The organism is Gibbsiella dentisursi (assembly GCF_039539505.1).
Classification (GTDB): domain Bacteria; phylum Pseudomonadota; class Gammaproteobacteria; order Enterobacterales; family Enterobacteriaceae; genus Gibbsiella; species Gibbsiella quercinecans.
Window position 1 is genome coordinate 57,672 of sequence record NZ_BAABDG010000008.1, and the last position, 115,343, is coordinate 173,014.

Genomic DNA, 115,343 nt, shown 5'->3' on the forward strand with positions numbered 1-115,343 from the left:
CCGTCGGCGTTATTCGCAACGGTGACTGGATTTAACCCCCTGCGTTTCCCCCTGATGTAAATCGCCCCTGTCCAGGGGCGATGCCTTTCTTGCTTTTTCAATACGCACTGCCACAGGAATAGGTTGCTATGCGCTTGATTACCGCCTTCTTTAGTGACAACGACAAAGCGCTGTGGCGTTTGGCGTTGCCGATGATCTTTTCCAACATTACCGTGCCGTTGCTCGGTTTGGTCGATACGGCGGTGATCGGCCACCTCGACAGCCCCAGCTATCTTGGCGGCGTCGCCGTGGGGGCGATGGTCACCAGCTTCCTGTTCATGCTGTTCTTATTCCTGCGCATGAGCACCACCGGGCTGGCGGCGCAGGCGCAGGGCGCCGGTGATGCGCAGCGGCTGGCCCAGGCCTTTGTGCAGCCGTTGCTGCTGGCCGGGATTGTCGGCCTGGCGATACTGTTGCTGCGCCGGCCGCTGATCGGGCTGGCGTTGCAGGTTGTCGGCGGCGATGGCGAAGTCTTGCAGCAGGCACGGCTTTTTTTGGATATCCGCTGGTTAAGTGCGCCGGCGGCGCTGGCCAACATGGTGCTGCTGGGGTGGCTGCTCGGCGTGCAATACGTGCGTGCGCCGGTATTGTTGCTGATCGCCGGCAACCTGCTGAATATCGTGCTGGATGTGTGGCTGGTGATGGGGCTTGGCTGGAATGTGCAAGGGGCCGCGCTGGCGACGGTGGTGTCCGAGTATGCCATGCTGCTGTTTGGGCTATGGCTCGCTTGGCGGGTGATGAGGCGGCGGGGCATTTCTCTGCCGATCTTGCGCCAGGCCTGGCGGGGAAACCTGGGCCGTTTGCTGGCGCTGAACCGGGATATCATGCTGCGTTCCCTGCTGCTGCAGTTGTGCTTCGCCTCGTTGACCATTCTCGGCGCCCGGCTGGGCAGCGAAGTGGTGGCGGTTAACGCGGTGCTGATGAACCTGCTGACCTTTACCGCCTATGCGCTCGATGGTTTTGCCTATGCGGTGGAAGTGCACTCCGGCCATGCCTATGGCGCGCGCGACGATCGCAAGCTGCATCAGGTATGGCACGCCGCCTGCCGGCAGGCGGGCCTGGTCGCGCTGGGGTTTGCGGCCGTTTACGCTGTGGCCGGCCAACAGATTGTCGGCGCGCTGACCTCCTTACCGGCGCTGCGTGAGCTGGCCAACCACTACCTGGGCTGGCAGGTGGTGCTGCCGCTGGTCAGCGTGTGGTGCTACCTGATGGATGGCATGTTTATCGGCGCGACCCGCGGGGCGGAAATGCGTAACAGCATGGCGGTTGCCGCCGCCGGCTACGCGCTGGCGTTGCTTACCCTGCCGCTGCTCGGCAACCATGCGTTGTGGCTAGCGCTGTGCGTGTTCCAGATGCTGCGTGGCATTACGCTGGGGTGGCTTTGGCTGCGCCATAACCGGCAGGGCACCTGGTTTGCGCACGAGCGGGCCAGGGAGTAGCCTCCCATTTATTGTGGCTTTTGTTAATATCATGTTACATCTTGCCGGGTAAAGAAAACCCCGGTTACCGGGTTGTTTTGCGGTTGTTTTTAACTAAAAAAATGCTTCTTGATGGTGTTTATTGCTGGTTTTTATTTTTAATCCGGAATCAATAGCTAATATTAGTAATATGGCTGGCTGATTAGGCAACGGCTTAATCCTGTGCAGATGAGGAAAATCTGTTACTCACTTTGGTCAGTTAGGCCAGCCGGGTTATCTGAAACTGACTCACTTTAGTTACGGAGAGAAATGATGAACAAAGATCAAGCTGGCGGTAACTGGAAGCAGTTTAGAGGTAAGATCAAAGAACAGTGGGGCAAGCTGACTGATGACGATATGACGATCATCGAAGGGAAGCGCGAACAGCTGGTCGGCAAAATTCAGGAACGCTACGGCTACCAGAAAGAGCAGGCCGAAAAGGAAGTCAAATCCTGGGAAGACAGCAACAAATTCCACTGGTAACAAGCACCTGGCTTTGCCCCTGCGGCAATCCAAAACGGTACAGGGACGTACCCGGTTATTTCCTCGCTGTACGCCCCGCCGGTTATTTCTTCTTCACGACAATGCTGTGATCGTGATCGCAATCATCTGGATGCTTACAGGCCTCTACCTCTACGCAGTCAACGCACAGGCCGTGCGCCTCAACCACGCTGTGGCGCAGGGCAAAGCCGGACTCTTTCGCCAGCTTTTGCAGCGTTTCTTCGATGCCATCGGTCGTGCGCTCAGTCACTTGCCCGCAGCGATCGCAGATAAACAGCGCTGAAGTATGCATCGGCTGTTCAAAGTGGTGACACAGCACATAGCTATTGGTGGACTCCACCCGGTGGATAAAGCCCTGTTCCAACAGGAAATCCAGTGCGCGGTACACCGTCGGCGGCTTGGCCTGCGGCTCAGCCACCCGTAACAGATCCAACAGATCATAGGCGCTGATGGCACCGGGCTGTTGTGCCATCAGGCGTAACACTTCCAGCCGTTGCGGCGTCAGGCGCACATTGCGTTGCTGGCAAAGGTGCTCAGCCTGCGCGAGCAGCTTTTCCTGGTTGGTTGGGGTCATGGCAAATATCCCGGTACGTAAAAAGGCGACTTTACCATGTTTAGGGGCAATAGCCGAGAGGTGCGCGCGTTTGTGCTGGTCGGGATTTCGCCCGCTGCCGTGCTTTTTCCCAACGCTGGCGATTGCCGTTATAATAGCCCGTTTACGGCCGCGCGCCGTTCGTTGAACCCATGACTCAGGTAGCCAGTAACCCAGCATGACGACAGATACCCGCACCCCACAGTATGCCGCCAACCGTTTTTCCATCGCGCCGATGCTCGACTGGACCGATCGCCATTGCCGTTACTTCCACCGTCTGCTGTCCAGGCAGGCGCTGCTGTACACTGAAATGGTCACCACCGGCGCCATTATCCATGGCAAAGGTGACTATCTGGCGTACAACCAGGAAGAACACCCACTGGCGCTACAGCTGGGCGGCAGCGATCCGGCGGCGTTGGCGCACTGCGCCAGGCTTGCCGAACAGCGGGGCTATGATGAAATCAACCTCAACGTGGGTTGCCCGTCCGATCGGGTGCAGAACGGTATGTTCGGCGCCTGCCTGATGGGCCAGGCGGCGTTGGTGGCGGACTGCGTGAAAGCGATGCGTGATGCGGTATCCATCCCGGTGACGGTAAAGACGCGCATCGGCATTGACGATCAGGACAGTTACGCTTTCCTGTGCGATTTTATTTCGACGGTGGCCGGGCGCGGCGAATGCGAGATGTTTATTATTCATGCCCGGAAGGCCTGGCTTTCCGGGCTAAGCCCGAAAGAGAACCGTGAAGTGCCGCCGCTGGATTACCCGCGGGTCTATCAGCTCAAGCGCGACTTCCCGGCGTTGACTATCGCCATTAACGGCGGCGTGAAAACGCTGGCCGAAGCGCAGCAGCATCTGCAACATGTTGATGGCGTGATGATGGGGCGTGAAGCCTATCAAAACCCAGGCGTGCTGGCGCAGGTGGACCGCGAGTTGTTTGGCGCCGAAACGCCGGCAATCGACAGCGTGGCGGTGGTCGAGGCGCTTTATCCCTATATTGAGCGTGAGCTGGCCAACGGTACCTATCTCGGCCATATCACCCGTCACATTCTGGGCCTGTTCCAGGGCGTGCCGGGCGCGCGGCAGTGGCGCCGCCACCTGAGTGAAAATGCCCATAAGCCGGGGGCGGATGCGCGGGTGGTCGAGCAGGCGCTGAGCCTGGTGCGGCAACCGCGGGCTGATGTGGCGTAATTCACCATTGTTCTGACTAATAGTTGGCGATTTTCACCCGGCTGGTGGCCGCAGTGAATATCACTTACGCGAAAAATCAAGCTGTTAGCGTTGCGTGCGGCTTGGCACGCTTCTTGTAACTGACCGGTGAGATACCGTGTTTTGCCAAGGAGCAATCATGTTGGAACTTTTCTTTATCATTGGCTTCGTCGTCATGCTGTTGGTGACCGGCGTTTCTTTGCTGGGGGTGATCGCCGCCCTGTTTGCGGCCGCGGCGTTTATGCTGCTCGGCGGCCTGTTCGCCATGATGTTCAAACTGCTGCCGTGGCTGGTGCTGGCGGTGGTTTGCGTGTGGATCTACCGTGCGGTGCAAAAGCCGCAGATACGCCGTTATTGAGCGGGCATTGTGTTGAATTATCAGGCACTCCCTCAACAGAGGGGGATTCATGCCGGCCGAATGCGGCAGAGATCACACCTTGGAAGTTTAGCGGCACGTAGGCATGTTTTTTATGTTGAAGGGCTGCTAGGATAGCCGCCGAATCGCTGATGCGAACGATTTCATCCCCGTTGGGAACAAACCGATAATTCGTGTTGCACAAGCAACCCCGTTCCCGGCGGACTCTGCTCCACCCCTACGACAACCCTGCAGTAATAAAAACAGAAAGCCCCTTGTGGGAAAATGCCAGCCAGCTAACCCCTGGCTGGCATTTTTATTGCCGCGCTTAATCAGCCGGCCGTTCAGGGGATCAGCAAACTGGAACCAACCGTTGCGCGGCTTTCTAACACTCGGTGCGCCCGCTGCGCATCCCCCAGCGCAAACTTCTGCTCATCGCGCACATCCACATTGATCGCCCCACTGCTAATCTGCGCGAACAGCGCATCGCTGGCCGCCTGCAGCTCTTCACGGTTCGTCACATAGCCGTTCAGCGAAGGGCGCGTCACGTAGAGCGAGCCTTTTTGGTTCAGGATCGCCAAATCCACCCCGGTCACCGGGCCGGAGGCATTGCCAAAGCTGACCATCAGCCCGCGGCGTTTCAGGCTGTTGAGCGAAGCCAGCCAGGTGTTTTTGCCCACCGAGTCATACACCACGCCGACTTTGGCGCCATCGGTCAGTTCCGACACGCGCTGGGCGATATCCTGGGTGTTGTAGTTAATGGTGGCCCAGGCGCCGGCCTGCAGCGCCAGCTCGGCCTTGGCATCGGAGCCGACGCTGCCGATCAGCCGGGCGCCCAGCGCTTTGGCCCACTGGCAGGCGATCAGCCCAACGCCGCCGGCGGCGGCATGGAACAGAAAGATTTCGCCCGGCTGCACCACATGGGTCTGGCGCAGCAGATAATGGACCGTCAGGCCTTTAAGGAACGATGCCGCGCCCTGTTCGAAGCTGAGCGCATCAGGCAGCAGCGCCACTTTGGCGGCCGGCACGTTGTGAATTTCGCTGTAGGCGCCCAGCGGCGCCTGGGCATACACCACGCGATCGCCGGGCTTGATGCCGCTGACGCCGGCGCCCACCTTGTTAACCACGCCGGCCGCTTCGGTGCCCAGCCCGGAAGGCAGTTGCGGCGGCGCATACAGGCCGCTGCGCACATAGGTGTCGATATAGTTGATGCCGATCGCCTTGTTGGCAATCTGTACTTCGCCCGCCGCAGGATCGCGCGGGGTAAAATCAACGTATTGCAGCACGTCTGGCCCGCCGGTTGCGGCGAATTGAATGCGTTTTGCCATGATCGCTCCTCAGGTAACCTATTCAGCCCGTGGCCCAATTGTTGGGGCATGGGGATTTATCATTATGTATACTGACGCGTCGTCACTTGATAACAGGTAATTTATTCCCACTATGGCAGGAAAGAAACCCACCAACAAATCTTACGAGGCCCAGGCACCCCGCGATCGCCAGATGGAAGGGCTGAAGATGCCGCCGCATTCGCTGGAGGCGGAGCAATCCGTGTTGGGCGGTTTGATGCTGGACAACGAGCGCTGGGACAATGTGGCCGAGCGCGTGGTGGCCGGCGATTTCTTTAGCCGCCCGCACCGGTTGATCTTCACCGAGATGCAGCGCCTGCTGGAGATGAGCAAGCCGATCGATCTGATCACCCTGTCTGAATCACTGGAGCAAAAAGGGGAGCTGGATTCCGTCGGCGGCTTTGCCTACCTGGCAGAACTGTCCAAAAACACCCCCAGTGCGGCCAACATCGCGGCCTATGCAGACATCGTGCGCGAGCGCGCAGTGGTGCGGGAAATGATCTCGGTCGCCAATGAGATCGCCGATGCCGGTTATGATCCCCAGGGGCGCAGCAGTGAGGATCTGCTCGATCTGGCGGAATCGCGCGTGTTCCAGATTGCTGAAAACCGCGCCAATAAAGACGAAGGGCCGAAAAGCATCGATCAGATCCTGGAAGCCACGGTGTCGCGCATCGAATCACTGTACCAGACACCGCATGACGGCGTGACTGGGGTGGACACCGGCTATAACGATCTGAACAAGAAAACCGCCGGCCTGCAGAAATCAGATTTGATCATCGTGGCGGCCCGTCCGTCGATGGGTAAAACCACCTTCGCCATGAACCTGTGTGAAAACGCCGCCATGCTGCAGGAAAAACCGGTGCTGATTTTCAGCCTGGAGATGCCCGGCGAGCAGATTATGATGCGTATGCTGGCTTCGCTGTCGCGTGTGGACCAGACGCGGATCCGTACCGGCCAGCTTGACGATGAGGACTGGGCGCGCATTTCCAGCACCATGGGGCTGTTGCTGGAAAAACGCAACATGTATATCGATGACTCTTCCGGCCTGACGCCAACCGAAGTGCGTTCCCGCGCGCGGCGTATTTTCCGCGAGCACGATGGCCTGAGCCTGATCATGATCGACTACCTGCAATTGATGCGTGTGCCGGCCCTGTCGGACAACCGTACGCTGGAGATCGCCGAGATTTCCCGCTCGCTGAAAGCGCTGGCCAAAGAGCTGCAGGTGCCGGTGGTGGCGCTGTCGCAGCTTAACCGCTCGCTGGAGCAGCGCGCCGATAAACGCCCGGTTAACTCGGATCTGCGTGAATCCGGCTCGATCGAGCAGGACGCCGACCTGATCATGTTTATTTACCGTGATGAGGTCTATCACGAAAATAGCGATCTGAAAGGCATCGCTGAAATTATTATCGGTAAGCAGCGTAACGGCCCGATCGGTACCGTGCGGCTTACCTTTAACGGCCAGTGGTCGCGTTTTGATAATTACGCCGGGCCACAGTATGACGAAGAATAATTAACCAAGCCGATCTCAATAGCCCTTGTGCCTTCCGGCACCTATTGCACCCAGGCTTTAAGGAACTGAAATGAAAGCGGCAACCGCTGTAATCGACCGCCGCGCTCTGCGACACAACCTGCAACAGGTGCGCCGTTTGGCGCCACAAAGCCGCCTGATCGCCGTTGTGAAAGCAAACGCTTATGGCCATGGCCTGCTGGATACGGCACATACCCTGCAAGACGCCGACTGCTATGGCGTGGCGCGTCTGAGCGAAGCGCTCACGCTGCGCGCCGGCGGCATCGTTAAACCCATTCTGCTGTTGGAGGGTTTTTTCGCCGCCGAGGACTTGCCGCTGCTGGCGGCCAACAATATTGAAACCGCCGTGCACAGCAACGAGCAGCTGGCCGCGCTGGAGCAGGCCGACTTGCCGCGCCCGCTGCGGGTGTGGATGAAGCTGGATACCGGCATGCACCGGCTGGGCGTGCATCCTGAGCAGGCTGAAGCCTTCTACCAGCGCCTGTGCGCCTGCCGCAGCGTGGCGCAACCGGTGAACGTGATGAGCCATTTTTGCCGCGCCGACGAGCCGCAATTGGACGTGACGCCGCGGCAAATCGCCTGTTTTGAACAGTTCACGCAAGATAAACCGGGGTTGAGGTCTATCTCTGCCTCCGGCGGCATTCTGCTCTGGCCGCAGGCGCACTACGACTGGGTGCGCCCGGGGATTATTATGTACGGCGTCTCGCCGCTGGCGGAGCCTTATGGCGAGAGCTTCGGCCTGCAGCCGGCGATGGCACTGACCTCCAGCCTGATTGCGGTGCGCAGCCATAAGGCCGGCGAGCCGGTGGGCTATGGCGGCACTTGGGTGAGCGAGCGCGACACGCGGCTTGGCGTGGTGGCGATTGGCTACGGCGACGGTTACCCGCGTAGCGCTCCCTCTGGCACGCCGGTGTGGATCAACGGCCGCGAAGTGCCGATCGTCGGGCGGGTTTCGATGGATATGATGTCGGTCGATCTGGGGCCAGACAGCACCGACAGCGTCGGGGATGAAGCGCTGCTGTGGGGCAAACCGCTGCCGGTTGAGCGTATCGCCGCCTTTACCGGCATCAGCGCCTATGAGCTGATCACCAAACTGACGGCGCGTGTAGTAACGCAATACCTCGGCGAATAAGCCCTTCTTGCCGCCGGTATGGCCGGCGGCGCAGCGCGGGTATTGTTGCCCGCGTTATTCCAGATAAAACACTGCTTTGAGTTCCTGGCTGATCGGGCTGTTGTCCGGGTTGCTCGGCATCAATTCACACATGGACGCCCACCAGCGCTGGCACACCTCGGTGCCGGCCACTGCGGCCCAGCGCGCCTCGGACTCAATCTCTACCGTAGCAAACAGCAGGTGGCGATCGGCGTCGAGATAAATAGCATAGTGATGAGCACCGTGCTGTTTAAGAACCGCCGCCAGTTCCGGCCAAATCGGCGTATGGCGGCGCTGATATTCTTCATGCGCATCGGGGTTTACCTGCATCACAAAGGCTTTGCGGATCATAGCGCCTCCAGGTACATCTCACGCACCTCTTCACGGGAAGCGCTGCGTGGGTTGCAGGGCGCGCACGGATCGGCCAGCGCCTTATCCAGCCAATTTTCAATATCGGCCTGCGATATCCCCAGTTGTTGAAACCCGTCGGGAATGCCGACGCGGCGCGACAGTTGGCGGATTGCGGCAATCGCCTGCTGGCTGGCCTGCTCGTCGCTCATGCCCTGACGATCCACGCCCATTGCTTCGGCGATACGCGCAAAGCGCGCCACCGCCTGCGGCCGGTTAAACGCTTCGACGATCGGCAGCAAAATGGCGTTGCAGACGCCGTGCGGCAGATTGTGCGTGGCGCCCGGCTGGTGCGCCAGGGCGTGCACCAGCCCCAGGCCGGCGCTGTTAAACGCCATGCCCGCCAGATATTGGCCGTAGGCCATGTATTCACGCGCCTGCAGATTGTGCCCGTCGTCCACCGCTTTCGGCAGCCACTGGCAAATCAAGCGGATGGCTTCCAACGCGGAGGCGTCGGTCAACGGGTGCGCGCCGACGGAAACATAGGCTTCAATCGCGTGGGTGAGCGCATCCATGCCGGTGGCGGCGGTGACGCTGGCCGGGATCTCCAACATGACGCTGGGATCGTCAACCGCGATATCAGGAATAATGTTCGGATCGATGATCACCTCTTTGACCTGGCGCCCGCTGTCGATAATCACCGCGTTGCTGGTCATCTCGGCGGCGGTGCCCGCCGTGGTATTGATCGCCACCAGCGGCACGCCGGCATGGGCCACTTTGCCCACCCCGGCGTAAGCGGTGGAAGGGCCGGGGTTGGCGGTAAGGATTTTGATGGCTTTGGCGGTGTCGATCGGGCTGCCGCCACCAAAGGCGATGATGTAGCTGCAATTGGCGGCGCGGTAGGCCGCCAGCCCTTGCTGCACCAGTTCTTCGGTTGGGTTGGGGAACACACGGTCGAACAGGGTATAGGGGAGCTGCGCGCTATCCAGGTTGGCGAACAGCGTATCCAGCAGCCCTAACTGCACCAGTTGGCCGTCGGTGACGATCAGCGCCTTGCCCCATTGTTTGCCCGGCAGCAGTTTCACCATATCGGCGATGGCGCCTGTACCATGCAGGCTGATTTTCGGTAGTGCCAACATAAAGCTCATGATCTGTTCCTTATATCTTGAGTGCGGCGGCCATCGGCGTGACGCCAAAACGCTCGCCCAGGGCGATCAGTTGTTCGGTGGTGATGGTTTGCCGCATGCCGCCCATGGCGATCACTTTCACCAGCACTTCCGAGGATTTTTCCGCCGTGTCGATCAGGCCGAACGCTTCATCCAGCGTTGGGCCGGTGGCGAAGATACCGTGGTGCGGCCACAGCACCAGGCTGTGCGCGCGCATCTGTTCTGCGGTGGCGGCGCCAATGCCGTCGGTGCCCGGCACCATCCACGGCACGATGCCGATGCCGTCGGGGAACACCACCAGGCATTCGGTGCTGCCTTCCCACAGCTTGCGGGTGAAGCTGACGCTATCCAGTTCCAGCACGTAGCTTAGGGCGATCAGGTTGGTGGCGTGGCAGTGCATGATGACGCGGTCCGCCCCGCCGGCGCGCTGTTTGCGCACCGCGTGGGATTGCAGATGAGCCGCCAGTTCCGAGGTTGGCAGGCCGCCGTTCACCAGCCCCCAGTGAATGTGGTAGGCCATGCCGTCGTCGCTGATTTGCAGCAGCGCCAGGCTATCCGCCGGATCGAGCTGTACGTTGCGGAAAAACTTGCCGGAGCCGGTAACGATAAACCAGCATCCGGCCAGCGCCGGCGCCGGCTGGCTCAGTTCGACGCAGCGTGGTTCGGCGGCAAATTCATCGCGGTAGGGCGCGATATCTTCGGCATCCAGCCGCAGGCTGACATTGCCGCCGTTGCGCTCATCCCAGCCTTTCAGCCACATATCGCTGGTGGCTTTCACCATGCCCTGAACGAACCATGAAGAGAGAATACGTTGCATAGGGGCTCCTTAGCGTTGGGCTAAAATTTGTTGTTCATAACGGCGGACGGTGGCGAGCCAGGAGGCATCCGCCGGGGTATCGTTGCGCAGGCAGTACATTTCCCACACGGCCTGCCACGGCAGGGATTTTTGCTCTTCCAACAGCGCCAGTCGGGCGGTGTAATCCCCGTCGCGCTCCAGTTGGCGCAGCTGTGCGGTCGGTTCCAGCAGCGCGCGCAGCAGGGCTTTTCGCATGTTGCGGGTGCCGATCACCCAGGCGGCGATGCGGTTGATGGAGGCATCGAAGAAATCCAGGCCGATATGCACCCGGTCGAACAGATCGTGGCGCACGATTTCGTTGGCGATGGCCTGGGTTTCGTCATCCAGCAGCACCACGTGATCGCTGTCCCAGCGCACCGGGCGGCTGACGTGCAGCAGCAGGCGGGGGATATACAGCATGGCGCTGGAGATCTTGTCGGAAATCACTTCGGTCGGGTGGAAGTGGCCGGCATCCAGACATAGCGCGGTCTGGCGGCTGGTGGCGTAGCCGAAGTAGAACTCATTGGAGCCGACGGTGTAGCTTTCCGCGCCGATGCCGAACAGCTTGCTTTCCACTGCGTCGATGTGGTGCGCCGGGTTGAGCTTTTCGGCGATCACTTCATCCAGCGCGGCCAGCAGGCGCTGGCGCGGCGCCAGACGATCGACGGTAATGTCTTTCATGCCGTCCGGGATCCAGATATTCATCACCGACGGCGTGCCCAACTGTTCGCCAAAATAGGCTGACACGCGGCGGCTGGCCTGGCAGTGTTCGATCCAGAACTGGCGGATTTCATCGTTGGCGTGCGACAGGGTAAAGCCGTCGGCGCTCAACGGATGCGAGAAGCACGATGGGTTGAAGTCCAGCCCCAGTTGGTTTGCCTTGGCCCACGCCACCCAGTTTGTGAAGTGCTCCGGTTTGATTTCGTTGCGCGGCACCTGGGTGTCGGCTTCAAGATAAATGGCGTGCAGGTTCAGGCGTTTGGGGCCGGGGATCAGGCTGAGCGCCTGTTCCAGATCGGCGCGCAGTTCGCCGGCGGTGCGCGCTTTGCCGGGGTAGTTGCCGGTGGCCTGAATGCCGCCGCTCAACTCGCCATCCGGGTTCTCGAAACCCGCCACGTCATCGCCCTGCCAGCAGTGAATGGAGATCGGTAAACGATCGAGCTGGCGCAGGGCCTGTTCGACATCGACGCCAACGGCGGCAAAGCGTTGTTTTGCCAGCTCCCAGGCCTGATTGATTTGTGTAGTCATGCGCAAAGCTCCTTACGTGATTGACGATTTTGCAGAATCTGCGCGACGAAGCGGGCAGTTTCGCTATTTGAATCGGGGGTGAACTGTTGCAGCTCGCTGTTGCGGCCGATCAGCGCCCGGAAGGCATCGACGTCGGCGATTTCATCCAGCGCCATCAGTTGGCAGCCGACGTTGCCCAGTGTTGAGGCTTCGATCGGTCCGGCGATCACCGTGACGCCGCAGGCGTCGGCGCACAGTTGGTTAAGAAAGTGGTTCTGGCTGCCGCCGCCGACGATATGCAGGCGGGTGAACGGCCGGCCGCGCAGTTCGCTAAGCTCCAGCAGCACCTGCGCATACAGCAGCGCCAGGCTGTCGAAGATGCAGCGCGCCAGTTCGCCGGCGTCGGCAGGTATCGGCTGGCGGCTTTCGCGGCAGGCGGCCTGGATCTCTTGGCTCATGTTCGCCGGGTTGATAAAGCGATCGTCGTTGGGGTTGATGATCGCGCGGCAGGCGGGGGCGGCCTGTGCCTGGCGGATCAAATCCGGCAGATCGTCGATCGCTTGCTCCTGAACGATGCGTTGCAGCAGCCACAGGCCCATGATGTTTTTTAAAACTCGGTAGCGCCCTTCCGCGCCGCCTTCGTTGGTGATATTGGCCGCCAGCGCGCGTTCATCGACGTAGGGCGTTTTGCTTTCAAACCCCATCAGTGACCAGGTGCCGGACGAGAGATAAGCGGCATCGTCGCTGGCCAGCGGAGCGGCGATCACGGCGCTGGCGGTATCGTGTGTGGCGACGGAAACCACCGGAATGCGTTTTCCCTGCGCGCACACCCAGTGGCCGATGATGTTGCCCGGGTGGGTGGGCGTGCCCAGCCATTCGCGCGGCACTCCCGCCCAGTTCAGCAGGCGCTCATCCCAGTTATCGGTGTTGATGTTCACCATTTGCGTGGTGGTGGCGTTGGTGTATTCCCAGTTCAGCTTGCCGGTCAGGCGGTAATACAGGTAGTCCGGCATCAGCAGCGCGTGCGCCACCTGGCCCAGCAGTTCTGGCTGTTGTTCGGCCAGCGCGCGCAGTTGGTAGAGCGTATTGAACGGCAGAAACTGGATGCCGCTGCGCCGGTAGATCTCCTCGCGGCCCAACGCCTGCTGGGCGCGCGCCATGACGCCCTCGGTGCGGCCATCGCGGTAAGCGATAGGCAGGCCAACGCGCTGGCCTTGTTTATCAATCAGTACATAGTCGACGCCCCAGGTATCAATGCCGATGGAATCGATGGCGGGTGCCTGGTCGCAGGCCTGTTGCAGCCCGAAGCGAATTTCGTTTTCCAGCGCATCCACGTCCCAAACGTCGTGGCCATCAATGTGCTTTAACCCGTTCATAAAGCGGTGAACTTCGCACAACGTCAGGCTGTGGTCGCGGTTGTCGTAACGCGCCAGCATCACGCGGCCACTGGAGGCGCCCAGATCAACGGCAACACTATGGCGGAGAGTCATGGTAGGTGTCCTTATTTGTCTCATTGCCCATCAGTCTAAGAAGTTCGCCGCGCGCCGACCTTCATGCCACTGACATCCGCAAGGGGCGGTTGGCAAAGAGAAAAAGGTGAGTGTGAGTAAGCTCACAGAATGTAATTCGGCGCCCAAACGGCGCCGCTTGTGATGCCAGTCGCATTTCTGAATGATTCCGTCGTGTTTCTTAAAAAACGCACGGGATTTGCGCGTTTTTCTGTCAAAAAATGAAGGTGGCGTTGAGAATCGTTCTCTACTATCAAACGACGTTACAACCGAGTGGGGATGACAATGACCGTTTTACGCAGCGTTGATTTTTTCCCTTCCGAACATGCGTCGGTGGCGATCGAACCTCGTTTGCCGCAGCCGGAGTTTCCGGAGCATTACCATGATTTTTATGAGATTGTGGTGGTTGAGCACGGTACCGGCACCCATGTTTTCAACGGCCAGCCGTATACGCTCAGCGGCGGCTCCGTCTGCTTTGTGCGCGACCGCGATCGGCACCTGTTCGAGCATACGGAAAACCTGTGCCTGACCAATGTGCTGTATCGGGCGCCGAACGGGTTCAACTTCCTGACCGGCCTGGAAAAGCTGTTGCCGCAGGAGCAAGACGGCAATTATCTTTCCCATTGGCGGGTGAATCCGTGCATGTTGCAGCAGGTCAAACAGGTGATTGATCGCTTTGAAACCCTGGCGGATGATGCGGGGGCGCATGCCATCGCCGCGCGTGAGATTTTGTTTATGCAACTGCTGGTGTTGCTGCGCAAGAGCACGTTGGCCGAGTGCGGCGAAGGGGATGATGGGCGGCTGAATCACCTGATCGTCTGGCTGGAGGCGCATTTTGCCGAGGAAGTGTGCTGGGAGCAGCTCGCCGATCGTTTTCGCCTGTCATTGCGCACTCTGCACCGGCAGTTGAAGCAGCAAACCGGGCTCACGCCCCAGCGTTACCTGAACCGGCTGCGGCTGATGAAAGCGCACCATTTATTGCGCCACAGCGATGACAGCGTGACCGATATCGCCTTCCAATGCGGCTTTAGCGACAGCAACCATTTTTCCACCCTGTTCAAGCGGGAGTTCTCCTGCTCGCCACGGACGATACGCCAGGGGATCAACGCCTGAAGGCCGCCGTCGGCATGGTCAATCAGCTTCCCGGTGAATCCGCCGATAAAAAAAGCCGCTCCGTTATCCGTTGCGGCCGTCATCAAAACATTCACTGATGAGCATCGGCGCGGTTTAGCCGCGTTGATAGGTGCTGTATTTTTGCTGCGTCGCTATATGGTCGGCGATATATTTGGCGTCATGCCATACGCCCCAAATAAACGCCGAGCCACGGCGCGATAACCAGGGCAGCCCCAGGAAATACACGCCGGGTTCACTTGATACGCCGCGTTGATGTTTAGGGTTGTTGTTTTCATCGAAAGCATTCACGTCGAGCCAGCTGTAATCCGTCTTGTAGCCGGTCGCCCAAATAATGGTGGTAACCCCGGCGGCGGCTAAATCCAGCTGTAACGTGGGGTGGGTCATACAGGGCGGATCGTGTAAAAATTTACGCGCCTGCGGCTCTTCAGGAAGATCCAAACCATTGCGGGCAATATATTCGTCGGCGGCATCCAGCAGCGACAAATAATTCTGGTCCCCGTTTTTGATGTTCTCGCACAGATCCGGCTGAAACGTCACCACGCCGTGGTGGAAACTTTTGGTCAGGCCGACCAGGTGCACGCCCTGATTTGCCAGCGCGCGGAAATCCACGGTATGGCCACCGCGTGCGCCGCTGACCGCAATCGTCACGTGCTCTTTACCCGGTTGGTTTACCGTTGCATCCCACAGGCCAAGAACGCCTAACCACCAGCAAAAGTCACGGTTACGGTAGGCGCGCGGCGGGCGATCGTGAGCGCCGATCGAAAGATAGACCTTTTTACCGGCGCGCTGCAGTTCATCAGCAATTTGCACGCCGGATGAACCCGCCCCGACAACCAGCACGGCCCCCTCCGGCAACTGCCCGGGGTTCTTGTAATGGGCGGAATGCATTTGCAGCAGGCGCGCATCCTCGGGGGCGACCACGGGGATCACCGGGCGCTGGAACGGCCCGGTGGCCGCGACGATGCGGGTTGCTTCAATGATCCCCGCCGTGGTTTCAACGCGGAAGCCGGGGCGGCCCGGGTTGCGTGCGGCGTGTTTGACTTCAACGCCGGTGCGAATGGGCGCCTGGTACTTTTCAGCATAATCGGCCAAATAGTCGGCGACCCGATCTTTCGGCACAAAATCGTCTTGGCCCATGCCTTTAAATTGCATGCCGGGAAAGCGGTCATGCCAGGCCGGGCCATTGGCGACCAGCGAGTCCCAACGCCCGCTGCGCCAGGCTTCGGCAACCCGGTTTTTTTCTAATACCAGATGCGGGATGTTCAGCGTTGTCAGGTGCTCGCTCATCGCAATGCCGGCCTGGCCGCCACCCACGATAAGCGTATCGGTTTTGATGATTTCGTCTGTCATGTCTGTGTCCTTTGAAGCGCGTAGGAGAGAGATAATTCACCGACTGCGTAGACACTCAGACTATTGAACAGCGTTACCCCGGTAAAATATTATAAATCTGGTTACTAAACATATAATTTAAATGCTCTGCCGCCGTAATTCCCTTGACCGGCGCTAATTGTTCGTTACCCGTGGAGCCACTCAATAAGCGATAGCGCAAGGATCGCCCTCGGCAAGCAATAATGCGGGAACCGTCACCGTTTTTTTCGCCAGAAAAGCGGATATTTGCTGATGGTTTTTTTTCATGAGGCAGCGCTGTGGCCGATCAGTTAATCCTCAAAAAAGACGATTTCTTCGCTACTGCCACCCAGCCGGTGGCGGTGGCCGACCGTTATCCGCAGAATGTATTTGCCGAACACACCCATGAGTTTTGCGAAGTCGTGCTGATCTGGCGCGGCAACGGCCTGCACACCCTGAACGACCGGCCGTACCGGATAACCTGCGGCGATTTGTTCTATATCCGGGCGGAGGACCGCCATAGCTATGAGTCCGTTGATAAGTTGATGCTGCATAATATTATCTACTGCCCGGAACGGCTGAAGTTGAACGTCGATTGGGGGGAACTGTTGCAGCAGCGCCAGCCGCCGGGCTGCAGCCCGCACTGGCGGCTCAGCAGCCACGGCATGGCGCAGGCGCGCCAGGTGATTGGCCAGCTTGAACATGAGAGCCAAAAGCGCGATCAACTGTCCTACTGTTTGGCGGAAAGCCTGTTTTTGCAACTTGCCATTATTCTGCGCCGCCATCGCTACCAGCCGGCGAGCGCCAGCGCCCTGGAAAAGGGCGAAGGTATCGACCTGCTGTTGGCTACGCTTGGCAACAGCCTGGCCCGGCCGTTCAATCTGCAGCAATTTTGCCAGCGCCAACAGCTCGCCGAGCGCCCGCTGCGGGAACTGTTCCGCCAGCAAACCGGGATGACGGTCAGCCAGTATCTGCGCCAGTTGCGCATCTGCCAGGCGCAGCATCTGCTGCGCCATAGCGACATGCTGATCAGCGATATTGCCGCCCGCTGCGGTTTTGAAGACAGCAACTACTTTTCGGTGGTATTCACCCGGGAAACCGGGATGACGCCGCGGCTATGGCGGCAACGGTTCGGTGCCGCCGCGGAACGGGAGAAAGCGCGCGCGCGTTCCGGTTCGCTGTGCTAGCGCTTAGTTCGCCATACCCAGGCCAACGATGTTGGCGGCCAGAATAATCACGATGCAGCCAAGGCTCAGCACGCCCACCGGGCGGCGGCCAACGTTTTTCCACTCCTTCAGCACCAGCCCCACCAGGCCACCGCACAGCACGTAGAAGCTCATGTGCAGCATCCAACTGACGTAATCATACTGGGCCGGGATTTTGGCGTGGCCCCAGGCGTAAAAGAAGAATTGCAGGTACCACATCAGGCCGCCGAGCGCGGAAAACAGCAGGTTGCTGATGATAAGCGGCCTGGCGAGGGAAAAATCGGCCTTGAGCGACAGCGTTTTTACCCTGGCCAGGCGGATAAAGCAGAAGCCAAGGTTAATCAGCGCGCCGCCGCCCATGATCACCACATAGCTTGGCAGCGCCACGTATAACGGATCAACGCCCAGCGCTGCTGCCGCTTCATGCATCGGCTTGGCGGCATCCATGGCGAACGACATCCCGGCAGAGAAGATGCCGCACATGACGGCCAGCAGCAGGCCCTTTTTCAGGTTGAACTCTTCCGCCTGAATGCCCATTTTGCGCTCTTTTAACTGCCCAGCCCGGGTAACGATGCCCACGCCGATCAAGGCGACAAAGACGCCAAGCAGCGTCATCCTGCCGCCCGGCGTTCCGATCAGGACGTCGATTTTGCCGTTCAGGATCGGCGTCATCAGGGTGCCGACGATCAGCGTGATGCCGATGGCGATACCGATGCCCATCGACATGCCGAGATAGCGCATGGTCAGGCCATAGTTGATATTGCCGATCCCCCACATGGCGCCGAACAGGAATACTGGCAGCAGAGTCGACAGGCTGAACGAACCGTAATAAGCCCAGAAATTGGGCAGCAGTGCGATGCTGACCGCCCAGGGCAGGATCAACCATGAAACCATCCCGCCCAGCGACCACATGGTTTCCCACGACCAATTACGCACTTTTTTGAACGGAGCATAAAAGCAAGCGGCGCTGGCTGCCCCGATCAAGTGCCAGACTATCCCCATGGTTATTGCGTCACTCATTTTCCACTCCTCATTTTTTGAGTTGGTGGGGGGATTAGCACTTCCCCCAATAGCCATGAGTCTATGGGGGTGGCAACAGGCCGACCTTCGGTGCAATGCCGCCGGTGGCATAAAGCTGGCAAAATTCAGTGGGTGGGAAGGATGGCGATCACAGTTTGCTGTTTTTGGCATGCGGGGCGGTGCTAAGCCGTGGGGGCGTGAGACGAGCGGCGTTACGGCAGCGGCGGAGGCTACCCGCCGCTGCTTATTGGGCACGGTTAACGGCGGTTTATTTCTTCGCGGCCAGCCATTGATCGAGCACGTGCTGGTATTCCCCAGTGGCTTTCGCCAGGTGCAGCCACTGATCGACATACAGCTTCCAGCTCATGTCGTCACGCGGCAGCATATAGGCCTTTTCGCCATACTGCATCGGCTGATCCGGATTCACGGCGCACAGCTTGGGGTAGTGTTTTTGCTGATACAGGGCCTCGGAGGCATCAGTGATCATCACGTCCGCCTTGCGATCCACCAACTGCTGGAAAATCCCCATGTTGTCGTGGGAAAGCGTTAAATCCGCTTTCGGCAGATAGGCATGCACGAAGGCTTCATTGGTGCCGCCCGCCGGCTCGATCAGGCGCACGCCGGGTTTATTGATTTGCTCGACGGTGCGGTATTTCTTCACGTCCGTGCAGCGTACCAGTGGGATTTTGCCGTCCACATCCAATTTTTCGGCGAAAAACACCCGTTTTTGCCGTTCCAGCGTGACGGAAATCCCGCCCATGGCGATATCGCATTTGCCGGCGACAAAGTCCGTCATCAGGTTTTTCCAGGTGGTTTTCACCCACTTCACCTTGGCGCCCAGGCTGTTGGCCAGCGATTCGGCCATCGCGATGTCAATCCCTTCGTAGCTGCCATCCTCCTTCAGGAAGGTATAGGGCTTGTAGTCACCGGTGGTGCACACATCCAGCGTTTTTTGTTGCAGAACTTTGTCCAGGCGCGATTGGGCGCTGGCGCTCCCGGCGGCGAGCAGCAGGGCAAGAGGCAGTATTCTTTTCATTGAGTTCCCTTGTTACAAATGCATGGCTATACCCGTCATACTTCAAGTTGCAGATGTGTTGGCTTTCCTTGCTCACCCCAGTCACTTACTTGAGTAAGCTCCTGGGGGGTCGCTGCGTTGCCGCCTGCCTGCAACTCGAATTATTTTGGGTATAAAAGTACTACATAGCCGTTAATTGTTGTTGATTTATCGGCGTTAGCCGTTATTTATGCCATCAATGGGCCGTTTGCTGTTGTATCCCGCCTTTTCGGCGCCAGGGGGACTATAACGGCAAAAAAACTGATAGTCTGATATCTCCATCATACGTCAAGTTGCCGCTGGGTTGGGCCCATCTTTGGGCTTGCCCCGACGGGGCCGCTGCCGGGCGCCGTTACCGGATCCCGCGCTGTTGAAAACGCCGGTAGCGTTTTGCCCTGCAACTCGAATGATTTTGGGGATAGCGTCGATATTTCTTAACACAGTTTATGGGTGGCTATGTACAACATTGATGATTTTGATATGAAAATCCTGACGCTGTTACAGGCCAACGGCCGTTTGACCAATCAGGAACTAAGCGATCTGGTGGGGTTGTCCGCCTCCCAGTGTTCACGGCGGCGTATCAGCCTGGAGCAGGCGCAGCTGATTCGCGGTTACCATGCCCGCCTGGCGCCAGAAGCGGTGGGGCTTGGCATGGTGGGGCTGATCGAAGTCAGCCTGACCCACCACGGGCATGAGCGGGTGGACAGCTTTCATGAGCTGCTGGAGCAGGCGGACGCGGTGCTGGATGCTTACAAGACCACCGGCGACGCTGACTATCTGCTGAAGGTGGCCGTGGCCGATCTGGCCGCGTTGAGCGATTTTATCAGCAAAACCCTGTTGACCCACAGCAGCGTTGGGCATGTGAAAACCGCAGTGGTGCTTAACCGCATTAAAGAAAATGGCCTGCTGCCGGTGGCGCGTTAATCCGCCGCGCAGGACGACCTATTTTGGGGCGCAATGCACCAAAATAGGGAATTGCATGCTTGTTTCGCGCCTGTTATTACCCATTATTGGTTTTGTTGTGCGTGATACACATTTTTTATGCGTATATCGTGCATTTTCTTCTTGAGGGAAAACAGCGCATTAGCTAAGTTAACTACCGCCTTGCCGGTCGGCCTTCTCTCCCATGGTGCATTTCTTGCATTATTCAACGCCATAAGCCCGCAGTGCCGGGCGATGATGACTTCCTGACGTAGAGTAATTACCCCATGGATAACTGCATTACCCCTGAAGAAAACCTTTCGCATAGTTGGTTGGAAGATGTGCTGGCGATCATTATCGGCACTCTGATGGTGTCGTTCGGCGTTATTTTATTGCGGCAAGTCGGCGCGTTGACCGGCGGTACCGCGGGCATGGCTTTCCTGATTAGCTACCTGACGCCGCTGTCTTTCGGCGTGGTCTTTTTTCTGCTAAACCTGCCGTTTTACTGGCTGGCGATCCGCCGCATGGGCTGGGCCTTTACCGTGAAAACCTTTTGTTCGGTGGCGCTGGTGTCGATCTTTTCCGATTTGCACCCCTACTTTATCCATTTTGACCGCCTGCAGCCGTTTTACGCGACGGTATTCGGTAGCGTGATTATGGGATTAGGGTTTATTGTATTGTTTCGCCACAAGGCCAGCCTGGGCGGCGTTAATATCCTGGCGCTCTACCTGCAGGACAAATACGGCCTGCGCGCCGGCAAGCTGCAGATGGGGGTTGATGTGACCATCGTGCTGGCCTCATTATTCGTGGTGAGTATTCCCATGCTGATTGCGTCTATATTGGGCGCACTGGTGCTGAATTTGATTATCGCCATGAACCACCGGCCTGGCCGCTATGTCCACTAGATAGCGATTGTGCGCGGCCGGCGAGTGGCAACAAGCGCCGCTGAATCACTGAACCAAGGAGAGCCATTACGTGTTCCAAAATGTTGATGCCTATGCCGGAGATCCGATCCTGTCGCTGATGGAAACTTTCAAGCAGGATCCCCGTGAGCGCAAGGTGAACCTGAGTATCGGCCTGTACTATGACGCGCAGGGTATCATCCCGCAGTTGCAGGCGGTCGCCAACGCGGAGGCGCAACTGAACGCGGCACCACAGGGCGCTTCGGTATATCTGCCGATGGAAGGGTTGCCGGCCTACCGCAGTGCTATCCAGCCGCTGCTGTTTGGCGCCGATCACCCAATGCTGCAGCAGAACCGCATCGCCACCGTGCAGACCGTCGGCGGTTCCGGCGCGCTGAAGGTCGGGGCGGATTTTCTGCACCACTATTTCCCGGATTCCCAGGTGTGGGTGAGCGATCCGACCTGGGAAAACCACGTTGCTATTTTCAGCGGCGCCGGTTTCACGGTGAATACCTATCCTTATTTCGATAACGCCAGCCTGGGCGTGAAGTTCGACGCCATGCTGGCGGCGCTGAAACAGCTGCCGGCGAAGAGCATCGTGCTGCTTCACCCGTGCTGCCACAACCCGACCGGTTCGGATCTGACCAACGCCCAGTGGGATGCGGTGGTGCAGGTGGTGGCCGAACGTGAGCTGATCCCCTTCATGGACATCGCATACCAGGGCTTTGGCGCCGGTATGGAGCAAGACGCCTATGCGATCCGCGCAATGGCCGCCGCCGGCCTGCCGTGCCTGGTGAGCAACTCGTTTTCCAAAATCTTCTCGCTGTATGGCGAACGCGTCGGCGGCCTTTCCGTGGTGTGCGAAAGCAGCGAAGCGGCCGGGCGCGTGCTGGGCCAACTGAAGGCCACCGTGCGCCGCAACTACTCCAGCCCGCCGAAGTTTGGCGCGCAGGTAGTGGCGACGGTGTTGCAAGACGCTGCCCTGAAGCAGCAGTGGCTGGATGAAGTGGAAGCCATGCGGGCGCGTATTCTGGCGATGCGTCATACCTTGGTCGACGCGTTGAAAAGCGCGCTGCCGCAGCGCAACTTCGACTACCTGCTGCAACAGCGCGGCATGTTCAGCTACACCGGCTTTAGCGCGGCGCAGGTCGATCGCCTGCGCGATGAATTCGGCGTTTACCTGATCCAGAGCGGCCGTATGTGCATGGCTGGCCTGAACCATAACAATGTGCACCTGGTGGCGGAGGCATTTGCCGCCGTGCAGTAAATGCTGTTAGGGTGAACTGCGGTTCGCTGTTATTTGAGAAAGGACGATAGCGATATCGTCCTTTTTTTTCGCTGATATTCCACCGCAGTGGGTGAAACCGGGCCAGACAAGCAACCGGCCATGCGTTTTCACACACAATAATGGGATATCGCTTGCAGGGGGCGGCGGCCAGAGTTGTCGCCGATTGGATAAATAATATACTGATTGAGGGGGCTCAGTTATGTGGCATCAGCAAACGCTTATCCTCAGCGCAAAAGCGCGTGGTTTTCATCTGGTCACTGAAGAAATCACCGATCAGCTAACCCATTTGCATCGCGTGAAAATCGGCCTGCTGCACCTGTTGTTGCAGCATACCTCAGCCTCGCTGACGCTTAACGAGAACTGCGATCCCACCGTGCGGTTCGATATGGAACAGCACTTTCTGCGCCACGTGCCGGAAGATGCGCCCTATCAACACGACTATGAAGGGCTGGACGATATGCCTGCCCACATCAAATCTTCGCTGCTGGGCGTGTCGCTGTCTTTGCCCGTCAGCCACGGGCGGTTGATGCTGGGAACATGGCAGGGGATCTGGCTGGGGGAACACCGTAACCACGGCGGCGCACGCCGCGTCGTGGCCACGTTACAAGGGGAATAACCAATGAATCACTCAGCACTGCTGGAATACTGTATGGCCAAGCCGGGCGCGCAGCAAAGCGAACAGCCCCAATGGCAGGCCAGCCAGATCAAGGTTGGGGATGTGATGTTCGCCATGGTATGGGAAGTGGACGGGCGCCCGGCGTTGGCGGTAAAAAGCAGCCCGGAACTGGCGGAAAACCTGCGTGAGCTGCACCCGGAGATCGTGCCGTGCGAGCACCTGAATAAAGCGCACTGGAACGCGGTGTTTCTTGATGGCGATCTGCCCAATTCGCAGTTTTATACCTTGATCGACAGTTCATATCAGTTAGTGCTGGCGGGGTTGCCGGAACAGGTGCGCCAGACGTTGCGTGCCTAAGCGGTGTCTTGCCGTCGTGCGGCGACGGCATCATGATCGAGCCTGGTCATTCGGCTAAACAACATTAACAAGGGATGCTTCTCGCATGGCGATCGGTGACGAAAAACGCAACATGCTGGCCGGTGAATTTTACAATGCCGAGGACGAACAGCTGCGCCGCGAGCGCATGCGGGCGCGCCAACTGCTACATCACTTCAATCACTCGGCGCCGGATGAGGGCGCACTGCGTGCGCAATGGTTGGCGGAGCTGCTGGGGCGGTTCCAGGGCGGCACCATCGAACCGAACTTTCGCTGCGACTATGGCTACAACATCTATCTGGGCAACAACATTTACGTCAATTTCGATTGCGTCATGCTGGACGTGTGCGAAGTGCACATCGGCGACAACTGCCTGCTGGCGCCGGGCGTGCATATTTACACTGCCACGCATCCGTTAGAGCCGGCGCTGCGCGCACGCGGGGTGGAGTATGGCAAGCCGGTGACCATTGGCAATAACGTGTGGATTGGCGGCCGGGCGGTGATCAACCCTGGCGTCACGATTGGCGATAACGCGGTGGTGGCTTCCGGCGCAGTGGTGACCAAAGACGTGCCGGCCAACTGCGTGGTGGGCGGCAACCCGGCCCGGCTGCTGAAAATGCTGCCGCAACAGTAAACAGGCGCCCGGAGGGGCGCCTGATAACGGGTTATTTCTTCTCAAGCATTGGTTTCAGGAAGCGCGCGGTGTGCGAGGCTTCGCACTGCGCCACGGTTTCCGGCGTGCCGGAAACCAGGATCTCACCGCCGCCGCTGCCGCCTTCCGGCCCCAGATCGACAATCCAGTCCGCGGTTTTAATCACGTCCAGGTTATGCTCAATCACCACGATAGTGTTGCCCTGATCGCGCAACTGATGCAGCACCGCAAGCAACTGCTGAATATCGGCGAAGTGCAGGCCGGTGGTCGGTTCGTCAAGGATATACAGGGTTTGGCCGGTGCCGCGTTTTGACAGCTCACGCGCCAGTTTCACCCGCTGGGCTTCACCGCCGGACAACGTGGTGGCCGACTGGCCGAGGCGGATATACGATAGGCCAACGTCGATCAGCGTTTGCAGCTTGCGCGCCAGCGCGGGAACGGCATCAAAGAAATCGCATGCTTCTTCGATGGTCATATCCAGCACTTCGTGGATACTTTTGCCTTTGTATTTAATCTCCAGCGTTTCGCGGTTATAGCGTTTGCCTTTGCACTGATCGCAGGGCACGTAAATATCCGGCAGGAAGTGCATTTCCACCTTGATCACGCCATCGCCCTGGCAGGCTTCGCAGCGCCCGCCGCGCACGTTGAAGCTAAATCGCCCCGGATTATAGCCGCGGCTGCGAGCTTCCGGCACGCCGGCGAACAGCTCACGCACCGGCGTGAAGATGCCGGTATAAGTGGCCGGGTTGGAACGCGGTGTACGGCCGATCGGGCTTTGATCGATATCGATCACCTTGTCGAAATGCTCAAGCCCGGTAATTTCACGGAACGGCGCCGGTTCGGCGAGGGTGGCGCCGTTAAGCTGGCGCTGGGCGATCGGGAACAGCGTATCGTTAATCAGCGTTGATTTGCCCGAGCCGGACACCCCGGTGATGCAGGTGAACAGCCCGACCGGCAGCGTCAGCGTGACGTCCTTCAGGTTGTTGCCGCGTGCGCCGCTCAGCTTCAAGACTTTGCTCGGATCGGCCGAGACGCGCTGCTGCGGAATGGCGATCTCGCGCTTGCCGCTCAGGAACTGCCCGGTGAGGGAATCCGGTTGCGCCATGATGTCGGCAACGGTACCTTCCGCCACCACCTGGCCGCCGTGTACGCCGGCGCCGGGGCCAATATCGATCACGTGGTCGGCGATGCGGATGGCGTCTTCATCGTGTTCCACCACAATCACCGTGTTGCCCAGGTTGCGCAGGTGGATCAGCGTTTCCAACAGGCGCTCGTTATCGCGCTGGTGCAGGCCAATGGAAGGCTCATCCAGCACGTACATTACCCCCACCAATCCGGCGCCGATCTGGCTTGCCAGGCGGATACGCTGCGCTTCGCCACCGGACAGGGTTTCTGCCGAACGGGACAGTGACAGGTAGTTCAGGCCGACGTTCACCAGGAACTTCAGGCGATCGCCGATTTCTTTCAATACTTTCTCGGCGATCTTGGCGCGCTGGCCGCTTAGCTTCATGTTTTGGAAGAAGGTCAGCGCATGGCCGATGCTAAGATCGGAAATTTGCGGCAGCGTGGTGTCTTCCACAAATACGTTACGCGCTTCTTCACGCAGGCGTGTGCCGTTACAGGAAGCGCAGGGGCGGTTGCTGATGAATTTCGCCAGCTCTTCGCGCACCGCGGTGGATTCGGTTTCCTTGTAGCGGCGCTCCATATTGTGCAGCACGCCTTCGAACGGGTGGCGGCGCACTGTGGTATCGCCGCGATCGTTGATGTATTTAAATTCGATCGATTCCTTGCCGGAGCCATACAACACGGCTTTTTGCACGTTGTCGCCCAGGCTGTTGAACGGGGCTTCGATATCAAAATCGTAGTGGTCCGCCAGCGAGCGCAGCATTTGGAAGTAGTAGAAATTGCGGCGATCCCAGCCGCGGATCGCGCCACCGGCCAGAGACAGCTCGGGGTTTTGCACCACGCGGTCCGGATCGAAAAACTGCTGCACGCCCAGGCCGTCGCAGGTGGGGCAGGCGCCGGCCGGGTTGTTGAACGAGAACAGGCGCGGTTCCAGTTCGCGCATGCTGTAACCGCATTGCGGGCAGGCGAAGTTGGCGGAGAACAGCAACTCTGGCGCCTTGGCGTCGTCCATATCGGCGACTACCGCCGTGCCGCCGGAAAGCTCCAGCGCGGTTTCAAACGATTCCGCCAGACGTTGGGCCAGATCCTCACGCACTTTGAAGCGATCGACCACCACTTCAATAGAGTGTTTTTTCTGCAGTTCCAGTTTCGGCGGATCGGAAAGATCGCACACTTCGCCATCGATACGCGCACGGATGTAGCCCTGGGTGGCCAGGTTTTCCAGCGTTTTGGTGTGCTCACCTTTGCGATCTTTAATCACCGGCGCCAACAGCATCAGCCGTTTGCCTTCCGGCTGGCTGAGCACGTTGTCCACCATTTGGCTGACGGTTTGCGCCGCCAAGGGCACATGGTGCTCCGGGCAGCGCGGCTCGCCGACGCGGGCAAACAGCAGGCGCAGGTAATCGTGAATTTCCGTGATGGTGCCCACGGTGGAACGCGGGTTGTGCGACGTTGATTTTTGCTCGATCGAAATGGCCGGCGACAGCCCTTCGATATGATCGACATCCGGCTTTTCCATCAGAGAGAGGAACTGGCGCGCATAGGCGGAAAGCGATTCAACGTAGCGGCGCTGCCCTTCGGCGTATAGCGTATCAAAAGCCAGTGAGGACTTGCCTGATCCAGACAGACCGGTGACCACCACCAGCTTGTCGCGTGGGATAATCAGGTTGATATTTTTGAGATTATGGGTACGAGCACCACGAACTTCGATATTGTCCATTTACACTTCCCGTCTTGATGATACGCTGCGCCCGTTTGCACTTTTTGCGTGCATTCTTGTGACTTAACGCGCAAAAAAACAGTACAGCCAGTACGAAACGCATAATTATGGCACAAAAAAAACTGAATGGATATCCAGTATATGAATGCAACGTAGCCGGGTGTGGGAACACTTCTGGAACCCAATTCGCAGTTATTAACGTAGGTGTGGTTTCGCGTCTGGCATGTTAAACTCACTCGTTTATACTGTGTAAAAATCATTCATCAGGAGAGTGCTCATGGCCAGCCGAGGCGTAAACAAAGTAATTCTGGTCGGGAACCTGGGCCAAGACCCGGAAGTTCGTTACATGCCGAATGGGGGCGCAGTTGCCAACATTACTCTGGCAACCTCCGAAAGCTGGCGTGATAAGGCGACTGGCGAGCAGAAAGAAAAAACGGAATGGCACCGCGTAGTGCTGTTCGGCAAACTGGCGGAAGTGGCGGGTGAATACCTGCGTAAAGGCTCACAGGTTTATATCGAAGGCCAGCTTCAGACCCGTAAATGGCAGGATCAGAGCGGCCAGGATCGTTACACCACGGAAGTGGTGGTGAACATTGGCGGCTCCATGCAGATGCTGGGCGGCCGTCAGCAAGGGCAGGGCGGCGGCGCAGGCGCTGGCCAATCAGCCGGTGGCCAGGGCAACTGGGGCCAGCCACAGCAACCCCAGGGCGGCAATCAATTCAGCGGCGGCCAGCAGGCGCGCCCGGCGCAGAACAGCGCCCCGGCGGCCAGCAGCAATGAACCGCCAATGGATTTTGACGACGATATCCCGTTCTAACGCATGCATTTTTAGCATGTGTTCACGAAGAACGATGAAACCCTGCTTCGGCAGGGTTTTTTATTGTTGCGTACACACCATCTGGGATCCACATTCTGGACGTTGCTCGCATACCATTCAGTCAGTGCGTTACATCGCTTTTTGATACCAGATAACTGTTAACTTCGCTTATTGAACACTCGGTACTGGATGCATCGCTTTGCGTGATTACCTCATAGCGCCCACCCGATTTATCAAGATTCACCGTATCGACAATCCCAGCGTTCTTCATCCAGGCTTCAAGCCGGCCGTTAATGCTCATCTGGCAGCGGAATATCCGCACTAATTCGTACCCCATGCTTATCGAAGATCATGCAGTGCCTGGCCGCAAAGGCCACGTTAATTTTTTGCCAAGGGCGGAAACGAACGTCACCGGGCAATAATACTTTCACGTTGTCATGGCCATAGCATTGGCCGAACAGATAGGTGTTATTTCCCAGCCGTTCCACCACTTCACACTGGAACTCCATGCCCGGCCCGGTTGTGGCTTCCGTCGACAGGTGCTCTGGGCGGATCCCCAGCGTGATGCTCTCGCCGGCTTTTAACGGTGTGGTATCTATCGCCAGGGTGACGGTATGATCTGGCGCCAGGCTGATGCTAAGCTCACCCGGCTGCCAGGCGGTTACCGTCGCCGGCAGCAAGTTCATTTTGGGGGAGCCGATAAAGCCGGCGACAAATTTGTTTATCGGGTTGTAGTATAGGCTCATCGGTGAGCCCATTTGCTCAACCTGGCCGTAGTTCATAACCACGATTTTATCGGCAAGCGTCATCGCTTCAACCTGATCGTGGGTGACATACACCATGGTGGTTTTCATTTCCTGATGCAGTTTTGCGATATGCAGGCGCATTTCAACGCGCAATTCGGCATCCAGATTGGATAGCGGTTCATCAAACATAAATACGCGGGGATTGCGCACAATCGCGCGCCCAATAGCGACGCGTTGCCGCTGGCCGCCGGAAAGCTGCTTCGGTTTTCTGTCCAGCAACTGCGACAGTTGCAAGGTTTTAGCCACCATTTCAACCTGGTGGCGTATTTCTTCTTTGGGGACTTTATTCACCTTCAACCCATAGCCCATGTTTTCTGCCACCGTCATATGCGGGTACAGCGCATAGGATTGAAACACCATAGCCACCCCACGGTGCGCCGGAGCGACATCGTTCATCACTTCATCGCCAATCAATACTTCACCATCACTGACCTCTTCCAATCCGGCAATCATCCGCAGCAGTGTAGATTTACCGCAGCCTGATGGGCCGACAAATACCGCAAATTCGCCATTTTCAATATAAAGATCAACATTATGTAGCGTTACCGTATTGCCGAACCGCTTGGTGACATTTCTCAGTCGTATGCTGGACATCAACGCTCCTCGAACTAGTTAGCCGCTGTTTGCCGTTGGGTTTCTTAGCGTGCTGAAATGATTTTTGTATTACGTATAACATTCCAGAAAAGCGATGCTCAACAGCATTGAATTCATGTATTGACTATAACTTCCCGTGTTTTGGCGCCCTATCGTGATGTTTCATTTCTGTAGCCATGATCACACAATGAGCAGTTTTTTGTAGTTTTATTCCTGCCTGCAGCGTAGCGTATAACAAAATGACGCGGCCAGAGGGAATGGCATGAAATCAAGGTATAGCAACAATTCCTGGGCGTCTAAAAACGGTGATGCACAATAATAATCATTAAATTGTTATACCTTCACATGAGGTTGATAATGAAAAAGAACATACTTGCTGCACTTATCCTCTCTGGCCTGGCCGTTGGGCAGATAATGAGTCTGCCGGCGCATGCCGCGCAACAGCTCAATGTCTGGGAAGACATCAAAAAATCCGTCGGCATCAAAGATGCGATTAGCGACTTTGAAAAACAGTACAACGTAAAAGTTAACGTACAGGAGATGCCTTACGCGCAACAGCTGGAAAAGCTGCGCCTGGACGGCCCGGCAGGGATTGGCCCGGACGTGTTGGTTATCCCTAATGATCAGTTGGGCGGGGCCGTTGTTCAGGGGTTGTTGGCGCCGTTGGATGTTGAAAAAACCAAGATGGATGAATTCACGCCGGCAGCGGTGAAGGCGTTCCGTATGGACAATACGTTGTACGGCGTGCCGAAAGCGGTGGAAACGCTGGTGCTGATTTACAACAAAGATCTGATTGAACAACCGTTAAGCAACCTGCAGGAATGGTACGACTTCTCTAAAAAGCAGCGTGAACAGGATAAATACGGTTTGCTGGCCAAGTTTGACCAGATTTATTACAGCTGGGGCGTGATTGCCCCCATGGGCGGCTATATCTTTGGCGACAACGGCAAGGGCGGGCTTAATCCGCAGGATGTGGGGTTAAATAAACCCGGCGTGGTTGAAGCCGTTACTTTCCTGAAGAAATTCTATGCCGATGGCGTCTTCCCTGCCGGGATCATTGGCGATAACGGCCTGAATGCCATTGACTCATTATTTACCGAGAAAAAAGCCGCCGCGGTGATTAACGGCCCCTGGGCATTCCAGCCTTATGAAGCCGCCGGTATTAATTACGGCGTGGCGCCTCTGCCCAATTTGCCTGATGGCAAACCGATGGGCTCTTTCCTTGGCGTGAAAGGTTATGTCGTTTCTACCTGGAGCAAAGACAAACAGCTGGCGCAACGGTTTATCGAGTTTATTAACCAGCCGCAGTATGTGAAAGCCCGCTATATCGCGACGCGCGAAATCCCGCCGCTGACGGCAATGATGAATGATCCGCTGATCAAGAATGATGAAAAGGCCAACGCAGTGGCGGTGCAATCAACGCGCGCGGCTGCGATGCCTGGCATTCCGGAAATGGGGGAAGTTTGGGGGCCGGCCAATGCGGCGCTGGAACTTAGCCTGACCGGTAAGCAGGCGCCGAAAGACGCGCTCGATAACGCAGAAAAACAGATCAATATGCAAATTGAAGCCATGCAGGCCAGCAATCAGTAGTAATGACTTTGCCGTAGCGGAACGGGGAGCTTTCCCCGTTTTCAGAAGGAGCCGTATGTGATTATCAGTCCCAGCGAGAATTTTGCTAAGGCGCATGGCGCGGGGCGCCATGCCTGGTGTGGCCTGTTGTTGGCTATTGTGCCGGGCTTCGGTCAGTTTTATCACCGCCAGTGGTTAAAGGGGGGGATCTTTCTGCTCCTGTTGGGCAGTTTTATCGGCATTTTTTATGATTTTTTGCGCGAAGGGTTATGGGGGCTGTATAGCTTAGGTGAGCAAGTACCTCGTGATAACTCCATCTTTTTGCTGGCGGAAGGGATCATCAGCGTGCTGATTATTGCCTTTGGCGTCACCATTTATTATCTCTCCCTGCGGGATGCCTGGCTGAACGGGAAAAAACGCGATGAAGGGCTGCAGCTAAACAGCGTGCGTAAGCAATATCAGATGTTGTTAAGCGAAGGTTTCCCGTATCTGATGATTACGCCCGGCTTTATTCTGCTGGTCTTCGTGGTGATATTTCCGATTCTGTTCGGCTTTGCCATTGCCTTCACCAACTATAACCTCTACCACACGCCGCCGGCGAAGCTGGTGGATTGGGTGGGAATTAAAAACTTCATCAATATTTTTACCCTGTCGATTTGGCGCTCCACGTTTCTGGATGTTTTGCAGTGGACGGTCGTCTGGACGTTGCTGGCGACCACCTTTCAGTGCAGCGTTGGGGTGCTGTTGGCGATCCTCGTCAATCAGAAGGATTTACGTTTCAAGCCGTTAATTCGAACCATTTTTATCCTGCCGTGGGCGGTGCCGGGGTTCGTGACGATTCTGGTGTTTGCCGGCATGTTTAATGATTCCTTCGGCATCATTAACAATGCCATCCTGGCGTTTATCGGCATTAGCCCCAAGGCCTGGATGACCGATCCATTCTGGACCAAAACGGCGCTGATCATGATGCAGACCTGGCTTGGCTTCCCGTTTGTTTTCGCCATGACGACCGGTGTGTTGCAGGCGATCCCAGAAGATCTTTATGAAGCGGCGACGATGGACGGCGCCAGCAGCTGGACCAAATTGCGCACCATCACCTTGCCGCTGGTGCTGTACTCGATCGCGCCCATCATCATTACCCAGTACACCTTCAATTTTAACAATTTCAACATCATCTATTTGTTTAACAACGGGGGGCCGGCGGTGGCGGGGTCTAACGCAGGGGGGACCGATATTCTGGTGTCGTGGATCTACAAACTGACCATGTCCTCATCGCAGTACGCCATTGCGGCAACCATTACCATACTGCTGTCTGTTTTTGTCGTCGGCCTGGCTCTGTGGCAATTCCGCGCCACGAAATCATTTAAAAATGATGACATGGCCTAAAGGAAGCAAAATGGCTAAATCACAAAGTATTAAACGTGAAAAATGGGTGCGCCTGTCGTTATCGTGGCTGATTATCGTGCTGGTATCGCTCATCATTATTTACCCGTTGATTTGGACGGTGGGCGCATCGCTGAATGCCGGCAATAGCCTGCTGAGTACCTCCATTATTCCGGAGAATCTTTCTTTCCAGCATTACGCCGATCTTTTTAATGGCCAGGTCAATTACGTGACATGGTACTGGAACTCGATGAAAATCAGTTTTCTGACCATGGTGCTGACCTTAATCAGCGTCAGCTTTACCGCCTACGCCTTTTCCCGTTTCCGTTTTAAAGGGCGGCAAAACGGCCTGATGCTGTTCCTGTTGCTGCAGATGATCCCGCAGTTTTCGGCATTGATTGCGATTTTCGTGCTGTCCCAGTTGCTGGGCCTGATCAATAGCCATTTGGCGCTGGTGCTGATTTATGTCGCCGGGATGATCCCGATGAACACTTATCTGATGAAGGGCTACCTGGACGCGATCCCCAAAGATCTGGATGAGTCGGCGCGTATGGACGGCGCCAGCAACTTCCGCATCTTTATTGAGATCATCATGCCGTTGTCGAAGCCTATCGTGGCGGTCGTCGCGCTGTTTTCCTTCACCGGCCCGCTGGGGGATTTCATTCTCTCCAGCACCATCTTGCGCACCCCAGACAAATACACCTTGCCGATCGGGCTTTATAACCTGGTGGCGCAAAAAATGGGCGCCAGTTACACCACCTACGCCGCAGGCGCCGTGTTGATCGCGATTCCGGTGGCGATCCTCTATCTGGCGCTACAGAAATACTTTGTTTCCGGCCTCACCTCCGGCAGTACAAAAGGATAACCGCATGAAAAGATTCACACCTGTTCTGCTTGCCGTGTGTCTAAGCTGTAGTTTTTCCGCCAGTGCGTATGCGGCGGAAGCGATCGCTACGCGGCCATTTGCCAATATGCCCGCCGATTTTATTAAGGGGGCGGATATTTCCACCTTGCTGGATGCGGAAAAGCACGGCGCGAAATTTTATGACGAAAATCATCAGCAACGGGATGCGATCGCTATTTTGCGCCAAAACGGCGTGAACTATGTCCGTTTGCGCCTGTGGGTGGACCCGCAAGATGCGGCGGGGCAAGGTTATGGCGGCGGCGATAACGATCTGGCGACCACGCTGGCCCTGGCAAAACGGGCCAAGGCACAGGGCATGAAGCTGTTGCTGGATTTTCATTACAGCGATTTCTGGACCGATCCCGGCAAGCAATTTAAACCGAAAGCCTGGGCCAACATGGATTATGCGCAGTTGAAAACGGCAATCCATGATTATACCCGCGCGACCATTGCCCAATTTAAACAACAGGGCGTGCTGCCGGATATGGTGCAGATCGGCAATGAAATCAACGGCGGCATCCTGTGGCCGGAAGGCAAAAGCTGGGGGCAGGGCGGGGGGGAGTTTGATCGCGTGGCCGGCTTGCTTAATGCCGCCATTGCCGGCCTGAAAGAGAATCTTACCGGCGGTGAGCAGGTTAAAATTATGCTGCATCTGGCGGAGGGCACTAAAAATGATGTCTTCCGCTGGTGGTTCGATGAAATTACCCGCCGCAATGTACCGTTCGATGTGATCGGCCTTTCCATGTACACCTATTGGAACGGCCCGATTAGCGCGTTGAAGGCCAATATGGACGACATCAGTAAACGCTATAACAAAGATGTTATCGTCGTTGAAGCGGCCTATGGTTATACGCTGGAAAATTGCGACAACGCGGAAAACAGTTTTCAACAAAAGGAAGAGAAAGAGGGGGGATATCCGGCTACGGTGCAGGGCCAATATGATTATATTCACGATCTTATGCAGGCCGTTATCAATGTTCCCGGCCAGCGCGGCAAAGGGATTTTTTATTGGGAGCCAACATGGATAGCGGTGCCGGGGAATACCTGGGCCACGCCGGCCGGTATGAAATATATTGATGACCAATGGAAAGAGGGCAATGCCCGGGAAAATCAGGCGCTTTTTAATTGCCAGGGGAAAGTGCTGCCATCGGTAAAAGTATTTAATTAATTGTCGTAAGTCTTAGGGTTTTCATTATGAATAAATTTTTGCCTTTAAGTTTGAAGGTCAATGCCTTATTGCATGGCGCAGACTATAACCCTGAACAATGGGAAGACTATCCGGATATTATTGATAAAGACATTGCGATGATGCAGCAGGCAAATTGCAACGTCATGTCCGTGGGGATTTTTAGCTGGGCAAAGCTTGAACCGCAGGAAGGCGTATTTGCGTTTGCGTGGCTGGATGCCATTTTGGATAAACTCTATCAGGCCGGTATTCACGTGTTTCTTGCCACGCCGAGCGGCGCCCGGCCGGCCTGGATGTCGCAGAAATACCCCGAGGTGTTGCGGGTGGGCCGCGATCGCGTGCCCGCCCTGCACGGCGGGCGCCATAATCACTGTATGAGCTCGCCGGTTTATCGTGATAAAACATTGAAAATCAACAGCCTGTTAGCGGAGCGCTATGCTCATCATCCCGCCGTGCTGGGTTGGCATGTTTCCAATGAATATGGTGGAGAATGCCACTGCGAACGCTGCCAGGCGCAGTTCCGTGGCTGGCTGAAGGCGCGCTATCAGACGCTGGATACGCTTAATCATGCCTGGTGGAGCACCTTCTGGAGCCATACCTACAGCGATTGGCAGCAGATTGAATCGCCGGCGCCGCAGGGCGAAATTTCTATTCATGGCTTGAATCTGGACTGGCGCCGCTTCAATACCGCTCTGGTCACCGATTTTTGCCGGCATGAGATCGCTCCGCTGAAAGCCGCCAATGCCGATTTGCCGGTGACCACCAACTTTATGGAGTATTTCTACGACTACGACTATTGGAAGCTGGCGGAGCCGTTAGATTTTATTTCCTGGGACAGTTACCCCATGTGGCATCGCGACAAGGACGAAACCACCCTTGCCTGCTATACCGCCATGTACCATGACCTGATGCGCACGCTGAAGCAGGGCAAGCCGTTTGCATTGATGGAGTCGACGCCCAGCGTGACCAACTGGCAACCGACCAGTAAGTTGAAAAAGCCGGGTATGCATATTCTCTCATCGCTGCAGGCGGTGGCGCACGGCGCGGATACGGTGCAGTATTTTCAGTGGCGTAAAAGCCGGGGCTCGGTAGAGAAATTCCACGGCGCGGTGGTCGATCACGTGGGCCATATCGATACCCGCACCGGGCGGGAAGTCAGCAAACTGGGCGACATACTAAGCCAGCTACAAGGGGTTGTCGGCTGCCGTACCGAAGCCAAAGTGGCCGTTATTTTCGATTGGGAAAACCGCTGGGCGATGGATGATGCGCAGGGGCCGCGCAATTTGGGGCTGGAGTATGAAAACACGGTCGTCGAACACTATCGGCCATTCTGGGAACAGGGCATTGCCGTTGACGTGATCAATGCCGATTGCGATCTGGCCAACTATCAGCTGGTGATCGCCCCGATGCTGTATATGGTGCGCGACGGTTTTGCCGAACGCGCGGAAGCCTTTGTCGCCGCAGGCGGCCATTTTGTGGCAACTTACTGGAGCGGGATCGTGAATGAGTCAGATCTTTGCCATCTCGGTGGTTTCCCGGGGCCGTTGCGCAATCTGTTAGGGGTCTGGGCGGAAGAGATTGACTGCCTGGGCGAGGGGGAGCACAACCTGGTTCAGGGGTTGGCGGGCAATGCCGCTGGCCTTCAGGGGCCGTATCAGGCCCGCCACCTGTGTGATTTGATTCATACGGAATCCGCCCAGGCGCTGGCAACGTACCGTACGGATTTTTATGCCGGCCAGCCGGCGGTGACCGTGAACCCCTTTGGCAAGGGCAAAGCCTGGTATGTGGCTTCTCGCAACGATCTGGCCTTCCAGCGTGATTTCTTCGGCCACATCATTGATGCGCTTCGGCTGCCGCGCGCAGTGGAAAGCCATTTCCCGCCTGGCGTGGTCGCCACCGCGCGTACCGATGGTGAAACGGCATTTGTCTTTATCCAGAATTTTACCGTGCAGCAGCAAACGCTCACGCTGCCGGCGGGGTACACGGATTGTATTGATCGGCAAGCCATTAGCGGGGAGGTGGTTCTGGCGCCCTGGGGCTGCCGTATTGTTAGCCGTAAAGCATAATTATATCCAAAATAATTCGAGTTGCAGGACAAAAACGCAAAAGCGTTTTTGAACAGCGCTAGCGCTGGCCCCGTAGGGGTGAGGCCGAACGGCCGAATTACGCGGCAACGCAGCGAATCCCCAGGAGCTTACTGGAGTAAGTGACTGGGGTGAGCGACAAATCTGCTGGGAGCAGATTTGAACGCTGTTGGCAGCGGCCCCGAAGGGGCGAGGCCCAGGGATGGGCCGAGTAACCAAGCCAACACACCTGCAACTTGAAGTATGAAGGGTATAGCGCATTTGTACGCCTGTTTTTATAACAGGCGTTTTCTTATCTGAAGAAAATGAGGAGTTAATTATGGTCAGTGTTAAATCATTCCTGCACTATTTTTCACCGGCTAAACCGGCGGTAAAACTTAGCGAATCGGAGCAGCAACAGATCCAGCGATTGGTCACTGCATTCGGCGGTGATGCGAATATCGAAAACGTCGATGCCTGTATTACCCGCCTGCGGGTAACGGTGAAAAATCTTTCCCTGGTGAATTCGGCGGCGTTGCAAACAGAAGGGGCATTGGGCGTTATTATTCTTGGCCAACAGGTGCATGCTATTTTTGGCAAACAATCTGATGCGTTGCGTAAATTATTGGAAGAGCATTTTTCCGCAAGCTAATAAAGAATACGAGATAACCGATAATGGGTTAGCCCGTATTGTTTTCCTAAATGATCCGACGGCGAGAAAATAGCGTTCCGGTGTGTAGAAATATACCCAAAATAATTCGATTCGCAGGAAAGCCAACACACCTGCAATTGGAAGTATGAAGGGTATCAACGTATGCCATGAATGAGACTAATGCCGAACAATTACCACCAGGCTTCAACCTGTACGCCAAAGTTCCAGGTGTTATTGGCGGTGCCGTCCTGGAACGACTTGCCATTTTCTGAATCATTCAGGTAAGAAGCGAAGACGCGCAGTTCCGGGCGCGACATAAACTCCGGCCCGTCAGCCAGGCCTAAGGCAACGGTATATTTCTCACCGCTTTGTTTGTAGTGCGAGCCATCTTTATTGGTGTCTTTTTGGTAAAAACCACCGGCTTCACCAATCAGGCGCACATAATCGGTAAACTGATATTGTGCCCGCCCGACCAGCGAGATTAAGCGCGATTTGTCCGTATCCTGCGTGAGATTGTCAGCCGAGCCCCAGGTCAAGACATGGTTGAATGACAGCCGGTCTGTAATGGGAATCAAACCGGTGTTGATAACACGGTAGCCTGTCGCATCGTTGACATAGTTCCACATGTCGTACCAGCCGCCGCCCTGCGAAACCATGTTTTGTGCCAGCCCTTTGTTCGCATACTGTAGAACCAGTTTGTTGTAACCGCCCAGCATATCCTGGCTGATTTCGCCGGTCAGCATCACGCCATTGTCGGCATCATAAAGCCCGCCGTAGGCTTTTTGTTTATTGGTTGGATTCGGCATGGCGTAATCAATGCCGAATTCCGTCCAGGCGCCATTCCAGGGTTTCCAGCCCGCATAGCGCAGGTCGATATAGTTGATATTGACATTGCTATCGCCATCAACGCGGTAGTCGACGTCATTGGCATCGCCACGGATCCAGGCCACGGAAATGGCGCCGGGGCCGAACGTGTAGTTTTCTATCCCGGCGCCGGAACCTGAAATGTTCCAGTATTTGGTATCAATGATGTGCAGATCGTGGCGTTGATAGTAGCGTTTCCCGCCCCAAATCACCGCGTTAGGATCGCCGGGGATCAGCCCTTTGATTTGCAGATTCAACTGGCGCAGGCCGAATTCGGCATCATCCCCGAACGTGGTTTCGTTATCGTTCGAGCCGTCGGACACCATGCTGACCATACTGTCGAGATAAAAACTGACATCGTTTTTCTTATACACCTCGGAGCCCAGCTCCAGTTCGCCATAGGTATCCGCTTCATTGCCCAGCCGGCCAAGCTTATTTTTTTGCCACTCTTCCATACCGCCATCGCGTGAGACGCCGACGCCGGAGCGCAGGTAACCATGAAAATCGATAGGGTTTGCGGCAGCGAGCAGTGAAGGTGAAGCCAGTGCAGTCGCTAACGCAATGGATGCGGCGCGTAGAGTTGTGTTCATAGTAGCCTCTTATCGTTTGTATTACGTTCACATAATTGATGTCATAGAATGCCTAAATGTAAAAACAGGCAAATTGATGATTAAGATATTGTGATTAAGTGCAAATAAATGCGTGGTTTTTGTCAGGATTGGTGAGTTTGTTCGCGTATTGGTAATATGTGAGCGTAGTACTTTATTGGCTTTTTTTTGCCATCGGGAAGGGCGGTGAGCGTTTTTTTCAATGGCCCCTGTTACAATCAATGCATGACAACACAAGGAACCGGATCATGAAGTCTAAAAGCGCAACATTAGAAGATGTGGCCCGTCATGCGGGTGTGTCCTACCAGACGGTATCCAGGGTGCTTAATAAATCGGCGAACGTATCGGAAGCCACGCGCCGCAAGGTCGAGAAATCCATAGAACTATTGCGCTATGTGCCAAACCGCCTGGCTCAGCAACTGGTCGGCAAGCAAAGCCAGACCATTGGCCTGGTGACGACATCGTTGGCGTTGCATGCGCCTTCACAGGTCGCCGCGGCGATAAAGCGTTATGCGAACCTTGAAGGATACGAGGTGCTTATTTCGATGATTGATGAGAACGTCAATCAAAATATCCAAAAATCAATCAACAAACTCAAGTCTCAGTTGGTTGATAAGGTTATCATTAACGTCCCGCTAGAGACGGAGTTGGCGCAAAAAATCGCCACCGATAACGACGATATTGTCTGCCTGTTCCTCGACGTTGATCCTTATAGCGCTGTGTTTAATGTCTCTTTCAATCCTGCGGACGGCACGCGTGCCAGCGTCAAGTACCTCTATGATCTGGGGCACCGCGATATCGCCCTGCTGGCGGGGCCGGAAAGTTCCGTGTCGGCGAAGTTAAGGCTCAAAAGTTGGCTGGAGACGCTGGCCGGTTACGGCCTGGAGCCGGCCAGCGTGGTATACGGGAATTGGGACGCGCAGAGTGGCTACGTTGGGGCGTTGCAGATGCTGCGGGAAACTCCTGATTTTAGCGCCGTACTGGTGGCGAACGATCAAATGGCGCTCGGCGTGCTTAGCGCGTTCCATCAGCACCAAATTTCAATACCGGGCGAAAAATCCATCGTGGGGTATGACGGCACCTATGAAAGCTCGTTTTTTCACCCGGCGCTGACCACGGTTTCCTTGGATCTGGATTTGCAGGGAAAAGAAGCGGTGCGCCGTATTCTTGATTCCAACGAGAACGAAGTGTCGAGAAGCTCTTCGATCCTGCCAGCTCAGCTGATTGTGCGCCAATCAACCGGCCCAAAACGGGAGTCCGGCAACAATCTGCAGGCGATTGCCGAACAGTTGCAGGCGATTGCGCATCAGCTTAGCCGGTAAATGCCGCGCCGTGCGGCATGGTCTTCGCCAAAGGGAACGGCGTATCTCAATGACAGAACCCCTGGCTGAAAGCGGCCCACCGTGGTGACCCATAGCGTTGTAATCGATTACATTAATATCGTGGATATCACACTTTTCACCTGCCGCCCATGCTATTTTTAGCGCATTAAATACGCTAAAGGAGCACGTCATGAGGGTATTGGTTACGGGTGGTATCGGTTACATAGGGAGCCATGCCTGCGTACAATTATTGCAGCAGGGCCACGACGTTATCATTCTTGATAATCTTTCCAACAGTAAATGCAGCGTGCTGCCGGTCATCGAGCGCCTCGGCGGCAAACGGCCCATCTTCGTGGAAGGCGATATTCGTCACCAAGCCTTGGTGGCGGAGATGCTGGGTGATTATGCCATTGAGGCGGTGATCCATTTTGCAGGCCTTAAGGCGGTGGGCGAGTCGGCCGTCAAGCCACTGGAATACTACGATAACAACGTTAACGGTACGCTGCGCCTGCTTTGCGCGATGCGCGCCGCCAACGTCAACAACCTGATTTTTAGCTCTTCCGCCACAGTGTACGGCGATCAGCCGAACATTCCCTATGTTGAAAGCTTCCCAACCGGCACGCCAACAAGCCCCTACGGCAAAAGCAAGCTGATGGTGGAACAGATACTGGCCGATCTGCACCACGCCCAGCCGGCCTGGAGCATTGCCATCTTGCGTTATTTTAACCCGATCGGCGCGCACCCCTCGGGCGATCTGGGGGAAGATCCGCAGGGCATTCCGAATAACCTGATGCCCTATATCGCACAGGTTGCCGTAGGCCGCCTGGCGTCGCTGGCGGTGTTCGGCAATGACTACCCCACGCCGGACGGCACTGGTGTGCGTGATTATATTCATGTGATGGATTTGGCCGACGGCCACGTTATCGCGATGCAGCAACTGGCGGGTAAACCCGGCGTGCATATTTATAACCTGGGCGCCGGGGTCGGCAGCAGCGTTCTGCAGGTGGTTAACGCGTTCAGCAACGCCTGCGGTAAACCCATCAGTTACCATTTTGCTCCGCGCCGCGAGGGCGATCTGCCTGCCTATTGGGCGGATGCCAGCAAGGCCGAGAGGGAGCTGAATTGGCGGGTAACCCGTAATCTTGACGACATGGCGCGGGATACCTGGCGTTGGCAGTCCCGTCACCCGCAAGGTTACACCCAGTGAGAGGCAACATGGCGCCGCTGTTTTTGAGGCGATGAGCGGCGGGTGGAGCGAGCTAAAGAAAATGCCAGGCAGGCGGCGCTGGCTGGCATTTTTTGAATAACCTGGCGGGGTTAGTCATTAGTTGAAGATTTCTGCGGTGCCGTACAGTTTGTTCTGGCCGCCGACAGCGGTGATGCGGTAGGCGCTGGCGCCGGATGCGGCGGCTTTGCTGGCCAGTTCGCTTTCCAGTGAGCTCAGGCTGGAAGCACCGGTGACGGAAATCACGCCGATTTTTTGCGCGCCTTCAGCCGGTTGGCTGCTGATATGGTCAGCGGCGACAGTGGCAAAAGAAGCGGTGGTCAGCAGCAGTGCGGTAACAAAAATTTTGATGCTTTTCATGATAAATTCCTTGGCTTGTTTGTTAGATGAGAGGGCGTTTCCTCTCGATGTGTTGAATAATAGCCCTCTGCCCGGGCGGAGGAAATCGGAGAGTTTTGAGCTAATCAGTCAAATTAATTGACTGATTAATGCGCGTTGGGCGTTGGTCATGGCGGGATACCGTGATCGCCACTACGCTTACAACTGGCGGGCGCCTGCTGCCCGTAACCCACTGGCGCCGCGTTATACCCCGGCCCCTATCACCACGTCTCGCCGGGGCGGCAACCAACCGGAGTGTCGCTATGATTATTGTCCACCACCTGAACAACTCGCGTTCGCAGCGTATTCTGTGGTTCCTGGAAGAATTGAACGTGCCGTACCAGGTGCAGCGCTATCAGCGCGATAGCGTGACCATGCTGGCGCCGCCGGCGCTGAAAAAGGTACATCCGCTGGGCAAGTCGCCCGTGATTGAGGATGGCGATCTGGTGCTGGCGGAATCGGGCGCCATCATTGAATACCTGCAAGAGGCCTATGATGCGCAGGGCCTGTTTATGCCCACCGACTTTCACGCGCGCCAGCAGTACCGCTATTGGCTGCATTATGCTGAAGGGTCGTTAATGCCGCTGCTGGTGATGAAACTGGTGTTTGGCCGTTTGGATCACCCGCCGATGCCCTGGCTGATGCGCCCGCTGGCGGGGGCAATCGGCAAAGGGGTTCAGCGTGAATACCTGGATAAACAGATTGCCGGCCACCGCGCTTATCTTGAACAACACCTGGCCAAGAACGCCTGGTTTGTCGGCAATGACTTCAGCGCCGCCGACATCCAGATGAGCTTCCCTATCGAAGCGATGGCGGCGCGCGGCGGCCTGAACGGTTGCCCGCAGTTGAGCGATTTCTTGCAACGCATCCATGCCCGCCCTGCTTATCAACGCGCCCTGCAGCAGGGCGGCCCGTTTGAATTGCTGCGTTAACCCAACATTGCCAACGCCAATCCTTTATCCCGAGATGGGCGTTGGAAGGGGCGCATTTCAGGTTGCTATCCATCGATTATTTATGTGACAAAGCCCACATTTTCGCTGATGATTAGCATTAATGCCTTTGTGCATATTTTGTCGCTGTTTTTCATTGATTAGACGGTGCGGAAGGTTGGATAATCGTTTGCTTTGCATAAAACATCATAAATGACGCGCACCAGGCGTTAAACGCTAAAACGTTTGCTTTTTTCGCGCTGCATGTTGCGGCGTTAGGGAAAAGTGTGGGGTGAAACCTGGCAACGGCGTTTCGCCATGGCTCAACGCGGAAACAATAAGGCCATATATACCCAAAATAATTCGAGTTGCGGGAAGGCGGCAACGCAGCGAATCCCCAGGAGCTTACTGGAGTAAGTGACTGGGGTGAGCGAGGAAAGCCAACACACCTGCAACTTGAAGTATGAAGGGTATAACAATGGCCGGGATGATCACAGGGGTAAGCATATGTCGAATTCTCAGCCGAAAGGCGGGCTTGACGCATTTTTTAAACTTTCAGAACGGGGCAGTAACGTGCGTCAGGAAGTGGTGGCCGGGTTAACCACCTTTCTGGCGATGGTCTACTCGGTGATCGTGGTGCCGAGCATGCTTGGCAAGGCGGGTTTTCCCCCCACGGCGGTGTTTGTCGCCACCTGTCTGGTCACCGGTTTTGGTTCGCTGTTGATGGGGCTGTGGGCCAACCTGCCGATGGCGATTGGCTGTGCCATTTCGCTGACGGCGTTTACCGCCTTCAGCCTGGTGCTGGGCCAACATATCAGCATTCCGGTAGCGCTGGGCGCGGTGTTCCTGATGGGGATTTTGTTCACCGTGATTTCGGTGACCGGCATCCGTGCCTGGATCCTGCGTAACCTGCCGATGGGCGTGGCGCATGGCACCGGCATCGGTATTGGCCTGTTCCTGCTGCTGATCGCCGCCAACGGCGTTGGCCTGGTGGTAAAAAATCCGCTGGACGGGCTGCCGGTGGCGCTCGGTGCCTTTACCTCTTTCCCGGTGGTGATGACGTTGCTGGGGCTGGCGGCGATCTTCGGGCTGGAAAAGCGGCGGGTACCGGGCGGCATCCTGCTGGTGATTATCGCGATTTCAATTATCGGCTTGATATTCGATCCGGCAGTGAAATATCAGGGGCTGTTTGCGATGCCGAGCCTGGCGGATGCCAACGGTAACTCGCTGATTTTCAGCCTGGACATCATGGGGGCGTTGCAGCCGGTGGTGTTGCCGAGCGTGCTGGCGCTGGTCATGACGGCGATATTTGACGCCACCGGCACGATCCGCGCCGTGGCGGGGCAGGCGAACCTGCTGGATAAAGACGGGCAGATCATCAGCGGCGGCAAGGCGCTGACTTCCGACTCCCTGAGCAGCATATTCTCCGGCCTGGTGGGGGCTTCGCCGGCAGCGGTGTACATCGAATCCGCCGCGGGCACCGCAGCGGGCGGCAAAACCGGCCTGACGGCCACCGTGGTTGGCATCCTGTTCCTGCTGATCCTGTTTCTGTCGCCGCTCTCTTATCTGGTGCCAGCCTATGCGACGGCGCCTGCGCTGATGTACGTGGGCCTGTTGATGCTGAGCAACGTAACCAAGCTGGATTTCAACGACTTTGTGGATGCGATGGCCGGCCTGCTGTGCGCGGTGTTTATCGTACTGACCTGCAATATCGTTACCGGCATTATGCTGGGCTTTAGCGCGCTGGTGATTGGCCGCATCTTCGCCGGCGAGTGGCGCAAGCTGAACATCGGCACGGTGTTGATCGCGGTGGCGCTGGTGGCATTTTATGCCGGCGGCTGGGCGATCTGAGTTTGCTTTTCCCCCGCCGTTCCCGGCGGGGCAACCCGGCAGCGGCGCATTATCCTTGACATGCGCCGCTGCCGTGGCGTATTTCCCCTCAGGCCTTTCTGAAAGGCACAACAAGTTTTATCCACTGTAAAAAAAGTGATCTATCATCGGCAGATACTTTGGTAACACGCCTTGGTAGTTTGAACCGTAGAGTCTAAGGAAAGCATGGAAATCTTTTTTACAATCCTCATTTTGATCCTGGTGGTTTCGCTTTCTGGGGTGGTAACGCGCATGTTGCCGTTCCAGGTGCCGTTGCCGTTAATGCAGATTGCGATAGGGGCCCTGTTGGCCTGGCCACATTTTGGGCTGCATGTCGATTTCGATCCCGAGCTGTTTTTAGTGCTGTTTATTCCGCCTCTGCTGTTTGCCGACGGTTGGAAAACCCCAACGCGTGAATTTATTCACCACGGCCGGGAGATCCTTGGCCTGGCGCTGGCCTTAGTGCTGGTGACGGTGGTTGGCGTGGGCTACCTGATTTATGCGATGGTGCCGGGCATCCCGCTGGTGGCGGCGTTTGCGCTGGCTGCCGTGCTCTCACCGACCGATGCCGTGGCGCTGTCCGGCATTGTCGGCAAAGGGCGTATCCCGAAAACGATCATGGGCGTGCTGGAAGGCGAAGCGTTGATGAACGACGCGTCGGGCCTGGTTTCGCTGAAGTTTGCCATTGCGGTGGCGATGGGCACCATGGTGTTTACCGTCGGCGGCGCCACGCTGGAATTCTTAAAGGTAGCGATTGGCGGTCTGTTGGCCGGGGTCGCGGTCACCTGGACCTACAGTAAATCGCTGCGCATGATGAGCCGCTGGAGCGGGGACGATCCGGCGACGCAGATCGTGTTCCTGCTGCTGCTGCCGTTCGCCTCCTATCTGATAGCGGAACATATCGGCGTATCCGGCATCCTGGCGGCGGTGGCGGCAGGGATGACCATCAGCCAGTCCGGCGTTATCCGCAATGCGCCGCTGGCGATGCGCCTGCGCGCCAACAGCGTATGGGCGATGTTGGAGTTTGTCTTCAACGGCATGGTATTCATCATGTTGGGGCTGCAGTTGCCGGGCATCCTGGAAACCTCCATCCTGCAGGCCGAGCTCGATCCGACGATTGAAACCTGGTACCTGTTTACCGATGTGGCGGTGATCTACGCCGCGCTGCTGCTGCTGCGCTTCAGTTGGCTCTGGTTGATGAAGGGGGCCAGCCGGCGTTTTCTGAAGAAACGCCCGCTGCTGTTCGGCAGCTATACCACCCGTGAACTGTGGGTGGCATCATTTGCCGGTGTACGCGGCGCCATCACGCTGGCGGGTGTGCTTTCTATCCCGTTGCTGTTGAGCGACGGCTCGGCGTTCCCGGCGCGTTATCAACTGGTGTTTATCGCCGCCGGGGTGATCCTGCTGTCGTTGGTGATCGGCGTGCTGGCGCTGCCGCTGCTGTTGCGCGGCGTACAGGTGGCGGACGTTAGCGTCAGCAAAGGTGAAGAACGTATGGCGATCGCCATGGCGGCGGAAGTGGCGATTGAGAGCATTCACAAAATGGAAGAGCGGCTGGCGGCCGACAGCGAAGAGAATATCGACCCGCAGATCCTAAAAGAGATCAGTTCACGGGTGATTGGCACGCTGCGGCGGCGTATCGCCAGCAAGGACGATATCGAAAATGCGCTGGCGCTGGAGAATCTGGAACGGCGTTTCCGCCTGACGGCGCTGCGTGCGGAGCGCGGCGAGCTGTATCACCTGCGCGCCACGCAGAAGATCAGCAATGAAACGCTGCAAAAACTGCTGCACGATCTGGATCTGCTCGAAGCGCTGCTGGTCGAGCGCGAAGGGTAGACACCGGGCATTATCGCAGGGGCCGCCGTGAGCGGCCCTTGTTGTTTGCGCCGGGCTATTTTGCCAGCGGGTAGATATCGCGGCAGCAGGCGATCCACGCCTGCGCGCTGTGGGAAAGGTAGCTGCCCTGGCGCCAGATCAGCCCCACGCTCCAGGCCATACGCGGCGCCAGCGGCAGCCAAAGCAGGCTGTCTTTATCCAGCCACCGGCACACCGGCTCCGGCAGCATGGCGATGCCCACGCCCGCCTGCACCATGGAAGCCAAAAAATCCCACTGGCCGCTGCGCACGGCGATTTGCGGCTCTATCCCGGCCCGCCGGAACGCCGCCATCAGCATCTTGTACAGCACGAAGTCTTCGTTATAAATCAGGATCGGCGAGTTGGCCAATTCGATAATATCGATGGCGGTGCGCTTTTGCCAGTGCGCGGTGCGCGGCACCACGACGCACATCGGGTGTTCCAGCAGGGGGAGAAAGGTGAGCGGTTGTTCGGAATCGGGTGAGTAGGCGGTCAGTGCCAGATCCAGCTCGCCGGCGATGACTGCCTGCTCGCCTGACAGGCCGCCCAGTTCGGAAATACGCAGCTCAATGCCGGGGTAACGCTGGCGAAACTGGCGGATTAAATCGGCGATCTGCCGGCCCACCATCGGTGGAATGCCCAGGCGCAACACGCCTTTTTTGACCGCGCTGATATCGTCCAGCTCGGTTTCTAACTGGCGGAACTCATCCAGGATCGCCAGCCCACGCTGATACACCGCCTGGCCGCTGTCGGTCAAACGCAGCCTGCGCCCTTCGCGGATCAACAATGTGCATTCCAGCTCTTCTTCCAGGTGGCGCAGCATCTTGCTGATGGTCGGCTGGGTCACAAACAGCTTTTCCGCCGCGTGGGTAAAGCTCTGCTGGCGGACCACTTCAACAAAATAGCGCAGGGTGCGGACATCCACGGTAGGTTCTCCTGATGGGCAATACCGGTGAGAAACTATTCCCGTCCGGCATGATGTTGATAATTTTAATTCATTTCATCTCTGGTTTCTTGGCTACGTATACTGTTATTTCTGATTTTTTCGATGGAATTTGAGGTGGTTTGCCATGTCTTTGGCGTTACGCCCAGCGGCGCCTTCCCTGTTGAACCGCCTGCAGGTGCCGGTTCAGGTGGTGCTGTACGCGGTACTGTTTGTGATCGCCGATCGGTTGGTGCAGCACTTTCATCTGCCGCTGCCGGCCAACATCATCGGCATGATGCTGTTGCTGGCGTTGATTCTGCTGCGCATTTTGCCGTTGAACTGGGTGAAAGCCGGCTCACGCTGGCTGCTGGCGGAAATGCTGCTGTTCTTTGTCCCGGCGGTGGTGGCGGTGGTGAATTACGCGCAGTTGCTGATGGTGGAAGGCTGGAAGATTTTTCTGGTGATCGCCGTCAGCACCATGTTGACGCTGGGCGCCACCGGGTTGGTGGTCGATCGGGTGTATCGGTTTGAAATCTGGCTACAGCGGCGTAAACGGCAATGAGTGATTTTATTATCAGCCTGGCCTGCTTTGCGGTAACGCTGGCGCTGTATTTCGCCAATAAGGTGCTGTACCGCCGCCGCCGGAACCTGTTGCTGATGCCGTTGGTACTGACGCCGCTGGTGTTGGTTTTGCTGCTGGTGCTCACCCACGTCTCCTACCAGGATTACCTCGGGGAAACCCACTGGCTGCTGTGGCTGCTTGGCCCGGCCACCATTGCCTTTGCGGTGCCGGTGTATGAAAACCTGCATATTATTCGCCGCCATTGGCTGTCGCTGAGCGTTGGCGTGGTCACTTCCATGCTGGTGGCCGTTTACAGTTCGGTGTGGCTGGCGCGTTTGATGACGCTGCCTGAAGCGGTGCAGCGCAGTTTGGCGGTGCGCTCGATTACCACGCCGTTCGCGCTGGAAGCGGCCAAACAGATGGGCGGCCAGCCGGATTTGGTGGCGCTGTTTGTGGTGATCACCGGGGTGTTCGGCATGGCGGTGGGGGATATTCTGTTCCTGCGGCTGATGGTGCGCAGCCGCCTGGCGAAAGGCGCCGGGCTGGGGGCGTCTTCGCACGGCGCGGGCACCGCCAGGGCCTATGAAATGGGGCCGGAGGAGGGCGTGGTGTCCAGCCTGGTGATGATGCTGGCCGGGATTATCACCGTGGTTTCCGCACCGATGATTGGGCAACTGATGTGGTGACGGGGTTGCTCGCTCCCGCCCTCACCCTAACCCTCTCCCACAGGGAGAGGGGACAGATCGTGCACGGAATTAAGCCCTCTCCCATTGGGAGAGGGGACAGATCGTGCACGGAATTAAGCCCTCTCCCATTGGGAGAGGGGACAGATCGTGCACGGAATTAAGCCCTCTCCCGCTGGGAGAGGGTTGGGTGAGGGGAGATTAGTGAATCACCTGCGCCAGGAACGCCTGGGTGCGTTCTGATTTCGGATTGCTGAAGAACTCCAGTGGCGGTGCCTGCTCCACGATCTCACCGCGATCCATAAAGATCACCCGGTCGGCCACGGTGCGGGCAAACCCCATCTCATGGGTTACGCACAGCATCGTCATACCGTCGTTCGCCAGCCCAATCATGGTATCCAGCACTTCTTTCACCATTTCCGGATCCAGCGCAGAGGTGGGCTCATCAAACAGCATGATCTTCGGCTTCATGCACAGTGAACGGGCGATCGCCACACGTTGTTGTTGGCCGCCGGACAGCTGCCCTGGGAACTTCATCGCATGCTCGGCAATCCGCACCCGCTCCAGATAATGCATCGCCAGCTCCTCCGCCTCTTTCTTCGGCATATTACGCACCCAGCATGGCGCCAGCGTGCAGTTTTGCAACACCGTCAGGTGTGGGAACAGGTTAAAGTGCTGGAACACCATGCCGACTTCGGTGCGCACCCGCTCGATGTTGCGCAGATTGCCGTCCAGCGTGATCCCATCCACGGTGATCTTGCCCTGCTGGTGCTCTTCCAAATGGTTGATGCAGCGGATGGTGGTGGATTTGCCCGAGCCGGATGGCCCGCACAGCACGATGCGCTCGCCGGGGCGCACTTGCAGGTTAATGTCTTTCAATACGTGGAACTGCCCGTACCACTTGTTGACGTTGTCCAGCGTGATCATCATTTTTTCGCCGGCGGTAGTAGTGTTATTCATGCTTGACCTCAGTGGTTGGAACGTCCGGTATTAAAGCGTTTTTCCAAATGCTGGCTGTAACGCGACATGCTGAAACAGAAAACCCAATAGATGGCGGCGGCAAACACGTAGCCTTCGGTCGACATGCCCAGCCAGGCCGGATCGACCGTTGCCTGCTGCACGCTGCTGAACAGATCGAACAGGCCGATGATGATCACCAGGCTGGTGTCTTTAAACAGCGCGATGATGGTGTTGACCAGGCCGGGGATCGTCAGCTTCAGCGCCTGCGGCAGGATCACCAGCCCCTGGGTTTTCCAGTAGCCCAACCCAAGCGATTCCGCGGCTTCGTACTGCCCCTTCGGCAGCGCCTGCAGCCCGCCGCGCACCACTTCCGCCACGTAGGCGGACTGGAACATGATGACCCCGACCAGCGCCCGCAGCAGCTTGTCGATATTGGTGCCTTCGGCCAGGAACAGCGGCAGCATCACCGAGGACATAAACAGCACGGTAATCAGCGGCACGCCACGCCAGAATTCGATAAACACCACCGACAGCACGCGCACGATGGGCAGCGTTGAGCGGCGCGCCAATGCCAGCAGGATCCCCAGCGGCAGCGCGCCGGCAATGCCGACCGCGGCGATGATCAGCGTTAACGTCAGGCCGCCCCATTGGCGTGTCTCAACCAGCGGCAGGCCGAACAGACCGCCGTACAGCAGCACCCACACCACAATCGGGTAAGCCACTACCCAGCAGGCGATGTAGCGCCCACGGCGCGGCAGGGCTTTCCAGAACATCGGGGCAATGGAAAGCAGCCCGATCAACAGGGCCAGGTTGATGCGCCAGCGTTCATCGGTGGGGTACAGGCCGTACATAAACTGGCCGAAGCGGGCATGAACGAACACCCAGCAGGCGCCGTCCCGGGTGCAATCCGTGCGGCTGCTGCCCAGCCAGTTGGCGTCGAAGATCGTCCAGTTGAGCAACGGCGGGATCAGCACCCACATCAGCCACAGGCAGAACAGCGTCAGCAGGCTATTCGCCCAACTGGAGAACAGGTTGCGGTGCGCCCAGGCGATCGCCAATTGCAGGCGGCTGGGCGGAACGGCGGTATGGGAATGCAGTGTCATCGTCATGAAGTTCCCTTAGCGCTCAACCAGCGCGATACGCCGGTTGTAAATATTCATCAGCAACGAAATCGTCAGGCTGATAATCAGATAGACCGACATGGTGATGGCGATGGTTTCTATCGCCTGGCCGGTTTGGTTCAACACCGTGCCGGCGAACAGCGACACCATATCCGGGTAGCCGATGGCGGCCGCCAGGGATGAGTTCTTCACCACGTTCAGGTATTGGCTGGTCAGCGGTGGGATAATCACCCGCAGCGCCTGCGGCAGGATCACCTGGCGCAGCGTGACGGGGTTGGGCAGCCCGAGCGAGCGCGCCGCTTCATGCTGGCCAGAGGGCACCGACTGAATACCGGAGCGGATCACTTCGGCGATGAACGATGAGGTGTAGACCGACAGCGCCAGCGTCAACGCCGCCAGCTCCGGGATCAGCACCAGGCCGCCGCGGAAGTTAAAGCCGCGTAGTTCCGGTATATCCCAGTGCAGGGACGCGCCGAACAGCAGGTGGGCCAGCGCCGGCAGGCCGATCAGCAGCAGCAGGGCATAGGGCCAGGTGCGCCGGCTCTTCCCGGTGTGGATCTGGCGGTGGTGGTTGTAGCGGCGCAGCGCCAGGATGGCGACAATGGCCACCGCTACCGCCGCCAAGAAGGCGTATATGCCTTCACCGGCGATCGGCGCCGGGATATACAGCCCACGGTTGCTCAGGAACAGGCTGCCGAACACATCAATGCTCTGGCGCGGGCCGGGCAGGTTGCGCAACACGGCGAAATACCAGAAAAAGATCTGCAGCAGCGGGGGAATATTGCGGAAGGTTTCAATGTAGATGGTAGAAAGTTTGCGCAATAGCCAGTTGTCGGACAGGCGGCCAAGGCCGACGAAAAACCCCAGCAGCGAGGCGAAAACGATACAGAGCGCCGAAACCAACAGCGTGTTCATCAGCCCGACCAGGAACACCCGGCCATAGGTGTCGCCCTGTTGGTAGTCGATCAGGCTCTGCACGATGCCGAAGCCGGCGGGGTTATCCAGAAAGGCGAAACCAGAGGTAATCCCGCGATGGGATAAGTTGGTCACTGTGTTGTGAATTAAATAGCCGCCGAAGGCGACTAAAGCCACCAGAGCAATGATCTGGTAGAGCCAGGCGCGAACCGCGGGATTACTCAGCGAAAGGTCGCTTTTAACGGTTGGGCGTGGGGACATGATATAAACCTCTGTTAACCAGGACTGTGCCGGCAGGGGTTGTCCCCTGCCGGGCGCTACACGCTAAGCGGGGAATTAACGCACTGGCGGTGCGTACTGGATACCGCCCTGGTTCCACAACGCGTTCTGGCCGCGTTTGATTTTCAGCTCGCTGCCCATGCCGACGTTGCGTTCGAACACTTCGCCATAGTTACCAACCTGTTTAACGATTTTGACCACCCAGTCGTTAGGCAACTTCAGATCTTTGCCGTAGGTGCCTTCATGCCCCAGCAGGTGCGACATATCCGGCGTGGTGGGCTTGGCGGCCAGTTGGTCGACGTTCTTCGAGGTGATGCCCATCTCTTCGGCGTTCAACATGGCGAACAGCGTCCAGCGCACGATCGACAGCCAGTCTTCGTCACCGCGGCGCACCACCGGCCCCAGCGGCTCTTTAGAAATCACTTCCGGCAGTACAATAAACTCATCCGGCTTGCCGAGCTTGATGCGCAATGCATACAGCTGCGACTGATCGGAGGCCAGGGTATCGCAGCGGCCGGAGTCCAGCGCTTTGGCGCTCTCGTCGGAGCGGTCAAACGTGACCGGCGTATACTGCATCTTGTTGGCTTTGAAGTAGTCGGCGACGTTCAGCTCGGTGTCGGTGCCGGCCTGGATACAGACGGTGGCGCCGTCCAGTTCTTTGGCGCTTTTCAGCCCGGCTTTTTGGTGGGTGAGGAAGCCGATGCCATCGTAATAGTTAACCCCGGCGAAGATCATCCCCATGCCGGCATCGCGTGACGATGTCCAGGTGGTGTTGCGCGACAGGATATCCACTTCGCCGGATTGCAGCGCGGTGAAACGCTCTTTGGCGGTCAACGGGGTATATTTCACTTTTTCGGCGTCGCCAAATACCGCTGCGGCGACGCCGCGGCACAGATCAACGTCAATCCCAGAGAATTTGCCGCTGGCATCGGCATAAGAGAAGCCGGGCAGCCCATCGCTGATACCGCACTGGATAAAGCCTTTTTTCTTGATGGCGTCTAATGTGGCGCCGGCGTGTGCTTGTCCTGTAATAGCGAATAATGTGGCCGTAGCGGCCAGCGTAGAGATAATTAGTTTTTTCATAAAGCGTCCTGTAAGCGAATTGCACTGATTGTTGTTACTGGTGCAGTAGGGCGCACCTTCTCAAAATCCATGGAAGTAATGCCAAAGAGTGCTTAGCAAACAGGATGCCAGAATTGCAGGAGACTGATTATTCAAGCTGCCTATGAAGAAGTAGTGCTTAAGAATGCATGGATATGCACTAATAACAGGCGTTGACGCAGCGGCTGCTGTATTTTGGTGCGAATTGATATGGCGTGGGTGATGGGGAAATCAGGCGATGTAAACTGCCGTTCGGCGTGATGGGTACGTGGTGGATAACGCGTTGCCAGAGTAAACGCCCCCGGCGGTGCTGCGGGGGCGATAGCGGGGAATTAATACAGCGACGGGGCGCCGACCGGGCGGGTTTTGAAGCGGCGGTGCAGCCACATATACTGTTCCGGCGCCCGCATAATCTCTTTTTCCACCACTTTGTTCATGTAGGCGGCGGCGGCCATTTCATCGGTCATCGGGTAGTTTTCCAGCGCCGGTTGAATCAGCAGATCATAGCCGCTGCCGTTTTCACGGCGGATTAACACCACCGGCACCAGCGCCGGCTTGGCCATGCGGGCCAGCATAAACGTGCCGCTGGTGGTGGCGGCCTGATCGACGGCGAACAGCGGGGCAAACACGCTGCCGCGCGGGCCGTAGTCCTGATCGGGGGCGAACCATACCGCTTCGCCGCGTTTCAGCGCATGCACCATGCCACGCAGATCTTTACGGTCCAGCATGGCTTTGTTGGAGCGCATACGGCCTTTGGTTTGCGCCCATTCCATCGCCTTGTTGTTGTGCGGGCGATACATGGCCATCATCGGCTGGCATAGCCCCATTGCCCGGCCACCCAGCTCCAGCGACATAAAATGCACGCCGATGACCAGCACGCCGCGGCCGTCTTGCTGCGCCACTTTCAGGTGGTTGATACCGGAGACATTGAACCAGCGCTTAACGCGCTTATCAGACCAGAACCACGCCATGCCGGTTTCCAGCAGCCCCATGCCGAGGGATTCAAAGTTGCCCACCACTTTGCGTTCGCGCAGGTGCGGCTCCATATCCGGGAAGCACAGCTCCAAGTTACGGCGGGTGATGGCGACGCGGCGCTTGAGAAAACGCATTGAAGTGCGGCCAAGCCAGATGCCCAGGCGATGAAGCACCGGGTAAGGCAGTTGAACCAGCAGGAAAAGGACGGCGAGGCCAAACCAGGTCAGCCAGTAGCGGGGGTGCAGCAGGGCTGCTTGAAAAGCTTGCGTACGCTTCATATCGACTCTTTTATGCAATATAGGGAGCAGAAACCTGTAGCGCATTAAGAAGCCGTTCTATAGCGTTACGATACTTCAGACACCCGGCCAGGATGATTGTTTAGCCAATATCATAAATTGACTAAATCTTTACACTCAAGGGGCCGTTAGTATCGGGTGGGGAAACACGGTAACCGCACAGGGCCCTTGGCGAGGCAGTATATCACACCCGCCGGCCTGGAATGGGCGCCAGGGAGTATGAATATTCTGATTAATTCGGGTTAATTCCTACTACCGGATATTTCAGCCGCCGGCGGTTTCGTCTTTGTGGGCCTTATTGTCCGTGTGGCCTAAAGAGCGCTCGGGGAAGCAATGGTCACGTAAACGCTGTTTGAGCGCGGCCGCGTCGGGGAAGCCGCCATCAGTTTTCCGATCCCAGATAAGCGTTTCATCCACCAGGATTTGGTAGATGCCGCCGGTACCGGGGACCAGCGTCACGGAAGCCAGATCGGTGCTGAACGTGTTGAGCAGTTCCTGCGCCATCCACCCTGCGCGCAGCAGCCAGTTGCATTGTGAACAATAGTGAATGGTAACCACCGGGAGTTTTTTCATCAGTGAGACTCTGATTGTAAGATTGCGGTCATCTTCTGCTGACATACTGTTGGTTGTCAACAAGCCCCCACCTGCGCCCAACCCCCTCAGTGCGGGCGGCTGTGCTGTGACAAAGAAAAGGCGCTTAACCGCAAAGGTTAAAGCGCCTTTTATCAATACGTTAACTGACTAGTATCAGTTCATGCCGTATTTTTTCAGTTTCTTGCGCAGCGTACCGCGGTTGATGCCCATCATCAGGGCTGCACGGGTCTGGTTGCCACGGGTGTATTGCATCACCATGTCCAACAGTGGCTGTTCTACTTCAGCCAGTACCAGCTCATACAGGTCATTGACATCCTGACCATTCAGTTGAGCAAAATAGTTCTTCAGTGCTTGTTTAACCGAGTCGCGCAGAGGCTTTTGGGTCACTTGGTCCTGTGAGTTTACGGTTGAAACGGTCAGTACGTCAGAATTTACGCGTTGTTCGAACATAGTTCTGTCAGCTCTTTTTTTACGCTAAGATTTTCGAAATATGCCTCCAACGCCTCCAGCTGTTCGCTGGCATCCTCTATGGCGTTGAATGTGCGCCGAAACTGGTCATTTGGGGCATGCTCCTGGAGATACCAGGATACGTGTTTACGAGCAATTCGAAATCCCTTGCCTTGGCCGTAAAAGCCGTGCAATTCCCGAATATGCCCAATCAACAAGCGTTTCACCTCGCCAAGTGGCATTGGTGGCAGCAGCTCCCCTGTGTCCAGATAATGCTGGATTTCCCGGAAGATCCAGGGTCTCCCCTGAGCAGCGCGGCCTATCATCAGGGCATCGGCCCCAGTGTAGTCGAGCACTGCTCTGGCTTTATGCGGGTCAGTAATGTCGCCATTCGCGATAACCGGAATGGAAACGTTCTGCTTAACTGCCCGAATGCTGTCGTATTCCGCGTCGCCGTTAAACAGGCAGGCACGGGTTCGGCCATGAACCGTCAAAGCCTGAATACCACAATCTTCGGCCAGTTGGGCAATCTCTACACAGTTACGGTGTTCTGGCGCCCAGCCAGTACGTATCTTCAGCGTTACCGGCACATCCACAGCGTTAACTACCGCCTGCAGGATCTGTTTTATCAACTGCGGGTACTGCAACAAGGCAGATCCCGCCAGCTTCCGGTTCACTTTTTTAGCCGGGCAACCCATATTGATGTCGATGATTTGCGCCCCGTTCTGCACGTTAATCCGTGCCGCGGCGGCCATATCATCCGGATCGCATCCGGCAATTTGCACGGCGCGGATCCCGGGTTCATCACTATGTACCATGCGCAGACGCGACTTATCCGTACGCCACACCTCCGGGTTGGAGGAGAGCATTTCGGATACCGTCATCCCAGCCCCCATCTCATAACATAATGTTCTGAAAGGGCGATCTGTAATGCCGGCCATCGGGGCCGCAATCAAGCAATTTGTTAACTGGTGGTGTCCAATGCGCATAGACAAAGAATGACCATACTGTGTCCGCAAGGGCGCGTATATTACGCATTTTTTCGTCGAGATGAAAGGCCAAACTTTGACCAATTTTTCGTTGACGAATACGCGAAATGTGGTTCCGCGCGGTGCGGAAAAATATTATATATATTTAACAATGACTTGTGTTTTTTAGCCCATTTTGTGTTCAGGGAAATATTCCCCTGCCAACAGGATATTATCTGCCATTGCCACGGTTATTATCGGCGATAGCAGGGGGGATAGCGGCTTTATCAGGCAAATGCATCGCCAACCCCCCTGAAACACCGGTATGTTTTGCTGATTGTCGTTAAGCGCCGCGGCGGCGGCTAATCGACAATCACGCGGCCGTTAAGCGGTTGTAGCGGCCGGTTATTGGCATGGTGCATTACGGAACGGAATTGATCGATTTGTTCAGCAGAAGCGCTTACAGGCTTATCCAACACCAGCCAGCTCACCCCTTCGGAACAAGGCGGCGTCGTCAGCGAACCGCTGAAGCGATAATAGTTAGCGTGTGGCGGTATCAGCGCCTGGATATCCACCGGTGTGCTCAGCCGCGCCGGCTCACCGGCCGTCGCCGGCAGTTGATTCCAGGCATGCGCCAACTGTGGATTTACCTTGCCCGCCTGGAACATCAGCGCCAACACCGTCAGGGCGCCGTCGTCAGCCTTATAAACAAAGTGCGCTTCCAGCGGGAACTGTTTGCCGTCAATTTCGTTTTCGCTCGGGGCGTGGAAGTGGAACTGCTGCATGGTAAAGGTTTTGCCGTCCAGCACCAGGGTATTGCCCTGGCTGACGTTCACCTGAACCGTGTGGCCGTTATTGATGATTTGCTGGGCACCCGGTTGGAAGGCGAGCTTCAACTGCGCATGATGGGTTTTCAACGCGCCCTGGATATCGACTGGGGACTGGTTTTTGCCGGTTTCACACAGCGAAAAATCCGGTGAGAGTTTGCCCCAGTGCGCGGGATCTTCCTGGCCTTCATAGCCCCAATGCGCGTGTTCCGCGGCGCCGGCAGAAACGCTGCCCGCCAGCATGATGGCAATCCACAGTTTATTTTTCATTTCCCTTCCCTTTTAAAATAAGTCTCTGCGTTATTCAGCAACTGCCCTGTGTGATGCGGCAGTATGCCTGTCGGAACGCAGGATACACCTACTTTAGTCATGGATAAACGGGATGTGCGGGGAAAAAAACGCCGCCGGAGGATGTTCGCGGCGGCGCTGATGCGGCAAAAAACGGCGATTATTTGCGCTGGCCGGTAATACGGCACCACTCTTCGCGTTCGGCCACCGGATCGAGGGTAAATGTGTCTTCATAGGCTTCGGCTACGCTGGCGGCCTGGGTCGCCAGGATACCGGACAGGCCCAGATAGCCCCCTGATTTCGGCAGGCAGCTGATCAACGGCGCCAACTCACGCAGTGGGCCGGCGAGGATGTTGGCCACCACCACGTCGGCCAGCAGCCCTTCCGGCTGGTCTTTCGGCAGGTACAGCGCCAGGCGATCCGCCACGCCATTACGTTCGGCGTTGTCGCGGCTGGCCTGGATGGCCTGTGGATCGATATCAATGCCGATAGCATGCGCGGCGCCAAGCTTGAGCGCCGCGATGGCCAGGATGCCGGAGCCGCAGCCGAAGTCGATCACGGTTTTGCCCGCCAGATCCAACCCGTCCAGCCACTGCAGGCACAGCGCGGTGGTCGGGTGGGTGCCGGTGCCAAAGGCCAGACCTGGATCGAGCATCACGTTTACCGCATCAGGCTCCGGCACTTCGCGCCAGCTCGGGCAGATCCACAGCCGTTGGCCAAAGCGCATCGGGTGGAAATTTTCCATCCATTCGCGCTCCCAGTCCTTGTCTTCCAACTGCTCGATTTTGTGGTGAAAACCGTTGCCCAGCAGCGGGTGCTGCGCCAGGATGGCGACCACCTCCGCCATATCGGTTTCGGCGTCATACAGGCCAATCACGTCCGTATCGCCCCACAGCAGCGTCTCGCCAGGCAGGGGTTCAAAAACCGGGTTGTCGTGGCTGTCCTGAAAGGTCACCGAGACGGCGCCACTTTCAACCAGCGCATCGCTCAGGGCTTCCGCCTGGCTGCCGGTGGTGTTCAGTTTGAGTTGGATCCAAGGCATAACAGTTCTCTTCAAGAGGGTAAGGATGACGCCGCACGGCGCTTTTCGCCGCAGACGTTACCGATATAAAACGCCAGCAGGCTGAGCAACAGCGAAGGCACTATTGGGTGCAGCGCTGCCAGGTGCAGATTAAAGCTGGCCAGTAGCGTATAGCATACCGCACCCACGATCATTGAGCTAAGCGCCCCTTGCGCGTTGGCGCGCTCCCAGTACAGGCCAAGCACCAGTGGCCACAGGAACACCGCTTCCAGCCCGCCGAAGGCCAGCAGGTTCAGCCAGATGATCATTTCCGGCGGCCGCCAGGCGGCCAACAACACCAGCAGGCCGAGGATCAGCGTGGTCAGGCTGGAAAACCGCTTGATCCTTTTCTCGTTCTGCATCTGCTGTGGCCGGATGCCCAGGTACAGATCTTTGACAATGGTCGCCGCAGACTGCAACAGCTGTGCGTTGATGGTCGACATGATGGCCGCCATCGGCGCGGCCAGGAAGATCCCGGCGGCGAACGGCGGCAGCACGGTGATCATCAGCGTCGGGATCACCTGATCGGGGATCTTCAAATCCGGGATCACCGCGCGGCCGATGGCGCCGGCCAGATGCATGCCGAACATCAGGATGGCGACCACGATGGTGCCAAGGATAATCCCACGGTGCACTGCCTTGCTGTCTTTGTAGGAGATGCAGCGCACGGCGGTGTGCGGCAGGCCAATCACGCCGAAACACACCAGGATCCAGAACGAAGCCATAAACGGCAGGCTGAGGATCTGCTCGCCGCCCTGCGGCGAAATCAACGCCGGATCGATCTGCTGCAGCTTATCCACCGCGCTGTGCAGGCCGCCCGCCGCGTGCACCACGGCAACCAACAGCAAAATGGTGCCAATCAGCATCACCAGCCCCTGCATGGTGTCGTTCAACACGCTGGCGCGGAAGCCGCCAAAGGCGGTATACAGCGCAATGCTGATGCCGAAGATCAGCAAACCGGTGTCGTAGGGGATGCCGGCCGCGGTTTCCAGCAGGCGTGCGCCGCCGATAAACTGCACCGTCATCGCGCCGACAAACGCCACCAACAGGCTAAGGCTGGCCAGCCATACCAGCAGGCGGCTCTGATAGCGGGCATATAGCATATCGTTAAGGGTTATGGCGTTGTAGCGCCGTGCCAGGATGGCGAACTTTTTGCCCAGCACGCCGAGCGATAGCCAGACCGCCGGCAGTTGGATCATCGCCAGCAGCACCCAGCCCAGGCCGTATTTGTAGGCCGCGCCCGGGCCGCCGATAAACGAGCTGGCGCTGATGTAGGTGGCGGTCAGGGTCATCGCCAGCACAAAGCCGCCCATCGAGCGGTTGCCAAGGAAATACTCGTTGAGGAAGTTGCCCTGCTGGCGGCGGCTGTAGGCATAGACCGACAGGCCGAACACCAGCAGCAGATAGGCGATCAGCGGTATGATCACTTCAGTTTGCATCGTTATCCTCCAGCGGAATATCGCGGAACAGCACGCGGACCATCAGCCAGCACAGGCCGATGAACAGCAGCGGCACCAACAGGCAGGCCATCTCAAACCAGTGCGGCAGCCCGGTGATGCCTATTTCGCTGTCCGGCAGGTAGGCCGCCAGCGTCCAGGCCAACAGGTAGAGCAGTGTCAGCCACAGCGCCCAGCGTGCTTCGCGGTGGGCCTGAATAAAGCGCTTTTCCATCCATGTCTCCGGTCGGTTTACGGTTATGGATATCTCAGAAGGAAGGGGATTTTACGGCAAGTGCGGCATTTGCCAAGCGGTTCGGCCGCCGTGGCGATCTTTTTGGGCGTAGAGCGGGCTACCCGGCGGAAAAAACAGGCCCCCTCAACAGGGAGGGGGCGCTGGCAGGGCGTATACGCCGTTTAGGGTAAACCTTAGCGTTCCTGCAAGCCGAGTTTTTTCTCCAGATAGTGGATGTTGGTGCCACCGTGCTGGAAGTTCTCGTCGTTCATGATTTTCTGTTGCAGCTCAACGTTGGTTTTGATGCCGTCGATGATCAACTCCGCCAGCGCGTTTTTCATCCTGGCAATCGCCACGTCACGGTTTTCACCGTAGGTGATCAGTTTGCCGATCATGGAATCATAGTACGGCGGCACGGTATAACCGGCGTAGATATGGGATTCCCAACGTACGCCGAAGCCACCTGGCGCATGGAAGCGGGTGATCTTGCCCGGGCTTGGCAGGAAGGTGTTCGGATCTTCGGCGTTGATACGGCATTCCACCGCATGGCCGTGAACCTTGACTTCTTCCTGTTTGATCGACAGCGGCTGGCCAGCCGCAACGCGCAACTGCTCTTTGATCAGATCCACGCCGGTGATCATTTCGGTAACCGGGTGTTCCACCTGGATACGGGTGTTCATTTCGATGAAATAGAACTCGCCGTTTTCATACAGGAACTCAAAGGTGCCAGCGCCGCGATAGCCGATTTCCACGCAGGCTTTCGCACAACGTTCGCCGATAAATTTACGCTGTTCGCTGGTAATGCCCGGCGCCGGCGCTTCTTCGACCACTTTCTGGTGGCGGCGCTGCATGGAGCAGTCGCGTTCGGCCAGATAGATGGCGCTGCCCTGGCCGTCCGCCAACACCTGAATTTCGATGTGGCGTGGGTTTTCCAGGTATTTTTCCATGTACACCATGTCGTTGTTGAAAGCCGCTTTGGCTTCCGCACGGGTCATGTTGATGGACTGTTCCAGCTCTTTGTCGCTGCGCACTACGCGCATGCCACGGCCGCCGCCGCCGCCGGACGCCTTGATAATCACCGGGTAACCAATGCGTTTGGCAAAGGCGCGGTTTTTATCCATGTCGTCGGTCAGCGGGCCGTCTGAACCCGGCACGCACGGCACGCCGGCTTTTTTCATCGCGGTGATGGCGGAAACCTTATCGCCCATCAGGCGGATGGTTTCGGCTTTCGGGCCGATGAAAATAAAGCCGGAGCGCTCAACCTGCTCGGCAAAGTCGGCGTTTTCGGACAGGAAGCCGTAACCGGGGTGGATCGCCACCGCACCGGTGATTTCCGCCGCCGAGATAATCGCCGGGATGTTCAGGTAGCTTTTGGTTGACGGCGCCGGGCCGATGCACACGGTCTCGTCAGCCAACAGGACGTGTTTCAGATCGCGGTCTGCGCTGGAGTGGACGGCAACGGTCTTGATGCCCAGCTCTTTACAGGCGCGCAAAATACGCAGCGCAATCTCGCCACGGTTGGCGATAACAATTTTATCAAGCATGGTTCGCCTCGTTATTCGATGACGACCAGTGGCTCGTCATATTCAACTGGTTGGCCGTTTTCGACCAGGATGGCTTTTACCACGCCGGATTTGTCAGCTTCGATCTGGTTCATCATTTTCATTGCTTCAACGATGCACAGCGTATCGCCGGCGCTCACTTTCTGGCCCACTTCGATAAAGGCTTTCGCATCCGGGCTTGGCGTGCGGTAGAAAGTACCGACCATTGGGGAACGGACCATGTGGCCACTCACGGCCGCCGGTGCGGCAGGCGCTTCTTCGGCTGGCGCGGCAGCAACGGCGCTGGCCAGGGCGGGCTGCTGCTGAACGGGCATGCTGTACACCTGTTGTGCAGGGTAAGCCTGGGCAGGGGCGGCGCGGCTGATGCGAACTGACTCTTCGCCCTCAGAAATTTCCAGTTCAGAAATACCTGATTCTTCAACCAGTTCGATCAGTTTCTTGATTTTACGAATATCCATGAGTGTGATTCCGTACTCTTTTTGTCTAGCAATTAGTTGGGTTTTGACAAGCGGCTGGCCGCTGCCTGTAAAGCGAATGAATAGCCCTGCGCACCGAGCCCGCAAATCACGCCTACTGCAATATCAGACAGGTAGGAGTGATGGCGGAAAGGTTCGCGGGCATGCACATTCGACAGATGGATCTCGATAAACGGGATCGCAACTGCCAGCAGCGCATCGCGCAACGCCACGCTGGTATGCGTGAACGCGGCAGGGTTGATCAAAATGAAATCCGTATTGCCGCGCGCCTGATGGATGCGCTCGATCAACACATGTTCGGCGTTGGACTGTAAATGGCTCAGGGTGATACCCAGCGTAACCGCCTGGCTCTCCAGGCCGCTGACAATGTCGGCCAGCGTCGTGCTGCCATACTTATCCGGCTCACGCGTCCCCAGCAGATTCAGATTGGGGCCGTTCAAAAGCAAAATGTGAAACTTATCCGCCATTGTGCTGGTATCTCCGGCAATAAAACCATCATCGTAGAAAATAGCCCGATGTCACCGATTTGTCACCTATTGACGGGAAAATTTGCGCCGTGCTCAGGGACAAAGTGAGGCATTATAGCGATATCGTAGCAATTCGCAGCTAAATACTGGTCTTATCAGCGAAGATATTCAACCCCCTTGGATACAAGCGGATTGAGAACTATTGGATTATGAGGGATAGAACACAGAAAAGTTCCCATGGCAAAACGGGAATTTTTACCGTCAACAACGCAGGCCCATAAAGGGTTTACCGGAGCCAGCCTGCGAATTTGCGGTAACGCAGCAGGAGCAACGCCAGCGCGAGCAGGGCGTAAATCACCGGTTGCGGCGAGAGGATTTTCACCGACCATAGATAGTGAATCGGCGCCAGGATCGCGGCAAGATAGACGAAGTTATGCAGTTTCTGCCAACGCGGCCCCAGTCTGCGCATGGCCCACTGCGTCGAAGTGGCGGCCAACGCCAAGAGGATTAACCAACTGATCATGCCCAGCGTCAGGTAAGGCCGGCGCACCAGCTCACTGCCGAGCATGGCGACATTGCTCAGCCCCAATTCAAGCGCCGCATAACACGCCAAATGCAGCGTGGCCCAGGCAAAACACCACAGGCCGACCAGCCGGCGGCAGCGCATCAACAGCGGCTGGCGGCTATAGCGCGCCAGCGGTGCGATCAACAAGGCCGCCAGTAGCAGTTTCAACGCCATTCGGCCGGTAAAATGCTGGATATCCTTGGCTGGATCGGCGCTGAAGCCGCCCTGATTCACCGCCAGCAGCAGCCAGAAAAACGGCAGCAACGCCGCCAGGTGAATGGCGGCCTTAATCCATTTGATGTGGGTTGGGGTTAAACGCACGTTAGAAATTCTCCCGCAGATCCATACCGCGATACAGCGCCGCCACCTGGTCGGCATAGCCGTTGAACAGCAGCGTCGGCTGGCGTTTGACATCCAGAATGCCGCCGGCGCCGATAAAACGCTCGGTGGCCTGCGACCAGCGGGGATGATCAACGTGCGGGTTCACGTTGGCGTAAAAGCCGTATTCGTTCGGCGCAGACACATTCCAGGTGCTGGGCGGCCGATCGCGCGTCAGGCTGATGCGCACGATCGATTTTATGCCTTTAAAACCGTATTTCCACGGCGTCACCAGGCGCAGCGGGGCGCCGTTTTGCGGCGGCAGCGTTTTGCCGTAGACGCCCACCGCCAACAACGCCAGCGGATGCATCGCTTCATCCAGGCGCAGCCCTTCAACGTAGGGGTACGGCAAGCCGCCGCCGATAAAGCGGTCTTTCTGCCCTGGCATCTGTTGCGGATCGTACAGCGTCTGGAAGGCCACATAGCGGGCATGGCCGTTCGGTTCGGCCAATTGCAGCAGTTTGCCCAGTTCAAAACCGATCCACGGCACCACCATCGACCAGGCTTCCACGCAGCGCATACGGTAAATGCGTTGTTCCAGCGGGAAACGGGCGATTAGCCCGTCAATATCCAGCGTCATCGGTTTGCCGACTTCTCCGTCGATCTGTACCTGCCAGCCGGCGGTTTTCAGTTCGCCGGCGTTGGCTGCCGGATCGGCCTTATCCAGGCCAAATTCGTAAAAGTTGTTGTAGCCGGTCACCTTGTCTTCCGGCGTTAACGTCAACTGAGGCTGCCATTCGGGTGGTTGGCTGAACGCCAGCGCTTTGCCGGGCGGCGCTTTTGGCCGATCGTGGCCTTTGAACCACGATCGCCAATCCGCCCGCGCGCTGTTGGGCAACGCCAGCGCCGCGGCGGAAATGCCGAGCGCCTTGAGCACCTGGCGCCGTTGTTGGAACACGCTTTCCGGTGTGACATCCTTTTCCGTCAAGATACGCGGTTTGTTCATGGGTTTTCCTCCTGATATCCCATAAGCATGGCGTGAAAACCGGGCTTCTGCGAACCGCGTGGCGAAAAATTCCACCGGACAATTGGGGTAAACAGAGAAGAATGCAGGGCGCATAGGCGATGCGCCCTGCCGGGAGGGGAATCTAGCGGATGTTAACCAGCGTGCGGCCGGTGACCTTATTGGCCAGCAGATCGGCCGCGGTGGCGGGCACTTGCTCAAGCGAGATTTCCTGGGTGGCCTGCTGGTAGAAACTTTCCGGCAGGATACCGGCCAGGCGCTCCCAGGCGGTCTGGCGGCGGTGCAGCGGCGTATGCACGGAATCCACGCCCTGCAGGCGCACATTACGCAGGATGAACGGCATCACCGTGGTGGGCAGTTGATAACCGCCGGCCAGGCCGCAGGCGGCAACGGTGCCGTTATAGTTCATCTGCGCTAGCACGCAGGCCAGGAGCTTATCGCCGACGGTATCAATCGCCCCGGCCCACAGCTGTTTTTCCAGCGGGCGTGGGGCTTCAATGTAGCCGCTGCGCGCCAGTACTTCTTTGGCGCCGAGGGCTTTCAGGTAATCGGTGTTGCTGTCGCGGCCGCTGATGGCGGTAACGTGGTAGCCCAGCGCGGCCAGAATGGCGATCGCCGTGCTGCCCACGCCGCCGCTGGCGCCGGTGACCAGCACATCGCCGCTGTCAGGGTGGACGCCGCCTTCTTCCAGCGCCATCACGCACAGCATCGCGGTGAAACCGGCGGTGCCGATAATCATCGCTTTGCGTTCATCCAGCCCCTGCGGCAGCGGCACCAGCCATTCGCCCGACACTCGCGCTTGTTCCGCCAGGCCGCCCCAGTGGTTTTCCCCCACGCCCCAGCCGGTGAGCACCACGCTCTGGCCTTCTTTAAAGCGCGGATCCTTACTGCTATGAACCGTACCGGCAAAATCGATGCCCGGCACCATCGGGAAGTGGCGAACGATTTTGCCCTTACCGGTGATGGCCAGTGCGTCTTTATAGTTCACGCTGGACCAGTTAACGTCGACCGTTACATCGCCTTCCGGTAGTTGATCGCTGCTGATATCCCGAATGTGCGCCAGCGTTTGATCGTTTTGTTGCTCTAATAATAGTGCACGCATGTCACGCTTCCTCTTGGTGTGCATTCCTGAATGAATGACCGAATTTGATTTATCGACTATATGCATATAGCTAACCGATACTCTGATTAAGAACAAAGAAAAGCACATGCGCAAAGTCTAAAAAATAGACTATTGTCAACTCATCAGGGTATAAGCGTTATGTGCCTTAAGGGCAGCATACTTCATAAACCATAGTGGATAGGGCACAGGGATGCGATTTACCACCAAACTTTCGGCACTGATCACCTTGCTGGTTGCGCTGGCGATGCTGTTGATGCTGATTGGCTGTTCATACAGCTTTTTTTACGTTACCCAGGATCGGCTGGCGCGGCGTTTCGACGCGCTGGTGACGGCGCTCGATCAGAAAATGCTGCTTGAGCCGCCGGATGAACAGGCGTACTGGCTGCCGTTGGTGATGCGGCCGCTGGGGGTGGTGGCGATCAGCATCGACACCGCTAAAGGCAATCTGTTGTCGTATCATGCGCCGGCGTTCGATGATGCCCCGCTGCCGCTCAGCGGCTATCGACGGGCAGATCTGGCCCTGATGCATTACCCTGGCGCCACCCTGCATATCTCCTACCTCGATCCCTACGACAGCGATGTTCGCAATTTACAATCCACCACCGCGGTGACGTTGGCGATTATCACCATGATTATTATCTTGCTGTTCAGCCTGCGCTGGCTGGGGGCGCAGGCCGAAGGGGAAGACCGCCTGGAGCGGCGGGCGCGCCGCATCCTCAATGGCGAGCGGGAAACGGTGATGCGTGGGCAGGAGGGGGAATGGCCGTCCAGCGTCAGTGGGGCGATCGATCGCCTGCTGGCGGATTTGATGGAATCGCGCGAAGAGCGCAGCCGTGTCGATACCCTGATCCGCGCCTTTGCCGCCAGAGATGCCATGACCGGCCTGAATAACCGGTTGTTTTTTGATAACCAACTGGCGACTCAGCTGGAAGTAGACAATGCCTACGGCGTGGTGATGATGATCCGGCTGCCGGATTTTGAAACGCTGTGGGAAACCCACGGCAACACCAAAGTTCAGGAATTGATGTATTCGGTGGTCAATCTGCTATCAACGTTCGTGCTGCGTTACCCGGCGGCGCTGTTGGCGCGCTATTTTCACAGCGATTTCACCGTGCTGTTGCCCCACTGCACATTAAAAGACGCCGGCAGCATTGCCGCTCAGTTGGTGCATGCCACCGATGCGTTGCCGGCCACGGAGATTATCGATCGCCAGGCGTTTATGTATATCGGTATCGTCGCCTACGGCGGCGGCCAGGCGGCCGAACAGGTGATCGATCGCGCAGAGCAAGCGGCTCGCAATGCCACGTTGCGCGGCGGCAACGGTTGGTTTGTCTACGACAGCCAGGTGCCGGAAAAGGGCCGCGGCAGCGTGAAGTGGCGCACCTTATTGGCCCAGGCGCTGGCGCAGCAAAGCGCCAGGTTTTACCAACAACCGGCGATCACGCTGGCGGGCAAGGTGGATCACCGGGAAATCGTGAGCCGGATCCATGATGGCGATCAGGAGCTGTTACCCGCCGAATATATGCCAATGGTGCAGCAATTTGGGCTCTCGGAAAGTTACGATCGCCAATTGCTCAGCCGCATTATGGCGCTGTTGAGCCGCTGGCCGGATGAAACGCTGGCATTTCCGCTGTGCGTGGACGCTTTGTTGCGCAAGCCATTTCAGCTCTGGCTGCGCGATACCCTGCTGCAATGCGAAAAAAGTCGCCGGCGGCGAATAATGATTGAACTTGCCGAGGCAGATCTCTGTCTACATATAGATCGCCTGCGCCCGGCGCTGCGTTTGCTCGCCGGGCTGGGCTGTCGGCTGGCGGTATCCCAGGCGGGTTTAACCGTCGTGAGCACGTCTTATATCAAGTCGTTGCCGGTAGAATTGGTCAAGCTGCACCCGGGCCTGGTGCGTAATATTGATAAACGCGATGAAAATCAGCTGTTTGTTCAGAGCCTGACCGGGGCCTGCGCAGGAACGCGGGCGCAGGTGTTCGCCACCGGCGTGCGTACGCGCTGTGAGTGGGAAACGCTAAAAGAAAAAGGAGTGCTCGGCGGCCAGGGTGATTTTTTCACGCCGTTGGCGCGGGTCGACGGCAAGGATAAAAAATATTCGCGCCGCTTTCATGTTTAATCTGAATTTTGGGCAGGTTTTAACGTAGAATAGCCTGTCCTTTCCTGGTGGAAGTTGGTGGGCGCTTACCACCCGAGACAATCAGGGAAAATGTTAGATTTTATGAGCTGTGTTACGCCGTTTTATGCGCTGGCAAGGGAGCAAATTGGGCCATTCCTCAAGGATATCAGGCCTTCTTCCATATCCGTGCAGGCGAGCAAAAATAATACAGGCTATTTTTCACCGAAGCAGAACGTTTTTGCGCCTTGTCGCTGCTTCGTGTGGTTGGTAAAGTAGGCGGATTTTATTTTCCGCCCCCAGCTTGCAGGATTATCCTTTAGTATGTTTAAGAAATTTCGTGGCATGTTTTCCAATGACTTGTCCATCGACTTGGGTACGGCCAATACCCTGATTTACGTGAAAGGGCAAGGCATTGTACTGAATGAACCCTCGGTGGTTGCCATTCGCCAGGATCGTGCCGGCTCGCCGAAAAGCGTCGCGGCCGTGGGTCATGATGCTAAACAAATGCTGGGGCGTACGCCTGGCAATATCGCAGCTATTCGTCCGATGAAAGACGGCGTCATCGCCGATTTCTTCGTGACGGAAAAAATGCTGCAGCATTTCATCAAACAGGTTCACAGCAACAGCTTCATGCGGCCAAGCCCGCGGGTGCTGGTGTGTGTGCCGGTCGGCGCCACCCAGGTTGAGCGCCGTGCTATCCGCGAGTCTGCCCAAGGGGCCGGCGCGCGTGAAGTCTTCCTGATTGAAGAACCGATGGCGGCCGCCATCGGCGCCGGCCTGCCGGTTTCCGAAGCCACCGGCTCGATGGTGGTGGATATCGGCGGCGGGACGACCGAAGTCGCCGTTATCTCGCTTAACGGCGTGGTCTATTCTTCCTCCGTGCGCATTGGCGGCGATCGCTTCGATGAAGCTATCATCAACTATGTGCGCCGCAACTACGGCTCGTTGATCGGTGAAGCCACCGCCGAGCGTATCAAACATGAAATCGGCTCTGCCTACCCGGGTGATGAGGTGCGCGAAATCGAAGTGCGCGGCCGTAACCTGGCGGAAGGCGTGCCGCGTGGTTTCACGCTCAACTCCAATGAAATCCTGGAAGCACTGCAGGAACCATTGACCGGCATCGTCAGCGCGGTGATGGTGGCGCTGGAACAGTGCCCGCCAGAGCTGGCTTCCGATATCTCCGAACGTGGCATGGTCCTGACCGGCGGCGGCGCGCTGCTGCGTAACCTGGATCGCCTGCTGATGGAAGAGACCGGCATTCCGGTGGTGGTGGCGGAAGATCCGCTTACCTGTGTCGCACGCGGCGGCGGCAAGGCGTTGGAAATGATCGACATGCATGGCGGTGATTTGTTCAGCGAAGAATAATCAGCTCCAGGAAGGAGGAATCGTATGGGTGAATGCATTGCGCGGGCATCTTGTACGGTTCCTCCTTCTGTTGTCGAGGAACTCGCATAATTTATGAAGCCGATCTTTAGCAGGGGCCCGTCCCTGCAACTACGACTTTTTCTGGCGGTGATCGCCGCTATTGGGCTTATCGTCGCCGACAGCCGGCTTGGTACGTTCGCCAAAGTGCGCACCTACATGGATACCGCCGTCAGCCCCTTCTATTTTTTGGCCAATGGGCCGCGTAAGGTGCTGGATGGCGTTTCTGAAACGCTGGCTACCCGCCAACAGTTAGAGCTGGAAAACCGTGCTCTGCGGCAAGAACTGCTGCTAAAGAACAGCGATCTGCTTCTTCTTGGCCAATTCAAACAGGAAAACGCCCGTTTGCGTGAGCTGCTGGGTTCGCCGTTGCGCCAGGATGAACACAAGATGGTCACCCAGGTGATTTCGACCGGTTCCGATCCTTACAGCGATCAGGTGGTGATTGATAAAGGCGCCGATAACGGCGTGTATGAAGGCCAGCCGGTGATCAGCGATAAAGGCGTAGTGGGCCAGGTGGTGGCGGTGGCGAAAATGACCAGCCGCGTGCTGTTGATCTGCGATGCTTCCCATCTGCTGCCGATCCAGGTGCTGCGCAACGATATTCGCGTCATCGCGGCGGGCAACGGCTGCGCTGACGATCTGCAACTGGAACACCTGCCCGGCAATATCGACATCCGGGAAGGCGACGTGCTGGTGACTTCCGGGCTGGGCGGGCGTTTCCCCGAAGGGTATCCGGTTGGGGTCGTCTCTTCGGTCAAAGTGGATAACCAACGCGCCTATACGGTGATTCAGGCGCGCCCGACCGCCGGGCTGCAACGCCTGCGCTACCTGCTGCTGCTGTGGGGGGCGGATCGCAATGGCGATATGCCGATGTCGCCAAGTGAAGTGCATCGGGTGGCGAACGAGCGCTTGATGCAGATGATGCCGCAGGTGCTGTCACCGGCCACCATGGGGCCACCGCCGCCTGCGCCGGCGCCAGGTGCGGTTTCATCGCCGCCGCCCGAGGTGGTTCAATGAATAGCTACCGCAGCAATGGGCGCTGGATTATCTGGCTATCGTTCCTGGTGGCGCTGGTGCTGCAAATCATGCCGTGGCCGGAACAGATTTATATGTTCCGGCCTTCTTGGCTGGCTCTGATCCTGATCTACTGGGTGATGGCGCTGCCGCACCGGGTGAACGTCGGCACCGGCTTTGTGCTGGGGCTGATAATGGATCTGATCCTCGGTTCGACGCTGGGCGTGCGTGCGCTGGCGCTTGGCATCATTGCCTATCTGGTGGCTTTCAAATACCAACTGTTCCGTAATATGGCGCTGTGGCAGCAGGCGCTGATCGTGGTGCTGTTGTCGCTGGCGATGGACGTTGTTGTCTTTTGGGCAGAGTTTTTAGTGATCAACGTCTCTTTCCGCCCAGAGGTATTCTGGAGTAGTGTGGTAAACGGCGTTTTGTGGCCGTGGCTGTTCCTGCTGATGCGCAAGATTCGCCGCCAGTTCGCTGTACAATGAGGGCATTAATGACATCGCTTTATCTGGCTTCCGGTTCCCCGCGCCGGCGTGAATTGCTAACCCTGCTGGGGGTTCCGTTTGAAATCCTGCTGACCCATACCGTGGAGCAACGTGTGGCGGGTGAAACGGCCGAAGCCTATGTGCGGCGGCTGGCGCAGGAGAAGGCGCAGGCCGGGGTAGCGCTTGCCGAGCAAGACTGGCCGGTGCTGGGGGCGGATACCATCGTGGTGCAAAATAACCAGGTGTTGGAGAAACCGCGCGACGCGGCGCATGCCGCCGAGATGCTGGCCGCGCTTTCGGGCTGCCAACATCAGGTGATGACCGCCGTGGCGATCGCCGATCGTCAGCATCTGCTGTGCCAACTGGTGGTGACGGACGTGACGTTCCGCGCACTGTCGCAGCAGGATATTACCGATTATATTGCCACCGGCGAGCCGATGGATAAAGCGGGTGCCTATGGGATTCAGGGAAAGGGTGGTTGTTTCGTCAAAACGATAACCGGGAGTTATCATGCGGTGGTGGGTTTGCCGCTGGTCGAAACACATGAGCTGCTCAGTAATTTTGTCGCATTACGAAGTGTAAGAACCGGTTGATGAGCATGATGCGGCCGGTTCCGGGGAGAAGACAATGACAGCTGAGCTACTGGTTAATATCACACCGGCGGAAACGCGGGTTGCCTATATAGACGGCGGCATCCTGCAAGAGATCCATATTGAGCGTGAATCCAAGCGCGGCATCGTCGGCAACATTTATAAAGGGCGTGTCAGCCGCGTGCTGCCCGGCATGCAGGCGGCGTTTGTGGATATCGGCCTGGAGAAGGCCGCTTTCCTGCACGCCTCCGATATCATGCCGCATACTGAATGCGTGGCTGGCGAAGAGCGCAAGAATTTCCACGTGCGCGATATCGCCGAGCTGGTGCGCCAGGGGCAGGATCTGGTGGTGCAGGTAGTGAAAGATCCGCTGGGCACCAAGGGCGCGCGCCTGACCACCGATATCACCTTGCCGTCGCGCTACCTGGTGTTCATGCCGGGTGCGGCGCACGTTGGGGTGTCTCAACGCATTGAAAGCGAAGCCGAGCGCGAACGCCTGAAAAGCATCGTGGCGGACTACTGTGATGAGCTGGGCGGGTTTATTATCCGCACCGCCGCCGAAGGCATCGGCGAGGAAGAGCTGTCGCAGGACGCCGCGTTTCTCAAACGCCTCTGGACCAAAGTGGTCGAGCGCCGCAAACGCAACCAGACCCGCTGCATGCTGTACGGCGAGCTGGCGCTGGCCCACCGTATCCTGCGTGATTTCGCCGGCGCGGCGCTCGATCGCATCCGGATCGACTCGCGCCTGACGTACGAGCTGTTGGTGGAGTTCACCGCCGAATATATCCCGGATATTACCCGCAAGCTGGAGCTGTATGCCGGCACGCAGCCGATCTTCGATCTGTTCGATGTGGAAAACGAGATCCAGCGGGCGCTGGAGCGCAAGGTTGAATTGAAATCCGGCGGCTATCTGATCATCGATCAGACCGAGGCGATGACCACCATCGACATCAACACTGGCGCCTTTGTCGGCCACCGCAATCTGGATGAAACCATTTTCAACACCAACATTGAGGCCACCCAGGCGATCGCCCGCCAACTGCGGCTGCGCAACCTGGGCGGGATAATCATCATTGATTTCATTGATATGAGCAATGAAGATCATCGCCGCCGCGTGCTGCATTCCCTGGAGCAGGCGCTAAGTAAAGATCGGGTAAAAACCACAATCAACGGCTTCTCTCAGCTAGGATTAGTGGAAATGACGCGTAAACGGACGCGTGAAAGCATTGAACATGTGTTGTGCCACGAATGTCCTACCTGCAACGGCCGCGGTACGGTGAAAACGGTCGAAACCGTTTGTTATGAAATCCTGCGCGAGATTGTGCGGGTACACCACGCTTACGACTCCGATCGCTTCCTGGTGTATGCATCGGCGGCGGTAGGGGAAGCGCTGAAGAGCGAAGAGTCGCACGCGCTGGCAGAGGTGGAAATTTTCGTCGGCAAACAGGTAAAAGTACAAATCGAGCCGTTGTACAGCCAGGAGCAGTTTGACGTTGTGATGATGTAAAACTGTCCATTGCCCCCCTGCGGCGCCTTGCGCCCGGGCCGAACGGCGCGCGAGCCGGTTATGTGCAGCTTTAAACAGTAACAACCGTTGCCAGGCAGCGGAGCAAGGAGAAATGCGTGAGGCGACTGCCTGGTATTCTGTTAGCAACGGGCGCCACTTTACTTGTCGCTGTGGCGCTGTTGATCAGCGGCCTGCGCCTGGTGTTGCCTGTGCTGAACGATTACCGGCCCCAACTGTTGCAACAGGTTGCTGCCTTTACCGGGCTGCCCGTTCAGGCAAGCTTTATTGAGGGGCACTGGGAATCGTTCGGCCCACGCCTGGAAGTGCGCGATATCAGCACCACGTTCCCGGCCGGCAACCTGCAGGTCGGGCGCGTCACGCTGGCGCTGGACGTTTGGCAGTCGTTGCTGCACTGGCGCTGGCAGTTTCGCGATCTTACCTTTTACCAGCTCCAGCTCGATCTCAACACCACGCTGGGCGGTGAGGGCGACAAACGTGAAACCCTCCAGCCGGGCACCGTCAGCGATCTGTTTTTATATCAGCTTGATCATTTTGACTTGCGCGACAGCCGCGTCTCTTTCCTCACCCCTTCCGACGCCCGCGCCGCTTTCGACATTCCCCGTTTAACCTGGCTCAACAGCCGCGATCGCCACCGGGCCGAAGGGCAGATCGGCCTGTCGTCCTTCAACGGCCAGCACGGCGTGGTGCAGCTGCGCCTGGATCTGCGCGATAATAAAGGGCTGTTGGATACCGGCACGGTGTATCTGCAGGCCGACAATATTGATATGAAGCCGTGGTTCAGCCGCTGGCTGCGCAGCAATACCGGGCTGGAAAGCGCCAATTTCAATCTGGCGGCCTGGCTGAAGGTTGAAGGCGGCGAAGTGTACAGCGGCAATGCGTTGCTGAAACAGGGCAGCGCCAGTTGGCAGGTGGGCGCCCAGCCGCACCGCCTGGAGGTGGATAATCTGGCGCTGGCGTTGAGCCGCCAGGGCAAAGGTTGGCAGCTGGACGTGCCACAATTAAAGCTAGCGACTGACGGCGAGAGCTGGCCGCAGGGGCGGCTCTCTGCGCTGTGGCTGCCGGAAGACACGCAACTGCTTGGCCCGGATCAGCCAGAGGAGCTGCGCCTGCGCGCCAGCGGCATTACGCTTGAGCGCTTAACCCCGCTGCTGCCGATGTTCTCCTTCCTTAGCCCGGATGTGCTGCAACGCTGGGATGTGATGCAGCCGAAAGGCCGGCTTGACGCGCTGGCGCTGGATGTGCCGCTCAAACAGCCCGAAAAAAGCCGTTTCCAGGCTCGCTGGCAGGATGTGAGCTGGCAGCCCTGGCAGCGTTTGCCGGGGGTGAACCACTTTGCCGGCGCGCTGGCCGGCGGCGTGGAAAGCGGCCGCCTGACGATCGATCTGAACAACAGCACGCTGCCGGTGGGCGATATGTTCCGTGCGCCGCTGGAAGTGAGCCGCGCCAGCGGCGCGCTGACCTGGCGATACAGCGATAGCGGCTGGGAGTTGGCGAGCGAAAACCTCGATGTGAAAGCCAACGCGCTGTGGGTGAACGGCAATTTCCGCTACCAACAGCCGGCGCAGGGCGAGCCGTGGCTGAGCATTCTGGCCGGTATCCGCCTGTATGACGGTGCGCAAGCCTGGCGCTATTTCCCCGAGCCGCTGATGGGCACCCATCTGGTGGACTACCTGAGCGGCGCGATCCAGGGCGGCCAGGTGGACAACGCATCGCTGATTTATGCCGGCAACCCGCATCACTTCCCGTATAAAAAGCACGAAGGGCAATTTGAGGTGTATGTGCCGTTGCGCCATGCCACCTTCCAGTTCCAGCCGGGTTGGCCGGCGCTAAACGATCTGGCGATTGACCTCGATTTTGCCAACAACGGCCTGTGGATGCATGCGCCGCAGGCCCGGTTGGGCAAGGTGGAAGGGCGCGATATCAGTGCAGTGATCCCGGATTATCAGCAAGAGCGGCTGTTTGTGGATGCCGAACTCGCCGGCGCCGGGCCGGATGTGCATGACTATTTCAAACAAACGCCGTTGGCGAAATCGGTTGGCTCGGCGCTGGATCAACTGCAGGTCAAGGGTGATGTCAGTGGGCGCTTACATCTTGATATTCCCCTCAACGGCGGGCATACCGATGCGCAGGGCGAAGTGGCGCTGAACAATAACGCGCTGTTGGTGAAGCCCCTGGGCAGCACGCTGGAGCAGGTGAGCGGCAAATTCCGCTTTGATAACGGCAACCTGACCAGCGATACCCTGAGCGCCAATTGGTTCGGGCAGCCGCTGGCGATAGAGTTCAACACCCAGGAAGCGGAAAAAGACTATAAAATCAACGTTGGGCTACAGGGCGACTGGCTGCCGGGCAAATTCCCAGGGTTGCCGCCGGCCGCCGCCGAGGCGCTGCAGGGCAGCGCGCCCTGGCAGAGCAAGGTGGCGATCAGCCTGCCGCATGGCGGCGGCGCCCATTATGACATCGGCCTGGAGGCGGACCTCAAGAAAGTAAGCAGTCACTTACCTTCTCCGCTGGATAAACCGGCGGGCCAGCCGTTACCGCTGAGCGTCAACGTGGAAGGCGGCCTGAATGGTTTCCGGCTAAGCGGCCGCGCGGGCAAACAAGAGCATTTCAACAGCGAATGGCGCTTCCCAGGCAAGCAGGTGCAACTGGTGCGCGCCGCATGGCGCAGCGACGGCGGCGCTACCCCGGCCTTGCCGGGCAGCCCGTCGTTGAGCCTGGACCTGCCGCCGCTGGACGGTGAAAAATGGCTGGCGCTGTTGGCGCCGGCGTTGCCGGCGAGCGGCGGCCGCAGCGGCACCGCAGGCAGCTTCCGTTTCCCGACTACGGTTGCGTTGCATACGCCCCAACTGCTGCTGGGCGGCCAGGCCTGGCACCGGCTGACACTGAGCGCCGAACAGCGCATCGGCGGGCTGGAAATCGCCGCCAAGGGCGATGAAGTGGATGGCCGCCTGCTGAGCGCGAATAACGGCCCGTGGCGCGCCAACCTGCAGTACCTTTATTACAATCCGCAGTTCAACGGCAGCAGCGGGCAGGCCGCGCAAGGCGGTTCCACATCTGCCATGGATAACGTGTCATTCCGCAATTGGCCTTCGCTAATGCTGCGCTGCCAGTCTTGCTGGATACTTGGCCAGAATCTGGGCAAGGTGGAAGCCGATATACAAAACCAGGGGGATACCCTGGCGTTGACGCATGCGCTGATCGATACCGGCAAAGGGCGAGTGACGGCCACCGGGCTGTGGAAGCAAAACAGCCAGGAAGAACGCACCGCGCTGAAAGGCAAACTGCTGGGCGGCAATATTGACGATACCGCCACCTTTTTCGGCATCACCACGCCGCTGAAGGGCGCGCCGTATGATGTGGATTTCGATCTGTATTGGCACGGCAAGCCGTGGCAGCCACAGATAGCCACCTTGAGCGGCACGCTGCAAGCGGCCCTCGGCAAAGGCGAAATTGAAGATATTGGCGGCGGCCGGGCCGGCCAACTGCTGCGGCTGGTGAGTTTCGATGCGTTGCTGCGTAAGCTACAGTTTGATTTCAGCGACACCTTTGGCAAAGGCTTCTACTTTGATTCCATCCGCAGCACCGCATGGCTGAAAGATGGCATAATGCATACCGATAATCTATTGGTCGACGGGCTGGCGGCGGACATCGCCATGAGCGGCCAGATTGATCTGGTGCAGCGCCAGATCGATATGGAAGCGGTGGTGGCGCCGGAAATCTCCGCCACGGTGGGCGTGGCGACCGCCTTCGTGATTAACCCGATCGTCGGGGCGGCGGTGTTTGCCGCATCAAAAGTGCTGGCACCCCTATGGAATAAAATTTCGCTGATTCGTTACCACATTGTCGGCAGCCTGGATCAGCCGAAGATCGATGAGGTATTGCGTAAGCCAAAGGAGGATAAGACGCCATGAAAAAAGCCAACGTTGCGTTGTTACAACTGTGTAGTGGCGATCAGGTGCGGGATAACCTGGCGCAGATTGAGCAGCAGATCAAGCACCTCAAAGGCGGGATTAAGCTGGTCATGACGCCGGAAAATGCGCTGTTGTTTGCCAACTCGGCGGCTTATCGCCAACATGCGGAACCGGCCGGTGACGGCCCCTTGCAGCAGGCGGTGCGCGATATCGCCCGCCGCTACGGCGTGTGGCTACTGGTGGGTTCAATGCCGTTGATCAGCGGCGAAGACCCGGCCCGCATTACCACCAGCAGCCTGCTGTTTGACGACCAGGGCGAGATCCGGGGCCGTTACGACAAGCTGCATATGTTTGACGTGGACATCAACGATGCCCATGCGCACTACCGCGAATCAGACACTTACCAGCATGGTCAGCAGCTGACGGTGGTGGACACCCCGGTGGGGCGTCTGGGCATGACGATATGCTACGATTTACGTTTCCCGGCGCTGTATCAGGCGCTGCGCGCGCAGGGGGCGGAGCTGATTTCCGTGCCGGCGGCCTTTACCCGCGTCACCGGTGAAGCGCACTGGGAAATTTTACTGCGCGCCCGGGCGATTGAAACCCAGTGCGTGATTCTGGCGCCGGCGCAGGTGGGCCGCCATAGCGCGACGCGCCGTACCTGGGGCCACTCGCTGGCCGTGGATGGCTGGGGCAAAATTCTGGCCGAAAATCCGGACTCGGTCTCGGCGCTTAATGTGTGCGTTGATACAGCGGCGTTGCAAACTATCCGTGCGCAGATGCCGGTGCTGCAACATAACCGATTCCAGACGGCGCTGGTTGCGCCGGCTGATAACCCTTTCGCCAAAAAAGAGTGAAAATACTATGAGCCTGACGTTTGTCAGTGAGCAGTTACTCGCTGCGAATAAGCTGAGTCATCAAGACCTGTTCTCCGTATTGGGTCAACTGGCAGAACGCCGACTTGATTACGCCGATCTCTATTTCCAGTCCAGCTACCATGAAGCCTGGGTGCTTGAAGACGGCATCATCAAAGATGGTTCTTACAATATCGATCAAGGTGTTGGGGTGCGTGCGGTCAGCGGTGAAAAGACCGGTTTTGCCTATGCCGATCAGATCACCCTTAACGCCCTCAACCAGAGCGCCGTCGCCGCGCGCAGCATTGTGCGCGACAGTGGCAACGGCAAGGTGCATACCCTGGGTGAAATCAGCCATCAGGCGCTGTATCCGCTGCTTGATCCTTTGCAGAGCCTGCCGCGTGAAGAGAAAATCGCGCTGTTGCACCGGGTAGACAAAGCTGCGCGCGCGGCCGATGCCCGCGTGCAGGAAGTCAGCGCCAGCATCACCGGCGTGTATGAGCAGGTGCTGGTCGCGGCGACCGACGGCACGCTGGCGGCAGACGTGCGCCCGCTGGTGCGCCTTTCCGTCAGCGTGCTGGTGGAACAGGACGGCAAACGCGAACGTGGCGCCAGCGGCGGCGGCGGCCGTTTCGGCTATGACTATTTTCTGGAAACCGTGGACGGTGAAGTGCGCGCCGACGTATTTGCCAAAGAAGCGGTGCGCATGGCGCTGGTGAACCTTTCCGCCATCGCCGCGCCGGCGGGCACGATGCCGGTAGTGCTCGGCGCCGGTTGGCCGGGCGTGCTGCTGCATGAGGCGGTCGGTCACGGCCTGGAAGGCGACTTCAACCGCCGCGGCACCTCGGTGTTCAGCGGCCAGATCGGGCAGTTGGTGGCTTCCGAACTGTGCACCGTGGTGGATGACGGCACCCTGCAGGGCCGCCGCGGTTCGCTGGCGATCGACGATGAAGGCGTGCCGGGGCAATACAACGTGCTGATTGAAAACGGCATCTTGAAAAGCTATATGCAGGATAAGCTCAACGCGCGCCTGATGGGGGTTGCGCCAACCGGCAACGGCCGCCGTGAATCCTACGCGCACCTGCCGATGCCGCGCATGACCAACACCTATATGCTGGCGGGTAAATCCACCCCGCAGGACATCATCGAAAGTGTGGAGTACGGGCTGTATGCGCCGAACTTCGGCGGCGGGCAGGTGGATATCACCTCCGGTAAGTTCGTGTTCTCGACGTCGGAAGCCTATCTGATTGAGAAAGGGCGTATCACCAAACCGGTGAAAGGCGCCACGCTGATCGGTTCAGGTATTGAAGCCATGCAGCAGATTTCGATGGTTGGCAACGATCTGGCGCTGGATAAAGGCGTGGGCGTCTGCGGCAAAGAAGGGCAGAGCCTGCCGGTCGGCGTCGGCCAACCGACGCTGAAGCTCGATACGCTGACCGTAGGCGGCACGGCGTAACGTTTCCCCCTCACCCTGTCCCTCTCCCCAAAGGGGCGAGGGGACGAAATCTGACAGTGAAGCGCCGTTATTTACCAACGGCACGGACAACTCCCTCTCCCGGCGGGAGAGGGTTGGGGTGAGGGCGAGGGGACGGAATCTGATAGTGCAGTGCCTTTATTTATCAACGAGCACGGACGGCCCCTCACCCTGTCCCTCTCCCCAAGGGGGCGAGGGGACGATATCTGACAGTAAAGCGCCGTTATTTACCAACGAGCACGGACTGCCCCTCACCCTGTCCCTCTCCCCAAGGGGGCGAGGGGACGATATCTGATAGTGCAGCGCCTTTATTTACACGGCACGGACGGCCCCTCACCCTGTCCCTCTCCCCAAAGGGGCGAGGGGACGATATCTGATAGTGCAGTGCCGTTATCTACCAACGAGCACGGGCGGCGCCCTCTCCCGGTGGGAGAGGGTTGGGGTGAGGGCGAGGGGACGAAATCTGATAGTGCAGTGCCGTTATTTATCAACGAACTCGGGCGGCTCCCTCTCCCGGCGGGAGAGGGTTGGGGTGAGGGCGAGTGAAGCAGGCGATCACTACTCTTCCAGAACCCACCACACGGCTTCGAATGGCCGCAGGGTTACCGCGTGTGGATGCTCCGGCGCATCGGCGTAGTTGCACACCAGCCGGCGCCACTGTTCGTCCAGTGCGATCCCTTCCACCTCTAGCGCCAGCGGCGCCCGGCTCAGGTTGGCGGCCACCAGCAGGCGCTGGCCGTTCCAGCGGCGCTGATAACACCAGAGCGCCGGGTGCTGCGGCGCCAGATCCTGATAGTCACCCAGCGTCAGCAGCGGGTACTGCTTGCGCAGGGCGATCAGGTGGCGATAGGTATAAAATACCGAATCAACGTCGGCCAGCGCCGCTTCCGCATTGATCTCTTTATAGTTCGGCGCGCAGCCAATCCACGGCGTGCCGTGCGTAAAGCCAGCGTGCGGTGCCGCGCTCCATTGCATCGGCGTGCGGCTGTTGTCGCGTGATTTGCTGGCAAGTATCGCCAGCAACGTATCGCTACCCTGCCCCTGGGCGTTCAATTCAGCATACATATTCAGGCTTTCCACATCGCGATACTGCGCGATGTTGCTGAACCCTGGGTTGGTCATGCCCAGCTCTTCCCCCTGGTAGATATAGGGCGTGCCCTGCATACCGTGCAGCACCATCGCCAGCATCTTGGCGGCAGGCACGCGCAGCGCGCCGTTATCGCCAAAACGCGACACAATGCGCGGCTGATCGTGGTTACACCAGAACAGCGCATTCCAGGCGCGGTTATGCATGCCCTGCTGCCAGTGGCGGAAAATCCGTTTCAGCTCCACATAATCCGGCGCCGCCAGCGTCCACTTTTCGCCGCCGGCGTAGTCCACCTTCAGGTGGTGGAAGTTGAAGGTCATCGACAGTTCCACGCCGCTGCTGGCGGCGTACTGGCGGCAATGCTCCAGCGTGGTGGAGGACATCTCGCCCACGGTCATCAGCCCATTCGGCTGGAACACATCCCGGCTCATTTCCTGCAAGAACTCGTGGATACGCGGGCCGTCGGTATAGAAGCGGCGGCCATCGCCTTGTGGATCGCTGGGGAAGTCCTGCTGTTTGGATACCAGATTGATCACATCCAGGCGCAAACCGTCGACCCCCTTATCCGCCCAGAAGCGGCAAACCTTTTTCAGCTCTTCGCGCACCGGCGGGTGTTCCCAGTTCAGGTCGGCCTGTTCGGTGGCGAACAGGTGCAGATAATACTGCCCGCTGGCTTCATGCCATTGCCACGCCGGGCCGCCGAACTTGGAGCGCCAGTTGTTGGGCAGGGCGTCGCCTTCACCGTCGCGCCAGACATAGAACTGGCGGTAGGGGCTGTTGCTGTCCTGCGCCGCTTTGAACCACGGGTGTTCGGTTGAGGTGTGGTTGAACACCATGTCCATCACGATGCGGATGCTGCGTTGGTGCGCGGCCGCAACCAGCCGTTCAAAGTCCGCCATGGTGCCGTAGGCTGGATCGATGGCGCAGTAATCCGCCACGTCGTAGCCGTTATCCACCTGCGGGGAGAGATACACCGGCGTCAGCCAGATAGCGTCGACCCCCAGTTCCTGCAGGTAGTCCAGCCGTTGGATCACGCCGGCCAGATCGCCATAGCCGTTGCCGGTGCTGTCCTGGAAGCTTTTTGGGTAGATTTGATAGATGACACCGTTTTGCCACCAGGGGATTGGGTTGCTCATAACTGATTACCTTTTGACTGTTACAGCGGGCCCGTGCCAGCCATGTGGCGCAGCGGGCCCCTCCATTCATTTAGACCGGCAGTTCCCCGCGGCGGGCTTTACGTTTGTAGATCATGATGGTCAACAGCAGTGGAATGACGATCGCCACCAGCATCGCCAGCGAGAACACCAGCCAGAACTGCGGTTGAATCGACAGGATGCCCGGCAGGCCGCCTACGCCGATGCCGTTGGCCAGCACGCCGTCCAGGCCGCAAATCAGGCTGGCGACCGCGGAGCCGATCATCGCGCACAGCATCGGGAAGCGATACTTCATGTTGATCCCGTACATCGCCGGTTCGGTCACGCCAAGGTAGGCGGAGATGGCCGCCGGAACCGAGACTTCACGCTCGTTGGCCTTGCGGCTGATGATGATGATGCCCAGCACCGCGGAAGCTTGCGCAATGTTGGAGATGGCGATCAGCGGCCACACCGGGGTGCCGCCCATGCTTTGGATCATCTGCATATCGATAGCCAGGCTGGTCTGGTGCACGCCAGTAATCACCAGCGGCGCGTAGAGGAAACCGAACAGGGCGGCACCGATTGGCGCGAAGCTGCCGGTCATCACCGCTTTGACCGCCCAGGCAACGCCGTCGCCGATCATGCGGCCAAACGGGCCGATCAGCGCGTGTGCCAGGAACACGGCCAACAGCAACGAAACCACGGGCACCACCACCAGATACAGATAATCCGGGATCAGTTTTTTCAGCCGGGTTTCGATCCAGGCCAGCGCCATCCCGGCCAGGATGGAAGGGATCACCTGTGCCTGATAGCCCACTTTTTCAATGGTGAACCAGCCGAAGTTCCACACCTCCGGAAGCTGCATACCGAGCTGATAGGAGTTCATCAACTGTGGCGATACCAGGGTGATGCCCAGCACGATGCCGAGCACCGGGGTGCCGCCCATTTTTTTCACCGTCGACCAGCAGATGGCCACCGGCAGGAACATGAAGATGGCTTCGCCGAGCAGCCACAGGAAGTCGTAGATGGTTTTCCACGCCGGGTGCATCTGCGCCAACGTTTGGCCGCTGGACATCGGAATATCGCCGATAACGTTCCGGAAGCCCAGGATCAAACCGCCGCTAATCAGCGCCGGCAGCAGGGGGAAGAAAATCTCGGCGAAGTGTGAAATGGTGCGTTCGGTCAAGGTCATATTCTGGCGTGCCGCCGCCTTGGCCTGTTCTTTATTGGCTTCGCTGACGCCGGCGCTGGCGATCAGCGCCTGGTAGTAATCACCCACTTCAGGGCCGATGACCACCTGAAACTGACCGGCGTTGGTGAAGCAGCCTTTGACCATCGGTAACGTTTCAATTTCTTTGGGTTTGGCTTTATCCGGATCGTTAAGGACAAAGCGCAGCCGGGTAATACAGTGGCTCACGGTCGCGATATTTTCACGGCCGCCCACCAGGACTATCAAACGATCGATATCCTTCTGTTTTACTTTGCTCATTATGGAATACCTTTTTTATGGATCATGCACAGAGGTATGACGGATGCTCAAAGCTTACTCGTTTGGTTTTTTTATTAAATGGGAACGTTCCCGGTTTGAGCTAAAGATCACAAAATCAGCCTGATGGCTCCCTCATGACAGTCTGCTTGGCACCACAATACGTTGGATCGCCAGCTCGCCGCTGAGCTGCCCGAGCAGTTGTTGCGCCGCCTGTTGCCCGGCGCTGCCGTAGCCGAACTCCACCGAAAGCGTCTCTGGAAACAGGAAGCTGAGCAACGGGGTGTTGCCGATGGCGCACACCTGGATGGTGGTGATTTGCTGTTGTTGCAGGTATTTGATGGCGCCGAGGGCGATGCTGTCGGAGGCGCACACCAGCGCGCTGGTTTCCGGCACGATCACCTCGGCGGCATGCTGAAAGCCGTTTTGGTAGCTAAGTTCGCCCAGTGCGGCGCGTGGCTCGATGTTGTGCCGGCGGCAGGCGGCAAGGTAGGCTTCGTAGCGGCGCTGGCCGGTGGTGGCGTCGCTTTGGTGCACGCCCAGGTAGCTGATATGCCGGTGGCCCTGGCGGCGCAGCCGCTCCATCAGCAGGTTGACGGCGCCGGCGTCGTCGTAGCAAACCGAAGAAAAACCCTCGTACTCCCGCACCATCACCACCATTTTTTCCTGCCAGGGCTGCAGCATGGCGGCGGTGAGCCCGGTAAAACCGAACAGGATCACGCCATCCACATTGCGCTGCGCCAGCACGTGCAGATGCTCCTGCACCAGGCGGGTTTCAAACTGGCTTTCCATGACGATCGGATCAAACCCATGCTGATACAGCAGCGGCAGCATGGTGCGCACCGCCTGGTTTTCCGACGGCGAGTCCAGGCGGGAAACGATAATCCCGACCACTTTATCGCTTTGGCCGCGCATGGCGCGTGCCGACTTGGATGGGGTAAACCCCTGTTGGCGGATCACCGCTTCCACCCGTTCGCGCGTGCGTGGGCTTACGCTGCCTTCGTTATTCAACACGCGGGAAACGGTGGATTTACCCACGCCGCTGAGGCGGGCGATATCTTTGATTGTCAGTCGGTTTTGCATGGTTTACTTATCGTTGAGGTTAAAAGGCGTAAACTCGCAGCCAATAATGATTGCCTGCCAGAATAACGCATTTTTTCAGCGTGATCCTTGCGTAAAACCGGGCTTTCTTTATCGCGTATACGCCGGCTGGGCCGGGTATGCAGTGTGTCACTTACCGGAGGTCATTACCTTAATGGATCCCGATCCTACCCCCATAAGCGCCGATTCGGCTATCCGGTAAAACCCCTCGCTTTTGCGCTGCTGTTTTACCGGTGAATAACACGGTAACCGGCAGCGTGCGTTCTGCGTTCGCTCCTGTTGCTATCGACTGAAAAAGCCCGCCCGGGGCCGGCGTTCGTGCGCCTGTACCGGCTGGGTTTACTGAACCCGCAGCCGTAGGGCTGTGGGCGATGAGGCACGAACGATGAAACTGAAAACTTTGCCACGCCGGCTGCTGGGGCTGTTCAGCCGCAGCCTGCCGCGCCGTTTGGTGCACCGCGACAGCCTGCTGGACAGCGTCAGCGCCGGCAGCCATGAAATGCAGCACGACCTGGCCGAACAACGGCTGGCCTGCGCGGCCGCTACGACTACCCAGCTTTATGAACGTTTCCACAGCCACCCGGAAGGCATCACGGAAACCGACGCGGCGCGCGCGCGCCAGCAGCACGGCGAAAACATCGTTGACGATCAGCAGAAAGAGGCCTGGTGGCAACACCTGTGGCACTGCTATCGCAACCCTTTCAACCTCCTGTTGACCGCACTGAGCATGATCTCCTATGCCACCGAGGATCTGACCGCGGCGCTAGTAATCGCGCTGATGGTGGTGATCTCGACGCTGCTTAACTTCATCCAGGAAGCGCGCTCCAACAGAGCGGCCGATGCGCTGAAGGCGATGGTCAGCAACACCGCCACGGTGATCCGCAGCGACGCGCTGACCGGCAAAAGCGAGCACGTGGAGTTGCCGATCGCTCAACTGGTGCCTGGCGACATCATCAAACTGGCGGCCGGCGATATGATCCCGGCGGATCTGCGGCTGCTCACGGCGAAAGATCTGTTCATCAGCCAGGCAGCGTTAACCGGTGAGTCGCTGCCGGTGGAAAAAAGCGCCGCGCCGCGCAGCCTGGCGGACGATCCGCTGGAATGCCAGAACCTGTGCTTTATGGGCACCAACGTGGTGAGCGGCACGGCGTTGGCGTTAGTGATTGGCACCGGCGGCAATACCTATTTCGGCCAACTGGCGCAGCGCGTTACCAGCCAGGATGAGCAGCCGAATGCCTTCCAGAGTGGGATCGCCAAGGTGAGCTGGCTGCTGATCCGCTTTATGTTGGTGATGACGCCGATCGTGCTGTTGATCAACGGCTATACCAAGGGCGACTGGTGGGAAGCGGCGCTGTTTGCGCTGTCGGTGGCGGTGGGGCTGACGCCGGAAATGCTGCCGATGATTGTCACTTCCACCCTGGCGCGCGGAGCGGTGAAGCTGTCGCGGCAGAAAGTGATCGTCAAACGGCTGGATGCGATCCAGAACTTTGGCGCGATGGATATTCTGTGCACCGATAAAACCGGCACCCTGACGCAGGACAAAATCGTGCTGGAGCGCCATACCGATGTGTTTGGCGAAAACAGCGCGCGGGTGCTGCATTACGCTTGGCTGAACAGCTTTTACCAGACCGGGCTGAAAAACCTGTTGGACGTGGCGGTGCTTAGCTGCGCGGACGTGAACGGCCAGCCGCAGGCGCTGCAACAGTACCGCAAAGTGGATGAAATCCCGTTTGATTTCGAACGCCGCCGCATGTCGGTGGTGGTGGCGAAAGACGCGCAATACCACGAGTTGGTGTGCAAGGGGGCGCTGGAAGAGATGCTGGCGATCTGTAGCCATGTGCGGCATAACGATGAGGTGATCCCGCTGAGCGATACGCTGCTGGCGCGGATCCGCCGCATTACCGACGATCTTAATCAGCAGGGGTTGCGCGTGGTGGCGGTGGCCAACAAGATCCTGCCGGCGCAAAGCGAAGAGTACGGTGTGGCCGATGAATCGGATCTGATCCTCGAAGGTTACATCGCCTTCCTCGATCCGCCGAAAGAGAGCACCGCGCCGGCGCTGGCGGCGCTGAAGCAAAACGGCGTGACGGTGAAGATCCTGACCGGCGACAATGAGCTGGTGGCGGCAAAAGTCTGCCAGGACGTGGGGCTGCAGGCCGATCGCGTGCTGCTCGGCCGCGAAATCGAACGGATGGACGATGCCGAACTGACGCAGGCGTTGGCTGATACCACGGTGTTCGCCAAGCTGACGCCGCTGCACAAAGAGCGGTTGGTTCAACTGTTGCGTAAGCAGGATCACGTGGTGGGCTTTATGGGCGACGGCATCAACGATGCCCCGGCGCTACGGGCGGCCGATATCGGCATCTCGGTGGATTCGGCGGTGGATATCGCCAAGGAAGCGGCGGATATCATTCTGCTGGAAAAAAGCCTGATGGTTTTGGAACAGGGGGTGATCGAAGGGCGCCGCACCTTCGCCAACATGCTCAAGTACATCAAGATGACCGCCAGTTCCAACTTCGGCAACGTGTTCAGCGTGCTGATCGCCAGCGCTTTCCTGCCGTTCCTGCCGATGTTGCCGCTGCACCTGTTGATCCAGAACCTGATGTACGATATTTCGCAGATCGCGATCCCGTTCGACAACGTGGACGACGATCAGATCACCCGGCCGCAGCGCTGGAACTCCGCCGATCTTGGGCGTTTTATGGTGTTTTTCGGGCCGATCAGTTCGATCTTTGACGTGCTGACCTTTGCCCTGATGTGGTGGGTGTTCCAGGCCAACACGGCGGAGATGCAGACGCTGTTCCAGTCCGGCTGGTTTGTTGAAGGGCTACTGTCGCAAACGCTGATTGTGCATATGATCCGCACGCGCAAGATCCCGTTCCTGCAGAGCCGCCCGTCGTGGCCGCTGCTGCTCACCACGCTGCTGGTGATCGCCACCGGGGTTGGGCTGACCTTCTCGCCGCTGGCCGGTTTCCTGCAGTTGCAGGCTCTGCCACTGGGGTATTTCCCGTGGCTGATCGCGATTTTGGCGGGCTATATGGTCCTGACCCAGTGCGTGAAAGGCTGGTTTGTGCGCCGCTACGGCTGGCAGTAAGCGCTACCGCCGCCGGCCCTGATGGGGCTGGCGGTTTAGCTGGCCGCCAGCGCCAGGGCAAAGCCTTTATCCTGCAATGCCTGCTGCTGTTCGGGCTTGAGGTGATTGTCCGTGACCACATCAGTCAGCGTTTCCAGCGGCGCAACGCAAAACAGCGACCAGGAGCCGTATTTGCTGCTGTCCGCCAGCAGCACCCGGCGGCGCGCGTTAGCCAGCAGATCCTGCTTCAGCCCGGCCTTTTCTTCCGTCGGGGTGGTGATGCCTTTCTCCAGGCTCCAGGAGTTGCAACTGACGAAGGCGATATCGGGATTGATGCCGCGCAGCAGCCGGCGGCCATGTTCACCGATGCACGATTGGCTGCTGTCATCAATGCGCCCGCCGATAATGGTGACTTCGATTTGTTTGAATTCCGACAGGAACAACGCAATGTGCAGATCGGCGGTGATCACCCGCAGCGGCAGGTGCGTGAGCTGGCGCGCCAGTTCAAGCATGGTGGTGCCGGCGTCCAGTATGATGGCATCGCCGGCTTTGACAAACGCCACCGCGCGTTGCGCGATAGCCTGTTTTTCCGCCAGATTGCGTTGCATCTTTTCTACCGTCGTGGGTTGTGCAGGGATAAAGCGGTTTAACGTTACCCCTCCGTGCGTCCGGCTGATCACCCCTTCGTGGTCAAGTTTTATCAGATCACGGCGGATCGTGGCCGGTGAAGCTGAAATGGCAGTAACCAGTTGATCAACGGTGACCAGATTATGGCTTTTCAGATAGTCCATAATCTGGTCGAGTCGGCTTTGTCCCTTCATACCTTTCCTAGGCAAGTTGCATGGCAAGTTTGATCGAGATTGCCATGCTCTCAGACTTCGCTTTGCCTGTCCAGGCGATATCAAATGCGGTGCCATGGTCGGCCGAGGTGCGGATAAACGGTAGCCCGGCGGTAATGTTCACCCCGTCATAAAAACCCAGCAGCTTGAGCGGAATATGCCCCTGATCGTGGTACATCGCCACCACCATGTCGTATTGCCCCTCATAGCATTGCAGGTAAACGGTATCCGGCGGGCACGGGCCGTAGGCATCAATGCCGCGCGCTTGCATGGCCTGGACCGCCGGCCCGACAATGGTGATCTCCTCATCGCCGAACAGGCCGTTTTCCCCGGCGTGCGGGTTCACGCCGGCGACGGCGATGCGCGGCGCGGCGTAGCCTACGCGCTTAAGGAAGGTATCCGCCATGCCGATAACGGTTTCTACCCGTTCACGGTTGAGCGTATCCAGGAATTTGCGCAGGGCGATGTGGGTGGTGACATGGATCACCTTCAGCCGGTCGGTATACAGCACCATGGCGTAATCTTTGCTGTGGGTCAGCTTGGCCAGCAGTTCAGTGTGGCCGGGGTAAAGGTGGCCGGCCGCGTGCAGCGCCTCTTTGTTGAGCGGCGCGGTGGCGATGGCGTCTACCTCGCCGGTCAGCGCCAGTTCGGTGGCGCGCTTGATGCAGCGGTAGGCCAGATCGCCGGCTTGCCGTTGCACCCGGCCTGGCTGCAGGCTATCCGGCTGCGCCAGCGGCTCGTCGATCACGTTAATGATGCCGGGCGCGAAGCGTGCGTCGGCCATGCTGCCAAGCAGCCGCAATTCCGCCGGCGGCGTAATGCCCATGCTGATGATGCGCCGCAGCGTGGCGGCACAGCCCACCACCACCGCCGGCGCGCCGGCAAGCTCCCCCTGCGCCAGCGACTTGATGATAATTTCTGGCCCGATGCCCGCTGGATCGCCCATGGTGACTGCAATAGTTTTACTCACTCGACTTCTCCTCAATGAAACGGATGACTTCTACCAGGGTATTTTCATCACCAAAGCCACCGGCTTTAGTCATAACCAGCAAATTGTGCCGGGCGTTCAACAGGTGGCCCCAGGGTACACAGCCCGCCACCTGCCCATAAATCTGAAAGCCGCTGGCGCCCAGCCCGCGGGCGACCGCCAGCGCCACATCGCCGCCGGAAAGGTACAGCCCGGCCGGCGTTTGTATTTCCAGGACTTCCTGGGTCAGTTGGGCCAGCAGCGCGCACAGATCCTCCCCCAACCGGAGGCGCGTGATCCGGTGCTGCCGGCACAGTTGGTCAATGGTTTGCCGTTGCGCCACCTGCCGGCTGGTGCGGATCACGCAGTGCCGGCCTTGCGCCAGTGCCTGAACCACAGCGCTGCGCCAGTGCGCCAACTGCGGCCAGCCCTGGAACATCGCTTCGATATCGATATCCACCAGCGTGATGGCGTGGCTGGCGTTCAACTGTGCGATTTGCCGCTGCGCCATTTCACTCATTGAGCCAATCACCGCCAACAGCGGAGCGGGGCGGCGGTCGGCCAGCTGCCTGCCCAGGGCATCGCTCAGGCCGGTTGCGCCGATCAGCAGCGGCCGCTGTGGCAAGCGGGCCGCCGCCAGCATGAGGCGTTGCAGATCGTCATCGGTTTCGGCATCAACGATGACAAAACGCGCGTGCTGTTGCTGCAACTGCGCCAACGCCGCTTGCAGTTCGCCGCCGCGCACCGCCGCCAAAGGCAGCCGGCTGCAGGGCAGGGCGCTTTGTTGTTGCAGGCGCTGCTGAATGCTGGCGGTGGTGATGGGCGTTTTGGGATCGCTGGCGAATTCCGTTTCCGTTAATAAGCGGCCGTGGATCAGGCAGTTGCCGCCGCGGGTAATACGCCCAAGCCGGGGCACCGCCGGGGCGATCAGCGCCATTGGCGCGCCGCTGGCCAACAGCGCGGCTTCCGCTTCGGCACCCAGGTTGCCGCGCAGCGTTGAATCGATTTTCTTGAACACCCAACCCAACCCCTGCGGCCAGCCGGCCAGCGCCTGGCGAACGCGCTGCGCTGCCTCTTCCGCTGTGGCGGCCCGGCTGTCGGTGCTGATCACCCGCACTCCCTGCGTTTGCGCGGCGGCCGTCTGCGGTTCAAACAGCACCCTGACCTGGGCGCCGGCGCTGGCAAGCCCGATACCGGCATCGTTCGCGCCGGTGAAATCATCTGCGATGACCAGAACCGGTGTGTTCCACTGCATCGTATTCCGCCTTTTTCGTGTTACTCTGTTATTGATTATATTCAATCATAATTGATTATATGTGAGCAAGTTCAAATTAATCAATATCGAGATGGCCTATAAAATAAGCACGGCACGCAGTAAAGATGGCGTGATTTTGAGTAAATAAAATCACCGTTGCCCAATGGGCCGGGAGGAGAGTCGGTAATAATGAATATCAACAGCACCCTTATCAGCGGCTATCAGGCGCTTAGTGACATTGGTTACCTGTTAACGGGAAAGCGCAGCGTACTGCTGGTGACGGACCAGAATATTGCCCGTATCCCTGCCGCCCAGGCGTTTATCACCCAGGTTCGCGCCGGCGCCGGGCATTTGGTGGTGGTGGATAGCGTGCCGCCGGAGCCGAGCCAGCATGATGTTGCCGCCATTTTGCAGCAGTTACCGGTGCAGGAGGCGGATCTGGTGATTGGTATCGGCGGCGGCAGTGTGCTGGACGTCGCCAAACTGCTGTCGGTGCTGTGCATTGCGCAGGCGCCAACGCTGGAGGCGCTGTTGGCCGGGGAAAAGCCGCTCAGGCGCGCCACATCGCTGCTGATCCCCACCACGGCCGGCACCGGCTCGGAAGCCACCCCAAACGCGATCCTGGCGATCCCGGAAAAAGAAACCAAAGTCGGCATTATTTCACCGGTCATGCTGCCGGATTACGTGGCGCTGGTGCCGGAATTGACCACCAGCATGCCGGCGCAGATTGCCGCTTCAACCGGCATTGATGCGCTTTGCCACCTGATCGAATGCTTTACCGCCACCGTCGCCAACCCGGTGAGCGACAATTATGCCCTGATCGGCATGAAGAAACTGTTCGCCAGCCTGGAAACCGCCGTGGCGCAGCCGGACAATCTGCAGGCCAAACTCGACATGCTGTGGGCCTCTTATTACGGTGGCGCGGCGATCGCCCATGCCGGCACCCACCTGGTGCACGCCATGTCCTATCCGTTGGGCGGCAAGTACCACATTCCCCATGGGGTTGCCAACGCCATCCTGCTGGCGCCCTGTATGCGTTTCGTGCGCCCGGCCGCGGTCAGCAAGTTCGCCGTGGCCTATGACCTGATCCCCGATGCCGATGCCTCTCTAAGCGAGGAGCAAAAATCCCACGCGCTGGTGGCCTATTTCGCCGATCTGGTCAAACGCCTGCAGTTACCCGCCAGCCTGGAAGCACTCGGCATTGGCAGCGACCATCTGCCGTATCTGGTGGAAGCGGCGCTGGACGTTCAGCGCCTGATGAAAAATGTCCCATCCAAGGTCAGCGCCGATGATGTGCGCGACGTCTATCTGACGCTGTTCCCGGCTAAAAATACCTGACAGAAACCGAGGAAAACCATGACCAGAAAAATAGAGGGCGTACTCACCGCCATTGTCACCACCTTTGATCACCAGGGGGCATATCACCCAGCGGCGATGCGCGTGCAGATCCGCCGCCAACTGGCCGCCGGCAACGGGATTTTCTGCGGCGGCACCAACGGCGAATTCTTTGTGCTGAATGAAAAAGAGAAGCTGGCGGTGACCCAGACCTGCGTGGAGGAAGTGAACGGCCAGGCGGCGGTGGTCGGCCATATCGGCGAGATCTCCACGCGTGAAACCATTCATCTGGGTAAACAGGTGGCCGCGCTTGGGGTGGACGCCGTATCGGTGATCACCCCGTACTTTGTGCCGCTCAAGCAGGAAGAGCTGATTTATCACTACCAGAAAATCGCCGATGCGGTTCCGGTGCCGGTGTTTCTCTACAACATCCCGGCGCGCACGGGCAACACCCTGCAGCCGGAAACGGTGCGCCAACTGGCGCAACACCCGAACATTATCGGCATCAAGGACAGCGCCGGCAGCTACGACAGCCTGAAAGGCTTCCTGCAGGCGGCCGAAGGCATCAGCGGCTTTAATGTGCTCAACGGGCCGGATTCGTTGATCCACCAGGGCTTTGTCGACGGTTGCAGCGCCTGTATCTCCGGGCTGGCCAACGTGGCGCCTGATGAAATCAATGCCATTTGGGCGCATTTCCAACGTGGCGATATCGCTGCATCGCGCCAGGCGCAGGAAAACGTCACCGGCTTGCGCACCGATCTGTACAGCGTGGCGTTTTCGCCGGCGGCGGTGAAAAAGGCCCTGGCGCTGCTTGGCCATGAGGTGGGCGAAAGCCGTTATGCCGTGCGCTTTAGCGAGCAGGATGAACAACGTATTCGCCAGGTTGTGCAGCAGTATTTGCAATAACGGCGGCAGCGGCGCTGCGGCGCCGCCTTACCACGATGAGGATGCAACGATGAAAGTCATCTGTACTTCGCCTTCTTTCGCCAAATACGATCCCGCACCGATCGAGACGTTGCGCGAATGGGGCTTTGAACTGGTCATGCTGCCGGCGGATGCGGCGCTGTCCGCGCTTGAACCGCACCTTGCCGAGACGGTGGCGATGATCGTCGCCTTCACCGACGTTAACGCCGAGCTGCTGGCACGGGCGCCAAAGCTGAAAATTGTGTGTAAACATGGGGTCGGCGTGGACAATATCGATTTGAACGCCACCCGTGAACGCGGGGTTTACGTCACCAACGTGCCGGATGCCAATAAGCATGCCGTGGCCGATTTTGCTTTCGCGCTGATCCTGGATGGCGCCCGCCAGGTGACCCAGGCGGCGCAGGAAACCCGCGCCGGCACGTGGCCGCGTATTTTCGCCACCGACGTGTACGGCAAAACGCTGGGTATCGTCGGCCTGGGCAACATCGGCAAACAGGTGGCGCTGCGCGCCAGCGGGTTCAACATGCGCGTGCTGGCGTTTGATTTTTATCGCGATGAGGCCTTTGCCGCTGAACATGGCGTGGAATTTGTTGATTTGGCGCAGCTGACCGCGCAAAGCGACTTTATTACCCTGCATACGCCATTAACCGAGGATACCCGCAACCTGTTCAATGCCGCGCGTTTCGAGCAGATGAAGCCATCGGCTTTTCTGATTAACGTATCGCGCGGCGGTATTGTTAACGAGCAGGATCTTTACCAGGCGTTGTTAAATAATGCCATAGCCGGCGCCGCGGCGGATGTTTTCGAACAGGAGCCGCTAAACAATCATCCCCTGTTTACGCTGAATAATTTTATCCCTACCCCGCATATTGCGGGATATACCGACGGCGCAATCAGCGCCATTGGCGAACGCTGCGTGCAGCAAATTATCCAGTGTATCAATCAAGGGGAACGCCCCGTCAATATTATGAATTCACTGTAAACAGCGCGACCAGAAAAATAATAAGAAGGCGCTAACGCTTTCTTATTAATGACTGAAAATATTTTCAGTCAATACGGCCGGAATAATTCAAGCAGCAGCATGGTGAATGCCGCCGCCAGGTTAATTATGCCGGGAATAATCCGATTACTTAGAGCCTATCCCAGTAGGCGTTATTGTCGCAGCCAGTTTGGACACGGACAGCGCGCAGAAACCGGAGCGTACACGGAGTACGTGAGGATTTCGAGCACTGCCCAGGTTCAAAATGGCAAGAAAAATAGCCCTAATGGGATAGGCTCTTATTTACTGGCCCGATAACAATGAATACAACAGCAACCCAAACCCGCATTCGTTGGTGGGTCGCCGGCCTGATGTGGCTGGCGATCGCCATAAATTATATCGACCGCACGGTGCTTTCCGCCGCTGCGCCGCACCTGATTGATGAGCTCCAGCTGTCGCCGGAAATGATGGGGTTCATTATGGCCGCGTTTTTCTGGTCATATTCACTGCTGCAAATTCCCGCCGGCTGGTTTGCCGATCGCTACGGCCAAAAGAAAGGGTTGGGCCTGGCGGTGGGCTGGTGGTCTATCGCCACGGCGGCGATGGGGCTGGCCACCGGCTTTAAATCCCTGCTGGCGCTGCGCCTGGCGCTGGGCGTGGGCGAAGCCGCGGCCTACCCCAGCAACGCCGGCATCGCGGCGCGCTGGTTCCCGGATCGCGAGCGCGCCACCATTTCCGGGCTGTTTGACAGCGCGTCGAAATTTGGCGGCGCGGTGGCGATGCCGCTGATCGTGTGGATGATTTTCGTGGTGGACTGGCGCATGACGTTCCTGATTATCGGCGCCGTCGGCCTGCTGTGGGTGATCGCCTGGTATTTCATTTACGCCGAGAACCCGGAAGACCACAAGCTGATCAGCCAACAGGAAGTACGCTATATCCGCGACGGCCAGAAGCAGCGCCACGGCGATAAAAGCGTGCTGCCAATGCGCTGGTACAAGCTGCTGCGCTATCGCAACATCTGGGCGATGTGCCTGGGCTTTTTCACCATCAACTACACCTCTTATTTCTTTATTACCTGGCTGCCGACCTATCTGGTGCAGGAAAAGGGGATGGACTTCATCAAGATGGGGATGGTTGCCGCGCTGCCGCTGCTCTGCGGGATGGTGGTGGAAGTGATCGCCGGCTGGGCATCCGATCGGGTGGCGCACAGCGGTAAACTCTCGTTGACCGCCACGCGCAAACTGTTTTTAACCATCGGCTTGCTGATGGCGTTGTGCATCGGTTTCGCCCCGTTTACCGATTCGGTGTTTATGACGGTCTTCCTGCTGTGCGTGGCGAAATCCGGTACCACCGTGGCGGCTTCGCAGGTATGGGCGTTGCCCGGCGACGTGGCGCCGAAGAACAGCGTTTCCATCGTGGCCGGGTTGCAAAACACCGTGTCCAACTTTGGCGGCGCGATCGGCCCGATTGTGACTGGGGCGATTGTGGCGGCCACCGGCTCCTTCACCTACGCGCTGGTGTTCTCTGCCGCGTTGGTGGTGTTGGGGATACTTAACTACCTGTTCCTGATGGGGAAAGTTGAACCGATCGGTGAAGATAAAGCGCAGGGTGTGCCGCTGGGCTCCACCCACCACGCCTAGCTGGCAACGGTAACGGGCCGGGCGAGGGGCGCCCGGCCCAAACGGTTACAGCACCAGCGGCGGCAACTGTTTGAAAATACTGACCAGCCCTTCCCCCCAGCCTTTACGAATGGTGCTGAAATAGGGGTGGTTTTCAGTAATGCGGTACTGCTGGGCGGCGCTGAAGCTATCGCGCGGATAGATCATAACATCCAGCGGCAGGCCGACCGACAGATTGCTGCGCAGCGTGGAATCCATCGAGATGAGCGCGCACTGCATGGCCTGTTCCAGCGGCGTATCGTAATCCAGCACGCGATCGATAATCGGCTTGCCGTACTTGCTCTCGCCAATCTGGAAGTAGGGCGTGTCATGGGCCGATTCAATGAAGTTGCCCTGCGGATAGATATTGAACAGCCGCATCTCTTCGCCCTTGATCTGGCCGCCGAGCAGCAGGCTGCAACTGAAATCGGTGGCGGTGCCGTTTTGCTGGGTGCTGCTGTCGCGCTGGATCACTTCCCGCACCGTTTCCCCCACCAGCGTTGCCGCATCGTACATGCTGCGCACGGTCAGCATGCTGTGCTGATCCGGATCCTGGCTGCGGCGCAGCAGCAGGCTAATGATGCTTTGGGTGGTGGCCAGGTTGCCGGCGCTTTGCAGAACCAGCGTGCGCTCGCCGTCTTGCTGGAACACATGCAGTTTACGAAAGGTTGAAATATGGTCGACCCCGGCGTTGGTGCGTGAATCGGAAGCAAACACCAACCCGGATGACAAACCCATGGCCACACAATAGGTCATACAACAGTCCCTCAAACAAGGTGTTACACCGCGCGGCGGTGGATACCGGTGCCTGCATACGCCGCGCGCCGCAGGCTTTGCGCACCGGAAAACGATACCGTTAGCCTGCCGTAATCCAGGCCGTTCGGCAAGGGGCTGCGGCTAAATAATGTTCAGCCGCTAGCTGGTTGATATCCGGTAATAAATTCAATATATCCCGCAGATATTTTCCCGTGGCGCCGCTGCTTATTTGGCCATTAATTTTATTTTGTGAAATAAATATGCTAACGTTAACAACATGACTGAATCTGTCCATTGGGATTAAGGAGTAAGTTTGACTGTAGAAAATAAGCGAACGTGGTTGCATCTTGGGGCTGGCGCATTTCATCGAGCGCATCAGGCGTGGTATTTGAATCAACTGAGGGAGAATGGGGAAACAGACTGGCATATGGCGTTGGCGAATATTCGTAACAGCGCCACGCAAGAAATGCTGCAACACCTCCATCAACAGCAAGGCCGCTATACGCTGGAATCAATCTCACCGCAGGGTGAATTCAATTATCAAACCATTTCCGCTATTAAAGACATTATTCTGTGGGATGAAGGCATCCGCTCCGTTATTAAATGTGGTGCACAGGCGTCAACCAAAATAATTTCTTTTACCGTCACTGAAGGGGGCTATTTCCTGGATGATGACGGCCACCTGGATATTACGGATAAAGCGATTGCCGCAGATCTGCGTGAAGAAGGGGAAACCCGCACGCTGTACGGCGCGCTGAGTAAAATTCTGCGTGCCAGAATGGCCCAGGACAGCGGCCCGGTAACGTTGCTGAGCTGCGATAACCTGCGCAACAACGGCGACAGCTTCTACCGCGGCCTGATTGAGTTCGTGCAGGCGCAGAACAATAGCGCGCTGGAAGCCTGGATCCGCGCCAATACGCGGGCGCCGAACAGCATGGTGGATCGCATCACGCCGAAATACGATCCGCAAATCAACGAACGTTTGGCGGAGCAGGGCATTGAAGACCGCGCGCCCCTGACCTGCGAAACCTTCTCGCAATGGGTGATTGAGGATGATTTCATCGCCGGCCGCCCGGCGCTGGAGAACGTGGGCGTGGAGTTTACCGAACGCGTCACGCCGTATGAAGAAGCGAAAATTCGCATCCTCAACGCCAGCCACAGCGGCATTGCCTGGGCCGGGGCGCTGGTGGGTAAAAAATATATCGATCAAAGCATTGCCCTGCCGCAGGTGGACGCCTGGATCCGCGCCTATGTGCTGGACGACGTGGCCGCGGCGCTGCATCCCGCCGCCTTTGATTTGACAGAGTACTGCGATACGACGTTGGAGCGCTTTGGCAACCGCTGGGTGCGCGATACCAATCAGCGCGTCTCTTCAGACAGCATCGCCAAGATGCATGAGTTTATTGTCCCGACGCTCAAGCAGCGTTATCAGCAGGGTGAAACACCGCGTGCGGCAATGATCCTGCCGGCCCTGTTCTTCTTGTTTATGCAGGCGCGCCAGCAGCAGAAGCTGCCGTTTGACTATCAGGATCGGGCAATCGACAGCGTGGATTTCGATGCTATTTTTGCTGCGGATGACGCTCTACTGGCCTACGCCAGCAATAAAAAACTCTTTGGCTCACTGGCGCAGAAAAAAGAATTGATAAGCGATCTGCGTGATGCCGTTGCTGAGGTTAAGCGATGGTTGAGTAGCCAGGAAAAATAACAGAGGCATAATATGAAAAGTATTCTAATTGTTGTTTTTACCATTGCTGCGGCAATGCTTTCGATCATTTTCCTTTCGCCGTGGCCGTTTGCGCTGGGGACGTTGGCGGCCTGGGTCACCACCGGTTCCTTCTGCCTACAGGTGTTGCACATCATAAAAAACAAAGACACCACGGGTATTTCGCTCGGGATGTACGCGGCGCTGTTCTTCGGCGTTTCCTGCTGGACTTTCTACGGTTTTAAAATGCATGACGTGCCGGTCATGTCTGCCAACGGTATTACCGCGCTGCTGGCGTTTGCGGTGATTGTGTTGAAGCTGTATCACGAAAAAGCGTTGGTGATTAAGCTGCCCGGTAAAAAAAACAAAGCCCCACGCCCGCAAATTCGCTCGCTGAACTGGAGCCATAACGCCACACCGCCGGCGATGATCAAACGCGGGCTGGAAGATAAACTTAGCTAATTTCTATTAATGGCGCCCCAGCGGGCGCCATTATCTTTTCCCCTCTACTGTTCTTGCTCATCCGGCAACATTTGCACCGCAGCCGCGGTTTGCATATTTTCGCTCCCGCCGCCCAGGCGCACGCCGCGTACCGGGCAGGCATCCAGATAGTCAATCCCGACCGCCAGTTTCAGGTGCCTGTGCGGCAGGCAAGTGTTGTTGCTGATGTCGAAACAGTGCCAGCGATCGTTGAGCCAGGCTTCGGCCCAGGCGTGAGTAGCAACGTGCGGCGAATCGTCGTTATACAGATAACCGCTCACATAGCGGGCGGGGATGTTCAGGCTGCGGCAGCAGGCCAGGAACACGTGGGTGTGATCCTGGCAAACGCCCTGGCCGACGGCGAACGCTTCGGCGGCGCTGTCGGTGACGCTGGTGGTGCCTGGGCTGTAGGGCATTTTCAGCAGCAGCTCGCTCATCAGGGTTTCCAGGCTGGCCAGCGCGTCCTGTGGCTGGTAATAGCGCTGGGCGAAGGTGCGGATCGCGCTGTCCGGTTGGGTCAGCGGGCTGTGGCGCAGGTACACCAGCGGTGAAAGATGGCCGGCCGCCTGATCCGCGGCGCTGTCTTCAATCTCGACCACGCCGTGGGCCTGTATGGTGATGGCCTGGTGCGGCACGTCCAGCGTCAGCACGTGCAGCACATTGCCAAACGCATCGGTGGTGCGCACCGCGTTTTCCGGCAGCGTCAACTGCCAGGATATGATGCGCTGATGCTGCGAATCCTGCGGCGTCAGGCGCAGGTATTGGGTGCTGCGCCGTACCTGCTGGGCATAGGTGTAATGGGTGCTGTGCTCAATGTTCAGTCTCATTGTGCCTCCAGATAGGTATGGTGAATGCTTTCGGCAATCTGGTTAATCTGCGCCAGGAAGTCGTTCAGCCAGGTGTGCAGGCCGACGGCATTCAGATCCTGGATACTGCTAAAGCGCAGCTCTGCCAGCAGCGTATGCGCCAGGCGGCGTGGCCCGTTGGAGCGAGTGCCGCCGATTTGTTCCAACTGCTGTACCATATCGCCGACGCAGGCCAGCAGTGAACGCGGGATTTCATTACGCAAAATCATCAGTTCGGCAATGGTGTCGCGGCTAAGCTGCTGCTTATAAATACTGTGGTAGGCTTCGCGCGCGCTGACCGCCCGCAGCAGCGTGTCCATCCGGTAATACTCGCGCACCGGGTCGTCATCGGCCGCCTGCAGTTGGTTTTTTACATCCAGTAAGCGCGCCGTGCCGTCCGCCCGCTCCAGCAGGGTGCCCAGGCGGATAAAGTACATGGCGTCGCTGCGCAACAGGGTGCCGAAGATGGCGCCGCGGAACAGATGGGCGCGCTCTTTCACCCAGTCGAAAAAGCTGTCTGCGCCGACGGAGCCGATGCCCTGGCGGCGGATCAGCTTCATTTCGATCCAGGTGGCGTTAATGCACTCCCACACTTCCGACGACAAGCTGCCGCGCACCGCATGGGCATTGTTCCAGCCCATCTGCAGGCAGCTGTAGATGCTGCTGTGGTTGCGGTTGTCCAGCGCGAAGAAGCTCACCAGATTCGCCATAGTGATTTCAGTATAGGCCGCCGCGTAAAGTTCTCCGGTGTTGGTCAGGTTAAGGGGCACTTTTAAATCGTGGTTTTCGCTGCCGCGGGTCGGCATCATTGACAGCTTGTTGGTGACGTCCAGTACCCGGGCGATGCTTTCGGCCCGCTCCAGATAGCGGGCCATCCAATAGAGTTCACTGGCAGTGCGGCTCAGCATGCGTCATCCTCCAATACCCAGGTATCTTTTGTGCCACCCCCCTGTGACGAGTTGACCACCAGCGAACCTTCCGCCAGCGCAACGCGCGTCAGGCCGCCCGGCACCAGGCGGATCTCGGCCCCGCTTAAGGCAAAGGGGCGCAGATCGATATGGCGCGGCGCCAGGCCCTCGTTGACGAAGGTCGGGCAGGTAGACAGCGCCAGCGTGTGCTGGGCGATGTAATTGTGCGGTTTGGTTTGCAGCAGGGTGCGGAAATGCGCGATCTCGTCCTTCGTGGCGGCCGGCCCGATCAGCATGCCGTAACCGCCGGCGCCGTGGACTTCCTTCACCACCATTTTTTCCAGGTTGGCCAGCACGTAGGAAAGCTCGTTCGGGTGGCGGCACTGCCAGGTGGGCACGTTGTTGAGGATCGGCTCTTCCTGCAGATAGAAGCGCACCATTTCCGGCACGTACGGGTAGATGGATTTGTCGTCGGCCACGCCGGTGCCGATGGCGTTCGCCAGCACCACGTTGCCGGCGCGGTAAACCGACAGCAGCCCCGGCACGCCGAGCATCGAATCCGGGCGGAACGCCAACGGATCAAGAAACGCATCGTCAACGCGGCGGTAAATCACATCGACCTTGCACGGCCCTTCGGTGGTGCGCATAAACACCACGCCGTCTTTCACAAACAGATCGGCGCTTTCCACCAGCTCCACCCCCATCTGCTGCGCCAGGAAGCTGTGCTCGAAATAGGCGCTGTTGAAGCGGCCCGGCGTCAGCACCACCACGGTGGGATCGTTGACGGGGGTGCTTTCACGCAGGGTTTGCAGCAGGTAGGACGGGTAGCGTTCCACCGGGCGGATACGCTGCTGGGCGAACAGCTCCGGATACAGGCGCATCATCATCTTGCGGTTTTCCAGCATGTAGGACACGCCGGACGGGGTTCGCAGGTTGTCTTCCAGCACGTAGTACTGGCCGTCGCTGTTGCGCACCATATCTACGCCGATGATATGCGCATAGATGTTGCGGTGCAGATCGACCCCTTGCATACAGGGCTGGTATTGGTCGTTGGCCAACACCTGCTCCGCCGGGATGATGCCCGCTTTCAGGATATGTTGTTGGTGGTAGATATCATGCAGGAAGGCGTTGAGCGCCTGTACGCGTTGGCGAATGCCGCGATCGAGCATCGCCCATTCGCCGGCCGGGATGATACGGGGCACGCTGTCGAACGGGATCAGCCGCTCGGCGCCGTCGTCCTCGCCATAAACATTGAAGGTAATTCCCACACGGTGAAACAGCAGTGCAGCTTCTTCTTTTTTACGTTGAATGGCCTTTTGGTCGGCCTGTTGCAGCCAATGCCAGTAAGCTTCGTAGTGGCCGCGGTGTTTCCCTTCAGCCAGTAACATCTCATCAAAAAACGGTGAAGCAGAAAGGTCTATATTTAGCATCCATCACCTCGTTGGCATTCCAGGCTGTAGAAGGATTCAGCATAAAATGTGCCAAAATGTTTTCGGGGTGAAAAAGGGCGCTAAAACCGTGAAAAAGGCCGTATCAAGCACGTTTATGGTGCGTGGCCGGCGCGCTGCGCGTTAAAACGGGGCAGCTTTTCGGGGCATAGAGTTAACTATGGTCGCTGATGGCGCACCCTGGACAGCAAAAAAGATCTCATTGCCGGCAGATGCACAACGATGGGCCGTAGGCGGGGGGATTGCACGGCCGGCGTGGCCAGCCGTGGGGCACTGCGGATTACCGCCGATTAGCGGCGAACAGCGATCGCTTCGATTTCGATTTTTACGTCTTTTGGCAGACGGGCCACTTCCACACAGGAACGGGCCGGGAACGGCGCGTGGTGCTCGGTAAAGAAGGCTTCATAAGCGGCGTTAACCGTGGCGAAGTCGTTAAGATCTTTCACGAAAACGGTCGTTTTCACGATATCGGCCACTTTCAGGCCGGCGGCTTCGACGATCGCCTTCACGTTCTCCAGCGACTGGCGCGCCTGGGCGGTAACGTCTTCGGCAACGGCGCCGGTTTTCGGATCGACCGGGATCTGGCCGGAGGTCATGATCATACTGCCCAGATCCACGCCCTGTACGTAAGGGCCAATCGCAGCGGGGGCTAATTCGGTGCTGATATTACGAGACATTTTCTCTCCTGATTAACGGCGTCTTTAATGTAGAAAACGCATTATATACACGTCATCGCTCAAGTTGCATGTACGTTGGCCGGGGCAACCGCCGGCAGCGGATGCGTCCTCCGCCGGCAGCCTGGTCAGTCCGCTTGCAGAACCACCTGATGTTCAAACTCTTTTTCGCAGTAGCGGCATTTGAGGTGCACGTCGCCTTCCCGCGACTTCACGCTGAAGCTGGACGACACCGGCTCGCTGCGGCTGATGCAGTTGCTGTTGGGGCAGGTCAGCACGCCGTCGATGTGATCCGGCAGGCTGAGCGTCAGTTTGCGCACCACTTCGTAATTGTCGATGCGGTTGACCGTGGCCTTCGGCGCGTACATCGCCAACTGGTTGGCCTGCTGCTCGGTCAGGAAGGTGTTCTCGATCTTGATAAGATCCTTGTGCCCCAGCGCCTTGGAAGGCAGGTTCAGGCCGATGGTGATGCGCTGGTCGGTCGCGGTCAGCTTGAACAGGGTGAGCAGTTTAAAACCGATCTGCGCCGGGATGTGGTCAATCACCGTACCGCATTTGATCGCTTCAACCTGGAGTTTGTTATCGTGAGTCATTACGTTTCTCCCCTTAAAAAGCCAATTCTTCGTTTAACACCAGCGCCAGCAACGCCTGGCGGGCAAAGATACCGTTGCCCGCCTGCTGGAAATAGTAGGCATAGGGCGTTTTGTCCACGTCGGTGGTGATTTCATCAATGCGCGGCAGCGGGTGCAGCACTTTCAGGTTGTCGCGCGCGCCGTGCAGATCGGCGGCGCGCAGAATGAACTGCGCCTTCACGTTGGCGTATTCGGAAGGATCGAGCCGCTCTTTCTGCACACGCGTCATGTACAGGATATCCAACTCCGGCACCACTTCTTCAATGCTTTCATGCAGGCTGTAGGCAATGCCTTTCTCTTCCAGCATTTGCAGGATATAGCCCGGCATCGCCAGCGCTTCCGGCGCGATAAAGTAGAAGCGGTTGCCCTGAAATTTAGCCAGCGCCTGGGCCAGCGAGTGCACCGTGCGGCCGTATTTCAGATCGCCCACCATCGCGATGTTGATGTTGTTCAGGCGGCCCTGCGTTTCCTGGATGGTGAACAGATCCAGCAGCGTTTGCGTCGGGTGCTGGTTGGCGCCGTCGCCGGCGTTGAGCACCGGGATACCGCCGGCGAATTCAGACGCCAGGCGTGCGGCCCCTTCCTGCGGATGGCGCATCACGATGGCATCGACGTAGGTGCTGATGACCGAGATGGTGTCGGCGAGCGTTTCGCCTTTTTTGCCCAGCGAGGTGTTGCTGCTGTCGGAAAAACCGACCACCGACGCGCCCAGGCGCTGGATGGCGGTTTCGAACGACAGGCGAGTGCGGGTCGAGGCTTCGAAGAAACAGCTGGCGATCACTTTGTGGCGCAGCAGCTCCGGCTGTGGAGTGGCTTTCAGGCGGGCGGCGGTGCGCAGCGCCAGCTCCAGCTCCTCGCGGCTGAGATCGTTAATAGAGATGATATTCTTATGATACAGCGGGTTGGCCATTTTCACTCTCCTCGACTCGTGCCCGTGGCGCTGGGCGTGTTGAACAAACTGTCTTTTTCAGGCAAAAAAAAGCCCCTCAACGAGGGGCTTGAAGCGATCGGTTTCGCCACAGGAGAAATAACGGCAGCAGGCCGCCGAACGGCAGCCGGTTTTGTCGGTTATGGCGAACAAAACACACGCTGATAGTCATACTTTCTCCTGGCAAATTGTCGCGCATTATACGCATGCTTTTCGCGACTGCAAGCGCTAAAGCGCGCATTTTTGCCCACGAGCAAACGATTGGCTCCGATTTTACTCACCTTAACGAATACAACCGCACCCGGCGCGCGGCTGGGTTATTTACTGACGCGATCGTAGTAGACCATATCGGCATTCAGGCCCTGCTGGTAGCCTTTAACGTTATCGCGCAGCGCCACTTCGGTTTTGGCCTGATCGATAAACACATAGGGTGAGCTGCGTTGCAGCGCCTGCTGCAGTTCAGTATACAACGCGGTGCGCTTGGCCGGATCGGCCTCGGCCACCGCGGCCAGCGTTTGCTTATTCAACTGCGGGATCTGCCAGCCGTTCAAACCGGCGACCGTGCTGGCCTTGCCGTCGTTATAGGCGAAGGCGCTGGCGTTGGAATGGGCGTCGAAATAGTCCGGTATCCACAGGCGGATGGCGGCCTGGTGCTGCCGGGCGCGCACCCGCGCATACACCTGGCTGCCGGCGGCCGGCAGCAGTTCGACCTTCACGCCGCCCGCGGCGAAGCTGGCCTGCAAGGCTTCGGCAATGGTGATGAACGGCGGTTTGTTTTCTACGTCCAGCGTGAAGGCTGCATGGGTGATGCCGGCTTTAGCCAGGATGGCCTTGGCTTTGGCCGGATCGAAACTGAACGGATTATCTTCCAGCGCGCCGGGCATGCCGATCGGCAAGAAGCTCTGGTGAACGAAATACTGGCCCTTCAGCAGATCCCGGGTGATGCCCTGGTAATCCACCAGGTAGCGCGCCGCTTCCCAGAACGCCGGGTTTTTCAGCAGCGGATTAGCGGTGTTGCCGGCGTTGAACGCCAGATAGTTAAGTTCGGCAGAGGGGATCTCCAGCACCTTGATCCCCGGCTGGCTTTTCAACGCAATGGTTTGATCCGGCCCCAGTTCGCGGGCAATGTCGGCATCGCCCTGCTGGATGAGCAGGCGGCGGGTGGCGGGATCCGGCACGTTTTTAATGATGATGCTGTGCAGCAGCGGCTTGCTGCCTGGGGTGGTCGGATTGGCATCCAACACAATCGCCTGGTGCGGCTGGTAAACGCGCATAGTGAACGGGCCGCTGCCGGCCGAGTGCATTTTCAGCCAGGCATTGCCGTAGTCGCCGCTTTTCACGTTGTGCTGCACGGTTTTGCTGTCGACGATGGAGGCAATCGGCGTGGAGAGGATATTCAGCGCCACCGCCGGGCTGACATCGGCGCTCCAGCGCAGTTGCAGCGTGTGTTGGTCGATTTTCGTTAACTGCGCGTCAATGTTATCCGGCTGCCAACCCAGCACGTTGAGGATAAACGCCGGGGATTTATTCATCTTCACCGCGCGGCTATAGGAGAAGAGCACGTCGTCGGCGGTCAATGGGTTGCCGGAGGTGAAAACCGCCTGCGGGCGCAGCTTGACGGTTAATGTTTTCGCCGCCGCATCCGCCTGCCAGCTTTCCGCCAGCACCGGTGTGATTTTAGCCGGAGCATCGCGATCGGCCTGGACCAGCCGTTGGTAAAGGCTGGGGATGGTTTGGATGCTGGACAGTTCGTTGGCTTCGGCCGGATCGAGGCTGACGATATCATCAAGCGATTGCGCCACCACTAACGTGGTGGGCGGCGTGGCGGCCAGCGCATGGGCGGAAAGGCCGGCCAGGATCAACAGAAGCAGCGTTTTGGCTTTCATAGATGAATATCCCCTGAATGCTGTGCAGAGTGCGCAGTAAGACGTTTTTTTTATCATTGGGTTACCCGGCGGCCTGGCGGCCGCATCCCACGGTAGAATTTTGCTCCGTGTCTGGCAAAGGCTAAACGGGTATTTAATATGCCAAAAAGCGATAACGCCTGGGCAGGGGGAGTGGGCAGGGCCGTGGGGGCAGGGCAGTGGCGAACGGGGTACGGGCCTGGCCCGCACCCCGCCAAAGGGGGCTTACAGCGTTTGGCTCAGCGTGGCGACCATCACCGCTTTGATGGTGTGCAGGCGGTTTTCCGCCTGATCGAACACTACGCTGTGCTCGGATTCAAACACCTCGTCGGTGACTTCCATGCCGCCATGCAGGCCATACTGTTCCGCCATCTGTTTGCCAATGGTGGTTTTATCGTCGTGGAACGCCGGCAGGCAGTGCAGGAATTTCACCGCCGGGTTGCCGGTCTGCTGCACCATGGCCATGTTCACCTGATAAGGCCGCAACTGCCGGATGCGCTCCTGCCAGGCTTCTTTCGGTTCGCCCATGGATACCCACACATCGGTATACAGGAAGTCCACGCCTTTCACGCCGATGGCAATCTCATCCGTCAGGGTGATTTTGCCGCCGGTCTGCTGCGCCAGCGCCTGGCACTCGGCAACCAGTTCGGCTTCCGGCCAGCAGGCTTTCGGCGCCACCAGGCGCAGATCCATCCCCACCAGCGCCGCGGCTTCCATCAGGGTGTTGCCCATGTTGTTGCGCGCATCGCCGATATAGGCGAACTTGACGTCCGCCAGGGTTTTGCCCGGCAGGTGTTCCTGCACGGTGAGCAGATCCGCCAGCAGCTGGGTCGGGTGGAACTCGTTGGTCAGGCCGTTCCACACCGGCACGCCGGCATAGTGCGCCAGGGTTTCCACCAGTTCCTGACCGTAGCCGCGGTATTGAATACCGTCGTACATGCGGCCCAGCACGCGCGCGGTGTCTTTCATGGATTCTTTATGGCCGATCTGGCTGCCGCTTGGGCCGAGGTAGGTCACCTGGGCGCCCTGATCGTATGCGGCAACTTCGAAAGAGCATCGGGTGCGGGTTGAGTCTTTTTCGAAGATGAGCGCGATGTTTTTATTCTGCAGGTGGCGGGTTTCCTGGCCCTGTTTTTTCGCCTGTTTCAGATCGGCCGCCAGCTTAAGCAGCGCCAGGATCTCGGCGGGGGTGAAATCCATTAACCTTAAGAAATGACGTTTATAAAATGGGTTCATCGTGCTCATATCCGGGTATCCCTGCAGTTCGAGTTGAATTAAAATTCACTTTATATGTATGAATATTCAATTTCAACCCCGGGATGGAAATCTTTCACGTTTATCGTGCAGCGGCGGCGGCGGTGTGGGAAAATAGCGCCGATAACGGCCATTTGACTTGAGGATATAGGCATGGCAAACCGCGCATTGCTGGAAGAACAACGTGAAGAAACCCGCCTGATCATCGAAGAGCTGCTGGATGACGGCAGCGATCCTGATGCGCTCTATACCATCGAGCATCATCTTTCCGCTGAAAAGTTCGAAGTGCTGGAACAGGCTGCGGTTGAGGCGTTTAAGCTGGGCTACGAAGTGACCGATGCCGAAGAGCTGGAAGGGGAAGATGGCGTCTTGCTGATGTGCTGCGACGTGATCAGTGAACTTGGCCTGAATGCTGATGCTATCGATCAGCAGGTGGAACAGCTGGTGCAGTTGGCCGAGAAAATCGGCGTCAACTACGACGGCTGGGGCACTTACTTCGAAGATCCGAACGGTGAAGACGGCGAGGATGACGAAGACGGCGATTTCATCGACGAAGACGACGACGGCAAACGCCACTGATTACCGCCGAGGCTTTCAGGCATCAGGCCGTGCGCCCGGTGCCTGAAGGGTAAAACATTATCCTGTGGGCCGGCCAGCGCCGGCCTTTGCTAACCCCGATGACATACCAATCACTTTTAACACCCATTCTGAACTTCCTGCATTGTGAAACCCCAGACGCCTGGATTGCCGCCGCGCGCCGCCCGGAAAACCTGCGCCTGCTGCTGACCGACCATATGGTGTGCGAGCTGAAAGCGGCGCAGACCGGCATGTGGCTGATCCGCCGCTATGTGGCGGACAAACAGGGCGGGGACGCGCTGCTGGCATTGCTGAAGCCTTACGAGGCCTTTGTACACGAAGAGCAGGGCGAGCCGGAAACCCTGTTCCGCCAGAGCAATTTCACCAAGAAGATCCTGCCGAAAAACGGCTCGGCCTACGGGCAGGATCTGGTGGATAAGATGGTGCTGCTGATTAAAGAAGAGCTGCATCATTTTTCCCAGGTGTTGGGCATTATGCAGGCGCGGCAGATCCCGTATCGTAAAATCACCGCCAGCCGTTATGCCAAGGGAATGATCCGCGAAGTGCGCACCCACGATCCGGCGACGCTGATCGATAAACTCATCTGCGGCGCTTATATCGAAGCGCGTTCCTGCGAGCGCTTTGCCCGGCTGGCGCCGCACCTGGACGATGAGTTGAACCGCTTTTATGTTTCGCTGCTGCGTTCTGAAGCGCGCCACTATCAGGATTATCTGGCGCTGGCGCAGCAGATTGCCGGTGAGGATATCAGCGAGCGCGTTGCGCATTTCGGGCGGCTGGAGGCACAGCTTATTCTGGCGCCGGACAGCGAGTTCCGTTTTCACAGCGGCGTGCCGGCGGGAGCTGATGGCCGGGCGCTGGGGTAACGCTGGTTTCGCATACCCTGCCATGCTGTTGGCGTGTTGTCCGTGCCTATTCTGGCCGCTGTGCCAGAATAGGCTGTGGTGCTGCCTGCAACGCGAATTATTTTGGCTATAGCTACCCGGAAATAGGGATGATAATTAATTAACGGTTTTAAACGCCCGGCTAATTTATTGTTTAATAGTATAATGTTTATTTTTAATGGGATTATTCTTAATATCACCGCGAGTGGGTATATTTATCAGGGGTGAAATCGGTGGAATGAGACATTGTCTATGGTACGATACCCCTACAGGGACATATTGTTACGGTACTATCAATGAATATCTCAAAAGGGAAATCCAACTATTTAAAGGGCATTGCGATTATATTAATGCTGGCCCACCATCTTTTTTCTTTTCCTGAAAGAATCAGCCCAGAGGTATCAATAAATTACATAGGAATACTGCCAGGTACCGATATGTATATTGAAACCTATCTTGGCTTGTTTGGGCGCATCTGCGTTGCGATGTTTTTATTCCTTTCTGGCTATGGTTTTTCTTTACGGCGAGAAGTCTCCGCTAAATATATTTTCGGTAAGTTGAAAAATCTCTATATTAGCTATTGGCTGGTTATTTTTATTTTTGTGCCAATCGGGATAATATTTTATCCTGGCCCGACTTTCTCAACGTCAATCACCACATTTATTGAAAACCTGATCGGGATAAAATCCACCTACAATGGTGAGTGGTGGTTCTTTAGGCTTTACGTATTGTATCTGCTTTCTCTGCCGTTATTGATTAAACTGAATAACTATACATTATTGTTGGTTATGTTATTGGCTGCGGGTATTGGCAAGGTCTTAACCAGTCATGATTTGGCGCCGTTGTTTATCAGCGATTACTTTGTCTGGCTATTGCCATTTGGCCTTGGCATGGTCTTTGGCCGCGCGAATGACTTTCCTAAGAACGCGTTAATCGCAAAGGTTCTGAATAAGATCGAAACCACGCCGGCTATTTGGCTGTTTCTCCTGACGGCGATTGCTTTCATCTTATTGAAGAACCTGGGCTTGATCCTCGCAACGCCGTTATTTATTAGTGCGTTGATGAAGTCCTCTGAAAAAATAAATGCAACGTTGTATGGCGTTGTCGATGCGCTTGGCCGGCACTCAATGTATATGTGGCTTACCCACAGTTTTTATTGTTACCACTTTGCGCAGAAAGCGATTTTCTACCCGATGTATACGCCATTAATACTCATGCTATTGATCGCGGTTTCATATCTGACCAGCGTTGTGCTGGCCCATATTGAACGCATGATCAAAAGGCCGTTCGTGGCCAACATGGATACCGCAGGTTGAACATCAGCCGTTGTGAGCCATCGCCAGGAGCGCCGGGTTAGGCTGCTTAGCCTAACCGGCGGAAATTATGCTCCCGAGAGGCACTGGGGCTTCAGCGCGGGGAGCGTGCTCTTTGAAGGCTACAGCGTTTTCAGCATCGTGACTTCGCAGTCGCTGTGCCCGGTGGTGCCCATGGCATGATCGATATGCGCAAAGCCCAGGTGCTGATACAAGGCGATGGCCTGCGTCAGGCTGGCGGTGGTTTCCAGGTAACAGCGGCGGAACCCCTGTTCACGGGCAAAGTCCAGCGCTTGCAGCGCCAGGCGTTTTGCCAGGCCTTTGCCGCGCAGCACCGGCAGAAAGTACATCTTTTGCAATTCGCACACGTCAGGCTCGCCGCCCTGTAACGGCGCCACGCCGCCGCCGCCGGCAACCCGCCCGTCGATCTCAACCACCCAGTAGGCGCTGCGCGGCCGACTGTAGAGCTGATAGAGCGTGTCCAGATCGGGATCGGAAACGGTATAGCCTTTATCCGCCGTCAGGCCGTGCTCGGCGGAAACGTCGCGAATGACTTGAGCAATAGCGGCATTGTCTGCTGCCGTAATCGGGCGCACCCGCAGGCGCGTAGAGATTGCTGTGGTCATATCTTTATACTCACTTGCCAATAATCGTGAAAACCTGTCGCGATGGCAGGACAAAACACGCCGGGGCCGCGCCCAAGCGTGTTCTACTATAGCAATGCTTTGTAATAACATTGAAACCCGGCCGGATGCAATGGCGGCAAGCCGCCGCCGTGGGCCAGGCTCTCTGCTGATGCTAACCGTTGCCCCGCACTCTGTGCGGGTGAAGGGCAACGGTTGCGGCTTACAGGGCGGCGATGGTCGCCTGTTGTTCCTGCAGTTTCACTTTGCCTTCTTTACAGGCCGCCAGACGATCGCGCTCTTTATTCACCACCGCTTCCGGCGCGCGGGCGACGAAGCTTTCGTTCGCCAGCTTGCCTTCGATCGCGGCGATTTCACCGTCCAGCTTGGCCATTTCTTTCGCCAGGCGCGCGATTTCCGCATCCTTATCGATAAAGCCCGCCATTGGGATCAGCAGTTCGGCGCCGTCCACCAGTTTGGTGACGGAAACCGGGCCTTTCTCGCCGGCCGGCAGCAGGGTGATGGACTGCAGGCGCGCCAGCTTCTCGATAAAGCTCTGGTTTTCCTGCACGCGGCGCTGTGCATCGGCGTTGGCGTTGCGCAGCAGCACGTCCAGCTGTTTGCTCGGCGCGATGTTCATCTCGGCGCGGATGTTGCGCACCGCGGTGATCGCCTGCTTGATCCACTCCAGATCGTCCAGCGCCTGCTGGTCTTCCTGGGCGGCGTCGTAGGCCGGGAACGGCTGCAGCATGATGGTGTCGGCGGTGATGCCTTTCAGCTGCTTCACGCGCTGCCAGATGGTCTCGGTGATGAACGGAATGATCGGGTGCGCCAGGCGCAGCAACGCTTCCAGCACGGTGATTAGCGTGTGGCGGGTGGCGCGCTGTTCCGCTTCGCTGCCGTTGCCCAGCACCGGCTTGGTCAGTTCCAGATACCAGTCGCAGAACTGGTTCCAGGTGAACTCATACAGAATGCCGGCGGCGATATCGAAACGGTAGCTGTCCAGCGCTTCGCGGTAGGCTTTCACCGTGCGGTTGAACTCTGCCAGCACCCAGCGATCCGCCAGCGAAAGCTGCATTTCGCCGCCGTTAAAGCCGCAATCGTGCTCTTCGGTGTTCATCAACACAAAGCGGCTGGCGTTCCACAGCTTGTTACAGAAGTTGCGGTAGCCTTCCAGGCGCTTCATGTCCCAGTTGATGTCGCGGCCGGTGGAAGCCAGCGCCGCCAGGGTGAAGCGCAGGGCGTCGGTGCCGTGCGGCTCGATGCCATTCGGGAATTGTTTCTCGGTGCGCTTACGGATTTTGTCCGCCAACTGCGGCTGCATCATGTTGCCGGTGCGTTTTTCCAGCAGGTCCGCCAGCGAAATACCGTCCACCATGTCGAGCGGATCGATCACGTTGCCCTTGGACTTGGACATTTTCTGCCCTTCGTCGTCGCGGATCAGGCCGGTCATGTACACGGTTTTAAACGGCACCTGCGGCTTGCCGTTTTCATCTTTGATGAAGTGCATGGTCAGCATGATCATGCGGGCAATCCAGAAGAAGATGATGTCGAACCCGCTCACCATCACGTTGGTCGGGTGGAAGGTTTTCAGCGCTTCGGTCTGCTCCGGCCAGCCGAGGGTGGAGAAGGTCCACAGGCCGGAAGAGAACCAGGTGTCCAGCACGTCTTCATCCTGGTTCAACTGAACGTTGGCACCCAGGTTGTTCTCGCGGCGCACTTCTTCTTCGTTGCGGCCGACGTACACTTTGCCGTTGGCGTCGTACCAGGCCGGGATACGGTGGCCCCACCACAACTGGCGAGAGATACACCAGTCCTGGATATCGCGCATCCAACTGAAGTACATGTTTTCATACTGCTTCGGCACGAACTGGATTTCGCCCTGTTCCACGGCTTCCACCGCCACTTTGGCCAGCGGCGCGGTGCGCACGTACCATTGGTCGGTCAGCATCGGTTCGATGACCACGCCGCCGCGATCGCCGTACGGCACCGTCAGATCGTGTGGTTTGATCTCGGCCAGCAGGCCAAGCTCATCGAAGGCGGCCACGATGGCCTTACGGGCGGCAAAGCGCTCCAGGCCGCGGAACTGGGCCGGGATCTCGCTGCTGTAAACCTGGCTGGCTTCGCCCAGGGTATCGAACACTTCGGCTTCCTGGCGGATGTCGCCGTCGAAAGTCAGAATGTTGATCATCGGCAGGCCGTGGCGCTTGCCCACTTCGTAGTCGTTGAAGTCGTGCGCCGGGGTGATTTTCACGCAGCCGGTGCCTTTTTCCATATCGGCGTGTTCATCGCCGACGATGCGAATGCGGCGGTTGACCAGCGGCAGGATGATCTCTTTGCCAATCAGATCTTTATAGCGCGGATCTTCCGGGTTGACCGCTACGCCGGTATCGCCCAGCACGGTTTCCGGGCGGGTGGTGGCGACGATCAGGTAATCCTTGCCTTCGGCGGTTTTCGCGCCGTCGGCCAGCGGGTAACGCAGGTGCCACATCGACCCTTTGGACTCGCGGTTTTCCACTTCCAGATCGGAAATGGCGGTGCGCAGTTTGGGATCCCAGTTCACCAGGCGCTTGCCGCGATAAATCAGATCTTCGTTATACAGGCGGACAAACACTTCTTTCACTGCGTTGGACAAGCCTTCGTCCATGGTGAAGCGTTCACGCTCCCAGTCCACGGAGTTGCCGAGGCGGCGCATCTGGCGGGTGATAGTGCCGCCGGATTCCGCCTTCCACTGCCAGATTTTGTCGATGAACGCATCGCGGCCATAGTCATGGCGGGTTTTGTTCTCTTCCGCGGCGATTTTGCGTTCAACCACCATTTGGGTGGCGATGCCGGCGTGATCGGTGCCCGCCTGCCACAGGGTGTTTTTACCCTGCATGCGCTGGTAGCGGATCATGGTGTCCATGATGGTTTGCTGGAAGGCGTGGCCCATGTGCAGGCTGCCGGTTACGTTCGGCGGCGGGATCATGATGCAGAAGCTTTCCTGGCTGGTATCGCCGTTCGGCTTGAAGTAACCCTGGCTTTCCCAGTGATCGTACAGCTTCTGTTCGATCTGGGTTGGATCGTATGCGGTGTCGAGTTGACTGTTTGTCTTTTCCATTTTATTTCGTAATTCAGTGAGTTGGCGGCGTTGCCGTGGTCAAGTGGAAGCCGACGCTGCGATAGGCTTTGTAACGTTCGCGCGCCAACTGTTTCAAGGTGTCCTCGTAAGGGACGAAGTCTACCACTTCATGGAAAGCGGTAGCAAAATCTGCAAACTGCGGCTGCAGGTTAATCAGCAAATCGCGCGGGGCGTTGCCGCGTTTGCCGGGCCAGCACAGCTCGACCGGCGCGCCGGCATACGGGCCTTCGCCGGCCAGATTGTGCGGCACGAATTCATGCGGCTCGCGTTGCCACAGCGCTTCGTCCAGGCGCTGGGCCTGTTCCTGGCTTTCACAGGCGATAAGCACCCGCTTGCCGGCGCGCCATCTTTCGGCGGCAACGGCGCAGGCCACGGCTTCATGGGCGCTGAGCGCGCCTGCGGGCTGGTCGTGTTCGAAGAGATAGAACGTTGCCTGTTTGCTCATTAGCTCATTTGCCGTTAGAAAAAAGTAGGGGCGCAACTTGTGCGCCCTTCGGGATCTGCATCACGGCGATTATATACCCAATGGATTTCAAGTTGCAGCCAACAACGCGGCGGCCTGAAACCCACGGAGTATCGGCATCACTCGTCGCCGTTAAGCCCCGCACGGTTCAGCAGGAACTGTGCCAGCATCGCCACCGGGCGGCCGGTGGCGCCTTTGGCCTTGCCGGAGCGCCAGGCGGTGCCGGCGATGTCCAGGTGCGCCCAGCTGTATTTGCGGGTAAAGCGCGACAGGAAGCAGCCTGCGGTGATGGCGCCGCCTGGGCGGCCGCCGATGTTGGCCATATCGGCAAAGTTGGAGTCCAACTGTTCGTAGAACTCGTCCGCCAACGGCAAACGCCATGCGCGGTCGCCGGCCTGCTCGGACGCGCCGATCAGCTCGTGCGCCAGCGGGTTATGGTTGGACATCAGCCCAGTCAGGTGGTGGCCCAGCGCGATCACGCAGGCACCGGTCAGCGTGGCGATGTCGATCACCAGCTCCGGCTCAAAGCGCTCGACGTAGGTCAGGGTGTCGCACAGCACCAGGCGGCCTTCGGCGTCGGTATTCAGCACTTCGACCGTTTGGCCGGACATGGTGGTCAGCACATCGCCGGGGCGATAGGCGCGCCCGCCGACCATGTTTTCGCAGCCGGCCAGCACGCCGATCACGTTCAGCGGCAGGTTCAGCTCCGCCACCACGCGCATCACGCCGTAAACCGTGGCTGCGCCGCACATGTCGTACTTCATTTCGTCCATGGCTTCGGCCGGTTTGATCGAGATACCGCCGGAATCGAAGGTCAGCCCTTTGCCCACCAGCACGATCGGCTTAGCGTCCGGGTTCGGGTTGCCCTTATATTCCACCACGGACATCAGCGATTCGTTTTGCGAACCGGCGCCGACCGCCAGATAGGCGTTCATGCCCAGCTCTTTCATCTGCTGCTCGCCGATGACGCGGGTGGCGATATGGCTGCTGAAGGCATCCGCCAGCTGGCGCGCCTGCGAAGCCAGGTAGCCGGCGTTGCAGATGTTCGGCGGCATGTTGCCGAGATCTTTGGCGGCCTTGATGCCGGCGGCGATCGCCAGGCCATGCTGGATGGCGCGCTCGCCGCTGGTCAGTTCGCGGCGGGTCGGCACGTTGAACACCATTTTGCGCAGCGGGCGGCGCGGTTCGATCTTGTTGCTTTTCAACTGATCGAAGGTGTAGAGCGTTTCTTTGGCGGTTTCCACCGCTTGGCGCACCTTCCAGTAGGTGTTGCGGCCTTTGACGTGCAGCTCGGTCAGGAAGCAGACCGCTTCCATCGAGCCGGTGTCGTTGAGGGTGTTGATGGTTTTCTGGATCACCTGTTTGTACTGGCGCTCATCAAGTTCGCGCTCTTTGCCGCAGCCGATCAGCAGGATACGTTCAGAGAGAATGTTAGGCACATGGTGCAGCAGTAATGTCTGCCCGACTTTGCCTTCCAGTTCGCCACGGCGCAACAGGGCGCTGATATAACCATCACTGATTTTGTCGAGTTGTTCTGCGATAGGTGACAGGCGGCGCGGTTCAAAAACACCGACGACAATACAGGCGCTGCGCTGTTTTTCCGGGCTACCGCTTTTTACACTGAACTCCATGCACTCTCCTGAATCTTAAAGACAAAGGCGGGCGCTACGGCTAGAATGACCAACTCCGTAACGATCTCCCGCCATTGAGTTAACTGTGTGTGTTAACCTGAACGGCGAAAATTTCTCTGTTTTGGCGACTATAGGCGCGTTCCTATAGGACACACAAACAGCTTGATGTTGTAATACTATTTTAGCTGTGAAGGTTGCCATATGATGAGAATAAATGGCGGATTAGCGAAGAAACTATCGATTTTCCTGCAAAAAGACAAGTTTTCACAGGCGTAATAAGCGTGATTATCATTAGATATCTGGTACGGGAAACGCTCAAGAGCCAAATCGCGATTCTGTTTGTCCTGCTTCTGATCTTCGTTTGTCAGAACCTGGTCAAGGTGTTAGGCGATGCGGTGGACGGCAGTATTCCGACAAATTTAGTCATTTCCCTGCTTGCGTTGACCATCCCGAAGATGGCGCAGCTAATTCTCCCTTTAAGCCTGTTCCTCGGTTTGTTGATGACGCTTGGGCGGCTCTACACCGAGAGTGAAATTACCGTTATGCACGCCTGCGGCCTGGGGAAACGCACCCTGGTGGCCGCCGCGATGGTGCTGGCGTTGCTGACCTCGCTGCTGGCGGCGGTGAATGTGTTTTGGGTGGGGCCGTGGGCCACCGGCTACCAGGTGGAGGTGCTGGCGGAAGCCAAGGCCAACCCGAACATCGCCGGGCTGGCGGAAGGCCAGTTCAAGCCGCTGCAGGACGGCAATGCGGTGCTGTTTATCGGCAACGTGAAGGGCAACACCTTTGATAACGTATTTATGGCGCAGCTGCGGCCCAGCGGCAACCAGCGCCCTTCGGTGGTGGTGGCGCAGCATGGCGAAATCAACCAACTGAAAGACGGTACGCAGGTGGTGACGCTGGACAAAGGCTCGCGCTTTGAAGGCACCGCGCTGCTGCGCGATTTCCGCATTACCGATTTCACCGATTACAAGGCGGTGGTTGGCCACCGCGCCGTGACGCAGGGTGAACCCCAGACCGAACAGATGTCGATGCGCGCGCTGTGGCATTCCGACGATCCTGAAGCGCGCGCCGAGTTCCACTGGCGCCTGA

The 115,343-nt window shown here is 57.9% G+C and carries 102 protein-coding genes (2 of these 102 cut by a window edge); 50 read left to right on the forward strand and 52 right to left on the reverse strand.

Annotation, left to right across the window (positions count from 1 at the left end):
* The 3 genes from lexA to ABFX35_RS18410 all read left to right on the forward strand — a co-directional run.
* A protein-coding gene (gene lexA / locus ABFX35_RS18400; RefSeq protein ID WP_279027116.1) for a transcriptional repressor LexA crosses the window boundary here: on the forward strand, positions 1-35 show its 3' portion. 574 nt of this gene lie to the left of the window's left edge; only the last 35 of its 609 coding nucleotides appear in the window; its start codon lies beyond the left edge, outside the window; the stop codon is at positions 33-35.
* Between the two features lie 93 nt (positions 36-128).
* Positions 129-1,478: an MATE family efflux transporter DinF gene (gene dinF / locus ABFX35_RS18405; RefSeq protein ID WP_346082404.1), complete on the forward strand. Its 1,350-nt coding sequence runs from the start codon at positions 129-131 to the stop codon at positions 1,476-1,478.
* Positions 1,479-1,769: 291 nt separating this feature from the next.
* Positions 1,770-1,979 carry a CsbD family protein gene (locus ABFX35_RS18410; protein ID WP_279027121.1) on the forward strand — a complete coding sequence of 70 codons (210 nt, stop codon included), beginning with the start codon at positions 1,770-1,772 and terminating at the stop codon, positions 1,977-1,979.
* An 82-nt stretch (positions 1,980-2,061) separates the two neighbouring features.
* Here the strand turns inward: ABFX35_RS18410 and zur are convergent, their stop codons facing one another.
* Entirely contained in the window at positions 2,062-2,571 is a 510-nt protein-coding gene (zur, locus tag ABFX35_RS18415) for a zinc uptake transcriptional repressor Zur (RefSeq protein WP_346082405.1), read from the reverse strand.
* Between the two features lie 196 nt (positions 2,572-2,767).
* Between zur and dusA the strand changes: the two genes are divergently transcribed.
* Entirely contained in the window at positions 2,768-3,778 is a 1,011-nt protein-coding gene (gene dusA / locus ABFX35_RS18420) for a tRNA dihydrouridine(20/20a) synthase DusA (RefSeq protein ID WP_279027114.1), read from the forward strand.
* 157 nt (positions 3,779-3,935) lie between these two features.
* Entirely contained in the window at positions 3,936-4,154 is a 219-nt protein-coding gene (gene pspG, locus ABFX35_RS18425; protein ID WP_095846874.1) for an envelope stress response protein PspG, read from the forward strand.
* Positions 4,155-4,495: 341 nt separating this feature from the next.
* Here the strand turns inward: pspG and ABFX35_RS18430 are convergent, their stop codons facing one another.
* On the reverse strand, positions 4,496-5,479 hold the full coding sequence (locus tag ABFX35_RS18430) for a quinone oxidoreductase (protein WP_346082406.1): 984 nt from the start codon (positions 5,477-5,479) through the stop codon (positions 4,496-4,498).
* 112 nt (positions 5,480-5,591) lie between these two features.
* On the opposite strand from ABFX35_RS18430, the gene dnaB reads away from it, so the two are divergent.
* A complete protein-coding gene (dnaB, locus tag ABFX35_RS18435) occupies positions 5,592-7,007 on the forward strand; it encodes a replicative DNA helicase (RefSeq protein WP_279027111.1) in 1,416 nt (471 codons plus the stop codon).
* 70 nt (positions 7,008-7,077) lie between these two features.
* Positions 7,078-8,157 (forward strand): alanine racemase, encoded by a 1,080-nt coding sequence (gene alr, locus ABFX35_RS18440; protein ID WP_279027109.1) that lies wholly within the window; start codon positions 7,078-7,080, stop codon positions 8,155-8,157.
* Positions 8,158-8,211: 54 nt separating this feature from the next.
* Here alr and rhaM read toward each other — a convergent pair whose 3' ends face one another.
* The 5 genes from rhaM to rhaB are packed head-to-tail and all read right to left on the reverse strand — an operon-like array spanning position 8,212 to position 13,241.
* Entirely contained in the window at positions 8,212-8,526 is a 315-nt protein-coding gene (rhaM, locus tag ABFX35_RS18445; RefSeq protein ID WP_279027107.1) for an L-rhamnose mutarotase, read from the reverse strand.
* Positions 8,523-9,671: a lactaldehyde reductase gene (gene fucO / locus ABFX35_RS18450; RefSeq protein WP_279027105.1), complete on the reverse strand. Its 1,149-nt coding sequence runs from the start codon at positions 9,669-9,671 to the stop codon at positions 8,523-8,525. The genes rhaM and fucO overlap by 4 nt, the downstream gene beginning before the upstream one ends.
* Positions 9,672-9,681: 10 nt before the next feature.
* The gene (gene rhaD / locus ABFX35_RS18455; RefSeq protein WP_346082407.1) at positions 9,682-10,506 is read right to left on the reverse strand and encodes a rhamnulose-1-phosphate aldolase; all 825 of its coding nucleotides are present in this window, start codon (positions 10,504-10,506) and stop codon (positions 9,682-9,684) included.
* 9 nt (positions 10,507-10,515) lie between these two features.
* Entirely contained in the window at positions 10,516-11,772 is a 1,257-nt protein-coding gene (rhaA, locus tag ABFX35_RS18460; protein ID WP_346082408.1) for an L-rhamnose isomerase, read from the reverse strand.
* Complete coding sequence (gene rhaB, locus ABFX35_RS18465) at positions 11,769-13,241, reverse strand: rhamnulokinase (RefSeq protein ID WP_346082409.1); 1,473 nt, start codon at positions 13,239-13,241, stop codon at positions 11,769-11,771. The genes rhaA and rhaB overlap by 4 nt, the downstream gene beginning before the upstream one ends.
* A 303-nt stretch (positions 13,242-13,544) precedes the next feature.
* Between rhaB and rhaS the strand changes: the two genes are divergently transcribed.
* Positions 13,545-14,372, forward strand: coding sequence for an HTH-type transcriptional activator RhaS (rhaS, locus tag ABFX35_RS18470; protein ID WP_346082410.1), 828 nt, complete (start codon positions 13,545-13,547; stop codon positions 14,370-14,372).
* A 114-nt stretch (positions 14,373-14,486) separates the two neighbouring features.
* On the opposite strand, the gene ABFX35_RS18475 is transcribed toward rhaS, so the two are convergent.
* Positions 14,487-15,743 carry a flavin-containing monooxygenase gene (locus ABFX35_RS18475; protein WP_346082411.1) on the reverse strand — a complete coding sequence of 419 codons (1,257 nt, stop codon included), beginning with the start codon at positions 15,741-15,743 and terminating at the stop codon, positions 14,487-14,489.
* Between the two features lie 296 nt (positions 15,744-16,039).
* Between ABFX35_RS18475 and rhaR the strand changes: the two genes are divergently transcribed.
* Entirely contained in the window at positions 16,040-16,927 is an 888-nt protein-coding gene (gene rhaR / locus ABFX35_RS18480) for an HTH-type transcriptional activator RhaR (protein WP_346082412.1), read from the forward strand.
* A gap of 3 nt (positions 16,928-16,930) precedes the next feature.
* Here the strand turns inward: rhaR and rhaT are convergent, their stop codons facing one another.
* Positions 16,931-17,965: an L-rhamnose/proton symporter RhaT gene (gene rhaT / locus ABFX35_RS18485; RefSeq protein ID WP_346082413.1), complete on the reverse strand. Its 1,035-nt coding sequence runs from the start codon at positions 17,963-17,965 to the stop codon at positions 16,931-16,933.
* A gap of 268 nt (positions 17,966-18,233) precedes the next feature.
* On the reverse strand, positions 18,234-19,001 hold the full coding sequence (locus ABFX35_RS18490; RefSeq protein ID WP_121553384.1) for a transporter substrate-binding domain-containing protein: 768 nt from the start codon (positions 18,999-19,001) through the stop codon (positions 18,234-18,236).
* Positions 19,002-19,475: 474 nt separating this feature from the next.
* On the opposite strand from ABFX35_RS18490, the gene ABFX35_RS18495 reads away from it, so the two are divergent.
* The 6 genes from ABFX35_RS18495 (at position 19,476) to maa (ending at position 23,755) form a co-directional block, all read left to right on the forward strand.
* Positions 19,476-19,943, forward strand: coding sequence for an Lrp/AsnC family transcriptional regulator (locus tag ABFX35_RS18495; protein ID WP_095846888.1), 468 nt, complete (start codon positions 19,476-19,478; stop codon positions 19,941-19,943).
* Positions 19,944-20,227: 284 nt separating this feature from the next.
* Entirely contained in the window at positions 20,228-20,845 is a 618-nt protein-coding gene (locus ABFX35_RS18500; RefSeq protein ID WP_346082414.1) for a YitT family protein, read from the forward strand.
* Between the two features lie 70 nt (positions 20,846-20,915).
* The gene (locus ABFX35_RS18505) at positions 20,916-22,109 is read left to right on the forward strand and encodes an amino acid aminotransferase (RefSeq protein ID WP_346082415.1); all 1,194 of its coding nucleotides are present in this window, start codon (positions 20,916-20,918) and stop codon (positions 22,107-22,109) included.
* Positions 22,110-22,329: 220 nt separating this feature from the next.
* Positions 22,330-22,746, forward strand: coding sequence for a secondary thiamine-phosphate synthase enzyme YjbQ (locus tag ABFX35_RS18510; protein WP_279025072.1), 417 nt, complete (start codon positions 22,330-22,332; stop codon positions 22,744-22,746).
* A gap of 3 nt (positions 22,747-22,749) precedes the next feature.
* A complete protein-coding gene (locus ABFX35_RS18515) occupies positions 22,750-23,103 on the forward strand; it encodes an MmcQ/YjbR family DNA-binding protein (protein ID WP_346082416.1) in 354 nt (117 codons plus the stop codon).
* Between the two features lie 85 nt (positions 23,104-23,188).
* Positions 23,189-23,755 carry a maltose O-acetyltransferase gene (maa, locus tag ABFX35_RS18520; RefSeq protein ID WP_279025068.1) on the forward strand — a complete coding sequence of 189 codons (567 nt, stop codon included), beginning with the start codon at positions 23,189-23,191 and terminating at the stop codon, positions 23,753-23,755.
* A 31-nt stretch (positions 23,756-23,786) separates the two neighbouring features.
* Here the strand turns inward: maa and uvrA are convergent, their stop codons facing one another.
* Positions 23,787-26,618 carry an excinuclease ABC subunit UvrA gene (uvrA, locus tag ABFX35_RS18525; protein WP_346082417.1) on the reverse strand — a complete coding sequence of 944 codons (2,832 nt, stop codon included), beginning with the start codon at positions 26,616-26,618 and terminating at the stop codon, positions 23,787-23,789.
* A gap of 277 nt (positions 26,619-26,895) precedes the next feature.
* Here uvrA and ssb1 point away from each other — a divergent pair, with 277 nt between their 5' ends.
* Positions 26,896-27,435 carry a single-stranded DNA-binding protein SSB1 gene (gene ssb1, locus ABFX35_RS18530; RefSeq protein WP_095846895.1) on the forward strand — a complete coding sequence of 180 codons (540 nt, stop codon included), beginning with the start codon at positions 26,896-26,898 and terminating at the stop codon, positions 27,433-27,435.
* A 290-nt stretch (positions 27,436-27,725) separates the two neighbouring features.
* Here ssb1 and ABFX35_RS18535 read toward each other — a convergent pair whose 3' ends face one another.
* A complete protein-coding gene (locus ABFX35_RS18535) occupies positions 27,726-28,835 on the reverse strand; it encodes an ABC transporter ATP-binding protein (protein WP_346082418.1) in 1,110 nt (369 codons plus the stop codon).
* Between the two features lie 357 nt (positions 28,836-29,192).
* Between ABFX35_RS18535 and ABFX35_RS18540 the strand changes: the two genes are divergently transcribed.
* The 6 genes from ABFX35_RS18540 to ABFX35_RS18565 all read left to right on the forward strand — a co-directional run bounded on the left by ABFX35_RS18540 (position 29,193) and on the right by ABFX35_RS18565 (position 36,592).
* Positions 29,193-30,425, forward strand: coding sequence for an extracellular solute-binding protein (locus ABFX35_RS18540; protein WP_346082419.1), 1,233 nt, complete (start codon positions 29,193-29,195; stop codon positions 30,423-30,425).
* A 57-nt stretch (positions 30,426-30,482) separates the two neighbouring features.
* On the forward strand, positions 30,483-31,790 hold the full coding sequence (locus tag ABFX35_RS18545; RefSeq protein ID WP_279025061.1) for a carbohydrate ABC transporter permease: 1,308 nt from the start codon (positions 30,483-30,485) through the stop codon (positions 31,788-31,790).
* 10 nt (positions 31,791-31,800) lie between these two features.
* Positions 31,801-32,652, forward strand: coding sequence for a sugar ABC transporter permease (locus ABFX35_RS18550; RefSeq protein ID WP_279025059.1), 852 nt, complete (start codon positions 31,801-31,803; stop codon positions 32,650-32,652).
* Between the two features lie 4 nt (positions 32,653-32,656).
* A complete protein-coding gene (locus ABFX35_RS18555; RefSeq protein ID WP_346082420.1) occupies positions 32,657-33,859 on the forward strand; it encodes a glycoside hydrolase family 53 protein in 1,203 nt (400 codons plus the stop codon).
* Between the two features lie 26 nt (positions 33,860-33,885).
* Positions 33,886-35,943, forward strand: coding sequence for a beta-galactosidase (locus ABFX35_RS18560; RefSeq protein ID WP_346082421.1), 2,058 nt, complete (start codon positions 33,886-33,888; stop codon positions 35,941-35,943).
* A gap of 337 nt (positions 35,944-36,280) precedes the next feature.
* Positions 36,281-36,592, forward strand: coding sequence for a PTS sugar transporter subunit IIB (locus tag ABFX35_RS18565; RefSeq protein WP_095846909.1), 312 nt, complete (start codon positions 36,281-36,283; stop codon positions 36,590-36,592).
* 191 nt (positions 36,593-36,783) lie between these two features.
* Here the strand turns inward: ABFX35_RS18565 and ABFX35_RS18570 are convergent, their stop codons facing one another.
* The gene (locus tag ABFX35_RS18570) at positions 36,784-38,046 is read right to left on the reverse strand and encodes a maltoporin (RefSeq protein ID WP_279025054.1); all 1,263 of its coding nucleotides are present in this window, start codon (positions 38,044-38,046) and stop codon (positions 36,784-36,786) included.
* A gap of 266 nt (positions 38,047-38,312) precedes the next feature.
* On the opposite strand from ABFX35_RS18570, the gene ABFX35_RS18575 reads away from it, so the two are divergent.
* Together ABFX35_RS18575 and galE are read left to right on the forward strand one after the other, a co-directional pair.
* Positions 38,313-39,386, forward strand: coding sequence for a LacI family DNA-binding transcriptional regulator (locus ABFX35_RS18575; protein WP_346082422.1), 1,074 nt, complete (start codon positions 38,313-38,315; stop codon positions 39,384-39,386).
* Between the two features lie 190 nt (positions 39,387-39,576).
* Complete coding sequence (gene galE / locus ABFX35_RS18580) at positions 39,577-40,593, forward strand: UDP-glucose 4-epimerase GalE (RefSeq protein ID WP_346082423.1); 1,017 nt, start codon at positions 39,577-39,579, stop codon at positions 40,591-40,593.
* Between the two features lie 117 nt (positions 40,594-40,710).
* On the opposite strand, the gene bhsA is transcribed toward galE, so the two are convergent.
* Positions 40,711-40,971, reverse strand: coding sequence for a multiple stress resistance protein BhsA (gene bhsA, locus ABFX35_RS18585; RefSeq protein ID WP_346082424.1), 261 nt, complete (start codon positions 40,969-40,971; stop codon positions 40,711-40,713).
* 281 nt (positions 40,972-41,252) lie between these two features.
* Between bhsA and ABFX35_RS18590 the strand changes: the two genes are divergently transcribed.
* From ABFX35_RS18590 to ABFX35_RS18600, 3 genes are all read left to right on the forward strand, one after another.
* The gene (locus tag ABFX35_RS18590) at positions 41,253-41,921 is read left to right on the forward strand and encodes a glutathione S-transferase family protein (protein ID WP_279025082.1); all 669 of its coding nucleotides are present in this window, start codon (positions 41,253-41,255) and stop codon (positions 41,919-41,921) included.
* Positions 41,922-42,425: 504 nt separating this feature from the next.
* Positions 42,426-43,769, forward strand: a complete 1,344-nt coding sequence (locus tag ABFX35_RS18595; protein ID WP_095846915.1) for an NCS2 family permease — start codon at positions 42,426-42,428, stop codon at positions 43,767-43,769.
* Between the two features lie 204 nt (positions 43,770-43,973).
* Positions 43,974-45,623: a Na+/H+ antiporter gene (locus ABFX35_RS18600; RefSeq protein ID WP_095846916.1), complete on the forward strand. Its 1,650-nt coding sequence runs from the start codon at positions 43,974-43,976 to the stop codon at positions 45,621-45,623.
* Positions 45,624-45,678: 55 nt separating this feature from the next.
* On the opposite strand, the gene ABFX35_RS18605 is transcribed toward ABFX35_RS18600, so the two are convergent.
* The gene (locus ABFX35_RS18605) at positions 45,679-46,566 is read right to left on the reverse strand and encodes a LysR family transcriptional regulator (protein ID WP_279025044.1); all 888 of its coding nucleotides are present in this window, start codon (positions 46,564-46,566) and stop codon (positions 45,679-45,681) included.
* A 145-nt stretch (positions 46,567-46,711) separates the two neighbouring features.
* Here ABFX35_RS18605 and ABFX35_RS18610 point away from each other — a divergent pair, with 145 nt between their 5' ends.
* Together ABFX35_RS18610 and ABFX35_RS18615 are read left to right on the forward strand one after the other, a co-directional pair.
* Positions 46,712-47,128, forward strand: a complete 417-nt coding sequence (locus ABFX35_RS18610; protein ID WP_121553366.1) for a CidA/LrgA family protein — start codon at positions 46,712-46,714, stop codon at positions 47,126-47,128.
* Complete coding sequence (locus ABFX35_RS18615) at positions 47,125-47,814, forward strand: LrgB family protein (protein WP_279025041.1); 690 nt, start codon at positions 47,125-47,127, stop codon at positions 47,812-47,814. Before ABFX35_RS18610 ends, ABFX35_RS18615 begins: the two co-directional genes overlap by 4 nt.
* Before the next feature lie 198 nt (positions 47,815-48,012).
* On the opposite strand, the gene ABFX35_RS18620 is transcribed toward ABFX35_RS18615, so the two are convergent.
* The 18 genes from ABFX35_RS18620 to acuI form a co-directional block, all read right to left on the reverse strand.
* Positions 48,013-48,771, reverse strand: a complete 759-nt coding sequence (locus tag ABFX35_RS18620; RefSeq protein WP_165907063.1) for an amino acid ABC transporter ATP-binding protein — start codon at positions 48,769-48,771, stop codon at positions 48,013-48,015.
* 8 nt (positions 48,772-48,779) lie between these two features.
* Positions 48,780-49,880: an amino acid ABC transporter permease gene (locus tag ABFX35_RS18625; protein ID WP_346082425.1), complete on the reverse strand. Its 1,101-nt coding sequence runs from the start codon at positions 49,878-49,880 to the stop codon at positions 48,780-48,782.
* 9 nt (positions 49,881-49,889) lie between these two features.
* On the reverse strand, positions 49,890-51,068 hold the full coding sequence (locus ABFX35_RS18630) for an amino acid ABC transporter permease (RefSeq protein ID WP_428832213.1): 1,179 nt from the start codon (positions 51,066-51,068) through the stop codon (positions 49,890-49,892).
* 75 nt (positions 51,069-51,143) lie between these two features.
* Positions 51,144-52,169, reverse strand: a complete 1,026-nt coding sequence (locus ABFX35_RS18635; protein WP_279025036.1) for an amino acid ABC transporter substrate-binding protein — start codon at positions 52,167-52,169, stop codon at positions 51,144-51,146.
* Between the two features lie 350 nt (positions 52,170-52,519).
* Positions 52,520-53,440: a kdo(2)-lipid IV(A) palmitoleoyltransferase gene (gene lpxP, locus ABFX35_RS18640; protein ID WP_346082426.1), complete on the reverse strand. Its 921-nt coding sequence runs from the start codon at positions 53,438-53,440 to the stop codon at positions 52,520-52,522.
* 282 nt (positions 53,441-53,722) lie between these two features.
* Positions 53,723-54,031, reverse strand: coding sequence for an Rdx family protein (locus ABFX35_RS18645; RefSeq protein WP_346082427.1), 309 nt, complete (start codon positions 54,029-54,031; stop codon positions 53,723-53,725).
* A 174-nt stretch (positions 54,032-54,205) separates the two neighbouring features.
* On the reverse strand, positions 54,206-54,502 hold the full coding sequence (gene fis / locus ABFX35_RS18650) for a DNA-binding transcriptional regulator Fis (protein ID WP_000462905.1): 297 nt from the start codon (positions 54,500-54,502) through the stop codon (positions 54,206-54,208).
* The gene (dusB, locus tag ABFX35_RS18655) at positions 54,484-55,488 is read right to left on the reverse strand and encodes a tRNA dihydrouridine synthase DusB (RefSeq protein WP_095846926.1); all 1,005 of its coding nucleotides are present in this window, start codon (positions 55,486-55,488) and stop codon (positions 54,484-54,486) included. The genes fis and dusB overlap by 19 nt, the downstream gene beginning before the upstream one ends.
* Before the next feature lie 341 nt (positions 55,489-55,829).
* Entirely contained in the window at positions 55,830-56,564 is a 735-nt protein-coding gene (locus ABFX35_RS18660) for a carbonic anhydrase (RefSeq protein ID WP_279029515.1), read from the reverse strand.
* Positions 56,565-56,742: 178 nt separating this feature from the next.
* Positions 56,743-57,624: a 50S ribosomal protein L11 methyltransferase gene (prmA, locus tag ABFX35_RS18665; RefSeq protein ID WP_346082428.1), complete on the reverse strand. Its 882-nt coding sequence runs from the start codon at positions 57,622-57,624 to the stop codon at positions 56,743-56,745.
* Between the two features lie 11 nt (positions 57,625-57,635).
* Complete coding sequence (gene panF / locus ABFX35_RS18670; protein ID WP_346082429.1) at positions 57,636-59,081, reverse strand: sodium/pantothenate symporter; 1,446 nt, start codon at positions 59,079-59,081, stop codon at positions 57,636-57,638.
* A complete protein-coding gene (locus ABFX35_RS18675; RefSeq protein WP_279029640.1) occupies positions 59,071-59,313 on the reverse strand; it encodes a YhdT family protein in 243 nt (80 codons plus the stop codon). Before ABFX35_RS18675 ends, panF begins: the two co-directional genes overlap by 11 nt.
* Positions 59,314-59,507: 194 nt before the next feature.
* Positions 59,508-60,857, reverse strand: coding sequence for an acetyl-CoA carboxylase biotin carboxylase subunit (gene accC, locus ABFX35_RS18680; protein WP_279029637.1), 1,350 nt, complete (start codon positions 60,855-60,857; stop codon positions 59,508-59,510).
* Between the two features lie 11 nt (positions 60,858-60,868).
* Positions 60,869-61,333, reverse strand: a complete 465-nt coding sequence (gene accB / locus ABFX35_RS18685; RefSeq protein WP_279029634.1) for an acetyl-CoA carboxylase biotin carboxyl carrier protein — start codon at positions 61,331-61,333, stop codon at positions 60,869-60,871.
* A 32-nt stretch (positions 61,334-61,365) separates the two neighbouring features.
* Positions 61,366-61,818 carry a type II 3-dehydroquinate dehydratase gene (gene aroQ / locus ABFX35_RS18690; protein WP_346082430.1) on the reverse strand — a complete coding sequence of 151 codons (453 nt, stop codon included), beginning with the start codon at positions 61,816-61,818 and terminating at the stop codon, positions 61,366-61,368.
* Between the two features lie 286 nt (positions 61,819-62,104).
* The gene (gene msrQ / locus ABFX35_RS18695) at positions 62,105-62,704 is read right to left on the reverse strand and encodes a protein-methionine-sulfoxide reductase heme-binding subunit MsrQ (RefSeq protein ID WP_346082431.1); all 600 of its coding nucleotides are present in this window, start codon (positions 62,702-62,704) and stop codon (positions 62,105-62,107) included.
* A 1-nt stretch (position 62,705) separates the two neighbouring features.
* Positions 62,706-63,707 carry a protein-methionine-sulfoxide reductase catalytic subunit MsrP gene (gene msrP, locus ABFX35_RS18700; RefSeq protein WP_346082432.1) on the reverse strand — a complete coding sequence of 334 codons (1,002 nt, stop codon included), beginning with the start codon at positions 63,705-63,707 and terminating at the stop codon, positions 62,706-62,708.
* Between the two features lie 142 nt (positions 63,708-63,849).
* Positions 63,850-64,827 (reverse strand): acrylyl-CoA reductase (NADPH), encoded by a 978-nt coding sequence (acuI, locus tag ABFX35_RS18705; protein WP_095846936.1) that lies wholly within the window; start codon positions 64,825-64,827, stop codon positions 63,850-63,852.
* A gap of 211 nt (positions 64,828-65,038) precedes the next feature.
* Here acuI and csrD point away from each other — a divergent pair, with 211 nt between their 5' ends.
* The 9 genes from csrD to tldD all read left to right on the forward strand — a co-directional run bounded on the left by csrD (position 65,039) and on the right by tldD (position 78,236).
* A complete protein-coding gene (gene csrD / locus ABFX35_RS18710; protein ID WP_279027971.1) occupies positions 65,039-66,970 on the forward strand; it encodes an RNase E specificity factor CsrD in 1,932 nt (643 codons plus the stop codon).
* 321 nt (positions 66,971-67,291) lie between these two features.
* Complete coding sequence (mreB, locus tag ABFX35_RS18715) at positions 67,292-68,335, forward strand: rod shape-determining protein MreB (protein ID WP_003855260.1); 1,044 nt, start codon at positions 67,292-67,294, stop codon at positions 68,333-68,335.
* 93 nt (positions 68,336-68,428) lie between these two features.
* Entirely contained in the window at positions 68,429-69,412 is a 984-nt protein-coding gene (gene mreC, locus ABFX35_RS18720) for a rod shape-determining protein MreC (protein ID WP_095846938.1), read from the forward strand.
* Positions 69,409-69,897 (forward strand): rod shape-determining protein MreD, encoded by a 489-nt coding sequence (gene mreD, locus ABFX35_RS18725; protein WP_095846939.1) that lies wholly within the window; start codon positions 69,409-69,411, stop codon positions 69,895-69,897. Before mreC ends, mreD begins: the two co-directional genes overlap by 4 nt.
* 8 nt (positions 69,898-69,905) lie before the next feature.
* Complete coding sequence (locus ABFX35_RS18730; RefSeq protein ID WP_346082433.1) at positions 69,906-70,490, forward strand: Maf family protein; 585 nt, start codon at positions 69,906-69,908, stop codon at positions 70,488-70,490.
* Between the two features lie 34 nt (positions 70,491-70,524).
* Positions 70,525-71,994 (forward strand): ribonuclease G, encoded by a 1,470-nt coding sequence (gene rng / locus ABFX35_RS18735; RefSeq protein WP_279027963.1) that lies wholly within the window; start codon positions 70,525-70,527, stop codon positions 71,992-71,994.
* A gap of 116 nt (positions 71,995-72,110) precedes the next feature.
* Positions 72,111-75,926: an AsmA2 domain-containing protein YhdP gene (gene yhdP / locus ABFX35_RS18740; RefSeq protein WP_346082434.1), complete on the forward strand. Its 3,816-nt coding sequence runs from the start codon at positions 72,111-72,113 to the stop codon at positions 75,924-75,926.
* A complete protein-coding gene (gene nit1 / locus ABFX35_RS18745; protein ID WP_346082435.1) occupies positions 75,923-76,783 on the forward strand; it encodes a deaminated glutathione amidase in 861 nt (286 codons plus the stop codon). The genes yhdP and nit1 overlap by 4 nt, the downstream gene beginning before the upstream one ends.
* 7 nt (positions 76,784-76,790) lie before the next feature.
* Positions 76,791-78,236, forward strand: coding sequence for a metalloprotease TldD (gene tldD / locus ABFX35_RS18750; RefSeq protein WP_346082436.1), 1,446 nt, complete (start codon positions 76,791-76,793; stop codon positions 78,234-78,236).
* A 576-nt stretch (positions 78,237-78,812) separates the two neighbouring features.
* Here tldD and treC read toward each other — a convergent pair.
* From treC to treR, 3 genes are all read right to left on the reverse strand, one after another.
* Positions 78,813-80,477 (reverse strand): alpha,alpha-phosphotrehalase, encoded by a 1,665-nt coding sequence (treC, locus tag ABFX35_RS18755; RefSeq protein ID WP_346082437.1) that lies wholly within the window; start codon positions 80,475-80,477, stop codon positions 78,813-78,815.
* Positions 80,478-80,547: 70 nt separating this feature from the next.
* Positions 80,548-81,963 carry a PTS trehalose transporter subunit IIBC gene (treB, locus tag ABFX35_RS18760; protein WP_346082438.1) on the reverse strand — a complete coding sequence of 472 codons (1,416 nt, stop codon included), beginning with the start codon at positions 81,961-81,963 and terminating at the stop codon, positions 80,548-80,550.
* A gap of 132 nt (positions 81,964-82,095) precedes the next feature.
* A complete protein-coding gene (gene treR / locus ABFX35_RS18765) occupies positions 82,096-83,043 on the reverse strand; it encodes a trehalose operon repressor TreR (protein ID WP_279027336.1) in 948 nt (315 codons plus the stop codon).
* A 403-nt stretch (positions 83,044-83,446) separates the two neighbouring features.
* Between treR and mgtA the strand changes: the two genes are divergently transcribed.
* Positions 83,447-86,155: a magnesium-translocating P-type ATPase gene (gene mgtA / locus ABFX35_RS18770; RefSeq protein WP_346082439.1), complete on the forward strand. Its 2,709-nt coding sequence runs from the start codon at positions 83,447-83,449 to the stop codon at positions 86,153-86,155.
* A gap of 35 nt (positions 86,156-86,190) precedes the next feature.
* Here the strand turns inward: mgtA and ABFX35_RS18775 are convergent, their stop codons facing one another.
* From ABFX35_RS18775 to dtnK, 3 genes are read right to left on the reverse strand one after another with little or no spacing between them, the layout of a single operon-like run.
* Complete coding sequence (locus ABFX35_RS18775) at positions 86,191-86,955, reverse strand: DeoR/GlpR family DNA-binding transcription regulator (protein WP_279027332.1); 765 nt, start codon at positions 86,953-86,955, stop codon at positions 86,191-86,193.
* A 7-nt stretch (positions 86,956-86,962) separates the two neighbouring features.
* Positions 86,963-87,943, reverse strand: a complete 981-nt coding sequence (locus ABFX35_RS18780; RefSeq protein ID WP_346082440.1) for a D-threonate 4-phosphate dehydrogenase — start codon at positions 87,941-87,943, stop codon at positions 86,963-86,965.
* Positions 87,936-89,195, reverse strand: a complete 1,260-nt coding sequence (gene dtnK / locus ABFX35_RS18785; RefSeq protein WP_346082441.1) for a D-threonate kinase — start codon at positions 89,193-89,195, stop codon at positions 87,936-87,938. Before dtnK ends, ABFX35_RS18780 begins: the two co-directional genes overlap by 8 nt.
* 189 nt (positions 89,196-89,384) lie before the next feature.
* Between dtnK and ABFX35_RS18790 the strand changes: the two genes are divergently transcribed.
* The 4 genes from ABFX35_RS18790 to ABFX35_RS18805 all read left to right on the forward strand — a co-directional run bounded on the left by ABFX35_RS18790 (position 89,385) and on the right by ABFX35_RS18805 (position 94,073).
* Entirely contained in the window at positions 89,385-90,533 is a 1,149-nt protein-coding gene (locus ABFX35_RS18790) for an iron-containing alcohol dehydrogenase (RefSeq protein WP_346082442.1), read from the forward strand.
* Positions 90,534-90,551: 18 nt separating this feature from the next.
* Positions 90,552-91,436: a dihydrodipicolinate synthase family protein gene (locus ABFX35_RS18795; protein WP_346082443.1), complete on the forward strand. Its 885-nt coding sequence runs from the start codon at positions 90,552-90,554 to the stop codon at positions 91,434-91,436.
* A 49-nt stretch (positions 91,437-91,485) separates the two neighbouring features.
* Positions 91,486-92,436 (forward strand): phosphoglycerate dehydrogenase, encoded by a 951-nt coding sequence (locus tag ABFX35_RS18800; protein ID WP_346082444.1) that lies wholly within the window; start codon positions 91,486-91,488, stop codon positions 92,434-92,436.
* Positions 92,437-92,753: 317 nt separating this feature from the next.
* Positions 92,754-94,073, forward strand: coding sequence for an MFS transporter (locus ABFX35_RS18805; protein WP_346082445.1), 1,320 nt, complete (start codon positions 92,754-92,756; stop codon positions 94,071-94,073).
* A 45-nt stretch (positions 94,074-94,118) separates the two neighbouring features.
* On the opposite strand, the gene ABFX35_RS18810 is transcribed toward ABFX35_RS18805, so the two are convergent.
* Entirely contained in the window at positions 94,119-94,847 is a 729-nt protein-coding gene (locus ABFX35_RS18810; protein ID WP_346082446.1) for a proteasome-type protease, read from the reverse strand.
* A gap of 313 nt (positions 94,848-95,160) precedes the next feature.
* Between ABFX35_RS18810 and dalD the strand changes: the two genes are divergently transcribed.
* Complete coding sequence (dalD, locus tag ABFX35_RS18815; RefSeq protein WP_346082447.1) at positions 95,161-96,552, forward strand: D-arabinitol 4-dehydrogenase; 1,392 nt, start codon at positions 95,161-95,163, stop codon at positions 96,550-96,552.
* A 12-nt stretch (positions 96,553-96,564) separates the two neighbouring features.
* Positions 96,565-97,011, forward strand: coding sequence for a SemiSWEET family sugar transporter (locus tag ABFX35_RS18820; RefSeq protein ID WP_346082448.1), 447 nt, complete (start codon positions 96,565-96,567; stop codon positions 97,009-97,011).
* A 44-nt stretch (positions 97,012-97,055) separates the two neighbouring features.
* On the opposite strand, the gene ABFX35_RS18825 is transcribed toward ABFX35_RS18820, so the two are convergent.
* The 6 genes from ABFX35_RS18825 to pyrB all read right to left on the reverse strand — a co-directional run bounded on the left by ABFX35_RS18825 (position 97,056) and on the right by pyrB (position 102,446).
* Entirely contained in the window at positions 97,056-97,856 is an 801-nt protein-coding gene (locus tag ABFX35_RS18825) for a transglutaminase family protein (RefSeq protein ID WP_095846957.1), read from the reverse strand.
* Complete coding sequence (locus ABFX35_RS18830; protein ID WP_346082449.1) at positions 97,853-98,782, reverse strand: alpha-E domain-containing protein; 930 nt, start codon at positions 98,780-98,782, stop codon at positions 97,853-97,855. Before ABFX35_RS18830 ends, ABFX35_RS18825 begins: the two co-directional genes overlap by 4 nt.
* Positions 98,776-100,212, reverse strand: coding sequence for a circularly permuted type 2 ATP-grasp protein (locus ABFX35_RS18835; RefSeq protein WP_095846959.1), 1,437 nt, complete (start codon positions 100,210-100,212; stop codon positions 98,776-98,778). The genes ABFX35_RS18830 and ABFX35_RS18835 overlap by 7 nt, the downstream gene beginning before the upstream one ends.
* A 308-nt stretch (positions 100,213-100,520) precedes the next feature.
* A complete protein-coding gene (gene ridA / locus ABFX35_RS18840; protein ID WP_095846960.1) occupies positions 100,521-100,907 on the reverse strand; it encodes a 2-iminobutanoate/2-iminopropanoate deaminase in 387 nt (128 codons plus the stop codon).
* Positions 100,908-101,032: 125 nt separating this feature from the next.
* Positions 101,033-101,497 carry an aspartate carbamoyltransferase regulatory subunit gene (gene pyrI, locus ABFX35_RS18845; RefSeq protein ID WP_095846961.1) on the reverse strand — a complete coding sequence of 155 codons (465 nt, stop codon included), beginning with the start codon at positions 101,495-101,497 and terminating at the stop codon, positions 101,033-101,035.
* Positions 101,498-101,510: 13 nt separating this feature from the next.
* Positions 101,511-102,446, reverse strand: coding sequence for an aspartate carbamoyltransferase (pyrB, locus tag ABFX35_RS18850; protein WP_346082451.1), 936 nt, complete (start codon positions 102,444-102,446; stop codon positions 101,511-101,513).
* A 36-nt stretch (positions 102,447-102,482) separates the two neighbouring features.
* On the opposite strand from pyrB, the gene ABFX35_RS18855 reads away from it, so the two are divergent.
* Complete coding sequence (locus ABFX35_RS18855) at positions 102,483-102,629, forward strand: hypothetical protein (RefSeq protein ID WP_183096492.1); 147 nt, start codon at positions 102,483-102,485, stop codon at positions 102,627-102,629.
* 152 nt (positions 102,630-102,781) lie between these two features.
* On the opposite strand, the gene ABFX35_RS18860 is transcribed toward ABFX35_RS18855, so the two are convergent.
* Positions 102,782-104,350 (reverse strand): ABC transporter substrate-binding protein, encoded by a 1,569-nt coding sequence (locus ABFX35_RS18860; protein ID WP_346082453.1) that lies wholly within the window; start codon positions 104,348-104,350, stop codon positions 102,782-102,784.
* A 243-nt stretch (positions 104,351-104,593) separates the two neighbouring features.
* Complete coding sequence (gene argF, locus ABFX35_RS18865) at positions 104,594-105,613, reverse strand: ornithine carbamoyltransferase (protein WP_346082455.1); 1,020 nt, start codon at positions 105,611-105,613, stop codon at positions 104,594-104,596.
* 162 nt (positions 105,614-105,775) lie between these two features.
* Here argF and rraB point away from each other — a divergent pair, with 162 nt between their 5' ends.
* The 3 genes from rraB (at position 105,776) to ABFX35_RS18880 (ending at position 108,416) form a co-directional block, all read left to right on the forward strand.
* Positions 105,776-106,201: a ribonuclease E inhibitor RraB gene (gene rraB / locus ABFX35_RS18870; RefSeq protein ID WP_095846965.1), complete on the forward strand. Its 426-nt coding sequence runs from the start codon at positions 105,776-105,778 to the stop codon at positions 106,199-106,201.
* Positions 106,202-106,299: 98 nt separating this feature from the next.
* Complete coding sequence (miaE, locus tag ABFX35_RS18875; RefSeq protein WP_095846966.1) at positions 106,300-107,082, forward strand: tRNA isopentenyl-2-thiomethyl-A-37 hydroxylase MiaE; 783 nt, start codon at positions 106,300-106,302, stop codon at positions 107,080-107,082.
* 314 nt (positions 107,083-107,396) lie between these two features.
* Complete coding sequence (locus ABFX35_RS18880; protein ID WP_346082456.1) at positions 107,397-108,416, forward strand: acyltransferase family protein; 1,020 nt, start codon at positions 107,397-107,399, stop codon at positions 108,414-108,416.
* 119 nt (positions 108,417-108,535) lie between these two features.
* Here ABFX35_RS18880 and ABFX35_RS18885 read toward each other — a convergent pair whose 3' ends face one another.
* From ABFX35_RS18885 to pepA, 4 genes are all read right to left on the reverse strand, one after another.
* Entirely contained in the window at positions 108,536-109,009 is a 474-nt protein-coding gene (locus ABFX35_RS18885) for a GNAT family N-acetyltransferase (protein ID WP_183096494.1), read from the reverse strand.
* 250 nt (positions 109,010-109,259) lie between these two features.
* Positions 109,260-112,136 (reverse strand): valine--tRNA ligase, encoded by a 2,877-nt coding sequence (locus ABFX35_RS18890; protein ID WP_346082458.1) that lies wholly within the window; start codon positions 112,134-112,136, stop codon positions 109,260-109,262.
* 13 nt (positions 112,137-112,149) lie between these two features.
* Positions 112,150-112,602, reverse strand: coding sequence for a DNA polymerase III subunit chi (locus ABFX35_RS18895; RefSeq protein WP_095846970.1), 453 nt, complete (start codon positions 112,600-112,602; stop codon positions 112,150-112,152).
* A gap of 137 nt (positions 112,603-112,739) precedes the next feature.
* Positions 112,740-114,251, reverse strand: a complete 1,512-nt coding sequence (gene pepA, locus ABFX35_RS18900; protein WP_095846971.1) for a leucyl aminopeptidase — start codon at positions 114,249-114,251, stop codon at positions 112,740-112,742.
* 281 nt (positions 114,252-114,532) lie between these two features.
* Between pepA and lptF the strand changes: the two genes are divergently transcribed.
* Positions 114,533-115,343, forward strand: partial view of an LPS export ABC transporter permease LptF gene (lptF, locus tag ABFX35_RS18905; RefSeq protein WP_279025949.1) — the 5' portion only. It continues 284 nt past the right edge of the window; only the first 811 of its 1,095 coding nucleotides appear in the window; it begins with the start codon at positions 114,533-114,535; its stop codon lies off the right edge, out of view.

Excerpts from the sequence above, each read along its gene's own strand:
- dinF (WP_346082404.1), top strand. The coding sequence starts at position 129 with ATGCGCTTGATTACCGCCTTCTTTAGTGACAACGACAAAGCGCTGTGG.
- ABFX35_RS18410 (WP_279027121.1), top strand. The coding sequence starts at position 1,770 with ATGAACAAAGATCAAGCTGGCGGTAACTGGAAGCAGTTTAGAGGTAAG.
- zur (WP_346082405.1), bottom strand. The coding sequence starts at position 2,571 with ATGACCCCAACCAACCAGGAAAAGCTGCTCGCGCAGGCTGAGCACCTT.
- dusA (WP_279027114.1), top strand. The coding sequence starts at position 2,768 with ATGACGACAGATACCCGCACCCCACAGTATGCCGCCAACCGTTTTTCC.
- pspG (WP_095846874.1), top strand. The coding sequence starts at position 3,936 with ATGTTGGAACTTTTCTTTATCATTGGCTTCGTCGTCATGCTGTTGGTG.
- ABFX35_RS18430 (WP_346082406.1), bottom strand. The coding sequence starts at position 5,479 with ATGGCAAAACGCATTCAATTCGCCGCAACCGGCGGGCCAGACGTGCTG.
- dnaB (WP_279027111.1), top strand. The coding sequence starts at position 5,592 with ATGGCAGGAAAGAAACCCACCAACAAATCTTACGAGGCCCAGGCACCC.
- alr (WP_279027109.1), top strand. The coding sequence starts at position 7,078 with ATGAAAGCGGCAACCGCTGTAATCGACCGCCGCGCTCTGCGACACAAC.
- rhaM (WP_279027107.1), bottom strand. The coding sequence starts at position 8,526 with ATGATCCGCAAAGCCTTTGTGATGCAGGTAAACCCCGATGCGCATGAA.
- fucO (WP_279027105.1), bottom strand. The coding sequence starts at position 9,671 with ATGAGCTTTATGTTGGCACTACCGAAAATCAGCCTGCATGGTACAGGC.
- rhaD (WP_346082407.1), bottom strand. The coding sequence starts at position 10,506 with ATGCAACGTATTCTCTCTTCATGGTTCGTTCAGGGCATGGTGAAAGCC.
- rhaA (WP_346082408.1), bottom strand. The coding sequence starts at position 11,772 with ATGACTACACAAATCAATCAGGCCTGGGAGCTGGCAAAACAACGCTTT.
- rhaB (WP_346082409.1), bottom strand. The coding sequence starts at position 13,241 with ATGACTCTCCGCCATAGTGTTGCCGTTGATCTGGGCGCCTCCAGTGGC.
- rhaS (WP_346082410.1), top strand. The coding sequence starts at position 13,545 with ATGACCGTTTTACGCAGCGTTGATTTTTTCCCTTCCGAACATGCGTCG.
- ABFX35_RS18475 (WP_346082411.1), bottom strand. The coding sequence starts at position 15,743 with ATGACAGACGAAATCATCAAAACCGATACGCTTATCGTGGGTGGCGGC.
- rhaT (WP_346082413.1), bottom strand. The coding sequence starts at position 17,965 with ATGAGTGACGCAATAACCATGGGGATAGTCTGGCACTTGATCGGGGCA.
- ABFX35_RS18490 (WP_121553384.1), bottom strand. The coding sequence starts at position 19,001 with ATGAAAAGAATACTGCCTCTTGCCCTGCTGCTCGCCGCCGGGAGCGCC.
- ABFX35_RS18495 (WP_095846888.1), top strand. The coding sequence starts at position 19,476 with ATGTACAACATTGATGATTTTGATATGAAAATCCTGACGCTGTTACAG.
- ABFX35_RS18500 (WP_346082414.1), top strand. The coding sequence starts at position 20,228 with ATGGATAACTGCATTACCCCTGAAGAAAACCTTTCGCATAGTTGGTTG.
- ABFX35_RS18510 (WP_279025072.1), top strand. The coding sequence starts at position 22,330 with ATGTGGCATCAGCAAACGCTTATCCTCAGCGCAAAAGCGCGTGGTTTT.
- ABFX35_RS18515 (WP_346082416.1), top strand. The coding sequence starts at position 22,750 with ATGAATCACTCAGCACTGCTGGAATACTGTATGGCCAAGCCGGGCGCG.
- maa (WP_279025068.1), top strand. The coding sequence starts at position 23,189 with ATGGCGATCGGTGACGAAAAACGCAACATGCTGGCCGGTGAATTTTAC.
- uvrA (WP_346082417.1), bottom strand. The coding sequence starts at position 26,618 with ATGGACAATATCGAAGTTCGTGGTGCTCGTACCCATAATCTCAAAAAT.
- ssb1 (WP_095846895.1), top strand. The coding sequence starts at position 26,896 with ATGGCCAGCCGAGGCGTAAACAAAGTAATTCTGGTCGGGAACCTGGGC.
- ABFX35_RS18535 (WP_346082418.1), bottom strand. The coding sequence starts at position 28,835 with ATGTCCAGCATACGACTGAGAAATGTCACCAAGCGGTTCGGCAATACG.
- ABFX35_RS18540 (WP_346082419.1), top strand. The coding sequence starts at position 29,193 with ATGAAAAAGAACATACTTGCTGCACTTATCCTCTCTGGCCTGGCCGTT.
- ABFX35_RS18550 (WP_279025059.1), top strand. The coding sequence starts at position 31,801 with ATGGCTAAATCACAAAGTATTAAACGTGAAAAATGGGTGCGCCTGTCG.
- ABFX35_RS18555 (WP_346082420.1), top strand. The coding sequence starts at position 32,657 with ATGAAAAGATTCACACCTGTTCTGCTTGCCGTGTGTCTAAGCTGTAGT.
- ABFX35_RS18560 (WP_346082421.1), top strand. The coding sequence starts at position 33,886 with ATGAATAAATTTTTGCCTTTAAGTTTGAAGGTCAATGCCTTATTGCAT.
- ABFX35_RS18565 (WP_095846909.1), top strand. The coding sequence starts at position 36,281 with ATGGTCAGTGTTAAATCATTCCTGCACTATTTTTCACCGGCTAAACCG.
- ABFX35_RS18570 (WP_279025054.1), bottom strand. The coding sequence starts at position 38,046 with ATGAACACAACTCTACGCGCCGCATCCATTGCGTTAGCGACTGCACTG.
- ABFX35_RS18575 (WP_346082422.1), top strand. The coding sequence starts at position 38,313 with ATGAAGTCTAAAAGCGCAACATTAGAAGATGTGGCCCGTCATGCGGGT.
- galE (WP_346082423.1), top strand. The coding sequence starts at position 39,577 with ATGAGGGTATTGGTTACGGGTGGTATCGGTTACATAGGGAGCCATGCC.
- bhsA (WP_346082424.1), bottom strand. The coding sequence starts at position 40,971 with ATGAAAAGCATCAAAATTTTTGTTACCGCACTGCTGCTGACCACCGCT.
- ABFX35_RS18590 (WP_279025082.1), top strand. The coding sequence starts at position 41,253 with ATGATTATTGTCCACCACCTGAACAACTCGCGTTCGCAGCGTATTCTG.
- ABFX35_RS18595 (WP_095846915.1), top strand. The coding sequence starts at position 42,426 with ATGTCGAATTCTCAGCCGAAAGGCGGGCTTGACGCATTTTTTAAACTT.
- ABFX35_RS18600 (WP_095846916.1), top strand. The coding sequence starts at position 43,974 with ATGGAAATCTTTTTTACAATCCTCATTTTGATCCTGGTGGTTTCGCTT.
- ABFX35_RS18610 (WP_121553366.1), top strand. The coding sequence starts at position 46,712 with ATGTCTTTGGCGTTACGCCCAGCGGCGCCTTCCCTGTTGAACCGCCTG.
- ABFX35_RS18615 (WP_279025041.1), top strand. The coding sequence starts at position 47,125 with ATGAGTGATTTTATTATCAGCCTGGCCTGCTTTGCGGTAACGCTGGCG.
- ABFX35_RS18620 (WP_165907063.1), bottom strand. The coding sequence starts at position 48,771 with ATGAATAACACTACTACCGCCGGCGAAAAAATGATGATCACGCTGGAC.
- ABFX35_RS18625 (WP_346082425.1), bottom strand. The coding sequence starts at position 49,880 with ATGACGATGACACTGCATTCCCATACCGCCGTTCCGCCCAGCCGCCTG.
- ABFX35_RS18630 (WP_428832213.1), bottom strand. The coding sequence starts at position 51,068 with ATGTCCCCACGCCCAACCGTTAAAAGCGACCTTTCGCTGAGTAATCCC.
- ABFX35_RS18635 (WP_279025036.1), bottom strand. The coding sequence starts at position 52,169 with ATGAAAAAACTAATTATCTCTACGCTGGCCGCTACGGCCACATTATTC.
- lpxP (WP_346082426.1), bottom strand. The coding sequence starts at position 53,440 with ATGAAGCGTACGCAAGCTTTTCAAGCAGCCCTGCTGCACCCCCGCTAC.
- ABFX35_RS18645 (WP_346082427.1), bottom strand. The coding sequence starts at position 54,031 with ATGAAAAAACTCCCGGTGGTTACCATTCACTATTGTTCACAATGCAAC.
- fis (WP_000462905.1), bottom strand. The coding sequence starts at position 54,502 with ATGTTCGAACAACGCGTAAATTCTGACGTACTGACCGTTTCAACCGTA.
- dusB (WP_095846926.1), bottom strand. The coding sequence starts at position 55,488 with ATGCGCATTGGACACCACCAGTTAACAAATTGCTTGATTGCGGCCCCG.
- ABFX35_RS18660 (WP_279029515.1), bottom strand. The coding sequence starts at position 56,564 with ATGAAAAATAAACTGTGGATTGCCATCATGCTGGCGGGCAGCGTTTCT.
- prmA (WP_346082428.1), bottom strand. The coding sequence starts at position 57,624 with ATGCCTTGGATCCAACTCAAACTGAACACCACCGGCAGCCAGGCGGAA.
- panF (WP_346082429.1), bottom strand. The coding sequence starts at position 59,081 with ATGCAAACTGAAGTGATCATACCGCTGATCGCCTATCTGCTGCTGGTG.
- ABFX35_RS18675 (WP_279029640.1), bottom strand. The coding sequence starts at position 59,313 with ATGGAAAAGCGCTTTATTCAGGCCCACCGCGAAGCACGCTGGGCGCTG.
- accC (WP_279029637.1), bottom strand. The coding sequence starts at position 60,857 with ATGCTTGATAAAATTGTTATCGCCAACCGTGGCGAGATTGCGCTGCGT.
- accB (WP_279029634.1), bottom strand. The coding sequence starts at position 61,333 with ATGGATATTCGTAAAATCAAGAAACTGATCGAACTGGTTGAAGAATCA.
- aroQ (WP_346082430.1), bottom strand. The coding sequence starts at position 61,818 with ATGGCGGATAAGTTTCACATTTTGCTTTTGAACGGCCCCAATCTGAAT.
- msrP (WP_346082432.1), bottom strand. The coding sequence starts at position 63,707 with ATGAACAAACCGCGTATCTTGACGGAAAAGGATGTCACACCGGAAAGC.
- acuI (WP_095846936.1), bottom strand. The coding sequence starts at position 64,827 with ATGCGTGCACTATTATTAGAGCAACAAAACGATCAAACGCTGGCGCAC.
- csrD (WP_279027971.1), top strand. The coding sequence starts at position 65,039 with ATGCGATTTACCACCAAACTTTCGGCACTGATCACCTTGCTGGTTGCG.
- mreB (WP_003855260.1), top strand. The coding sequence starts at position 67,292 with ATGTTTAAGAAATTTCGTGGCATGTTTTCCAATGACTTGTCCATCGAC.
- mreC (WP_095846938.1), top strand. The coding sequence starts at position 68,429 with ATGAAGCCGATCTTTAGCAGGGGCCCGTCCCTGCAACTACGACTTTTT.
- mreD (WP_095846939.1), top strand. The coding sequence starts at position 69,409 with ATGAATAGCTACCGCAGCAATGGGCGCTGGATTATCTGGCTATCGTTC.
- ABFX35_RS18730 (WP_346082433.1), top strand. The coding sequence starts at position 69,906 with ATGACATCGCTTTATCTGGCTTCCGGTTCCCCGCGCCGGCGTGAATTG.
- rng (WP_279027963.1), top strand. The coding sequence starts at position 70,525 with ATGACAGCTGAGCTACTGGTTAATATCACACCGGCGGAAACGCGGGTT.
- nit1 (WP_346082435.1), top strand. The coding sequence starts at position 75,923 with ATGAAAAAAGCCAACGTTGCGTTGTTACAACTGTGTAGTGGCGATCAG.
- tldD (WP_346082436.1), top strand. The coding sequence starts at position 76,791 with ATGAGCCTGACGTTTGTCAGTGAGCAGTTACTCGCTGCGAATAAGCTG.
- treC (WP_346082437.1), bottom strand. The coding sequence starts at position 80,477 with ATGAGCAACCCAATCCCCTGGTGGCAAAACGGTGTCATCTATCAAATC.
- treB (WP_346082438.1), bottom strand. The coding sequence starts at position 81,963 with ATGAGCAAAGTAAAACAGAAGGATATCGATCGTTTGATAGTCCTGGTG.
- treR (WP_279027336.1), bottom strand. The coding sequence starts at position 83,043 with ATGCAAAACCGACTGACAATCAAAGATATCGCCCGCCTCAGCGGCGTG.
- mgtA (WP_346082439.1), top strand. The coding sequence starts at position 83,447 with ATGAAACTGAAAACTTTGCCACGCCGGCTGCTGGGGCTGTTCAGCCGC.
- ABFX35_RS18775 (WP_279027332.1), bottom strand. The coding sequence starts at position 86,955 with ATGAAGGGACAAAGCCGACTCGACCAGATTATGGACTATCTGAAAAGC.
- dtnK (WP_346082441.1), bottom strand. The coding sequence starts at position 89,195 with ATGCAGTGGAACACACCGGTTCTGGTCATCGCAGATGATTTCACCGGC.
- ABFX35_RS18790 (WP_346082442.1), top strand. The coding sequence starts at position 89,385 with ATGAATATCAACAGCACCCTTATCAGCGGCTATCAGGCGCTTAGTGAC.
- ABFX35_RS18795 (WP_346082443.1), top strand. The coding sequence starts at position 90,552 with ATGACCAGAAAAATAGAGGGCGTACTCACCGCCATTGTCACCACCTTT.
- ABFX35_RS18800 (WP_346082444.1), top strand. The coding sequence starts at position 91,486 with ATGAAAGTCATCTGTACTTCGCCTTCTTTCGCCAAATACGATCCCGCA.
- ABFX35_RS18805 (WP_346082445.1), top strand. The coding sequence starts at position 92,754 with ATGAATACAACAGCAACCCAAACCCGCATTCGTTGGTGGGTCGCCGGC.
- ABFX35_RS18810 (WP_346082446.1), bottom strand. The coding sequence starts at position 94,847 with ATGACCTATTGTGTGGCCATGGGTTTGTCATCCGGGTTGGTGTTTGCT.
- ABFX35_RS18820 (WP_346082448.1), top strand. The coding sequence starts at position 96,565 with ATGAAAAGTATTCTAATTGTTGTTTTTACCATTGCTGCGGCAATGCTT.
- ABFX35_RS18825 (WP_095846957.1), bottom strand. The coding sequence starts at position 97,856 with ATGAGACTGAACATTGAGCACAGCACCCATTACACCTATGCCCAGCAG.
- ABFX35_RS18830 (WP_346082449.1), bottom strand. The coding sequence starts at position 98,782 with ATGCTGAGCCGCACTGCCAGTGAACTCTATTGGATGGCCCGCTATCTG.
- ABFX35_RS18835 (WP_095846959.1), bottom strand. The coding sequence starts at position 100,212 with ATGCTAAATATAGACCTTTCTGCTTCACCGTTTTTTGATGAGATGTTA.
- ridA (WP_095846960.1), bottom strand. The coding sequence starts at position 100,907 with ATGTCTCGTAATATCAGCACCGAATTAGCCCCCGCTGCGATTGGCCCT.
- pyrI (WP_095846961.1), bottom strand. The coding sequence starts at position 101,497 with ATGACTCACGATAACAAACTCCAGGTTGAAGCGATCAAATGCGGTACG.
- pyrB (WP_346082451.1), bottom strand. The coding sequence starts at position 102,446 with ATGGCCAACCCGCTGTATCATAAGAATATCATCTCTATTAACGATCTC.
- ABFX35_RS18860 (WP_346082453.1), bottom strand. The coding sequence starts at position 104,350 with ATGAAAGCCAAAACGCTGCTTCTGTTGATCCTGGCCGGCCTTTCCGCC.
- argF (WP_346082455.1), bottom strand. The coding sequence starts at position 105,613 with ATGAGCACGATGAACCCATTTTATAAACGTCATTTCTTAAGGTTAATG.
- rraB (WP_095846965.1), top strand. The coding sequence starts at position 105,776 with ATGGCAAACCGCGCATTGCTGGAAGAACAACGTGAAGAAACCCGCCTG.
- miaE (WP_095846966.1), top strand. The coding sequence starts at position 106,300 with ATGACATACCAATCACTTTTAACACCCATTCTGAACTTCCTGCATTGT.
- ABFX35_RS18880 (WP_346082456.1), top strand. The coding sequence starts at position 107,397 with ATGAATATCTCAAAAGGGAAATCCAACTATTTAAAGGGCATTGCGATT.
- ABFX35_RS18890 (WP_346082458.1), bottom strand. The coding sequence starts at position 112,136 with ATGGAAAAGACAAACAGTCAACTCGACACCGCATACGATCCAACCCAG.
- ABFX35_RS18895 (WP_095846970.1), bottom strand. The coding sequence starts at position 112,602 with ATGAGCAAACAGGCAACGTTCTATCTCTTCGAACACGACCAGCCCGCA.
- pepA (WP_095846971.1), bottom strand. The coding sequence starts at position 114,251 with ATGGAGTTCAGTGTAAAAAGCGGTAGCCCGGAAAAACAGCGCAGCGCC.